This window comes from Gilvimarinus sp. F26214L, from assembly GCF_054401055.1.
Map to the genome: position 1 here is coordinate 230,686 of NZ_JBTIYG010000001.1, position 106,084 is coordinate 336,769.

87 protein-coding genes and 4 tRNA genes are annotated in these 106,084 nt (G+C 59.7%); 50 read left to right on the forward strand and 41 right to left on the reverse strand.

Annotation, left to right across the window (positions count from 1 at the left end):
• Nucleotides 1-26 precede the first annotated feature (26 nt).
• Both modA and ACURWW_RS00955 read right to left on the reverse strand, forming a co-directional pair.
• The gene (gene modA / locus ACURWW_RS00950) at nt 27-773 is read right to left on the reverse strand and encodes a molybdate ABC transporter substrate-binding protein (protein WP_445615137.1); all 747 of its coding nucleotides are present in this window, start codon (nt 771-773) and stop codon (nt 27-29) included.
• Nucleotides 774-850: 77 nt separating this feature from the next.
• A complete protein-coding gene (locus ACURWW_RS00955; RefSeq protein WP_445615138.1) occupies nt 851-2,332 on the reverse strand; it encodes an FAD-dependent oxidoreductase in 1,482 nt (493 codons plus the stop codon).
• A gap of 812 nt (nt 2,333-3,144) precedes the next feature.
• On the opposite strand from ACURWW_RS00955, the gene ACURWW_RS00960 reads away from it, so the two are divergent.
• A complete protein-coding gene (locus tag ACURWW_RS00960) occupies nt 3,145-3,810 on the forward strand; it encodes a hypothetical protein (protein ID WP_445615139.1) in 666 nt (221 codons plus the stop codon).
• A gap of 724 nt (nt 3,811-4,534) precedes the next feature.
• Here the strand turns inward: ACURWW_RS00960 and ACURWW_RS00965 are convergent.
• From ACURWW_RS00965 to ACURWW_RS00975, 3 genes are all read right to left on the reverse strand, one after another.
• Nucleotides 4,535-5,272 (reverse strand): cyclic nucleotide-binding domain-containing protein, encoded by a 738-nt coding sequence (locus ACURWW_RS00965; protein WP_445615140.1) that lies wholly within the window; start codon nt 5,270-5,272, stop codon nt 4,535-4,537.
• A 412-nt stretch (nt 5,273-5,684) separates the two neighbouring features.
• Complete coding sequence (locus tag ACURWW_RS00970) at nt 5,685-6,818, reverse strand: S1C family serine protease (protein WP_445615141.1); 1,134 nt, start codon at nt 6,816-6,818, stop codon at nt 5,685-5,687.
• A 117-nt stretch (nt 6,819-6,935) separates the two neighbouring features.
• A complete protein-coding gene (locus ACURWW_RS00975; RefSeq protein WP_445615142.1) occupies nt 6,936-7,121 on the reverse strand; it encodes a DUF3008 family protein in 186 nt (61 codons plus the stop codon).
• A gap of 255 nt (nt 7,122-7,376) precedes the next feature.
• On the opposite strand from ACURWW_RS00975, the gene ACURWW_RS00980 reads away from it, so the two are divergent.
• Both ACURWW_RS00980 and ACURWW_RS00985 read left to right on the forward strand, forming a co-directional pair.
• Nucleotides 7,377-8,822 carry a PQQ-dependent sugar dehydrogenase gene (locus ACURWW_RS00980; RefSeq protein ID WP_445615143.1) on the forward strand — a complete coding sequence of 482 codons (1,446 nt, stop codon included), beginning with the start codon at nt 7,377-7,379 and terminating at the stop codon, nt 8,820-8,822.
• 257 nt (nt 8,823-9,079) lie between these two features.
• Nucleotides 9,080-9,250, forward strand: a complete 171-nt coding sequence (locus ACURWW_RS00985) for a hypothetical protein (protein ID WP_445615144.1) — start codon at nt 9,080-9,082, stop codon at nt 9,248-9,250.
• A 110-nt stretch (nt 9,251-9,360) separates the two neighbouring features.
• Here ACURWW_RS00985 and ACURWW_RS00990 read toward each other — a convergent pair whose 3' ends face one another.
• Nucleotides 9,361-9,615 carry a ChaB family protein gene (locus ACURWW_RS00990; protein ID WP_445615145.1) on the reverse strand — a complete coding sequence of 85 codons (255 nt, stop codon included), beginning with the start codon at nt 9,613-9,615 and terminating at the stop codon, nt 9,361-9,363.
• Between the two features lie 451 nt (nt 9,616-10,066).
• Here ACURWW_RS00990 and ACURWW_RS00995 point away from each other — a divergent pair, with 451 nt between their 5' ends.
• Nucleotides 10,067-10,783 carry a succinate dehydrogenase iron-sulfur subunit gene (locus ACURWW_RS00995; RefSeq protein WP_445615146.1) on the forward strand — a complete coding sequence of 239 codons (717 nt, stop codon included), beginning with the start codon at nt 10,067-10,069 and terminating at the stop codon, nt 10,781-10,783.
• 107 nt (nt 10,784-10,890) lie between these two features.
• Here ACURWW_RS00995 and ACURWW_RS01000 read toward each other — a convergent pair whose 3' ends face one another.
• Nucleotides 10,891-11,316, reverse strand: a complete 426-nt coding sequence (locus ACURWW_RS01000; protein ID WP_445615147.1) for a CBS domain-containing protein — start codon at nt 11,314-11,316, stop codon at nt 10,891-10,893.
• A 1,000-nt stretch (nt 11,317-12,316) separates the two neighbouring features.
• Here ACURWW_RS01000 and glgC point away from each other — a divergent pair.
• The 10 genes from glgC to ACURWW_RS01050 all read left to right on the forward strand — a co-directional run bounded on the left by glgC (nt 12,317) and on the right by ACURWW_RS01050 (nt 34,818).
• Nucleotides 12,317-13,624 (forward strand): glucose-1-phosphate adenylyltransferase, encoded by a 1,308-nt coding sequence (gene glgC / locus ACURWW_RS01005; RefSeq protein ID WP_445615148.1) that lies wholly within the window; start codon nt 12,317-12,319, stop codon nt 13,622-13,624.
• 150 nt (nt 13,625-13,774) lie between these two features.
• Nucleotides 13,775-15,850, forward strand: a complete 2,076-nt coding sequence (locus ACURWW_RS01010; RefSeq protein ID WP_445615149.1) for an alpha-1,4-glucan--maltose-1-phosphate maltosyltransferase — start codon at nt 13,775-13,777, stop codon at nt 15,848-15,850.
• 80 nt (nt 15,851-15,930) lie between these two features.
• Nucleotides 15,931-19,323: a maltose alpha-D-glucosyltransferase gene (treS, locus tag ACURWW_RS01015; protein ID WP_445615150.1), complete on the forward strand. Its 3,393-nt coding sequence runs from the start codon at nt 15,931-15,933 to the stop codon at nt 19,321-19,323.
• Between the two features lie 81 nt (nt 19,324-19,404).
• A complete protein-coding gene (gene glgB / locus ACURWW_RS01020) occupies nt 19,405-21,639 on the forward strand; it encodes a 1,4-alpha-glucan branching protein GlgB (protein WP_445615151.1) in 2,235 nt (744 codons plus the stop codon).
• The gene (gene glgX, locus ACURWW_RS01025; protein WP_445615152.1) at nt 21,636-23,858 is read left to right on the forward strand and encodes a glycogen debranching protein GlgX; all 2,223 of its coding nucleotides are present in this window, start codon (nt 21,636-21,638) and stop codon (nt 23,856-23,858) included. Before glgB ends, glgX begins: the two co-directional genes overlap by 4 nt.
• Nucleotides 23,855-25,648: a malto-oligosyltrehalose trehalohydrolase gene (gene treZ, locus ACURWW_RS01030; protein ID WP_445615153.1), complete on the forward strand. Its 1,794-nt coding sequence runs from the start codon at nt 23,855-23,857 to the stop codon at nt 25,646-25,648. Before glgX ends, treZ begins: the two co-directional genes overlap by 4 nt.
• Before the next feature lie 4 nt (nt 25,649-25,652).
• The gene (gene malQ, locus ACURWW_RS01035; RefSeq protein ID WP_445615154.1) at nt 25,653-27,788 is read left to right on the forward strand and encodes a 4-alpha-glucanotransferase; all 2,136 of its coding nucleotides are present in this window, start codon (nt 25,653-25,655) and stop codon (nt 27,786-27,788) included.
• A gap of 2 nt (nt 27,789-27,790) precedes the next feature.
• Entirely contained in the window at nt 27,791-30,613 is a 2,823-nt protein-coding gene (gene treY / locus ACURWW_RS01040) for a malto-oligosyltrehalose synthase (protein WP_445615155.1), read from the forward strand.
• A gap of 27 nt (nt 30,614-30,640) precedes the next feature.
• Nucleotides 30,641-33,175, forward strand: coding sequence for a glycogen/starch/alpha-glucan phosphorylase (locus tag ACURWW_RS01045; RefSeq protein ID WP_445615156.1), 2,535 nt, complete (start codon nt 30,641-30,643; stop codon nt 33,173-33,175).
• 50 nt (nt 33,176-33,225) lie between these two features.
• Nucleotides 33,226-34,818: a glycogen synthase gene (locus ACURWW_RS01050; RefSeq protein ID WP_445615157.1), complete on the forward strand. Its 1,593-nt coding sequence runs from the start codon at nt 33,226-33,228 to the stop codon at nt 34,816-34,818.
• A 72-nt stretch (nt 34,819-34,890) separates the two neighbouring features.
• Here the strand turns inward: ACURWW_RS01050 and ACURWW_RS01055 are convergent, their stop codons facing one another.
• Nucleotides 34,891-35,226: a KGG domain-containing protein gene (locus ACURWW_RS01055; RefSeq protein ID WP_445615158.1), complete on the reverse strand. Its 336-nt coding sequence runs from the start codon at nt 35,224-35,226 to the stop codon at nt 34,891-34,893.
• 347 nt (nt 35,227-35,573) lie between these two features.
• Between ACURWW_RS01055 and ACURWW_RS01060 the strand changes: the two genes are divergently transcribed.
• The 3 genes from ACURWW_RS01060 (at nt 35,574) to ACURWW_RS01070 (ending at nt 38,045) form a co-directional block, all read left to right on the forward strand.
• Nucleotides 35,574-35,747 carry a hypothetical protein gene (locus ACURWW_RS01060; RefSeq protein ID WP_445615159.1) on the forward strand — a complete coding sequence of 58 codons (174 nt, stop codon included), beginning with the start codon at nt 35,574-35,576 and terminating at the stop codon, nt 35,745-35,747.
• 301 nt (nt 35,748-36,048) lie between these two features.
• Complete coding sequence (locus tag ACURWW_RS01065) at nt 36,049-37,221, forward strand: hypothetical protein (protein WP_445615160.1); 1,173 nt, start codon at nt 36,049-36,051, stop codon at nt 37,219-37,221.
• Between the two features lie 80 nt (nt 37,222-37,301).
• Nucleotides 37,302-38,045, forward strand: a complete 744-nt coding sequence (locus ACURWW_RS01070; protein WP_445615161.1) for a ferritin-like domain-containing protein — start codon at nt 37,302-37,304, stop codon at nt 38,043-38,045.
• A 53-nt stretch (nt 38,046-38,098) separates the two neighbouring features.
• Here ACURWW_RS01070 and ACURWW_RS01075 read toward each other — a convergent pair whose 3' ends face one another.
• The gene (locus ACURWW_RS01075) at nt 38,099-38,623 is read right to left on the reverse strand and encodes a DUF411 domain-containing protein (protein ID WP_445615162.1); all 525 of its coding nucleotides are present in this window, start codon (nt 38,621-38,623) and stop codon (nt 38,099-38,101) included.
• A gap of 435 nt (nt 38,624-39,058) precedes the next feature.
• Here ACURWW_RS01075 and ACURWW_RS01080 point away from each other — a divergent pair, with 435 nt between their 5' ends.
• Genes ACURWW_RS01080 through ACURWW_RS01095 form a run of 4 tightly spaced genes read left to right on the forward strand, consistent with a single transcriptional unit; the run spans nt 39,059 to nt 42,632 of the window.
• A complete protein-coding gene (locus ACURWW_RS01080; protein ID WP_445615163.1) occupies nt 39,059-39,349 on the forward strand; it encodes a c-type cytochrome in 291 nt (96 codons plus the stop codon).
• 31 nt (nt 39,350-39,380) lie between these two features.
• On the forward strand, nt 39,381-41,222 hold the full coding sequence (locus ACURWW_RS01085) for a methanol/ethanol family PQQ-dependent dehydrogenase (protein ID WP_445615164.1): 1,842 nt from the start codon (nt 39,381-39,383) through the stop codon (nt 41,220-41,222).
• Entirely contained in the window at nt 41,206-41,751 is a 546-nt protein-coding gene (locus tag ACURWW_RS01090; RefSeq protein ID WP_445615165.1) for a c-type cytochrome, read from the forward strand. The genes ACURWW_RS01085 and ACURWW_RS01090 overlap by 17 nt, the downstream gene beginning before the upstream one ends.
• 56 nt (nt 41,752-41,807) lie before the next feature.
• A complete protein-coding gene (locus tag ACURWW_RS01095; protein ID WP_445615166.1) occupies nt 41,808-42,632 on the forward strand; it encodes a GlcG/HbpS family heme-binding protein in 825 nt (274 codons plus the stop codon).
• 49 nt (nt 42,633-42,681) lie between these two features.
• Here the strand turns inward: ACURWW_RS01095 and ACURWW_RS01100 are convergent, their stop codons facing one another.
• Nucleotides 42,682-43,197: a hypothetical protein gene (locus ACURWW_RS01100; RefSeq protein ID WP_445615167.1), complete on the reverse strand. Its 516-nt coding sequence runs from the start codon at nt 43,195-43,197 to the stop codon at nt 42,682-42,684.
• Nucleotides 43,198-43,348: 151 nt separating this feature from the next.
• Between ACURWW_RS01100 and ACURWW_RS01105 the strand changes: the two genes are divergently transcribed.
• Nucleotides 43,349-44,551 (forward strand): zinc-dependent alcohol dehydrogenase, encoded by a 1,203-nt coding sequence (locus ACURWW_RS01105; RefSeq protein WP_445615168.1) that lies wholly within the window; start codon nt 43,349-43,351, stop codon nt 44,549-44,551.
• A 60-nt stretch (nt 44,552-44,611) separates the two neighbouring features.
• Here ACURWW_RS01105 and ACURWW_RS01110 read toward each other — a convergent pair whose 3' ends face one another.
• Complete coding sequence (locus ACURWW_RS01110) at nt 44,612-45,097, reverse strand: DUF2383 domain-containing protein (RefSeq protein ID WP_445615169.1); 486 nt, start codon at nt 45,095-45,097, stop codon at nt 44,612-44,614.
• A gap of 188 nt (nt 45,098-45,285) precedes the next feature.
• Between ACURWW_RS01110 and ACURWW_RS01115 the strand changes: the two genes are divergently transcribed.
• On the forward strand, nt 45,286-45,882 hold the full coding sequence (locus ACURWW_RS01115; RefSeq protein WP_445615170.1) for an exopolysaccharide biosynthesis protein: 597 nt from the start codon (nt 45,286-45,288) through the stop codon (nt 45,880-45,882).
• Nucleotides 45,883-45,903: 21 nt separating this feature from the next.
• Here ACURWW_RS01115 and ACURWW_RS01120 read toward each other — a convergent pair whose 3' ends face one another.
• Both ACURWW_RS01120 and ACURWW_RS01125 read right to left on the reverse strand, forming a co-directional pair.
• A complete protein-coding gene (locus ACURWW_RS01120) occupies nt 45,904-46,125 on the reverse strand; it encodes a hypothetical protein (protein ID WP_445615171.1) in 222 nt (73 codons plus the stop codon).
• Between the two features lie 172 nt (nt 46,126-46,297).
• The gene (locus ACURWW_RS01125; protein ID WP_445615172.1) at nt 46,298-46,531 is read right to left on the reverse strand and encodes a hypothetical protein; all 234 of its coding nucleotides are present in this window, start codon (nt 46,529-46,531) and stop codon (nt 46,298-46,300) included.
• Nucleotides 46,532-46,699: 168 nt separating this feature from the next.
• On the opposite strand from ACURWW_RS01125, the gene ACURWW_RS01130 reads away from it, so the two are divergent.
• Both ACURWW_RS01130 and ACURWW_RS01135 read left to right on the forward strand, forming a co-directional pair.
• Nucleotides 46,700-47,929 carry an NAD(P)/FAD-dependent oxidoreductase gene (locus ACURWW_RS01130; RefSeq protein ID WP_445615173.1) on the forward strand — a complete coding sequence of 410 codons (1,230 nt, stop codon included), beginning with the start codon at nt 46,700-46,702 and terminating at the stop codon, nt 47,927-47,929.
• Nucleotides 47,926-48,303 carry a (2Fe-2S) ferredoxin domain-containing protein gene (locus ACURWW_RS01135; RefSeq protein ID WP_445615174.1) on the forward strand — a complete coding sequence of 126 codons (378 nt, stop codon included), beginning with the start codon at nt 47,926-47,928 and terminating at the stop codon, nt 48,301-48,303. Before ACURWW_RS01130 ends, ACURWW_RS01135 begins: the two co-directional genes overlap by 4 nt.
• A 5-nt stretch (nt 48,304-48,308) precedes the next feature.
• Here ACURWW_RS01135 and ACURWW_RS01140 read toward each other — a convergent pair whose 3' ends face one another.
• From ACURWW_RS01140 to ACURWW_RS01175, 8 genes are all read right to left on the reverse strand, one after another.
• Nucleotides 48,309-48,941, reverse strand: a complete 633-nt coding sequence (locus tag ACURWW_RS01140) for a MarC family protein (protein ID WP_445615175.1) — start codon at nt 48,939-48,941, stop codon at nt 48,309-48,311.
• 42 nt (nt 48,942-48,983) lie between these two features.
• The gene (gene gorA / locus ACURWW_RS01145) at nt 48,984-50,339 is read right to left on the reverse strand and encodes a glutathione-disulfide reductase (RefSeq protein ID WP_445615176.1); all 1,356 of its coding nucleotides are present in this window, start codon (nt 50,337-50,339) and stop codon (nt 48,984-48,986) included.
• Between the two features lie 158 nt (nt 50,340-50,497).
• On the reverse strand, nt 50,498-51,895 hold the full coding sequence (cysG, locus tag ACURWW_RS01150; protein ID WP_445615177.1) for a siroheme synthase CysG: 1,398 nt from the start codon (nt 51,893-51,895) through the stop codon (nt 50,498-50,500).
• A gap of 24 nt (nt 51,896-51,919) precedes the next feature.
• The gene (gene serS, locus ACURWW_RS01155; protein ID WP_445615178.1) at nt 51,920-53,203 is read right to left on the reverse strand and encodes a serine--tRNA ligase; all 1,284 of its coding nucleotides are present in this window, start codon (nt 53,201-53,203) and stop codon (nt 51,920-51,922) included.
• An 86-nt stretch (nt 53,204-53,289) separates the two neighbouring features.
• Nucleotides 53,290-53,667: a fluoride efflux transporter CrcB gene (gene crcB / locus ACURWW_RS01160; protein ID WP_445615179.1), complete on the reverse strand. Its 378-nt coding sequence runs from the start codon at nt 53,665-53,667 to the stop codon at nt 53,290-53,292.
• A gap of 37 nt (nt 53,668-53,704) precedes the next feature.
• Nucleotides 53,705-55,063: a replication-associated recombination protein A gene (locus ACURWW_RS01165; protein ID WP_445615180.1), complete on the reverse strand. Its 1,359-nt coding sequence runs from the start codon at nt 55,061-55,063 to the stop codon at nt 53,705-53,707.
• The gene (lolA, locus tag ACURWW_RS01170; RefSeq protein ID WP_445615181.1) at nt 55,053-55,685 is read right to left on the reverse strand and encodes an outer membrane lipoprotein chaperone LolA; all 633 of its coding nucleotides are present in this window, start codon (nt 55,683-55,685) and stop codon (nt 55,053-55,055) included. Before lolA ends, ACURWW_RS01165 begins: the two co-directional genes overlap by 11 nt.
• Before the next feature lie 48 nt (nt 55,686-55,733).
• Nucleotides 55,734-58,073, reverse strand: a complete 2,340-nt coding sequence (locus tag ACURWW_RS01175; protein ID WP_445615182.1) for a DNA translocase FtsK — start codon at nt 58,071-58,073, stop codon at nt 55,734-55,736.
• A 376-nt stretch (nt 58,074-58,449) separates the two neighbouring features.
• On the opposite strand from ACURWW_RS01175, the gene trxB reads away from it, so the two are divergent.
• The 4 genes from trxB (at nt 58,450) to infA (ending at nt 61,282) form a co-directional block, all read left to right on the forward strand.
• Nucleotides 58,450-59,397 (forward strand): thioredoxin-disulfide reductase, encoded by a 948-nt coding sequence (trxB, locus tag ACURWW_RS01180; protein WP_445615183.1) that lies wholly within the window; start codon nt 58,450-58,452, stop codon nt 59,395-59,397.
• Nucleotides 59,398-59,479: 82 nt separating this feature from the next.
• The gene (aat, locus tag ACURWW_RS01185; RefSeq protein WP_445615184.1) at nt 59,480-60,232 is read left to right on the forward strand and encodes a leucyl/phenylalanyl-tRNA--protein transferase; all 753 of its coding nucleotides are present in this window, start codon (nt 59,480-59,482) and stop codon (nt 60,230-60,232) included.
• Entirely contained in the window at nt 60,225-60,932 is a 708-nt protein-coding gene (locus ACURWW_RS01190; protein ID WP_445615185.1) for an arginyltransferase, read from the forward strand. Before aat ends, ACURWW_RS01190 begins: the two co-directional genes overlap by 8 nt.
• 131 nt (nt 60,933-61,063) lie before the next feature.
• Nucleotides 61,064-61,282: a translation initiation factor IF-1 gene (infA, locus tag ACURWW_RS01195; protein ID WP_445615186.1), complete on the forward strand. Its 219-nt coding sequence runs from the start codon at nt 61,064-61,066 to the stop codon at nt 61,280-61,282.
• Nucleotides 61,283-61,494: 212 nt separating this feature from the next.
• On the opposite strand, the gene clpA is transcribed toward infA, so the two are convergent.
• Together clpA and clpS are read right to left on the reverse strand one after the other, a co-directional pair.
• The gene (gene clpA, locus ACURWW_RS01200; protein ID WP_445615187.1) at nt 61,495-63,795 is read right to left on the reverse strand and encodes an ATP-dependent Clp protease ATP-binding subunit ClpA; all 2,301 of its coding nucleotides are present in this window, start codon (nt 63,793-63,795) and stop codon (nt 61,495-61,497) included.
• A gap of 32 nt (nt 63,796-63,827) precedes the next feature.
• Nucleotides 63,828-64,208, reverse strand: a complete 381-nt coding sequence (clpS, locus tag ACURWW_RS01205; protein WP_445615188.1) for an ATP-dependent Clp protease adapter ClpS — start codon at nt 64,206-64,208, stop codon at nt 63,828-63,830.
• Nucleotides 64,209-64,544: 336 nt separating this feature from the next.
• Here clpS and ACURWW_RS01210 point away from each other — a divergent pair, with 336 nt between their 5' ends.
• Entirely contained in the window at nt 64,545-64,811 is a 267-nt protein-coding gene (locus tag ACURWW_RS01210) for a cold-shock protein (protein WP_445615189.1), read from the forward strand.
• A gap of 80 nt (nt 64,812-64,891) precedes the next feature.
• On the opposite strand, the gene icd is transcribed toward ACURWW_RS01210, so the two are convergent.
• Nucleotides 64,892-66,145 (reverse strand): NADP-dependent isocitrate dehydrogenase, encoded by a 1,254-nt coding sequence (gene icd, locus ACURWW_RS01215; RefSeq protein ID WP_445615190.1) that lies wholly within the window; start codon nt 66,143-66,145, stop codon nt 64,892-64,894.
• A 213-nt stretch (nt 66,146-66,358) separates the two neighbouring features.
• On the opposite strand from icd, the gene ACURWW_RS01220 reads away from it, so the two are divergent.
• The 6 genes from ACURWW_RS01220 to ACURWW_RS01245 all read left to right on the forward strand — a co-directional run bounded on the left by ACURWW_RS01220 (nt 66,359) and on the right by ACURWW_RS01245 (nt 71,279).
• The gene (locus ACURWW_RS01220) at nt 66,359-66,913 is read left to right on the forward strand and encodes a pseudouridine synthase (RefSeq protein ID WP_445615191.1); all 555 of its coding nucleotides are present in this window, start codon (nt 66,359-66,361) and stop codon (nt 66,911-66,913) included.
• 110 nt (nt 66,914-67,023) lie between these two features.
• Nucleotides 67,024-67,467: an NUDIX hydrolase gene (locus ACURWW_RS01225; protein WP_445615192.1), complete on the forward strand. Its 444-nt coding sequence runs from the start codon at nt 67,024-67,026 to the stop codon at nt 67,465-67,467.
• 29 nt (nt 67,468-67,496) lie between these two features.
• Nucleotides 67,497-68,621: a tRNA 2-thiouridine(34) synthase MnmA gene (gene mnmA / locus ACURWW_RS01230; RefSeq protein WP_445615193.1), complete on the forward strand. Its 1,125-nt coding sequence runs from the start codon at nt 67,497-67,499 to the stop codon at nt 68,619-68,621.
• A gap of 18 nt (nt 68,622-68,639) precedes the next feature.
• Nucleotides 68,640-69,278, forward strand: a complete 639-nt coding sequence (gene hflD / locus ACURWW_RS01235; RefSeq protein WP_445615194.1) for a high frequency lysogenization protein HflD — start codon at nt 68,640-68,642, stop codon at nt 69,276-69,278.
• 109 nt (nt 69,279-69,387) lie between these two features.
• Nucleotides 69,388-70,761 (forward strand): adenylosuccinate lyase, encoded by a 1,374-nt coding sequence (gene purB, locus ACURWW_RS01240; protein ID WP_445615195.1) that lies wholly within the window; start codon nt 69,388-69,390, stop codon nt 70,759-70,761.
• A gap of 11 nt (nt 70,762-70,772) precedes the next feature.
• Complete coding sequence (locus tag ACURWW_RS01245; protein ID WP_445615196.1) at nt 70,773-71,279, forward strand: DUF7931 domain-containing protein; 507 nt, start codon at nt 70,773-70,775, stop codon at nt 71,277-71,279.
• 139 nt (nt 71,280-71,418) lie between these two features.
• On the opposite strand, the gene fabD is transcribed toward ACURWW_RS01245, so the two are convergent.
• From fabD to ACURWW_RS01260, 3 genes are all read right to left on the reverse strand, one after another.
• Nucleotides 71,419-72,279: an ACP S-malonyltransferase gene (fabD, locus tag ACURWW_RS01250; RefSeq protein ID WP_445615197.1), complete on the reverse strand. Its 861-nt coding sequence runs from the start codon at nt 72,277-72,279 to the stop codon at nt 71,419-71,421.
• 75 nt (nt 72,280-72,354) lie between these two features.
• The gene (locus ACURWW_RS01255; protein ID WP_445615198.1) at nt 72,355-74,526 is read right to left on the reverse strand and encodes a malate synthase G; all 2,172 of its coding nucleotides are present in this window, start codon (nt 74,524-74,526) and stop codon (nt 72,355-72,357) included.
• Nucleotides 74,527-74,723: 197 nt separating this feature from the next.
• Nucleotides 74,724-75,659 (reverse strand): LysR family transcriptional regulator, encoded by a 936-nt coding sequence (locus ACURWW_RS01260; RefSeq protein WP_445615199.1) that lies wholly within the window; start codon nt 75,657-75,659, stop codon nt 74,724-74,726.
• Between the two features lie 175 nt (nt 75,660-75,834).
• Here ACURWW_RS01260 and ACURWW_RS01265 point away from each other — a divergent pair, with 175 nt between their 5' ends.
• Nucleotides 75,835-77,427, forward strand: a complete 1,593-nt coding sequence (locus ACURWW_RS01265; protein WP_445615200.1) for an isocitrate lyase — start codon at nt 75,835-75,837, stop codon at nt 77,425-77,427.
• Between the two features lie 147 nt (nt 77,428-77,574).
• Here the strand turns inward: ACURWW_RS01265 and ACURWW_RS01270 are convergent.
• From ACURWW_RS01270 to ACURWW_RS01280, 3 genes are all read right to left on the reverse strand, one after another.
• Nucleotides 77,575-77,650: transfer RNA gene (locus ACURWW_RS01270), tRNA-His, on the reverse strand.
• Between the two features lie 70 nt (nt 77,651-77,720).
• A tRNA-Arg gene (locus ACURWW_RS01275) sits at nt 77,721-77,797 on the reverse strand.
• A 262-nt stretch (nt 77,798-78,059) separates the two neighbouring features.
• A tRNA-Pro gene (locus tag ACURWW_RS01280) sits at nt 78,060-78,136 on the reverse strand.
• Nucleotides 78,137-78,296: 160 nt separating this feature from the next.
• Between ACURWW_RS01280 and folD the strand changes: the two genes are divergently transcribed.
• The 3 genes from folD to ACURWW_RS01295 are packed head-to-tail and all read left to right on the forward strand — an operon-like array spanning nt 78,297 to nt 80,908.
• The gene (gene folD / locus ACURWW_RS01285) at nt 78,297-79,151 is read left to right on the forward strand and encodes a bifunctional methylenetetrahydrofolate dehydrogenase/methenyltetrahydrofolate cyclohydrolase FolD (protein WP_445615201.1); all 855 of its coding nucleotides are present in this window, start codon (nt 78,297-78,299) and stop codon (nt 79,149-79,151) included.
• Nucleotides 79,152-79,175: 24 nt separating this feature from the next.
• Entirely contained in the window at nt 79,176-79,877 is a 702-nt protein-coding gene (locus tag ACURWW_RS01290; RefSeq protein ID WP_445615202.1) for a pseudouridine synthase, read from the forward strand.
• Nucleotides 79,874-80,908: a class I SAM-dependent methyltransferase gene (locus tag ACURWW_RS01295; RefSeq protein ID WP_445615203.1), complete on the forward strand. Its 1,035-nt coding sequence runs from the start codon at nt 79,874-79,876 to the stop codon at nt 80,906-80,908. The genes ACURWW_RS01290 and ACURWW_RS01295 overlap by 4 nt, the downstream gene beginning before the upstream one ends.
• Before the next feature lie 11 nt (nt 80,909-80,919).
• Here the strand turns inward: ACURWW_RS01295 and ACURWW_RS01300 are convergent, their stop codons facing one another.
• Genes ACURWW_RS01300 through recQ form a run of 3 tightly spaced genes read right to left on the reverse strand, consistent with a single transcriptional unit; the run spans nt 80,920 to nt 85,393 of the window.
• On the reverse strand, nt 80,920-81,738 hold the full coding sequence (locus tag ACURWW_RS01300; protein ID WP_445615204.1) for a spermidine synthase: 819 nt from the start codon (nt 81,736-81,738) through the stop codon (nt 80,920-80,922).
• Entirely contained in the window at nt 81,695-83,176 is a 1,482-nt protein-coding gene (locus ACURWW_RS01305; RefSeq protein ID WP_445615205.1) for an alpha/beta hydrolase, read from the reverse strand. Before ACURWW_RS01305 ends, ACURWW_RS01300 begins: the two co-directional genes overlap by 44 nt.
• 33 nt (nt 83,177-83,209) lie before the next feature.
• Nucleotides 83,210-85,393, reverse strand: coding sequence for a DNA helicase RecQ (gene recQ / locus ACURWW_RS01310; RefSeq protein WP_445615206.1), 2,184 nt, complete (start codon nt 85,391-85,393; stop codon nt 83,210-83,212).
• A gap of 193 nt (nt 85,394-85,586) precedes the next feature.
• Between recQ and ACURWW_RS01315 the strand changes: the two genes are divergently transcribed.
• Nucleotides 85,587-86,741, forward strand: coding sequence for a phospholipase D-like domain-containing protein (locus ACURWW_RS01315; protein ID WP_445615207.1), 1,155 nt, complete (start codon nt 85,587-85,589; stop codon nt 86,739-86,741).
• A gap of 43 nt (nt 86,742-86,784) precedes the next feature.
• A complete protein-coding gene (locus ACURWW_RS01320) occupies nt 86,785-87,597 on the forward strand; it encodes an endonuclease/exonuclease/phosphatase family protein (RefSeq protein ID WP_445615208.1) in 813 nt (270 codons plus the stop codon).
• A gap of 35 nt (nt 87,598-87,632) precedes the next feature.
• Here ACURWW_RS01320 and ACURWW_RS01325 read toward each other — a convergent pair whose 3' ends face one another.
• Complete coding sequence (locus ACURWW_RS01325) at nt 87,633-89,618, reverse strand: TonB-dependent receptor plug domain-containing protein (protein ID WP_445615209.1); 1,986 nt, start codon at nt 89,616-89,618, stop codon at nt 87,633-87,635.
• A gap of 323 nt (nt 89,619-89,941) precedes the next feature.
• Between ACURWW_RS01325 and ACURWW_RS01330 the strand changes: the two genes are divergently transcribed.
• The 3 genes from ACURWW_RS01330 to ACURWW_RS01340 all read left to right on the forward strand — a co-directional run bounded on the left by ACURWW_RS01330 (nt 89,942) and on the right by ACURWW_RS01340 (nt 93,157).
• Nucleotides 89,942-90,574 carry a DUF3806 domain-containing protein gene (locus ACURWW_RS01330; protein ID WP_445615210.1) on the forward strand — a complete coding sequence of 211 codons (633 nt, stop codon included), beginning with the start codon at nt 89,942-89,944 and terminating at the stop codon, nt 90,572-90,574.
• 198 nt (nt 90,575-90,772) lie between these two features.
• The gene (locus ACURWW_RS01335; RefSeq protein WP_445615211.1) at nt 90,773-92,149 is read left to right on the forward strand and encodes a cytochrome ubiquinol oxidase subunit I; all 1,377 of its coding nucleotides are present in this window, start codon (nt 90,773-90,775) and stop codon (nt 92,147-92,149) included.
• A gap of 3 nt (nt 92,150-92,152) precedes the next feature.
• A complete protein-coding gene (locus ACURWW_RS01340; protein WP_445615212.1) occupies nt 92,153-93,157 on the forward strand; it encodes a cytochrome d ubiquinol oxidase subunit II in 1,005 nt (334 codons plus the stop codon).
• A gap of 38 nt (nt 93,158-93,195) precedes the next feature.
• Here the strand turns inward: ACURWW_RS01340 and ACURWW_RS01345 are convergent, their stop codons facing one another.
• The 3 genes from ACURWW_RS01345 to ACURWW_RS01355 all read right to left on the reverse strand — a co-directional run bounded on the left by ACURWW_RS01345 (nt 93,196) and on the right by ACURWW_RS01355 (nt 96,538).
• Nucleotides 93,196-95,046, reverse strand: a complete 1,851-nt coding sequence (locus tag ACURWW_RS01345) for a cation:proton antiporter (RefSeq protein WP_445615213.1) — start codon at nt 95,044-95,046, stop codon at nt 93,196-93,198.
• A gap of 99 nt (nt 95,047-95,145) precedes the next feature.
• A complete protein-coding gene (locus ACURWW_RS01350; protein ID WP_445615214.1) occupies nt 95,146-95,535 on the reverse strand; it encodes a copper resistance CopC family protein in 390 nt (129 codons plus the stop codon).
• Between the two features lie 112 nt (nt 95,536-95,647).
• Nucleotides 95,648-96,538, reverse strand: a complete 891-nt coding sequence (locus tag ACURWW_RS01355) for a LysR family transcriptional regulator (protein WP_445615215.1) — start codon at nt 96,536-96,538, stop codon at nt 95,648-95,650.
• A gap of 183 nt (nt 96,539-96,721) precedes the next feature.
• Here ACURWW_RS01355 and ACURWW_RS01360 point away from each other — a divergent pair, with 183 nt between their 5' ends.
• The 4 genes from ACURWW_RS01360 to ACURWW_RS01375 all read left to right on the forward strand — a co-directional run bounded on the left by ACURWW_RS01360 (nt 96,722) and on the right by ACURWW_RS01375 (nt 99,910).
• A complete protein-coding gene (locus ACURWW_RS01360) occupies nt 96,722-97,495 on the forward strand; it encodes a ferredoxin--NADP reductase (protein WP_445615216.1) in 774 nt (257 codons plus the stop codon).
• A 51-nt stretch (nt 97,496-97,546) separates the two neighbouring features.
• Nucleotides 97,547-97,921 carry a hypothetical protein gene (locus ACURWW_RS01365; RefSeq protein ID WP_445615217.1) on the forward strand — a complete coding sequence of 125 codons (375 nt, stop codon included), beginning with the start codon at nt 97,547-97,549 and terminating at the stop codon, nt 97,919-97,921.
• Between the two features lie 84 nt (nt 97,922-98,005).
• Nucleotides 98,006-99,739, forward strand: coding sequence for a gamma-glutamyltransferase (gene ggt, locus ACURWW_RS01370; protein ID WP_445615218.1), 1,734 nt, complete (start codon nt 98,006-98,008; stop codon nt 99,737-99,739).
• Nucleotides 99,740-99,833: 94 nt separating this feature from the next.
• Nucleotides 99,834-99,910 (forward strand) — tRNA-Arg (locus ACURWW_RS01375).
• 193 nt (nt 99,911-100,103) lie between these two features.
• Here ACURWW_RS01375 and ACURWW_RS01380 read toward each other — a convergent pair.
• The 4 genes from ACURWW_RS01380 to ACURWW_RS01395 all read right to left on the reverse strand — a co-directional run bounded on the left by ACURWW_RS01380 (nt 100,104) and on the right by ACURWW_RS01395 (nt 104,897).
• A complete protein-coding gene (locus ACURWW_RS01380) occupies nt 100,104-100,880 on the reverse strand; it encodes a Rossmann-like and DUF2520 domain-containing protein (protein ID WP_445615219.1) in 777 nt (258 codons plus the stop codon).
• 29 nt (nt 100,881-100,909) lie between these two features.
• On the reverse strand, nt 100,910-101,605 hold the full coding sequence (locus ACURWW_RS01385) for an SIMPL domain-containing protein (RefSeq protein ID WP_445615220.1): 696 nt from the start codon (nt 101,603-101,605) through the stop codon (nt 100,910-100,912).
• 182 nt (nt 101,606-101,787) lie between these two features.
• Nucleotides 101,788-102,249, reverse strand: coding sequence for a Cu(I)-responsive transcriptional regulator (gene cueR, locus ACURWW_RS01390; protein ID WP_445615221.1), 462 nt, complete (start codon nt 102,247-102,249; stop codon nt 101,788-101,790).
• A 92-nt stretch (nt 102,250-102,341) separates the two neighbouring features.
• Nucleotides 102,342-104,897, reverse strand: coding sequence for a heavy metal translocating P-type ATPase (locus tag ACURWW_RS01395; protein WP_445615222.1), 2,556 nt, complete (start codon nt 104,895-104,897; stop codon nt 102,342-102,344).
• Between the two features lie 237 nt (nt 104,898-105,134).
• On the opposite strand from ACURWW_RS01395, the gene ACURWW_RS01400 reads away from it, so the two are divergent.
• Nucleotides 105,135-105,353 carry a heavy-metal-associated domain-containing protein gene (locus tag ACURWW_RS01400; protein ID WP_445615223.1) on the forward strand — a complete coding sequence of 73 codons (219 nt, stop codon included), beginning with the start codon at nt 105,135-105,137 and terminating at the stop codon, nt 105,351-105,353.
• The last annotated feature ends 731 nt before the right edge of the window (nt 105,354-106,084 follow it).

A 106,084-nucleotide genomic window follows, 5' to 3' on the forward strand; every position in this document is an offset into this window, starting at 1 on the left:
GCAAAGCACAGTAATCCAACATCTTATCACAGGCGCCACCCGGGCCATTCGTAGCCAAAGGTTTCGATTATTCGGAGCGCGCGCGGGGAGCGAAGAAAAGTCAGAAAGCGCTTCGCGCCCGGAGACTCCTCCCCGGCTGCCAGCAGAACAGCATCCTGATGGATCGGCTGGTGGAGTTCACCGGGCAGGCGCCAGTAAGAACCATCCCGGTTCACTATCTGGGAAAGCGCGAGCAGCCCCAGATCCGCATTCCCGCTGCTGACGAACTGGAAGGCCTGGTTGATATTCTCCCCGCGCACGAGGTTCGGCTGGAGCGTTTTCCAAAGCCCGAGCGCCTGCAGGCTTTGCTGTGCAGCGCGCCCGTAGGGCGCCAGGCGTGGATTGGCAATGGAGAGCCGTCTGAACTCAGCGGCACGCAACGTTTGCGGCCCCAGTTCCAACGTTGCTATAGGCGACCAGAGGACCAGAATACCTTTGGCGTAGGTCAGCCGGCTCTGGGCATCGGCACGCCCTTCTTCTATGAGCCGGGCGACGCTGTCCTGATCCGCGGCGAGCAAAATCTGGAAAGGTGCTCCGCTGCGAATTTGCGCATAGAGCTTGCCGGTGGACCCACTGGCGATTTTGACTTTGTCCTGGCCGTTCTGCTCGAAGGCCTCGGCAAGATGTTCCATCGGTGCCACAAAGTTGGACGCTACGGCAATCAACACCTCCTCCGCTGTGAGAGGCGCAGTTACGGACAGAAGGGCAAAGGCGAGGAGTGAACGAATAACCACAAACAGTCATCACGGCGGAGAATTCAACATTATAACACGAACGGGCGGTTCCCCGGCTTAACCCCGGGAGCGATTTTTCATTGGGGCAACACCCTCTTTTCCAATCCCCGGAAGGCAGGACCTTCGAGGACCTCCCCCTGGATATTGAAGCGGCTGCCATGACAGGGGCAGTCCCAGCTCACATCCGCGGCATTCCAGTGCACCATGCACTTCATGTGCGGACACACTGGCGACAGTGCGGAAAGCTCCCCCTGTGGCGAACGGTAGATCGCGTAGTTTTCACCTCGAAACCGGGCGACGCGCCCCTCGCCTGCCCGGACCTGGTCCAGAGTCTCGAGCTTTTCCACACCAAGGTAATCCGAACCCAGATGTCGCGCCACCTTCATGTTGGCCTCCAGCCAACCTTTGGCCGACTTGGAGGGCGTGAAGCGGCGAGGGTTGAGCAAGTCAGCGCCCTGCCCTTTCCGCCCCAGAATCTGTCCGCTGATGACCTGGGCGGCAAGTTCGCCCCAGACCAGCCCGTCCGCCGAAAACCCCGTGGCCACGTAGATGTTGTCGTGGCCGCTGCGACCCACGAAGGGTAACAGGTCCGCCGGGCGATATTGCTGTGCAGACCAGCGGTGAGTCACTTCACCCACCTCAAACCGCTGGCAAAGCCAGTGCTCCATGTCCGCAAAATAGTCGCTTGTGTGGTGGCCCGTCTGGTGTTTCTGACCAACCAGCACCAGGTAGAGCTGGCCTTGATGAAATGTGCTTCGCAGGGAGTAGGAGTCGTCAAGCGCCCAGGTAATCGCACGTGGATACTCGCCCGTCTTGCTCAGCATGGGCGCGGCGATTGCGTGCTCGCGAAGAACCTCCATTTCCGCCTGCAGCATGTTGATCCCCTTGGGCGTGTGAGTCGCAAAGACGATATGCCCCGCCCGAGCGGTTCCAGTGGGGGTCTCCACCCGCCCTTCGGAGGCATCCACCCGAATGGCCGGGCTATGTTCAAAGATTGCCGCGCCACTGGCGGCAGCCGCCCTGGCCAATCCGTCACAGTACTGAAGCGGATTGAACTGCGCTTGCTCACTTATCTGCAAAGCATGAGGCACGGAAATCCCCAGGCCACGCGGACTGTCGACCAGGTCCGCGCCAAGCCCCGCAGCAACGGACGCATCCGCCTCACTCTGAAGATTGTTTCGATCTGCTGAGCAGAAGTAGAGAGACCGCCGTTCGAACTGGCAGTCGATGCCAAGCCGCTCAACGTTATGTTCGATCCCTTCGAGACCTCGGCGCCTCAAGGCAACAAGTTCGCGCACCGTGTCGGCATCCCACTTTTTGCCCACGGCGCTCAAGCCCTGCGATAGGGTACTGTACAGGTTTCCCGTGGAGCCGCCACTGCAACCGGACCCCACACGATAGGCTTCGAGCAATGCGACCCGCTCCCCCGCCTCGCTGAGCAGCAACGCGGTGGAAAGACCCGTTATCCCCCCGCCCACCACCACTACATCCAGATCCATATCCTGATCAAGGCGCGGGAAATCTTTGGGTTCGCAGCCAAGGTTCCATACGGCGGTCATTTCGCATCCTTTTGAAGTTTACGCGAGAGCGGTCGAACATTTGTAGCGCTCGAACACGTGCACCTCTCGAACAAGTGCAACAGAGGTTCAGGAGCCGCAGGCTCAAAAGACCCTCGCCAGAAAAGGGCGTTCCGCCAGCTCAGCAAGGCCGACGCCAATAACTGCGGACACTCTCCCCTTTGAGCAAGGCAGTAAAAGGCGGACGCAGAATTTACAAGCACAGACCCGAAATTGCTCGGATTGAGCCTTGCCGGAGAGCTGCCGGGAATGCCAGATCGGTTAAAGGTTGATCAGAAGTTCTGCAAACCAGCCGACCGGCTGATCGCCAGTTCAATCGAATTGATTGCTCTTTGAGCGAAGTCGCCCAAAAACAAGGCAATTATCTGCGACGAATGCGTCCCGGCGCGCATATTGCACAGACAGCGCAACCACAGGGAAAGCGAAAGGAGCACGACAGTCCGCTGTCGCCAGGGCACGGATGCCCGCATGGAACGCGCGGCGCGGGACCGGGCCGACCGCTGGTGCAGGCGTGAGCCAGGCACAAAGGGACCGGAACAGGGAGACGTCACGCAAGCCGGCTGCGCAGGAAAACAACCGTCGATCTCAGATGTTCCACAGCATCGGGGCGCTCGGGTAATGCCCTGATCGGCTGTTGGGGACGATGACTACAAATCATTCAATGGGGAGACATACCGGTGTTCAATAGGTTCGCACGATGGTGTGGTTACACGCGCCCTTATTCGGGGATCGGGCAATGGACAAACAAACACGACGCTGATCGACACAACCCAGCCACTTATCTCATCCGCCCATTGGCACTTGTTGCCGCCCTCGGCATCAGCATTCCGCTGGCAAACGCGGACGTGGGACTGCCGGTTTATAAAGGTCCCGGCGCCGAGCACGCGCCCGCGCTGACAGAACCACCCACATTGATCCGGCCCATCAATTTCCAAAGGGGCGCCCGGGATGGGGGATTGGCCATGGGCTGCGGGGAGCGCACGGCCCAGCACGATATTGCCCTGGACTTCGCCCCTGCGCCCGACTACCGCATCGAAGATCAACAGAGCTCTGGCGGAGCCATCATTCCCCTGCATATCCAGAACGGAGAGGCTGTGCTCCAGACCGGCAGAGTCACCAACACGATCAAGGCCATCCGCGACAACGAACGGCTACTGCTCGTAAGCGAAGATCGCGATTACCTCAACCGCCTGCAGACGCTCCGCAGCACTGACACCCTACTTGTGCGAACTCCGGCATCCGTTCGCCGCTATCAGGTTACAGCAACGCGGATCCGCCACTCAGATCTGGCGCCCAGCGATGGTGGTTCAACGCAAACCATGACTCTCGCAGCTTGCTATCCCTTCCAACCCATTGAGAGCGCTGCCCTACTGTATGAAGTCGAGGCGGTGTTGGTCGATGAGGATGTCCGGCCCCAGGAAAGACGCCAGGTCGAGGCCATGAACCTCGTCAGCTTTTGACAACCAACTGATCTGAACCTGCGAAGATGAAGTATAACCGGGCGGGCATTCAATGTGCCTGCCTGCGCTCTCATTCCGAGCGCGGCTCCGCCGCTACTGGGTCAAACAGGGGGAATCAAAAATTAAGGTGGGGTGAATTGGAACGAACGAAAACGAGCTGAAGGAAGGTTTCGATCGGGTACTGGCTCCAGACTGGAGCGCGGTGCTGGCAGTCAATACAGCGGTTCAAACGCCGCTGCTAATACGGTATCCCTCAGAACGAGGTCGGAGACTGGTTGGCGCGGCCTCCTTTAGCAGGCGGTGCCGACGGTGCTGCTGAGGTTGATACCGCTCGCCGGAATAACCGATGGCGTTGCCGCCGATTTCAAGAATGAGCTTCTGGCGACCGAATGCATTTGCGAGTAAGGGAAACTTCATACTTATCCTTCGGCAAGTTGACTGGCGGCTGTAGTGACACGGCCTTTTATACCAGGAGCGGATTGCAGTCGTGTTTCACTGCATCCGTTTCACAACGAGGCCCTCGGGCAATCCCGCTGATTGCTGGGAAGTTGCAAGCCGTATGCCAGAAACAGAATGCTCGCGGGTTGCCTCCGAGCGCCCGAAAACCGCGGACCGGGGAACCGGCACGTTGCCAGATGATGCAGGGCGCGCCAGAAGCGGGAGGAAGCGTTTGTAAATGAAGATTATCTTGTAACTTGTGCATCGGCTATTGCGACGCTCAGGATCAGGCAGTCGCCCTGAAAATCGTCAAGCCTTCATCGGTGTCGTAAAGCAGAGCGCGCAATCCCGCCGGATTGAGCAATCGGATCTGCCGGTGCTGGACCCGAATCAAAGCTGCGGAATCGAATCGGGTGAGCAGACGGCTGATTGTCTCGACCGCCAGGCCAAGATAGTTGGCAATGTCATGGCGGGTCATGGTCAGCATGAACTCATTACTGGTGAGCCCGCGGGATTTCAGGTGAGTTGCTGTATCGAGAATGAAATGGGCGAGACGCTGCTCGGCGTAAAGCTTGCCCAGCACCAACATACGCTGTTTTTCCTGAGCGAGCTCACCGGCCACCACCTTCAGAAACTGCCGGCGAAGACTGGGAATCCCGGCATACATACGTTCGAAGTCCGCAAAGGCCAACTCACAAATGCTGCTGGTCTCCAGCGCCTCCACTGTATAGCTCTGCATCCCCAGCTCAAGGCCATCCACACCCAGGAGGTCACCGCGGTAGTGAAAACCGGTGATCTGCTGGTTGCCGTCCTCTGAAATGACATAAGCTTTCGCCGACCCGGATTGCACAACAAAGAAGGAATGAAAAGGCTCACCCTGGGCAAAGAGGCGTTCGCCCCGGCGCAGCACGCGACGTGTGCCCGGCAGATCCTCGAAGAGTTGGAGCTCGGCACCCTTGAGATCACAACAGAGGCAGTAGCTGGCTGCCGAACAGCTGCTGCACACGCGTTTAGTGCCCCGCATATGGATTCCCTCCCTTCGGAAGGCTGGTCGGGCAACCGGCGGCCGACAGCGCCGCGAGCACCCATGAATGCGAACTGAGCTTGCGCCAAAATTCTGCGTGCACCGAACCACCTCCATTTGCTTGCGGGAGCCGGGGTATGTCGAGCTCCTATCCTTTGCGGCTCCCCTGGCAGACACTGCCCAATGAGCGCATGTCCCTAAACTCTTGGCGACGCAGGCACTTCAGGCCTTCGATTCGTGAGCCGAACCTCCGTGTTCTGCCTGACAGACCGTTACGAAAGAGTTTTCCAACAAACAGATCACCGTGCAATATCCGCTCACGACTGGCGAAATGAACAGAAAAATTTCAACCCACCAGCAACAACCGTCCCCGGTGGCGCGCAATTCATTTGGTAGGATGTTGCTGTTGCTATTATTGTTCAGCCTGCAAAGTTACTTCAACCGTATGGCCCTGCCCTTCGCGCCACAATGTGATTTCCAGGGTGTCGCCAACGGCGTAGTCGTCGAGCGTGGATATAAGCTCATCCACCGAACTGATTTCTCTGCCATCCACTGCGGTTATGATGTCTCCCGGGACGAGGTTTCCGTCCGGGGTTGCTCTCGCCGCGCGCAAACCTGCTTGCGCGGCCGCGGAGCCGGGCTCCACTCGCAACACCAGTACGCCCGTCACGCCCAGCCGACGGGTAAACGCCTGGTTGATAACCGGATCCGCCTGAATGCCCAGCGCGGGGCGCACGAAGCGGCCCTTGTCAATGAGCTGCGGCACCACCTCGTTGATAACGTCCACGGGCACTGCGAACCCGATGCCCGCATACGCCCCCGAGGGGCTGTAGATCGCCGTGTTGATTCCGATCAGCCGCCCTGCACTGTCCAGCAATGGCCCGCCCGAGTTTCCCGGATTGATCGCCGCATCGGTTTGGATCAGGCGGTCGATCGTCGCCCCCTCCGCGCCTGCTGAAATGGTCCGGTCCAGCGCCGACACCACTCCGGTGGTGAGCGTGTAATCCAGACCGAAGGGGTTGCCGATCGCATATACTTTCTGCCCCACGAGCAAATCTTCACTGGTCCCCAGAGAGACGGGAGCCGGTGGGTCAGCGGGGATGTCGATCCTCAGCACTGCCAAATCATGACGAGGGCTGACGCCAACCAGTCGTGCAACATAGCTGCGACCGTCGTTGAGACGAATCACCGCTTCGGAAGCACCCTGGACCACGTGGTTATTGGTGACAATATGGCCCCGCCGATCCCAGAAAAAACCGGAGCCCGTTCCCTGTGGCACGGAAAAAACATCGCGCGTCCAGAAATCCATCACCTGGGCGCGCGTGGTAATAAATACCACCGAGGGGCTGGCCGCCTGAAAAACGTCGATGGTGTTCTGCTCGTCCTGCGCCAGTTCACCCCGGGCCATCACCGGTCGCGGCCCGGCTCCCATTCGCGATAGCGCACTCTCCAACCAGGGAAGAAACTGAACAAGGAGCAGTATCAGAACTACCGCCGCCGTAAACCAGCGAAGCCGCCTCAGGAAGGGATCGCCTTTTTCACTCATGGGGCATGAGCCTCACTGCATTGATGTTCGACCTCGGCAATATACCAGCCGAGCGCAGGAAGCTGCACTCCCAAACCGCTGCCAACGCTCCGGGCGGTTGTCTTGATACCACGGGGGCTATCCGTGTTTGTGTTCGGGCTTGTCCTTTCGTTTGGTACTGGCCATGTCTTCCAACTGCTTTTCCGACATGGACTCCTCCATGGAACGCGATGCGCCCTGCAACTTGGACTTTGGGGTGTCGCCGCGCTTGGCTGACAGCGCGGCTCCCGCAGCTTTCTGTTGCGACTTGGATTTCGCAGGCATAAACACCTCCTCTCGAACCGGATTACCCTGAGTGAGCACGCGGACCTGGTTTCGCCCCAATCGGCCCGCACTGTGGAACGGCCACACCCTGTAAGCCCTGGTTGCAACATCCGTGACATTGCCGGCGCTCGCACAGCAAAGCTCCGACTCGGGGGGCCAGCCGTGGAACATCTGTTGCAGTGATCTCACCCGTTTCCAAGCGTGGAGCGCATGGATATATCTTCGCAGTAGCGCACTGCCGATCGAGGACTTCAAATGCCGAAGTATGGCTCAGCCGCTCGCCTGGTTATCATCCCCGCAATCGCCTGGCTGGCGGGCTGCGGGAGCACCGCCAAATTACCCCTTGAGGCCGGCGTGGGCCCGGAGCCGGAACTGCCGGACCCGAACCCCGCCGTTTTTCCCACGATTAATGTGGCGCCCGCCGTGGGCTGGACCGAGGGGCGGTCGCCCCAGGCGCGGGACGGCTTGGAGGTAATCGCCTTTGCCCAGGATCTGGATCATCCACGATGGCTTTACGTTCTTCCCAACGGCGATGTTCTGGTCGCTGAGTCCAACAAGCCACCGGTGCAGAGCGAGGGCTTCAGCATCCGCCAGTGGATGATGCAGCGTACCCTGGAAAAAGCCGGTGCCGCAGTACCCAGCGCGAATCGTATTACCTTGTTGCGCGACAACGACGGGGACGGCGTTGCGGATGAACGCCATGTTTTTCTGGAGAACCTTCACTCTCCCTTCGGCATGGCCCTTGTGGACGAAAACCTTTATGTGGCCAACACTGACGCTTTACTGCGTTTCACTTACAGCGCCGGGCAGGAGCGAATAGAAGAGCAGGGAGAAACTCTGGTTCGACTTCCCGCCGGCCCCATCAACTATCACTGGACCAAGAATGTGATTGCCAGCCCCGACGGATCAACTCTTTACGTGTCCGTCGGCTCCAACAGCAACGTGGCCGAGAACGGCCTGGAGAATGAGGAGGGTCGCGCCGCGATCTGGGCCGTGGACCGGGAAACCGGAGAGCACCGAATCTTTGCCAGCGGCCTGCGCAACCCGGTGGGCATGACCTGGGTGCCACAAACGGAGCAGCTGTGGACAGTAGTGAATGAGCGGGACGAACTGGGCAGTGATCTGGTACCGGATTTCATGACCTCGGTTCAGGACGGCGCCTTCTATGGCTGGCCTTTCAGCTACTACGGGCAGAACGTCGATGAGCGAGTCGAGCCCCAGCGGCCCGACCGGGTCGCCGAGAGCATTAAGCCTGATTACGCGCTCGGCGCGCACACCGCATCCCTCGGGATCGTGTATACGGACAACAGCGACAGTCTTCAACATTACGGAAGCGGCGTCTATATCGGGCAGCACGGCTCGTGGAACCGCAAGCCCTTCAGCGGTTATCGGGTGATCTTTGTTCCGTTCAGTGAAGGCAAGCCCCTGGGAATGCCGAAGGAGGTACTGACCGGATTCCTCAACGATAAGGGTGAAGCGATGGGCCGCCCGGTGGGCGTGGTCATTGATGGCGAAGGTGACCTGTTGGTGGCCGACGATGTGGGGAATACCGTTTGGCGAGTGCGCGGCACTGACGGTCGCGGCATGCCGATCTCCAGCAGTAATATCTGGCGAGTTGCAGAGAACCGACCCCGCGCCGGTTCGGATTTACAGCCCGCGTTTAGCGGAACTCGTTCTCGACAAACTGCTCCGCCTGAATGAACCGAGAGCCGTGGGCGCGACCCGCTTGTAAATTCTTCCCGGGCTTTGGGCCTTTTGTAGATTGTGCAAGCAAAGTTTGCATTCAGGCGGGGCTGCTGGCGCGCATATCCGAATGTGTGGCGCCAAATGTTTCTTGAAGCCGGCGTAATCGCCTCAGCAACGAACCATATGTAAAAAGGGGCGACAAAATGGCGCCCCTGGCATAAGGGTTGCAACTTCGGTTGCTCTTTCCAAGCACACAGCTAGTAGGTATTCACATGGTTACAAAGAACGAAATGGTCGCAATCCTCGCCGCCCTCACTACCGATTTCGACAAAGCAAGCAAACCGCGCGAAGAGCTCGACCGCGAGACCGAAAACCACGACAAAGCCTACATGCTTCGCAAGGACTCCGTACATCAGGAGCAGCGCAAAAGCGTTCGCGTCTGATTCCGTTTACCCTTTCTCTGACCTTCACAACTGAGCCGCTCGCGGTTCCGTTCGCCGCCACCCTGCGCTAGCGCCGCTTCAGGCGCTTCGCAGGCGGCAGTGTCCGACATTTAGTTGCGGACGGCAGCGCTCACGGAGTCCAGCACCCAGTGGCCCCGCTGGTCCCGGCTACACTCCCGTTTGACGGTTTCCCACGCTATCCGGCTGGCGGTCACCTGCCGACTGTCGTCCCGATCATAGCGATCCTGGGCATAGCGGTAAGTTTCCCAGGCGTGATTGTACGCTTCCCTGTAGATGTCTTGCGCCTCCGGCGACAAATAGCTCTGCACCCCGCGCGGCAATTGCGCGTTGCTCGCATATCCCATGGTCCTGCTCCTTTACTTCCTTGTTGTGGTTGAGACTTCCCTGAATATTCCATTCTCGTCGCTGGCGATTGACTCCGCCAAGAGCGCAAGCTGCAGCCTCCGGCAACTCGACCCGCGCCACGTTTTCCGAATTTTGACAACTGCGTCAAAAAACAGCAGGGCTTGAGGCAAACACCATGCCACGCGTTCGCAGGCGAAGCCCCGGGAAAACACAGGTCATTCCGGCACTCACATGGCTGAGATTGCCCAAATACACGATTGAAGTCAGCAAACCCTTGTAAAAACATCCCTCCTGGGTCAACCTCCTGAAAAGGCAAACGCGGCCGTGAGGGGCTCCTCCGGAGCGCGCGTCGCTGCGCGCCTGATGGTGTGCATCCTGCAGCGCCCTCAGTCGGAAGAAGTCTTTCTTAACATTTCTCGCATCACAACTAACTTTTGAGCGTCCGAAATCATGGAAACCTTTGCCTGCGAAATCTATCGCTACAATCCGGAAACAGATCCCAAGCCCCGTATGCAGCGTTTCGAAGTGCCGGACAGATTCCGCTACTCCATGGTGCTGGACGTGCTGGAGTACCTGAAGACCCAGGACACCACACTCACGTTTCGGAGATCCTGTCGCGAAGGGGTTTGCGGGTCCGACGGGATGAACCTCAACGGAAAGAACACCCTTGCCTGCACCACTCGCTGTAATGACCTGCTCAGCGGCAAGCGCAAACTCATCATCCGTCCGCTGCCCGGCATGCCAGTCATTCGAGATCTCGTGGTTGATCTGAGCCTGTTCTATGAACATTACAAAAGCGTCAAACCCTGGCTGATCAACGACGAACCGGAACCCGCCATCGAGCGACTGCAATCGCCAGAGGAGCGGGAACGACTGGATGGACTGTACGAATGCATCCTTTGCGCCTGCTGCACCTCCTCCTGCCCGTCCTGGTGGTGGAACCCGGAGCGGTACGCAGGGCCGGCGGCCCTCCTCTGGTCCAACCGGTTTCTCGAGGACAGCCGCGATACAGGCGAGCGGGAAAGGCTGGATTTTTACGACCAGGATCCACACACCCTTTACCGCTGCAGGGACATACAAAACTGCACCTACGTCTGTCCCAAGGGGCTGAACCCGATGGGGGCCATCAGCGACATCCGCCGACGGATGTTACAGCGCTCCACCTGACTGGGATCTTCAACGGCCCGAGCGGCACGGGGACACCGAGGTGCCGGCACCCCGTCCACCCCGGGAGCCTTTTTTTGTCTTAGGTCCGAAGCCCGGACGATCAGCCCTCAGTGATAGTGCCGACAGGCGCGTGCCACCTCCTCTGCAATACCACTTTCCTCGTCGCAGTGGTCGGCAATATCTGACAGGCTGATCACTCCCACCAGATCTTTGTCCTGCGGGTTGTCGAGCACGATGAGACGCTGCACCTCCTGTTCCCGCATGTTCTTCAGAACCTCGCGGATATCATCGTCCTCCATACAGTAGAGCACTTCCTGGGTTTCCACTGAGCTGACCGGATCGTCCGGCGACTTACCGTCTGCCAACACCCGCACCGCCAGATCGCGGTCGGTGATCACACCGATCAAACGGTCGTCCTTGGCGATGGGAACAAAGCCCGTGTCCAGTTGCTTCATGTGCTGAGCGCACTCACGCACAGTGGCGTTGGCGGCGAGAATATCGGGTTTTTGCGACATTGCTTGTTTGACTTGCATGATCATCTCCTTGCTAACGAAGTAAGCGGCCGCAGCCGCAGTCGGCGGAATCCCCGGGTGCGGCACGCTCAGGCCGCTATCGCCTCGCACTCTTCCTGCGCGCGGCGACATGCCTTTGCACAAGCACGACAATGGTCGTAATCGTGCTTTTCACAGTGCTCGGCACAGCGCGCGCAGACCTGTGCGCAAGCCCGACACAGGACGGCGACCGATTCGCTTCCTCGAGCCAGTGCGGCAGCCGTAACCCTGCACATATCAGCGCAATCCAGGTCCGATCGAATACAATCCACCAGGCTTGCAACCTCCGATTCTCTGAGGCAGTCCGCCGCGCAGATGTCGCAATATGTCGCGCATTCCACTAGTGCGCTGAGGCTGGCGTTGAATGGCTGCGTCATTGGCATCTCCATACTGTGGGTTTCATTGGGTGATCTTGTGATGTTCTTCGGTCGCGCGGGTCGCGCCTCGCCCGGTTCGTAGCAAGGGCCGATCCAAACCGCGACCGGGCTAAGCGCACTTCTGCGGACAAAAAATCTCATTCGAAGATTTCCTGACGGCTGAAGTTATTCAAGGTGCCGGACGGCAGCTCATTGGTCTTTTGCTGAAACTTTCAAGCGCCAAATGTGTAAAGTTTTCAAGGGCGGAGATCTTGTTACACAGCTGTTTGGTTGACCCGCCCGCCAGTTCTCTCTTCGTCCGGCAACAGGTGAAGATAAAGACCCTGGACAATGCCTCCTTAATGCTTTCGTCTAAATCAAAATTCGGGCAAAGATTTTGCTAAAGCCTTGGGGCCTCGCGCCTCGGAACCACGCCCAACGGCGACACCAAATTCCAGGCAGTGAGCGAAGGTTACAGGTGATCGGGCATGAGCTCGACCATCATTCAAGTGCTTTGAGTCGAACCCCTTCATTGGATGAAGGAGGCGGCTGCAGGGAGGAGCCAAAGAGTTGTACCAGCTTAGCGTTCCATCCCCAACACATCAGCATTCCACTGAGGTAGGACCGTGACTAACACAATCGACCCGAGAAATTTCAACACAGTAACCCGCGACACCCTGGCCCTGGTCATGGCTGGCGGCCGCGGAACCCGTTTGAAGGAGTTAACCCTGCAGCGGGCCAAACCCGCCACCCCTTTTGGCGGCAAGTTTCGCATTATTGACTTCACCCTTTCCAACTGCATCAACAGCGGATTGTGCCGCATTGGTGTTCTCACTCAGTACAAGAGCCACTCACTACTGCACCATCTCCATGCAGGCTGGAGTTTCCTGCACTCCCGCTTCGGTGAGTTCGTACGGATCATGCCCGCGGACCAGAACGAATCGAACAGTTCCTGGTACAAGGGCACCGCCGATGCGGTTTACCAGAACATAGAGTTTATCGAGACTCACCGCCCTAAGCGGGTACTGGTTCTGGCTGGCGACCACATCTACAAAATGGACTACGGCCAAATGCTACGGGACCATATCGAGACCGGAGCGGATTGCACTGTCGGCTGCGTGGAAACGCCCATCGAGGAGGCCACCGAGTTTGGCGTCCTCCAGGTCAATCCCCGCCGGCAGGTTTTCAAGTTCGAGGAGAAGTCGCCGACCCCAACACCCATGCCCGGTAACCCCGGGATTGCTCTGGCGAGCATGGGTATCTATGTGTTCGAGACAGACTTCCTCCTACGGGAATTGAAGCGTGACGCGGCGGACCCCCATTCGAGTCACGATTTCGGCAAGGACATTCTGCCGCGCATCATCAACACCGGGCGGGTGACGGCCCATCGATTCCGCGACCTGTACGATGACAATCGGCCGGGATTCTGGCGCGACGTGGGCACACTCGACGCTTACTGGAAAGCCAACATGGAACTGTTGGACGTCACGCCTGAATTCAACATGTACGATGAGCAGTGGCCCATCTGGACGTGCCCGGAACAGCTTCCACCCGCCAAATTCGTGCTCAACAATAGCAGCGCCCGCGGGATGGCGGTGGACTCGCTGATCACCAGCGGGTGCATCATTTCCGGGGCCAAGGTGGAACGCTCCGTCTTCTTCGAAAGCGCGAGGGTGGGTAACCGCAGTACAGTGAAGGAATCTTTGATCCTCCCAAGTGCAGAAATCGGACGCGACTGTCGGATCAGCCGGGCGATTATCGACTCCAAGTGCAAAGTCCCGGACGGCATGGTGATCGGGGAGAACCCGGCCCAGGATAGCCGTTACTTCACGCGCACCCAGGACGGAGTCGTGCTGGTGACCCAGGACATGCTCAACGCCTTTCAAGCCGAACTGGAGGCTCATAAGTCCCCGGCCATTGACCTCACAGCCTGATCCGGCAACCGGCCGACAGAACGCATCAGCAACAACACAAGCTTCGGCTTGTGTTGTTGTGTTGGGTTCCCGGAATCCCGCCGGACGAGACCGGCTAACGGTCGCTTTGCTGCGAGGCCAGCACCGGAATGCTAGGAAACCAGTGACAACATGAGCGAATCTCCATTGACGAACCTCCGGGCTCAAGTGGATCCGGCCATGCTCAAGCCCCGGGTTATCATCCAGGATGTCGCCCCTTGCGTGGATGGCGGACGCTATCCCGCCAAGGCCACCGTCAATCAGGCCATCACCTGCAGCGCCACCATATTCATGGACGGTCACGATCGTTTGGCCGCCCGCTTGCTCTATCAGGAATCCACGGGGGACCGATGGCGGAGCCGGGTCATGCACCCGCGCGGGAACGACCGCTGGGAGGCGGTGCTGGTGCCCGGCCATACAGGTCTCTGCAAGTTTCGAATCGAAGCCTGGTTCGATCAATGGGCCACGTTCTACGATGAGGTCGCAAAAAAACACCGCGCTGGCGTACCGCTCCAGGTGGAACTGGAAGAAGGACGCATGCTGCTGCTCGCCGCCCGCCACTCGCCGCGCCATCACGCGCGGCCTGACCGCCATGACGCCGATTACCTCAGCGAGGTCATTCAGGGGGAAGACGAGTATTCCATCGAGGAGGCTTCGGCAATCGTTGCCGCGGCTCTGCAGGACTTGCAGGAGGCCGAGGAATCACGCGACTCCGGGCAGAAAGTTCGCATCATGCTTGACCAGCAACTCTTCAGAGCCATGGAGGCCCTCGAAGAGCGCCGCTTCTGCACTGGAACGCGGCAGAATTTCAGCATCGACGTGGAGCGGACTCGCGCCGGATTCGCCAGTTGGTACGAGCTGTTTCCCCGATCGGTCACCAACGACCCGGCAAGACACGGGACATTCGAGGATGTCATCGGGCGCTTGCCTGCCATCGCGGCCATGGGCTTCGACGTCCTGTACTTCCCGCCGATTCATCCGATCGGTCTGACAAATCGCAAGGGGCGTAATAACGCAGTTCAGGCCCGCGAGGGGGAGCCCGGGAGCCCCTATGCCATCGGCAGCCCGAAAGGCGGCCACGACGCTGTGCTGGAAGAACTTGGCGGTATTGAGCAGTTTCGCCGCCTGCGCGTGGCGGCCGAAGACTTCGGGCTGGAGATTGCTCTCGATTTTGCCATTCAGTGCTCCCCGGACCACCCCTGGCTTCGGGACCACCCGGACTGGTTCTCCTGGCGTCCGGACGGCACGATCAGGTACGCGGAAAATCCGCCCAAAAAGTATCAGGACATCGTCAACGTCAACTTCTACTCCGCTACTGCGCTTCCCGATTTGTGGGAGGCCCTGAGAGATGTTGTGCTGTACTGGATATCGGAAGGCGTAAAGATCTTTCGTGTGGACAACCCCCATACCAAACCGCTTCCTTTCTGGGAATGGTTGATCTCCCAGGTCCGTGGCGACCATCCCGAAGTCATTTTTCTTTCCGAGGCCTTCACCCGGCCCGCAATGATGTACCAGCTTGCAAAACTGGGCTTCAACCAGAGCTACACCTATTTCATATGGCGCAACAGCAAACAGGAACTGACGGACTACCTGCTGGAGCTGAGCAGTACTGAAGTACGCGACTATTACCGACCCAATTTTTTCGTTAACACGCCGGATATCAATCCCTACTTTCTCCAGAGCTCCGGGAGACCGGGATTTCTGATTCGTGCTGCCCTGGCGACCACCCTCTCGGGCCTGTGGGGAATGTATAGCGGCTTTGAAGTGTGTGAATCCGCTGCCCTGCCCGGCAAAGAGGAGTATCTGGACGCGGAGAAGTATGAGATCAAGGTACGCGACTACTCCGCACCCGGGAATATCGTCAAGGAGATCAGCCGGCTGAACCATATCCGCAAGGAGCACTCTGCCCTGCAAACTCACCTGAACGTACGTTTTCTTGAGTCCCACAATGACCAGGTAATCTTCTACGCCAAGTACACCCATGATCTGGACAACCTGCTACTGATCGCCATCAGTCTGGATCCTCACCAGAGCCAGGAAGCGTGGCTCGACGTTCCCTCAGACCTGGTAGGCGGGGGCATGGGTTTTCCGGTGCGGGAGCTGATACGGGGGGTGTCCATGCATTGGGCCCAAGGCGTACAGCACTGGTACTTCGACCCCGGGGAACTGCCCTTCGCGATCTTTCAGGTGATTCCGCGCCCCTCCTGACTGGAAGGATGCACGGAAGCAGATACGGTGAGTCGCCCAGGAAGAAGGAAACAACAAACGCCGAAACACGGAGAGCCAAATTGCCAACCCGAAGCCACTCGCAAACGAGCGTACCGATCAGCGACGCCACCTGGTACAAGGATGCCATTGTCTACCAATTGCATGTAAAGTCCTTTTACGACAGCAACAATGATGGTATTGGCGACTTTGCCGGGCTCATCCAGAAACTGGACTATATTGCCAGCCTCGGCATCAACACCGTCTGGCTGCTGCCCTTCTATCCCAGCCCGCTGCGCGACGATGGCTACGACATTGCTGAATACTGCGCGGTGCATCCGGACTACGGAACCATGGAGGATGCCCAGCGATTCATCCGTGAGGCCCACGACCGGGGCCTGCGTGTTATTACCGAACTGGTTATTAACCACACCTCTGACCAGCACCCTTGGTTTCAGCGTGCCCGCAAGGCGCCGCCCGACTCTGCAGAACGCAATTTTTATGTGTGGTCCGACAACGATCAGAAATATTCAGAAACGCGGATTATTTTTCTCGATACCGAGAAGTCCAACTGGGCCTGGGACCCGGAAGCCCAGGCCTACTACTGGCACCGCTTCTATTCACACCAGCCCGATCTCAATTTCGACAATCCTGCTGTACTGGATGCGGTGCTGGAAGTCATGGAGTTCTGGCTGGAAATGGGCGTCGACGGTCTGCGCCTGGACGCGGTGCCCTACCTGGTGGAACGGGAGGGCACTAATAACGAGAACCTTCCGGAAACCCACGAGGTTCTGAAGAAGATCCGCGCGAAGGTGGACGCGGATTACCCTGACCGTCTCCTGCTTGCGGAAGCCAATCAGTGGCCCGAAGACACCCAGCACTACTTCGGGGATGGCGACGAGTGTCACATGGCCTTTCACTTCCCGCTCATGCCACGCATTTACATGGCACTGGCCCAGGAGGACCGTTTTCCCATTACCGACATACTGCGTCAGACTCCCGAGATACCGGAGAATTGTCAGTGGGCCATCTTCCTGCGCAACCACGACGAGCTTACCCTCGAAATGGTGACCGACCGGGAGCGCGATTACCTCTGGGACCAGTACGCGTCCGATGTGAGAGCACGTCTGAACCTCGGAATCCGCCGTCGCCTGGCCCCGTTGATGCAAAAGGATCGTCGCCGCCTGGAGCTTCTCCATTCCCTGCTGCTGACCATGCCAGGGACCCCCATACTCTATTACGGGGACGAAATCGGCATGGGCGACAACATTTTTCTCGGCGATCGCGACGGGGTGCGCACGCCCATGCAATGGACCCCGGACCGGAACGGTGGATTCTCCAGAGCGGATCCGGCCAAGCTGGTTCTGCCGGCGATCATGGATCCACTCTACGGCTACACCGCCGTTAACGTGGAATCCCAGTTCCACAATCCCCACTCGTTTCTCAACTGGCTCAAATCCATGTTGGAGATACGCCAGAAGTATCACGCATTCGGGCGGGGCGGCTTCAAGATGCTGTTTCCCTCCAACCGGCGGGTGCTGGCGTACATTCGCGAATACATTCACCCCGGCAACACCGCAGATGGAGAAGCACCAGCAGAGGATGTATCCATCCTCTGTCTGGCAAACATGTCCCGCACCGCCCAAGCGGTTGAACTGGACCTGGCGGAGTACGCCGGCATGGTGCCGCTGGAACTCAGCGGGGGTAGCCTGTTTCCGCCTATTGGCGCCCTGTCCTACTTGCTGACCCTGCCTCCTTATGGCTTTTACTGGTTCCTGTTGGCAAAAGAGACCGCATTCCCGGACTGGTACAGCCCGCCACCCGAACCGATGCCCGACTTCATCACCCTGGTCCTTCGCAGCCGCGTAAGTGAGATTTGTGACATGCCTATCATGGCCACCCTCGAGAACAGTGTCCTACCCGAATACCTGGCAAAGCGACGCTGGTTCGCGGGCAAGGATGCAAAGATCCTGAGCACAAAAATGGCCAATACCCTGGTGCTGAAAGATACGGACAGCAAACAGCAGGCAGACCACCAGGAGCCGGTCATCGTGATGGACGTTGTGGTGGAGCTGAACAAGGAAACTCAGCGTTATCAACTGCCCCTGACCGTGTTCTTTGAAGAATCGGTTCCCCACCCGGCCCTGGTGGATCAGTTGGCGCTTGCGCGTGTCCGCCGGCGCCGCCGGGTGGGTCTGCTCACCGACGCGCTCGCGGCGGACTCCTATGCGCTCTGGCTGGTGCGAGCCATGCAGAAAAAGGAGTCGGAGACCCTCGACGCAGCACTCGAAACCGCACGGAACAGCGGGAAGTCCCGGTTGATATTCGATACCACCAGCGAATTCAATCAGCTTGAACTGGATCCCCAGGAGCTGGAAGTGCGACATCTGCACGGCGAACAATCCAACACCACCGTGATCATCGCCGAACAAGCGGTGCTGAAAGTGTTCCGTCGCCTCTATTCGGGGCCCAATCCCGAGGTGGAGATCAGCCGTGTACTGGCGGAGAACAATTTCCCCAATACCGGCACTCTGTTGGGACACGCAACCCGGGCCGATCCCGACGGGAAGTCCTACGTTCTTGCGGTCCTTCAGCGATACATTGCCAGCCAGGGCGACGCCTGGAGCTGGGTGCTGAACAAGCTGGAACGATTCGCCCACGAAGAAGCCGCAGGACCCATTGATGAGGTCGACTGGTCTATTACAGAAGAGGATGTGCTGGACGAACTGAGCCGCGTCGCCCATGCCATTGGTTTGCGACTGGCACAAATGCATGACGCGCTGGCCCGCTCTTCCCATCCCGCGTTTGCGCCTGAACTCGCAGATCGGGCGCTGTGCGATCAGTGGCGCTCCGACATCAGTGCTGCTCTGGAACGCGCGATCGGCATTCTGCAGCAGGCAAAGCTGGACGAGCGGGACCAGCTTCTTCTCGGTCAGTTAGTGGACCATAAACAGCCAGTGCTGGACCGAATCGCCGAGCTTTGCGCGTTGGGTGCAGACTCGCCACTTATTCGCATCCATGGCGACTTGCATCTGGGGCAGATTCTTGTGGCTCAGGATGACGCCTACTTTATCGACTTCGAGGGTGAGCCCGCCCGGCCACTGGAGGAACGCAGCGCAAAGTCCTGCCCCCTGAGGGATGTGGCGGGTGTGCTGCGCTCCCTCAACTATGTCAGTGAAATGGCGCTGGAACACTTCAATGATCACAGTCCCGTCGCCGACCCCAAAAAGATGCTCGCCAACCTGGAAACCACACTCAGCAATACTTTTCGCGAGGCCTATTTCACAACAGCGGACGACCTGGGGGCCACCTGGCTGCGCGAGGACAGTCGCATGGGGCTTACGCAGTTGTTCCTGCTGGACAAGGCGCTTTACGAAATCGGTTACGAGGCGGCGAACCGTCCCGACTGGGTGCCGGTGCCCTTTCACGGGCTGATCAATATCATCACCGATTGCGGGGTCAGCTTCCAGGGCTGACCCAATGCCTTTGTGGGCAGCGACCAAACTCAACGCCGGCTGCTCTATGCAACAACACGAGTTCGGAACAGGAGAACAAGAATGGGCGAACTGCTCGACCCTCACACACGGCATCTGAACTGGCTGGCCCGGGAGCTGAATCAGGCCACCCTGGCTGATCCTTTCAGTCAATTGGGCCTGCATCCTCTCGGCAACGATACGCAGGAACTGCGCACTTACCAGCCGGGGGCCACCCGTGTCACGGCTCTGGACCAGAACGGGAATGTGCTTTGTATCCTCAAGCCCGTTGGCGAAGGCAGCAATCTCTTCGTGGGAAAGCTCAACAAGGCACACCGCTACCAACTGCACATTGACTGGGGCGATGCAGAACAGGACACGGAAGATCCCTACTCGTTCGGACCGATTCTCAGCGATGTGGACCTGCATCTATTTGCCGAAGGAAAGCACTACAAGCTGAACCGCGCGCTCGGAGCCCATTGCACTACAGTGGACGGCATCGCCGGCGTGCGCTTTTCCGTTTGGGCACCCAACGCGCGGCGGGTTTCGGTCGTGGGCGATTTCAACCAATGGGACGGGCGCCGCCATCCCATGCGGCCGCGCAATCCCAGCGGAGTTTGGGAGCTCTTCGTCCCGCGGCTACAGGCGGGTACCTTCTACAAATACGAAATTCTCGGGGCCCACGGACTTCTGCCGCTGAAAGCCGACCCGGTCGGCTGGCAGGCGGAAGCGGCGCCAGGTGACTCTTCAGTTGTGATGGATCCCACGCCGTTCGAATGGCACGACGACCAGTGGATGGCAGAGAGACAGGAACGACATAGCCACCATGCCCCCATATCCATCTATGAAGTTCACGCCAGCTCCTGGCGCCGCGCAGTGGAAGCGGGCAATCGAAGCCTGTCCTGGCAGGAACTGGGCGATCTTTTGATACCCTATGTCGAGCAACTGGGATTTACCCACATCGAGCTGCTTCCGATCACGGCGCATCCATTCGGCGGTTCCTGGGGCTACCAACCCATTGGCATGTTCGCTCCCCAGGCCGATCTGGGTTCGCCCCGGGAATTCGCCGCCTTCGTCGACCGCTGCCACCAGGCCGGGATCGGCGTCATTGCCGATTGGGTGCCCGCCCACTTTCCCACCGACCCGCACGGTCTGATGCGCTTCGATGGTACGGCCCTGTATGAACATGCCGATACTCGAGAAGGCTTCCACCAGGACTGGAATACCCTGATCTACAACATGGGGCGCAATGAAGTACACGGCTTCCTTCTGGCCAGCGCTTTGCACTGGCTCGAGGAGTACCACCTGGACGGCCTGCGGGTGGACGCGGTCGCCTCCATGTTGTACCGCGACTACTCCCGCAACGAAGGCGAATGGATACCCAATCGCTACGGCGGTCGCGAGAACCTGGAGTCCATCGACTTTCTTCGACATCTGAATTTTGCTGTCGGCGAACGGGTTCCCGGCGCCATCGTCATTGCGGAGGAATCCACAGCCTGGCCGGGAGTGACACAAGCGGTCAGCGAAGGCGGACTCGGCTTCAGTTACAAGTGGAATATGGGATGGATGAACGATACGCTGGAGTATGTCAAACAGGACCCCATCCATCGCCGCTACCATCACGACAAGATCACCTTTGGCCTGCACTATGCGTTCACGGAACGCTACATCCTTCCTCTCTCCCACGACGAAGTGGTGCATGGCAAGGGGTCTCTGATCGGACGCATGCCCGGTGACGAATGGCAGCAGTTTGCCAACCTGCGTGCCTACTTCGGCTTCATGTGGGGACATCCGGGCAAGAAGCTGTTGTTCATGGGAGGCGAGTTCGGGCAGCGCAGTGAATGGAATCACGACGCACAGGTGGACTGGGCGGCGCTCAACGACCACCTGCACCGAGGCGTTCAGCAGTGGGTGAGCGACCTCAACCGCTTTTACCGGCGGCAGCCGGCACTGCACAGCAGCGACGCCGACATGACCGGCTTCACCTGGATCGTGGGCGACGACAAGGACAACTGCGTGTTCGCCTTCTGCCGCAACGGCACCACGGAATCCGCGCCTCCGGTTCTTGCGGTCAGCAACTTCACACCCGTGCCGCGGGACAACTACCGGGTAGGCGTTCCGAGGCTCGGCATCTGGCGCGAGCTGCTGAACTCGGATTCGGAACTCTACGGCGGATCGAATGTGGGCAATGGGGGCGATGTGGTCTCGGTCCCGGAACCGAGCCACGGGCAGTCCTTCTCTCTCAGGTTAACGTTGCCACCGCTCTCCACCATTTTCCTGGTCTTCTGTGACCGTGAAGTAGACAGGCTGCCCGCATGAGCGACTTGCCCGACATTCTGCTTCCATCCAGCTCCCACAGTCTGGGCGCCCACTGGAATGGCCGCGGGACCCACTTTGCGGTGTTCGCCGAACACGCAGAGAAGGTCGAACTGTGCATCTACAGCGGAAACGGTCGACACCAGCTCGCACGGCTGGACATGCCGGACTGCGTGCACGGGATCTGGAGCGGCTATCTGCCCAACGCCCGACCGGGCACCCAGTACGGCTACCGCGTGTACGGCCCTTACGAGCCCAGGCGCGGTCACCGCTTCAACCACCACAAGCTGTTGCTCGACCCTTACGCGCGGCAAGTTGCCGGGGCGTTGAAATGGCACGACGCGCTGTTTGGTTACCGGGTCGGGTCCGGGCGCGGTGATCTGTCCTTCGATCGTCGCGACAGCGCCGCTTACATGCCAAAGGCGGTGGTGACCAACGACACCTTCGATTGGGGCGACGACCGACCGCCACGGATTCCCTGGGAAGAGCTTGTCATCTACGAAGCGCACCTGCGTGGTTTCACAAAGCTTCGCGAGGACATTCCGGCCCACGACCGTGGCACCTTCGGTGCACTGGGTCACCCCGCCATTGTGGACTATCTGCGCCGCCTCGGTGTAAACGCAATCGAGCTGCTGCCCATCCACCTGTTCGCCCGCGATCGCCGACTGGTGGATAAAAAGCTCACCAATTACTGGGGCTACAATACTCTGGGATTTTTCTGCCCGGATCCGGCGTATCTGTCAGATGATACCCTCGGCCAGCTCAAATGGGCGGTCAAGCAGTTGCACAGCGCGGGCATCGAGGTGATTCTCGACGTGGTTTACAACCACACCTGTGAAGGCAACGAAATGGGCCCCACTCTGTCCTGGCGCGGATTTGGAAACTCGAGCTACTACCGCCTTCTACCCGAAGATCCGCGCTTTCACATCAACGACACCGGCTGCGGCAACACTCTGAATATGTCCCACCCGCGGGTGATTCAGATGGTCATGGATTCGCTGCGCTACTGGGTACAGGAGTTCCATATCGACGGATTTCGCTTTGATCTGTGCGCAACCCTGGGCCGGGAGAGCTACGGTTTCGACAAGGGCAATGGCTTCTTCGATGCCTTGACCCAGGACCCGACACTCGCCGAAGTGAAACTCATTGCTGAGCCCTGGGACATCGGACCGGGTGGCCACCAGGTGGGCAACCACCCGCCGCGGTTCGCGGAATGGAACGACCACTTTCGAGACGATGTGAGGCGCTTCTGGCGGCGCGATCAAAACGTGCGCGGCGCCCTCGCCGCACGCCTGCAGGGCTCGGCCGAGATATTCGACAGGGATCATCGCCGCCCCTGGGCCAGCGTGAATTTCATTACGGCCCACGATGGCTTCACCCTTCAGGACCTGGTGTCCTACGAAGGCAAATACAATGAGGCCAACGGCGAAGACAACATGGATGGCACCGACAACAACCTCAGCCGCAACTGGGGCGCAGAGGGGCCCACCGACGACCCGGCGATTGTTACGCAGCGCGAAGCCGTAAAGTATTGCATGCTCACCACCCTCCTCTGTGCCCATGGCACACCCATGCTGTTGGCCGGCGACGAACTGGGGCAATCTCAGCAGGGCAACAACAATGCTTACTGTCAGGACAACGAGATCAGCTGGCTTGACTGGTCGCTGATGCTGACCGAGCGCGGACGACGCCTGCTCGACTTCACCCGGCAGTTGATCGCGTTGCGCAAATCACATGCGTTGCTGCAACCCCATTATTATCAGCACGCACGCATGGAGGTGATTCCGGGCATTCCGGACATCTTCTGGTTCGACCAGAACGGGCTGGAGCTCAATGAAGAGGAGTGGACCAGCGGCAACAGCAGGCACCTGGCCCTTCAACGGGCCCGGCGAGACGGCGACCAGGTGGAACTACTGGTGCTGCTGCTGAACGCCGATGAGGATGTGCAAACCTATTTTCTTCCCCTGCCGTGGCTCGACTACTCCATGGACCTCAACACGAATGAGAACCAACCGGTTTACGATCGGGACGAAGGAGTTGCGCTGGCACCCAGCAGCTGTGCGCTACTTTCAGCACGGATCAGTGCGCAGAAGCTGACCCGTCTGGTAGAGGAACAGAGTGCCGGGAGTGAGGACGACCCAAGGGACGTGAGCGCGCATCACCAAGGTGAAGCCGCACAGATCGAGTCGGCCCATTCCGAGACCGGGGAGCGGGCTCCATGACCGGTTTCGTTCACAACCTTCCTTTCGGTGCTCAGGCAGCCGCTAACGGAGCAACCCGCTTCCGCATCTGGGCGCCGGGTATTGATGAGCTCAGTCTTGAGCTGTTGCAGGCTGGCGGCGGCAGCCAACTCTTCACCATGGAGCAAGATGAACAGGGCTACTTCGCCTGCACCGCACCCGCGCCAGCCGGCAGCGCGTATGTTTACCGACTCCCGGACGGCACCCGCCTGCCTGATCCGGCCTCCCGGTTGCAGCAGGAAGATGTTCACGGCCCGAGCCTGGTGGTGGATCCCACACAGTACGCGTGGCGGCACCTCGACTGGCGCGGCCGCCCCTGGCCGGAGATGGTGATCTACGAAGTGCACCCGGGTTGCTGGGGCGGCTTCCCCGGGATTGAGGCGCGCCTCGGATATCTGGCCCAACTTGGCGTGACCGCCATCGAACTCATGCCCATTGCCGATTTTCCCGGACAGCGCAACTGGGGATACGACGGTGTTCTTCCGTTTGCGCCGGATCGCAGGTACGGCTCCCCGGAAGATCTCAAGCAATTGATTGACACGGCCCACGGCCACAATCTCTGCGTATACCTGGATGTGGTGTACAACCACTTCGGGCCGGAGGGTAACTACCTGCATCGTTACGCGCCGCAGTTCTTCGACGAAGAAAAGTCATCGCCCTGGGGTGCGCAAATCGATTTTACCCGCGCTCCGGTGCGCGAGTTTTTCACGCACAATGCCTTGTACTGGCTTCAGGAGTATCGCTTTGACGGGCTGCGCTTCGATGCAGTGCACGCCATCAGCGAGAAGGACTGGCTGGATGAAATGGCAGCGCGGGTGCGGTCTGAAATAACCAACCGGCATATCCACCTGATCCTGGAAAACGAACGCAACCGGGCCACTCATCTGGAGAAGGATTTCAATGCGCAATGGAATGACGACGGCCATAATGTCTTGCACGTTCTGCTGACCGGCGAACACGAAGGATACTACGCCAATTATGTTCAGGAGCCGGTCAAAAAGCTCCAGCGTATGCTGGAGTCCGGCTTCGTCTACCAAGGAGAGCCGTCACCGGTCCACGACATGCGACCTCGAGGTGAACCGAGCGGACATCTTCCTCCCTATCAGTTTGTTCTTTTTCTGCAGAACCACGACCAGGTGGGAAATCGTGCCTGGGGGGAACGCCTTACCACACTGTGTGATCCCCAGGCCCTGCGCGCCGCGGTGGTCCTGCAACTTCTGTGTCCCCAGATTCCGCTGATATTCATGGATGAAGAGCGGGGCTCGACTTCGCCCTTCCTCTACTTCACTGACTTTCACGGTGAACTCGCCGCGGCTGTGCGGGATGGTCGTCGGCGCGAGTTTCGGGCGTTTTCCGCGTTCTCCGGGAAGGATGCGCAGGACCGGATCCCCGATCCGAACGCGGAGGAGACCTTTCGGAAGTCGGCATCGTTTCACCCCGACGAGAGTCCCGGACAATTGGAATACCACGAGTTCTATCGGAGCCTGCTGCGGATTCGCCATGAGGTCCTGATCCCGGCCATGAACAGGGTAGAAAGCCTCGGAGCACAAATTCACGGCACCAGCGGCGTCGTCGCGCGCTGGCAACTCGCTGACCGGGTACTGGCCATGTTCATCAATCTGTGCGGAGAAGATGAAACCGCGAGCGACGTCGCCGAAGGGGAGCTTGTTTTTGAGAGTCGGGAAGGCGCAGGCGAAGGAGCACGAAAGGGACAACTCCTCCGCTATTCCACCAGCGTGTTCATAAGCAACCACGGGCAGTCCCGGGAGTAGCAGATTGGCTGACAACTCACACGACGCGGCTCTGCAGCAACTGGCGGAAGCAGCGGGATTAATTGTTCACTGGGAAAACTATCGTAACGAAGATCGACAGGTTGCGCCGGATACTTTGCGCAGCATTCTCCAGGCCCTCGGCATCGCCGCCGACAGCGAGGAACAATGTCGCGAAAGTCTCCACCAACTGCACCGGGACAATGCCGGCCAGTGCCCAGGTATGCTGATCACGCGGATCAACCGAAAGCTGCCGCTGCCTCCGGTGCTTCAGGGGGAGCTGGAACACGGCGCAGCGTTGCAGGTGATTGACGGCCAGGGGCGGGAGATGGACGCCCCCGTCCGCCAGAACGGTGCGGGCGTATTCAAACTGACACCACCCAAGGAGCCCGGCTATTACCGGCTGAGAATCCGCGACCGCGATCTCCAACTGGCCGTTGCGCCCCAGTGTTGCACGTCCATTGCCGACCTGACCGGACGCCAGCGCAACTGGGGCATTGCCGCACAGCTCTATTCGCTGCGTCGATCCGGCGACGGCGGTATTGGTGATTTTTCCGGTTTGCGCGATTTCGCGGTGGCCATGGCCCGGGGCGGCGCTCAGGCGGTGGCGGTGAGCCCGGTGCATGCGCTGTTCTCCGCGGACTGCGACCGCTTTAGTCCTTATGCGCCGTCCAGCCGCCTGTTTACCAACGTACTGCACATCGACCCGGGGCAGACATTTTCCGACGACCTGATCAACGCCTGCCTGCATCAAAGCGAAACCGAGGAAAGCCAGCGGGAGTTGGAGCACCTGGAGTTGATTGACTGGCCCCGGGCGGCCCGGCAGAAATTGACATTACTCTGCTGTCTTTGGGAGCAGAGCCACGCCGAGCTGATGGATACGGACACCCCCCTGGGACGCGCCTTTTATGACTTCCGTGTCGCAATGGGGGAAGCGCTGGAGCTCCATTCGGTATTCGAAGCACTTCACGCGCATCACTTTTCCCGTGATCCCAATGCCTGGCACTGGCGATATTGGGAGCCCCGCTACCGGGACCACGGCAGCACCGCCGTCCGGGAGTTCGCCGCCGACCACCGGCACGAGGTTCTGTTTCATAGTTTCATGCAGTGGCTGGCGGACCGCGGCCTGGCGGAGGCCCACCAGGCATGCCGCGACGCCGGGGCCGGGATCGGCCTTATCTCCGATCTGGCGGTGGGAACAGACAGCGGCGGCAGTCACGCCTGGGGCCGCAAGGAAGACATGCTCACGGGCCTCTCTGTCGGTGCGCCGCCGGACATGCTGAATCACCAGGGCCAGGATTGGGGCCTCACCAGCTTTTCGCCGCGCGCCCTGCGTGCCCACAGCTATGCGCCCATGCTGGAAATGCTGCGAGCGGCACTGCGCCATGCGGGGGGACTGCGCATCGACCACATCCTCGGGCTGCGTCGGCTGTGGTTGATTCCCGAGGGCGCCGGCCCGCAGGAAGGGGCCTATCTGCAGTTTCCCCAGGACGAACTGTTGAGCCTGATCGCACTCGAATCCTGGCGGCACCGCGCGATTATCGTAGGCGAAGACCTGGGCACGATTCCCAACAACTTCCGTCAGGACCTGGCGGACACCGGACTGCTGGGAATGGGTGTACTCTGGTTTGAAAAGCACAACGGGTATTTCGTGGAGCCATCCCGTTGGCGACGCAACGCCCTGGCAACGACAACCACCCATGACCTCCCCACCGTCGCGGGCTGGTGGCGCGGACGGGATTTGCACTGGAATGACGAACTCAACCGTCAGCCTGAAGGTCGCAACAGGGAGGATCTGGAAAACGAACGGGAGCAAGAGCGTCGAGCCCTGTGGGCCGCCTTTGAATACGCTGGTCTGGCCAGTGGCGAAAAACCTGGCAGCCAGGACACGGAGCCAGTGATCGACAATGCGTTGGCTTTTGTCGCCCAGACGCCAGCGCCTCTCGCACTGGCTCCGGTGGAGGACCTACTGGGCATCGAAGAACAACCGAACCTGCCAGGCACGATCGACGAGCATCCCAACTGGCGCCGCCGCCTGCCCTATACCGCTGCGGCCCTTGCACAAAGGGAGGAGGTAAGAAGACGCCTGGCAATCCTCGAGCGGTATCGCCAGGGCGATGCCGAAGGGACTGCACAGGACTGATTGTGGACGAAAGCATCCGAGCGACCTTACGCCTTCAGTTGCACAAGGACTTCAATTTCCAGGACGCGCTGGCGCAGGTTCCCTACCTGGCCCGAATGGGTATCAGCCACCTTTACCTGAGCCCGATACATACACCCCGTGCCGGTTCGACTCACGGTTACGATGTGGTGGACTACGGAGCGGTGAGCGCGGAACTGGGCGGCGAGGAGGGTTTTCGCAAGCTGGTGGCGGAACTGCGGCGGCACGGCATGGGAGTCATTGCCGACCTGGTGCCCAATCACATGGCCATCGGCGGCCACGATAACCGGGCCTGGCTGGACCTGCTCGAGTGGGGCATGCAGAGCCATTATGCCGACTTCTTCGACGTGGACTGGGAGGTGCAGGATCCGGTGCTCCGCCACCGCATACATGCGCCCTTCCTCGGCAAGCCCTATGGCGAGGTTCTGGACGAAGGCGAGCTTACCCTCCACTTCAACCCGGATGAAGTACGCTTCTACGTGCGCTACTACGATCACCACTTTCCGATCAACCCGCGCAATTATCGCGAAATATTCGGCCGGCACGACGGGGTTCTGAGTCAGCACGGCGACGCCTTCAAAGCCGCGACATCCAACAAAGGACGACGGGAAAGCAAAGTCGAGGAGGCCCGCCAGCAGTTGCGCGAGGCCCTGGCCAATGACCCCGCACTGCAGCAGCGAATCGACGAACGTCTCCGGGAATACGACCCCGCAATACCCAAAGGACGCACTGCGCTGCACCGGCTGCTGGAGCGGCAGAACTACCGCCTCGCCTGGTGGCGCACCGCGTCGGACGAGATCAACTGGAGGCGTTTTTTTGATGTCACCGAGTTGGCCGGAATCCGGGTTCAGGAGTTGCCCACCTTTGCCATCGTCCACGCCACCACCTTCTACTTGTACAGCGAGGGGCTCATCGACGGGGTTCGCATTGATCACATCGACGGGCTCGCGGACCCGCGAACCTACTGCCGCCGACTGCGCCGCGCGCTTGGCAAACTGAACCATCGCCGGCCAGCGCAAGCGCCCCAGGGTAAGCCCATCATCTACGTGGAAAAAATTCTCGCTCCCAGGGAGCGACTCTCCAAGGAATGGCAGGTCGATGGCGATACGGGCTATGCATTCATGAATGAAATCGGCGCCCTGCTCCACCACCCCGCCGGTGAGGACCCCCTTGGCCGAGCCTGGACGGCGCTTACGGGGCAGCCCCACGATTTCGAAGTGGAAGAACGCGCTGCCCGGCGCCGAACCGTGGAGACCATTCTTGCCGCCGATTTCAATGCCTGCGCACTCGCGCTCCACCAGGTGGCGCGGGCCGACCCTCACACGCGGGACTGGACCCTGCCAGCCATTCGCCGGGTACTCACCGAAATCCTGGTGGAATTTCCCGTCTATCGAACTTACATGGATGCCCGCGGCCGGAGCGCGGAAGACCAGGCCCTGATGGAGGCCACCCTCGCGGCAGCCCGCAGGAACTGTCTGCCATCCGATCGGGATCTGGTGGATTATCTGGACCGCTGGCTGGGGGGCGAACCGCCCTCTTCGGTTTCCCCCATCCGGGCGCGCCGCGCACGACTTCGGGCCATTGCCCGCTTTCAGCAATTGAGCTCACCGGTGGCTGCGAAATCAGTGGAAGACACTGCGTTCTACCGCTATGGGCATCTGCTGTCCCGCAATGAGGTAGGCTCCACACCCACACAGTTTTCCCTCAGCGCGCGGGATTTTCATACCGCCTGTCGCGATCGCAGCCGCCGCTACCCCCATTGCATGCTCGCCACTGCCACCCACGACCACAAACGTGGCGAGGATGTGCGCGCGCGCCTGGCCGTCATCAGCGAAGTGCCGGAGCTCTGGCTGATGCAGGTGGCCCATTGGCGGCAGGCTAACGGACATCTCAAGACTGGAGGCAGCCGGGAAGCGCCGGACGCCGCCGATGAGTACATGCTCTATCAGATGATCGTCGGCGCCTGGCCGCTCGATATCGACCCGGCCGACCGGAAAATGCTGACCAGCTTCAAAGAGCGGGTTATCCAGTGGCAACTGAAAGCATTGCGGGAGGCAAAGCGGAACTCCAACTGGATCGAACCGGACCCGGAGTACGAGGAATGCGCCCGCCACTTCGTGGAAGCGATTCTGAGCCCGGAAACGGGTGCACACTTCATACATGAGCTCGACCAGTTTGTTGGCAGCATCGGTGCTGCCGGTACCTGCAATTCTCTGACTCAGGTATTGGTAAAGCTCTGCGCCCCCGGAGTTCCGGACATTTATCAGGGCTGCGAGCTGTGGGACTTCTCCTTTGTTGATCCCGACAATCGCCGCCCGGTGGATTACCAGCTCCGCAGTCGCCTGCTTGAGGAACTTCAGCATGAGCAAACACGTCATTCACTGGTTCCAGATTGGCGCGATGGTCATCTTAAACAGTTCGTAATCACGACTATACTGAACACCCGCGCAAAAGTTGCCGCCCTCTTCGCCCATGGAACCTACTATTCGCTGAAGGTTGTCGGCGCACAGGAAGGTCATGTGTTCTGCTTTGCCCGTGAGTATCAGGGCCAGGTGATCATTGCGGCCGGCGTGCGCTTTGTGGCGGAAATATGCGAGCGGGAATCACCGCGAATTCCCGCCGAACACTGGCAGGACACCCGCATCCAATTACCGCGGCACCTGCGTGGACAAAGCTGGACCGATCTGTTCACCGATGCCCGTTTCACCGGTGACAGCCTGCCTGCGGGCAGGCTGTTTACCGACTTTACTGTCGCGGCACTGATCAATGACGCGGCCAACACGAGCACCGTCGCCGGCGGGGCCTGAAACGAATGCGATTAGCAGTATCCCATTATGAGTAAACGAGACACGAGCCAAAACGATTCCCCCGCAAGCACTCCAAGCCCGAGCTCTACCAGTGCGGCCGACGCCAAGCGGGACAACAGCCCGGGCTTCCCCTGGCTAGGGATGGATTCACAAGCACTTGCCACCGATCTGGCTCGCCACTTTCACCTCACCCTGGGACGCGACGCCAGCAGCGAAACCCATATGTACCTGTACAACGCGGCGGCCCTGACCGTACGGGACCGCCTGGTGGAGCGTTGGCGCCAGACCCGGGAGCGTTACAAACAGGAGCGGCCGAAGCGAGTGGCCTACCTGTCGCTGGAATTCCTCATGGGGCGGGCATTCACCAATGCTGTGCTCAACCTGGACATTGAACCGTCCCTGCGCAGTGCTCTGAAAAACTACGGGGTGAACATGGAAGAGCTCGCGCAGGAGGAGCGCGACGCAGGCCTCGGCAACGGCGGCCTGGGCCGCCTGGCAGCATGCTTTCTCGACAGTTGTGCGACGCTCGGTTATCCGGTCACCGGCTACGGGATCCGCTACGACTACGGCATGTTTCACCAGCGAATCCGCAACGGATACCAGGAAGAACACCCGGATCACTGGCTGGAAAAAGGTAATCCCTGGGAGTTTGAAGCCCCGGAACACACCAAGGTCGTCAAATTCAACGGTCGGACCGAGGTTTACCACGACGGCGACGGCCGCCACCACGTGCGCTGGGTGGATACAGACGATGTGCTGGCGGTGCCGTTCGATGTGCCGATTCCCGGATACCGCAACGACACGATCAATACTCTCCGCCTGTGGAAGGCCATGGCCACGGAGGAGTTCAATCTGAACGATTTCAATGCTGGAAGTTATACGGAGTCGGTTGCGGCCAAGAACCAGGCTGAACAGATCTCGATGGTGCTGTATCCCAACGACGCCAGCGAGAGCGGCAAGGCCTTGCGCCTGCGCCAGCAATACTTCCTTTCCTCCGCCAGCCTCCAGGACGTAATCAACCGCTGGGTGGAACGAAACGGTCGTAATTTTGACGAGTTCAGTGCCAGAAATTGCTTCCAGCTCAACGATACACATCCCGCTGTGGCCGTGCCCGAGCTCATGCGATTGCTGATGGATGATTATGGGCTAACCTGGGAGCGAGCCTGGGAGATCACCACTCAGACCATGGCTTACACCAACCACACCCTGCTCCCCGAAGCGCTGGAGCGCTGGCCCGTGAGCCTCTTCGCCGGGATGCTGCCCCGCATCCTGGAAATCATCAGCGAGATCAACGCCCGTTTTCTGGAAAAGGTCGCCAAGCGATGGCCAGGGGATGGGGCCAAACTCAAGGACATGTCGATCATTGAGGAAGGGGAACACCCGCATTTGCGGATGGCCTTTCTCGCCATTGTGGGCAGCTTCTCTGTGAACGGGGTCGCCCATCTTCATACAGAACTGTTGAAGAAGGGCCTGTTCCACAATTTTTTCGAGCTTTGGCCCGAGAAGTTCAACAACAAGACCAACGGGGTCACCCCTCGTCGCTGGCTCGGGTTCTGCAACCCCGGTCTGGCCCAACTTATCTCCGAATCCGTCGGCGACGGATGGCTGACTGATCTGCAAAAGCTGGAAAACCTGCGCGGGCGTGCGGAGGATCCGGAGTTTCAGCAGCGCTGGATGGCGGTCAAGCGCGACAATAAAAGCAGAGTGGCGGAGCTCATTCAGCGGACCTGTGGACTGGACGTGGACCTGGACATGATCTTCGATGTGCAGGTCAAGCGCATCCATGAATACAAGCGCCAACTGCTGAACACCCTTCACATCATCCATCTTTACGATAAAATCCTGCGCGGCGAGACGGAGGGCATGACGCCGCGCTGTGTCATCATCGGCGGCAAGGCTGCTCCAGGCTATGCCATGGCCAAACTCATCATCAAGCTCATCAATAACGTCGCGGCCATGGTCAACAACGAGCCCAAGTGCGCGCCGTGGCTGCGCGTGGCCTTTGTACCCAACTATCGGGTGACGGTCATGGAAACTATCTGCGCCGGCGCGGATCTGTCAGAGCAGATTTCCACGGCGGGCAAGGAAGCATCCGGCACCGGCAATATGAAGTTCATGATGAACGGCGCCATTACCATCGGCACCCTGGACGGGGCCAATGTGGAAATCATCGAGGCCGTCGGTGAGGAGAACTTCTTCCTCTTTGGCCTGCGCGCGGAGGAAGTGGAAACCACCCGCCGGGATTACGACCCGAACGGCATAATCGACAAGGACCCGGACCTGCAACGGGTGATGTCGATGTTGGAATCCGGGCACTTCAATCTCTATGAGCCCGGACTTTTTGCACCCATTATCGAGAACATCCGCAACCCCCACGACCAGTGGCTCACGGCTGCGGACTTCCACGAATTCATAGAGGCTCAACAGGCGGTGAACGCCGCGTATGGTGACCAGTCGTCATGGGCGCGAATGAGCATTCTTAACACTGCTGCCAGTGGCCGTTTCTCCAGCGACCGGACCATTGCCGAATACGCCAGCGACATCTGGCGGCTCGGCCGGTAAGGCGCGCATACGAGCACTGGAGCCATCCAATTATCAGGCGGACCGAGACTATGCATATTCTGATGATCGCAGCGGAAAACGACGCCCTGCCCGGCGGCAAGGTTGGTGGCATCGGGGACGTAATCCGCGACCTGCCCCCCGCCCTTGCGGCGAAGGGCCACCACGTTTCCGTTATCACCCCGGGTTACCAAATGCTGTCCAAAACCCCGGCGGCAAAACTGGAACAGCGCTTCGCTGTGAATTTCGCCACGCGAAAGGAGGATCTGGAACTGTTTCGGGTCGCAGCTCCCAAGCCCTCCCCGGGAGTGGACAACTGGGTTCTGGAGCACGAACTGTTCGGGACCGGCGGACCGGGCACCATCTATTGCACCCGGGACCGTGAGCCCTTCGCCACCGATGCGAACAAGTTTGCGCTGTTCTGCACTGGCGTGGCGGAGGCCCTCGCCAGGGGCGACCTGGGCGACGTGGACATCCTGCACTGCCACGACTGGCACACTGCGCCCATTCTGCTGCTTCGAAGATCAGCGCCCCGTTACCGTTTTCTCCAGGACCTGCAGGCGGTCTACTCCATCCACAACCTGTCCATCCAGGGTGTCCGGCCTCTGGCCGACAGCCGCTCTTCCCTGAAGACCTGGTTTCCGGACCTGACATTCGAGAAGAGCCTTGTTGTGGACCCCACCCACCCAACCTGCCTGAACTGGATGCGCACTGGTATCAATCTGGCGGACAGAGTTCACGCCGTATCTCCCACCTACGCCCGGGAAATACTGGAACCAACCGACCACGAGCGCCACTTCATCGGGGGCGAAAACCTTGAAAAGGATTTGCAGAAGGCCCACACGGAGGGTCGGCTCATCGGCGTGCTCAACGGCTGCTACTACACTGGCGACGACGACAAACCCGTGGGCAAAGGTCGAATGTGCCAACTCATCGAGTCCAGCCTGGTTCAGTGGGTGGGCGAGAGAACCACGATTCCCGCTGCCCATTTTCATGCGCTGCAGCGAGTCACAGCCTGGCGTCAAAAGCGGCGCCTGGAAAGTTTTGTGGTGACGTCGGTTGGACGATTGACCGACCAGAAGAACCGACTGCTCTGCGAGCGACTCAACGAAAAGAGCGTCCTTGAGCATATTCTGCATCAACTGAACGACGGAATATTCATTCTGCTCGGAAGCGGCGAGCAAAGTTATCAGGACTTCTTCACCCACATGATGGCCCGGCACGACAACTTTCTGTACCTGCAGGGCTATTCTGACGAACTCTCCAAAGCGCTATACAGTTTCGGCGATCTGTTTCTCATGCCCAGCAGTTTCGAGCCCTGTGGAATCAGTCAAATGCTGGCCATGCGCGCCGGGACACCCTGCCTGGTCCACCGGGTGGGCGGCCTCCGCGACACGGTTGAACACGGGGTGACCGGCTTCTCCTTCGAGGGTGACGGCCTGAACGATCAGGCTCGTCAGTTACTGAGGACCTTCAGTCAGGCGATGCGACTCAAGCGAGACAAGCCGCCGATCTGGGGCGAGATGTGTCGCGCAGCCGCCGCTGTGCGCTTCACCTGGGACGCCACCGCCGAGCAACTGCTGAAGGATTTCTACAGCGAACCTTCGTCCCGGGTCAGTTCCGGAAAACAGCTCAGGGCCTGCTGATTCGCAACAAACGAGACACGCAGCAAACGGTAGAAGCGGCGCTGAATGCGCCGCTTCTACTTTTACCCCCTGTTACTGGGTTCTGGGCTGGCCCGATCCGCTGGACCGACCCCCCTTCCGACCAGCCGCACGCGCCTCCTCGGAAGTAAACTGGTGCGCGGTACCTTTGGCGTGTGCAGCCTTGCCTCCTTTACGTCCCGCCGCTTGCGCTTCCTCCGAAGTAAACTCATGTGCGGTACCGCGACGATGCGCCGCTTTACCCCCTTTGCTGGCAATCTCGCGTTGCCGCTCCTTGTCCATGGAAGCGAAGCCCTGATTGCCGCGCCGCCGTTGTTTTTCCTCTGCCATAACTAACCACCTCCGAAACTCAATAAACCCAGCCGAACTGCATCTGTCCTTGTGCGACATCCGACTGCGAGCTCAAAAATCGCAAACTGTATGCCAAAGAAAAACAACTCGTCTTTTCGTCATTTTGATCTGTTTTTTGGAAAACCCATCTGATTTATTGCACCTTGAACTCATTAATTTGTTCACATAAGAATCTGCTGAAATAATTACGGTGCATGAGGCAAAGATTGCAACTGCCGAGTACGAGTTCGGGTTCCTTCTTGCATCATCTGAAAGACTCTCCGTGCCTGCGCCACTTTCGTTTTGTTCATTTTATGAGGTTATGCACCCGAAGGGAGATGATCGGATAGAAACAAACTTTATTGAGTCAAACAGAAATCAGACTCGCAAACGGAGGTAGTCAGATCATGAACAACCCGAAAAACAGCGGAAAGGGCGAAAACGAAACCACACGAACGGATCGGGAGGATAACGAGAAGAACAGCGAGAAAGAAAAGAAGCATGACCAGGATTTGCTGGACGAGGGCATCGAAGAGAGCTTCCCTGCCAGCGATCCGCCCTCCGTCTCGCATGTCGATTGAGGAGCGAGATCGTTCGCTCCGCTCTACAACCCCCGTCAATAGCCCCGAAGGTTTGCGGTCCTACCCGCAGACCTTCGACTGAAGCTCATCTACCCACACGAGAAGCGCCCCATCTGTCGGCTGTGCTTGGTCAGCCCCGCACCGCCAGCGCCACATTCAATCTCTCCGGCCTGATCCGATGTCTTTGTTGCATTTTTGCAACAACGATCGCCAGTACCCTGGTCCTCGGTGCGTGGCATATGGGTTGCACCTTCGGCCGCAGTTAGCCAACCCCCAATGGAACCGATGCGAGGCACGAGCCGTGAGCGTAAAACTCTTCGACAGCAGGGGCGTACCCCTCGAAAAACAGAAATTCACCTGGAAGGAGCTGGCAGGTGAGCCAATCAGTAAACTGGACGATGATGCATTCACCCGGGTGCGGATCATCCTCATGAATGGAATCGAGCAGCAAGCGAACCGCTTCCAGCACATCTGTTCGCAGAGCAACAAGGCTCTGCGCGAACCCCTGGCCAGGATTCGACGTGTAGAGCACCACCAGCAGACCATGGTGAACTGGCTTCTAAGCGCTGACCACTCGCCCCTGGAAACCACCATTGGCTACGAACAGGTGGCGATTGAAGTGACCGCCGCGATTGCTCAGCAGGAGCCGGACCCGTATCTGGCGCAGGTCTACCGCTACGGTCTGCTGGAGGATTTCGATCACATGTATCGTTATTCGGCACTGATGGACCGCGTGGAAGGGAAGGATGCAAATAACATCCTTCAATCCTACACGGATATCATTCCCGGTCGCCCTACGGCTGATGAACACCGTGCACCTGAAAATGATCTGTGCGATCACTATGATCGGACCACGGCTTTGCCGATAACGAAGATGAATGCCTTGACCATCATGTCCGGCGAGTACCAGACCCGAGACTACTACATGAACATCGGCCCCACCTTCAGTGATCCCGTCGCCCGTCAACTCTATGCGGAGATCGCCTCGATCGAAGAACAGCATGTAACCCAATATGGTTCCATCATCGATCCTGACGAAACCTGGATGGAGAAGTGGCTGCTGTACGAAGCCAACGAAGCCTACAACTACTACAGCTGCATGGAATCCGAGAGCAACCCGCGTGTGAAGGCGATTTGGGAGCGTTTCCTCGAGTATGAACTGGGGCACCTGCAAATGGTGAGCGAACTGTTCAAGAAACACGAACGACGCGATCCGGCCGAGATCCTTCCCGAATCCCTGCCGGATCCCATTGCCTATCAGAGCCAGCGCGATTTCGTCAGAAATACCCTCAACCAGGAGGTAAACCTGCGCAAGAACGGCACCCAGTTTGTGGATCGGGACAAAGAGAGCCAGACCTCTCTCGACTACCGCTCCAGCATCAACGCCGAAGGCTCGCCGAGCGACGCCATCGCCGTGGGATACCAGTGGCAGCCCGGGACCGAGATCAAAAACGTCTACGCCCGTGCATCTTAATGGCCGGGCCGCTCTGTGAACGACCTATCTGCTGCGTAGCCAGGCAGTTGCGCAGCTAGTCAGACTACGAGGAATGAATCATGGAAAAATCGGAAACAATTGGCGCGAACCGCACGGGGGTCGACACCTCCCCGATTCTGAGCAAGGCAATGCAAAAAGGCATGGACCAGTATGCCCCCACTGCGGGAAGGCGCGAGGATCTGGATTCGATGCGGCGCGCTCAGCTCCGGGAAGCCGAGCGCATTGGTTCGGTGCCACTGCCGGGCACAACGAAAGGTCTGTTGAAATCACTCATGGAAAAGTTTACGGGCCACCAACCCGCCACCTTCGTCAACAAACTTGGCGAGCGACTCGCTTACGAACGCTCAGGCACACGGGTGTACGAAGCGATGCTGCTCAAGTGCCAGGTTGCGGAAGAACAGGGCGAAATGCCGGTAAGAATTCCCCTGGACCGGATGCGGCAGTTTCACGACGAAGAGGGTCAGCACTTTCAGTTGCTGGTGGATTGTATGAACAAATTGGGTGTGGATCCTACAGCCCAGACACCTGACGCAGATGTTTCCGGGGTCGCCTCAATGGGGCTGATGAAGGTCATTACCGATGCGCGCACCACCATCCCCCAATGCCTTGAGGCCATGCTGTCGCTGGAACTGACTGACAATGCCGGTTGGGAACTCCTGATGCAGCTGGCCGAAGACCTTGGACAAAGCGAGATGGCTGAGCAATTTCAGAAGGCACTCGCTCAAGAGCAGGTCCATCTGGAGGAAATCCGCTCCTGGTACGAGCAAAGCGTCCGCCAGCAGGCCAGTGGAATGACTCACTAAGAGAGGGAGGCGGCGGCACAGGAGCGCCGCCGCCGTTTGGATCCAGGTTCTGCTTAGTACTGTTCCGCTGCAGTCTGGAAGCGGGCGTAAACCTCACTGCTGCCGTCTTTCTTCAAAAGCACCACATCATACGGGGTGAAGCGGTCTTCCACTTCCATACCCGGGCTTCCAAGAGGCATCCCTGGCACCGCCAGCCCGATGGCGTCCGCCGGTTTCTCCGCCAGGAATCGCTCAACTACCTTGGCTGGGACATGCCCCTCGAACACATAGCCGTCGTCTGTGACCGCCGTGTGGCAGGACTGGTATCGGGGCGCGATGCCAAGGCTTTGCTTTTTGCTGTTCAGATCCACCGGGTGGTGGGCCGTCAACCCGTAGCCCGCGCGGTCCATATGCTCCATCCAGTCCTCGCAGCAACCGCAAGTCTCGCTTTTATAGACCTCCAGGGCGACGCCCTTCTGGTGTCGGGAGGAATCCGCCGCGACAGTCGCGACGCTCGCCGACTCGCGAACCGGCTCCTGAGTAGCTTCATTGCATCCCGCCAGCAGCAGGGCCAGGGCAAGTACATAGGGATATTTCATAGGTTCTCTCAGCCTCATCCAAATCTTTCTGCCAGGTCGTTGAAAACCCTCTGGCAGCCCGGGCTGCAGCAGCCCAAAGTGTAGATTAGTGCATTAGAGGGCGTCGCGAAAGCCGTCCGCCCGCTCCCCGGCTGGGGTGGAGCTGAAGAGTCTGTGTCAGGACGGTGCCACAAGGCGGTTACAGGTCGCCAGCAGGCTCCCTCCCGCGGGAACGAACTTTGCTCTGCTGTATCGACACAGGAGCGGTACCGGCACCATAACCGCTTTTTCTGGTTTGCCCGGCACACCGACGCAGATATTTTTTGCCGGGCGGGATGACCTATATGCTTGCTGGATGCGAGACCTGAGATGATTTTGCGTGGCGCCGCTCTGCTATTGCTCGGTGTTGCAGCCACAGGTGGTTGTACCGGTGGAGGCGCGCCACCCGGTGAGGATATGCGAACCACGGGGGACCCCCGGCAAGGCGCCGCCCTGATTCGCGAGTTTGGCTGCGGCAGTTGTCACACCATTCCCGGCATCCGATCCGCGAGAGGCGTCGTGGGCCCACCTCTGGACTTCTTCTCCCGCAGGACTTACATCACTGGGCGCCTGCCTAATTCCGAGCAGAATCTGGTGCTATGGATCCTCAATCCACAACAAGTGGACCCGCTCACCGCCATGCCACCAGTCGGCGCCAGTGAAAAGCAGGCGCGTCATATCGCCGCGTACCTCTACACCCTGGAATAGCCAGCCGGAATCAGCAAAAGGAGAGAAACAAATGCCCCAAAGAGCTATCCGCCCCACCCTCGCGGTTCTCATGTTGGTCAGCGCCCTCTCCCACTCCCAGGACGAGACGCAGCCTCCGGAGATCCGCGGTCACGTGGAGAGCCGTCATTACAAGCAAGGCGTCGAGCTCATCACCCCTCTTCCCAAGGGCGAATGGCACCTGCCTGCCGGCGACTACGCCAACACCCGCTACAGTCCTTTGGGGCAGATCAATACCTCCAACGCTTCACGCCTGAAACCCATAACCACCATGTCCACTGGCGTGCCGCAGGGGCATGAGGGATCGCCCCTGGTTGTGGGCCACACGATGTACGTGGTCACCCCGTTCCCCAACAACCTGATTGCCATCGACCTCACCGAGCCCAGCGGAGCTCTCAAGTGGATTTACGAACCCCACCCGAACCCCCAATCGGTGGGAGTCGCCTGCTGCGATGTGGTGAACCGGGGTGCCTCCTACGCGGACGGCAAGATCATGTACAACACACTGGACGCCCATACGGTGGCGGTGGACGCGGAAACCGGCGAGGAAATCTGGCGGACCAAGGTGGGCGAAATCAATCGCGGCGAGACCACCACCATGGCCCCACTGGTGGTCAAGGACAAGCTGATCGTGGGCAACTCGGGCGGCGAGTTGGGTGTGCGCGGAAAAATACTGGCGCTCAATATCGAAACCGGGGAGGAGGTCTGGACTGCCTATAACACCGGCCCCGACGAGGAGGTTCTTATCGGCGAGAACTTCAAACCCTGGTATCGGAAAGATCAGGGCAAGGACCTTGGCGCAACCACCTGGCCCGGCGATGAATGGCAATTGGGTGGTTCTACAGTCTGGGGATGGGTTTCCTATGACCCGGAACTGGATCTGATCTATTACGGAACGGGCAATCCCGGCGTCTGGAACCCGGACAAACGCAAGGGGGACAACAAGTGGTCCTCCTCCATCATTGCACGGGACCCCGACACGGGCATGGCGCGTTGGGCCTACCAGATCTCTCCACATGACGCCTGGGATTACGACGAGATCATGGAAAACATCCTGGTGGACATGGAGTTCAACGGGGAAAAACGCAAACTGCTGATCCATCCGGGACGCACCGGTTTTGTCTTCGTCCTGGATCGGGAAACTGGAGAGCTGCTCTCGGCGGAAAAGTTCGTGCCGTCCACCAACTGGGCGGACGGCTTCGATCTGGAAACGGGTCTACCCCGGGAGAATCCGGAAAAGCGACCGCATTTCGGTGAAGTCACGCGGGACATCTGCCCCTCCTCCACCGGCGGAAAGGAGTTTAACCCCGCGTCCTTTTCCCCACGGACCGGGCTCGTCTACATCCCGGCCCACAATACTTGCATGGATTTTGAGCCCATCGAGGTGAGTTACATCGCCGGCACGCCCTACCTGGGTGCCGAAGTAAGAATGAAGATCGGGCCCGGAGGGTATCAGGGGGAACTGGTGGCCTGGGACCCGGTGGCGGGTAAAAAGGTCTGGGGAATCAAGGACGAGAAGTTTCCCATGTACAGCGGCACCCTCGTAACTGCGGGAGATCTGGTGTTTTTCGGAACCATGGACGGCTGGTTCAAGGTGGCCGATGCGCGCAACGGTACCGAACTCTACAAGTTCAAACTGGCCTCGGGAGTTATCAGCAATCCCATGACCTACCTGGGCCCGGACGGGCGGCAGTATGTTGCGCTCTACGCCGGCGTGGGCGGCTGGATGGGGGCGGCCGCGTTTCCTTCGACTTCCACCGACGATCCCTATGCGATGCTTGGAGCCATGGGCGCAATGACGGAGTTGCCCAGGAATACAGCTCCTGGAGGTGTGCTGTATGTGTTCGGACTCTAGCAGGTTGATCCCGGGCCCGCTGCGCCACCGGATTGTTCCCCGTCAATGGCTGGCCGACGGCCACACGCGTACAAGCTGGAAGCGCGCCTTCGGGATACTCGCGGTCACGGCCAGCATCGCGGCAGGCGCCGGTTGTGAACGCCCTGCCTCCAGCGGCGCCAATGCCGTGGGCACCGCACCGCACATCGACAGTTTTCAGGGCCCGCTGCCCGGAACGGCGCCCGCGCCAGAGTTACCGCAAAACCCCTATGCCGATGACCCGGTTGCGATTCGCGAAGGTCGCGATCTGTTCGTGCAGTTCAATTGCTACGGTTGCCACGGGGGGCGCGCCGGTGGCGGCATGGGCCCCAGCTTGCGCGACCAGGTCTGGCTCCACGGTGAATCTCCGGCCCATATTTTTGCCTCCATCGCCGAAGGGCGACCTCACGGCATGCCGGCCTGGGGAACCATGCTTTCCACCGAACAGATGTGGAAGCTCACGGCCTACATCACCTCGCTCAGAACAGAGCTTGAACCTGCAAAGCCCTGACAGAACCGGGCAGGAGCGAGGCAGAAACCCGCAACAGCAAGGACGAGGTACCCACCATGACAGATTCACCGACCGCCCTCCTCGTGGCCACCCTTTGCTGCAGTGCGCTTGCGCTGCTCGGCTGCGACAGCGGGCGGACCGATGGAGAGCGCCAGCGTAGCGGACCCGCCGGGTACCAGGAAGGCGAATCGACGGAGATGGCCCTGGGGGAGCAGGCTCTGGGTTGCGATGAACTACCGGACACGGCGCAACTGGCAGCCTGGTTGCGGGAAGTTCCCGACGAGGGGGAGGCCGGCGGGCTGTTCAGTGGCCGCCAGGAGTGGGCAGCGGTGGTGAACCGGCAGGGAGAACTGTGTGCAATGGCCGTGTCTATGGACGACGCCGCCGCAGCCTGGCCCGGTTCAATCAACATCGCGAAGGCCAAGGCATTTACAGCCAATGCCTTCAGCACCGATCTGATGCCCCTTTCCACGGCGCGTCTCTACACCATGAGCCAACCGGGCCATTCTCTTTTCGGTGCCGCCAACGGCAACCCGTTCAAGAGTGATTGCCTCGGCACTCCGGAAGACCCCGACCGCGGCGTGGGCGAAGTATGCGGCGGTGTGATCACCTTTGGCGGCGGACTCGCGCTCTACAAGGACAAGACAAAAGTGGGCGGTTTGGGTGTGAGCGGCGACACCCCCTGCGCGGATCACGAAATTGCCAAGCGCATCCGGACCGCCGCCGGACTCAACCCGCCCCAGGGACAGGCAGTGGATGACATTCAGTACGGCATCGCGGACGACCCGTCCATTTACATTCACCCCCTGTGCCCCAACACCTGGCGCAACGGCGAACAAATCGGTGAGGAAAGCCCCGTCAAAGGATACCGGGACCAGTGACGGGCCTGGCCCCTCCTGGTCCGCTGCAGTCAGCTGAAACCGTTCGTGGTCACGGCGATTCGGCTTCCGCTTCCGCAGCCTGGTTCTGCATCATCTGGTTCATCATCTGCTGCATCATCTCCATGCGGTTTTGCATCATCTCCAGGCGTTGCTCCGTCGGCATCGCGCCCATGCCACCACCCCGCTGAGGCGCCCCCCGGTTCATCATCTGCATGTTCTGCTGCATCGCTTCCCGATGTTGGCGCAGCAGGTCCTGGCGCTCCTGGGGGTCATCCGTCTGGTGGATCCGGTCCATCATCTGACTCATCTCCTGCATGCGCTGCTGCATCCGCTCCTGGGATTGCGGCTGAGACCCTGCACTCGCACCGGGCCGCTGAGCCTGCCGCTGCTGTTCGATCTGATCGCGATTCTGCTCCATCAGCTCCTGACTGGGCGTCTGTCCCTCCCCCTGCGCAGGTGGTCCTCCAGGACGGCTTCCTCCATTTTGCTGCGCCAGTACGGGTGCACAGAACATTGTTGCTGAGAGGGTAATGGTTGCGACGATGGATACGATTGACTGCTTCATAGCGACCTCCTGTAAGCAAGCCTGGCGGTTCCAAACCGAGGGTGGGATGAAGCCTGCATTTTCGATTCCCACTTGCACGAGGCGGTCGGATGGCACCCTGTTTGCGACACCTCGCCACTTTCATCCGCCGTCGATCATCAGGAGGAGACCTATGAAAGCGGTTGTTTTTCACGGCCTGGGCGACATTCGCCTGGACGAAGTTCCCGAGCCTCAGATTCAGGAGAGCGGCGATGCAATCGTCCGCCTCACCACCAGCGCCATCTGCGGCACCGACCTCCACTTTATTCGAGGTACGATGCCGGGCATGAAGGAAGGCACGATACTCGGCCACGAAGGCGTCGGAGTAGTGGAAAAGCTGGGCCCGGACGTGCGTAACCTGGAGGTGGGCGATCGGGTTGTCATCCCCTCCACCATCGCCTGTGGCTTCTGTGCATACTGTCGTGCCGGCTATTACTCCCAATGCGACAACGCGAACCCTCACGGTAACCAGGCTGGAACGGCATTCTATGGCGGCCCGGAGTCGACCGGCCCCTTTGATGGTTTGCAGGCGGAGAAGGCGCGCATCCCCATGGCCGCCGTCAACCTCTGCAAACTGCCCGACGATATCACCGACGATCAGGCCATACTCCTTTCGGATATCTTCCCCACCGGGTATTTCGGCGCCGACCTGGCGGACATCAAACCCGGGCATACGGTCGCCGTATTCGGTTGCGGCCCCGTGGGTCAGTTTGCCATCGCCTCCGCGAAACACATGGACGCGGGGCTCATCTTCGCTGTGGACTCCGTGCCCGATCGACTGGAGATGGCCCGTCGCCAGGGCGCCGAAGTCATCGATTTCAATGCCGAAGACCCGGTGGAGAAAATTCGTTCACTTACTGGCGGCATCGGTGTGGACTGTGGCATTGACGCGGTCGGGGTGGACGCGGAGCACGCCCATCACGGGCCCGCGAAGTCTCAGGACGAAACCTTCGCCCCCGAGCGACGGGCGGCCGCTCCTGAACAGGCTCCGCAAGGTGATCTGTGGAAGCCGGGAAGCGCCCCTTCCCAGGCGCAGCGGTGGGCCGTCGAAGCGCTTGCCAAGGCCGGGACGCTCGCCATCATCGGGGTCTATCCGCCTGCGGATATGACCTTCCCGATCGGTCGGGCCATGAACCGGAACCTGACAATACGCATGGGCAACTGCAACCACCGAAAATACATTCCCAAGCTTGTGGAGCTTGTCCGGTCCGGCGTAGTGGATCCGGTGGAGGTTCTCAGTCAGCATGAAGCCATGGACTCGGTGATTGGTGCATACCAGGCATTCGACACCCGCAAGCCGGGCTGGCTGAAGGTGGCGTTGCGACCGATGCAGTGACTTCTCGGGCGGGCCGCCGGAACGATTCACCCCGGTGCCCCGCCATGCGCTGAAGGCACTTCAGCGCATGAACCTGGTGGCGAGTGTTGTGGGACTCTCCCGATGGCCCGCCGCTCCGCGCGCTGCACGGGCCCGGTCGAGCATCTGTTCAAACTCCGGCTTGAGGTCCGAGAGTGCCTCGCGAAGGTCGTCACCTTCCGCGCTGGCGAGCGCCTCGCGATACGCGACCACGGAGCGCTCTTCCAGCTCACCGAGGTGATCGATGTAAACGTAAGCATCGTTGTCGTTGAGAGCGGCCAGAAGCCGGCTGCGGTATTCTTCCAGTCGCAGTTCGAGGTCAATGTCTTCGTCGTTAATGGACTCCACTTCTGCGAGGCTCGCGAAGGGCCGAAGCTGTCGCTCGATGCGCTCCCGCTCGGCGAGATTGCGCGAGAAGAAGGTGGCCAGATCCCGGTCCTGGATCCGCTCCCGTGCGTCCCGGTAAAATTCATTGCCTTTGCTCAGGATCCACAGCAATTTGTGAAGGGCTTCCGATTCGCGATCCATGGAGTACCTCCCCCGATTATCGTGCGAAAAAGGTGGTTTACCAGCAATGCCTACGCCATTAGTCCCGTCGAGGCTGGTCTGTTTTCTGCATCGTCTGTTATCTTCATCGAGAGGCGCCGAATGGCATCTGCCACAATGGGCCCGGTACCTGGAGGTGAATACAGCCGGTACCTGGAGGTGAATACAGATTGGCGGTTCAGGATCAGGAGCAGCCCCATAACCTGGAACAGCTGCTGGAACGATTGAAGGAAAACACCTGTGCTGGCGACAGCGTCAGCGTCGGGGATATGCTGGACGCCGTGGGACGGCGCTCCTTCGGTCCCGTTCTGCTGTTGTTCGGCGTCATTCCCGCGTCTCCCCTGAGTGGAATTCCCGGGCTGCCGAGTGTAATTTCAGTCCTTGTGCTACTGGTCGTAGTGCAATTGCTCGCAGGGCACAAGCACTTCTGGCTCCCGGCTTTTTTGCTGAACCGCCGAGTACCCCGCAGCAAGTACACCAAGGCCCTGTCGTTTCTTCAGAAGCCCGCTCGCTGGATCGATCGCCCCCTGCACCCACGGCTGCAACTGCTCACCCGCGGTCCGGCCGAGTATGTGATTGCGGTGGTGTGCCTGGTGATCGCCCTCACCATGCCGCCTCTCGAACTGGTCCCTTTCGCCAATACAACCACGGGCATAGCCCTGTCGGTCTTCGGACTGGCGCTCACAGCCAATGACGGCTTGCTGGTCATGATCGGGCTGGCGGTGTTTGGCGTAAGCGTGTTTCTGGGTGTGCGTGCGCTGTTATGACGCGCGCGCTTCGATGAAAAGCTAACGGATCAAGCGCGCGCCCAACCAGCCGGCTGCGAAGGCGATGCCCACCGAGGCAAGGGGATGGTCAATAATCGTAATTTCAGCCTTTGTGACCCATTCTTTCAACGGACTCTGCTCTTCCCCGTAAGCCGCGCGGAACTCACCATTGCCCTCCGTCTCGCTGCTACTACCGGCCTCCGTTTGGCTCGCGTGTGTTTGGTCCTCAAACGGGTAAGTCATAGGCGTTCTCCTGGAAAATGTGTGGGCTCATGCATAATGAAAGTCAAGGACTGTGCCAGAGATCAGCCGGCGCGATACCGGTTTTCTCCGAGGGCGGTGGAAATGATGTCGATGTGAAGTGCTTCACTGAGCGGTCGTTCATGGGTCCACTTTCGTGGGGTCCAACCGCCGATCAGGGAGTCTCGTCCAGTATGACAAAAGACAGGAAGGTGGTGAGCAGGCTCAGGGCGGCGATGAACGGCAGAGTCGGAAAGGCCAGCATCACCATTCCCGAGCCAATCCAGACCGATTTTACAATCTCCTTCTTCTTTCGATAGCGACGCGTGTAGCGGCGCCCGTGGCTGTGGGCCGGATCAGGTGCGCAGGTGCGGGACCAGTCCGGCAGCAACCACTCCAATATCCGCATCTTTCCTTCCTCCGGGTCTGCAGCCAGGTTAGACACCTTGATGGGCGCCGCACAGCGGCCCCCAATCGGCAAGGGAATACAGGTACAGCAATGTTCGGGCCGCCGCTTCACATGGACCCTGTGGCTCCCGTACACTTAAGCCCAACATTCCCAGGGGACAATGCGCTTGTGAACTCCAACGTCAACTCTGTAGTTATCGTCGGCGCCGGTCAGGCTGGCTGCCAGCTTGCCGACAGCCTGCGCCAGCTGGGCTTTTCCGGCCGAATTGATTTGGTCGGTGAGGAAAACTCCCTCCCCTACCAGCGACCGCCGCTGTCGAAAAAATTCCTCGCCGGCGAAATTCCCGCCGAACGCCTCCTGCTGCGGCCCGAGAGCTTTTACCAAAAAAACGAGATCCATATCCGCCCCCAAACCCAGGCCGTGCGGCTGGATCTGGAGAAGCAGGACGTGCACCTGAGCAACGGTGAGGTCCTCCACTATGACCGTCTGGCTCTCTGCACCGGGGCGCACGTATTCCGCCTGCAATTGCCTGGCAGCGATCTTGCGGGCGTCCACTATCTGCGCACAGTGGAAGATGTGGAGCAAATCAGGGAGAGGCTCACGGATGTTCGCCACGTAGCCGTGATCGGTGCCGGCTTTGTGGGCCTGGAAACGGCGGCCATGCTCGCCCAACTCGGCAAGTCAGTCACCGTGGTGGAAACCCAGGACCGGGTCATGGCCCGCGCCGTAGCGCCGGAGATCTCGGGCTTTTTTCAGACGCTTCACGATGAACACGGAGTCCGGATACTCCTCGGACACGGAGTCACAGCCCTGGAAGGCGAATCCGGAGCGCTGTCCGGGTTGCGGTTGAGCAACGGCGAAATCGTTCCGGCCGAGCTTTGTATTATCGGCGTAGGCATTCTGCCCAACGTGAGTTTGGCGGCCGACGCCGGAATCCATTGTGAGAACGGAATACAAGTGGACGAGTTTGCTCTGACCAGTAATGATCGTGTGGTGGCCGCGGGGGACTGTGCCGAACACCCCAATGAGCTTCTGCAGCGGCGTCTGCGGCTGGAGTCTGTGCACAATGCGATCGAGCAGGCGAAGACGGCTGCGGCCAGCATTCTCGACCAACGCAAGCCCTACCGTCAGTACCCCTGGTTCTGGTCCGACCAGTACGACGTCAAACTGCAGATGGTGGGAATCTCCCACGGTCATGATCAACTGGTATTTCGGGGGGATCCTGAGTCCCGTCGATTCTCCTGCTTTTACTTCAGGGAGGGACGGCTGCACGCGGTGGACTCCATCAATCGCCCGGCCGACCATATGCAGGCGCGGCGTTTGCTCAATAACCAGATTCCAATTACCCCCGAACAGGCTGCCGACCCCGACTGCAACCTCAAAGATCTGAACCCATGACGCATCTACCACTGAGCGCCGAGGACATTCGCGCACTTGAACGAAAGGCGAAAAACCTCCGCCTCAATCGCATTCGCAGGCACATTTTTCTTTGCGCGGATCAAACGGAAGCCAAGTGCTGCAGCAGGGAGGCGGGCCTCGCATCCTGGGATTACCTCAAACGCCGAATCAACGAGTTGCAGGATGAACTGCAGTTTTCAGTTCAGCGGACCAAGGCCAACTGCCTCAGGATTTGTCAGGGCGGCCCTATCGCTGTGGTTTATCCCGAAGGCGTGTGGTACCACTCCTGCACCCCGGAAGTTCTGGAGAAGATTATCCAGCAGCACCTGATCGGCGGCCAGGTAGTGGATGATTATAGGATCCGGATTGACTAGCCCGGTCAGCCGGCGACGAACTGTTTGATCCCGACCGCAATAAACTCCACAGCAATCGCAACAATGATCAAACCCATAACCTTGTTGCTTATGGCAATGGCCGTCGGCCCGACCTTGCGCAGCAACTTCCCGCCCATGCGCAGGCTGATCCAGATGATGCTGCCAATGATAAGGAGACACCCCATCATCAGTGCGTAATGCTCCCACAGGTTACTGCGGAAACTGAATACGATCACCGTGGAGAACGCGCCCGGTCCTGCCAGCAAGGGAATGGCAATGGGCACCACCACCTGGGTCTTGACCCCCTGCCCCATTTCCGAGTCGGCAGTGCGCTCGCTGGTGGTACTTTCATAAATCATTTGCATCCCCATGACCAGCAGCAAGAGCCCGCCGGCAATCCGGAATGATGGCAGGCTGATTCCAAAAAAGCGCAGAATGTCTTCTCCGAGAAAAAGTGAAATCAGTAGCGCTGTGGTCGTTGCGAAGGCAACCTGCCGCGCCAGTCGCTTGTTCTCGGTCCTGGACAGCCGGGCGGTAATTCGGACATAGATGGGTAGTATCATCAGCGGATCCACGATCGCAATCATCGCGATCAGGAATTTGCTGTACTCGGTTAGCGGAAGCGCCAGTTCCAACAAGACGAAAAGCCCTCTATTGTTTTTTTAAGTGCCGGCCGGCGGTTACTCCCGGCTTACCTGGCGCATGGTGACGAACTCTTCCGCCGCAGTGGGGTGAATACCCAGAGTGCTGTCGAAATCCGCCTTGGTGGCCCCCGCGTGCATGGCCACGGCAAGCCCCTGTATGATCTCCCCGGCCTCATGGCCCACCATGTGACAGCCGAGCACCCGGTCGCTATCCCCGTCCACAACAAGCTTCATGTAGGTTCGCTCCGTAAGACCACTCAGGGTGTGCTTGATGTGTCGGAAGTCCGTCTCGTAAACGCGAACATTGGTACAAACCTCCCTCGCTGCAGACTCGCTGAGCCCGACCGTAGCAACGTTAGGCTGGGTGAATACCGCCGTGGGCACGTTGCGGTAGTCCACGATACCCTTGCCATTGCCAAACAGGTGTTGCGCCAGAGCCGTTCCTTCCGCCAGGGCTACGGGTGTCAGTTCCGGGCCACCGGTGATATCGCCGATGGCGTAAATGGAATGCTCATCCGTGCGATTTTGGCGATTGACCTGGACGACGCCGCGCTCGTCGCACCGAACCCGGGTGTTCTCCAGCCCGAGAGCGTCAGTCATGGGTCGGCGACCCGTGGCAAACATGACTTGATCCACGCGACACAAACTATCATCGCTCAAATGCAGTTTCAGGCCTTGCTGATCCCGGGTGATGGACCGCACTTCGGTTTCCAGGTGAAGCTGTACGCCTTTTGCACTCATTTCGCTTTGAATATGTTGGGCAACGTCCTCGTCAAAGTGGCGCAGCAGCCGGGGCCCCCGATGCAAGAGGTGCGTGATCACTCCAAGACCGTTGAAAATGCTAGCAAACTCCAGGGCGATATAGCCCGCGCCGACGACGGCTACCCGCTTCGGGAGTTCGGGCAGGTAGAACACCTCGTTTGACGTGATTGCGTGTTCCGCGCCAGGCAGGTCCGGAACAAAGGGCCAGGAACCCGCCGCAATAAGGATGTAACGGCAGGAGAAGGACTTCCCGTCGACCTCCACCTGCTGGGCATCGATCAGGCGCGCGTGCCCGCGATGGAGTTCCACGCCGGCGTTTGTCAGCAAATTGCCGTAGACGCTGTTGAGCCGCTCGATTTCCCGGTTCTTGTTGTCGCGCAGGGTGGGCCAGTCGAAACCGACTTCGCCGAGTTGCCAGCCGAACCCTGGTGCGGCAGCGAATTCCTCGCTGAACTGGGCCCCATACATGAACAGTTTCTTGGGAACGCAGCCGACGTTGACGCAAGTGCCGCCGAGATAGCGGCTTTCCGCTACCGCTACCCGAGCCCCCAGTTGCGCAGCCACCCGGCTGGCGCGAACACCGCCGGAGCCGGCGCCAATAACAAAGAGGTCGTAATCGAAATCTGCCATTGCCAATCTCTCATCGCCAAATGACCCGGGATACTAACCGGAGCTTGAGTGGATTGCGAGAGCCGTGCCGGGACGCACGGCGAAAGCCGCTGAATAACTTGGAGCTTAATGGAGCTTAAACTTGCCGGGCGCCACAGGCATACGGACGAACCGCGCTGTCAGGCTCCCCCGTCGACCGGCTGGAACCAGTTGAGCTTGTGATGAAGCAAGACCACTTCGCCGATGATGAGCAGCGTGGGCCCATGTACATCCTCGTCCCGAATCCTCTCGGCAAGGTCCGCAATGGTCGCCACAAAAACCCGCTGCTCTTCAGTTGTGCCTTTCTCGATCAGTGCCGCGGGAGTGCGCGGGTCGCGCCCGTGTTCCACCAGCCGCCGGCAAATATCAGGCAGCCCCACGAGCCCCATATAGAAAACCAGCGTCTGACGAGGGTCGAGCAACTCGGGAAACTCCACGTTGGCGCTGCCGTTTTTCAAATGCCCGGTAATGAAGCGCACCGATTGAGCGTAGTCACGGTGGGTCAATGGAATGCCGGCATAACTCGCGCAGCCGGAAGCCGCAGTAATGCCCGGCACCACCTGGAACGGAATGCCCTGCTCCGCCAGTTTCTCGATCTCCTCGCCGCCGCGCCCGAAGATAAATGGATCGCCGCCCTTGAGGCGCAAGACCCGCTTGCCTTGGTTCGCCAGATCCACCAGCAGCTGATTGATCTGCATTTGCGGTACGCGGTGATCGCTGCGGCGTTTACCAACGTAAACCCGCTCCGCGTCCTTTCGCGCGAGGTTAAGCACCGCTGAAGAAACGAGGCGATCATAGAGCACCACATCTGCCTGCTGCATCAACCGCAAAGCACGGAACGTAAGCAAATCCGGATCACCCGGGCCGGCACCCACCAGGTACACCTCTCCCCTAGTGCCGATCCGATCCGGGTTGCTCAACTGCTCTTCCACCAGTCGCTCTGCAGCCGGCAGATTACCGCTGAGGGCCAGTTCAGCAGGAACTCCCTGCAAGGCATTCTCCCAGAAGCGGCGGCGCTGGCGGGCTGACTGAAAGACCTGCTTCGCTCGCTCGCGATACCTGCCTGCGAGCTTCGCCAGGCTGCCGTAAGCCGCCGGTACAAGGGATTCGATCCGGGCCCGAAGCTGCCGGGCAAGGACCGGCGCCTGACCACCACTGCTGATGGCAACGATAAGGGGATCGCGATCGATGACTGCAGGAGTGATGAAGTTGCTGAGCTCGGGATTGTCGACCACATTGACCAGGCAGCCCTGGTCCATGGCCGCTTTGGACACAGCGGCGTTCACCTGCTCACTGTCCGTTGCGGCAATGACCAGGCGAAAGCGCTCCACGTCTTCCGCGGCAAAGGCGCGACGCTCGCAGGAGCCGCCGTTCTGCCTGACCAGAGCGTCCAGTTCGCTACTGATCGCGGGGGAGACCACATGAACACGAGCTGCTGAACGAATCAGGGACTGAGCCTTGCGAAGCGCGACCTCTCCGCCGCCCACCAACAGGCAGTGCTGCCCTGCAACCTTGTAAAACAGTGGTAAGTAGTCCAAGTGACATTCTCTGAGTGTGGCGGTTCAGCCCTTGCGGATAAGCTCCAGGCCACCCATGTAACTACGCAGGGCTTCCGGGACCCGGATCGAACCGTCTGCTTCCTGGTAATTTTCCATGATCGCCACCAGCGTGCGACCGATGGCCAGGCCGGACCCGTTCAGGGTGTGCAACAACTCGGGCTTGCCGGTTTCCGGGTTGCGGTAGCGGGCCTTCATCCGCCGCGCCTGAAAATCGCGGAAGGTGCTGCAGGAGGAAATTTCGCGGTATCTGTCCTGGGACGGCAGCCACACCTCCAGATCGTAGGTGCGCGCCGAGGAGAAGCTCAGGTCTCCGCCGCACAGGATCACTACACGGTATGGCAGTTCCAGGCGCTGCAAAATCGTCTCGGCGTGCGTCGTGAGGGCTTCCAGAGCCGCATCGGAGTCTTCCGGCTTCACAAACTGCACCAACTCCACTTTCTCGAACTGGTGCTGGCGAATCATGCCCCGGGTGTCCTTGCCGTAGCTGCCTGCTTCGCTGCGGAAACAGGGTGTATGACAAACGAATTTGAGAGGCAGTTGGCTGGCGTCCTGAAGAATCTCGTCGCGCATGACGTTGGTGACGGGCGCCTCGGCCGTGGGAATGAGATAGAACTCCCGTTCGTCCCGAAGCTTGAACAGGTCCTCTTCGAATTTTGGCAACTGGCCGACGCCATACATGGAGGCCTTGTTCACGATGTAGGGGACATAGATCTCCCGATAACCGTGCTCTTCGATATGAAGATCCAGCATGAACTGAATGAGCGCTCGATGGAGTTTGGCGAGCTGGTGTTGCATCACTACAAAGCGCGAACCGGCCAGTTTCGCCGCCAGTTCGAAATCCATTTGAGCCAGGGCTTCGCCCAGGTCCACGTGATCCTTCACCGGGAAGTCGAACTGGCGCGGATCGCCCCAGCGGCGGATCTCCACATTATCATCTTCGCTGCGTCCCTCCGGAACATCGTCCGCCGGCAGGTTCGGAACGCCGTCCATGAGCTGATCCCACTGGTGTTGCACATCACTCAGCTCTTTTTCGGCATTGGCCAGCTCGGCTTTGAGATGCTCCACCTCCTTCAGAAGGGGCTCGATGTCCTCCCCCGCCGCCTTGGCCTTGCCGATTCCCTTCGACTTCTGATTTCGCTCCGCCTGCAGGGCTTCGGTCTTCTGTTGAATGGTTTTGCGGACACCTTCCAGTTCGCGAATTTTATCCAGGTCCAGGGTATAACCTTTCAATGCCAGGGCCTTGGCCACGGCTTCCGCTTCTGTTCGGACCAGTTTGGGATCAAGCATCTGAACTCTCTGCTTTGGTTGGTTGATGACGAAATTGGTTGAAAGCTAAGTCAATTGACAGCTTTTAGATCGTGATGAAAACGGGTTCAGGTAAAAAGCCGGGACGCCAGGGCAATGGCCAGCGCTGCGGCCAGAATACAGCCAAGCACACTCGCAAGCACATAAACGGTCGCCATGGTGCCGTGGCCCAGCTGCCATAGCTGAACCGCTTCAAGCGAGAAGGCGGAGAAGGTGGTGAACGCTCCGAGAAAGCCCGTCATCACCGCGAGGCGCCACTCGGGCCCCAGCAAACCCCGGTCCACAATCAAAACGTAGACCAGCCCCAGGCAGAAACTCCCGGCCAGATTTGCCACCAGTGTCCCCAGGGGAAAGCGGTGCGCCCCGACAGGAACGAGCCAGGTCACTACCGCGTAGCGCCCCATTGCCCCCAACGCACCCCCAAGTGCAACCGCCAGCCATTGCATATACTTTCACTTTCTTCTGTTGTTCGGGCGTGTCCGGCTAACCGTTTCCGTTTTCGCCGCGAGTCGAACTTCCGTGGGCCTCGTCCAGCGAGCGCAGGTAGGCGAGCTTCTCCCGAATCCGGGTTTCCAGACCCCGTTCCACCGGAAAATAATATCGGCGCTCGTCCATTTCCTCCGGGAAGTAGTGCTCTCCCGCCGCGTAGGCCTCGGGCTCGTCGTGGGCGTAGCGGTACTCCTTTCCGTAACCCAGCCCCTTCATGAGTTTCGTGGGCGCATTGCGCAAATGCATCGGCACTTCGTAGCCTGGCAGTTCAGCCACTTCCCGGCGGGCCGCATTATACGCTGTATAAACCGCATTGCTCTTGGCGGCAACGGCGATGTACAGAACGGCTTGCGCAAGGGCCAGTTCCCCTTCGGGGCTGCCCAGGCGTTCCTGGGTCTGCCAGGCGTTGAGAGCCAGTTCCAGTGCCCGGGGATCGGCATTGCCGACCTCTTCGCTGGCCATGCGTACGATTCGCCGCGCCAGGTACAGCGGATCACATCCGCCGTCGAGCATCCGGGCAAACCAGTACAGGGCGGCATCGGGAGCTGAACCCCGGACGGCCTTGTGCATCGCGGAAATCTGATCGTAAAAATATTCCCCGCCCTTGTCGAAGCGACGCACATTGCCACCCAGGGCTTCCCGCACGGTCGCTTCGCTGACCCGCCACCGGCCATCTTCTTCGTGGGCGAGATCCGAGGTAATCTCCAGGAGGTTCAGCGCTGTGCGGGCGTCCCCGTCCGCAGCCTGAGCCACCAGGTCGAGCTGCCCCTCAGCAAACTCGATGGCGCGGCCCCCGAGCCCGCGTTCGGTATCCTGCAGCGCCTTTTGCAAAAGCTTCAGCAGGTGTTCCGGGGACAGGCTGCGCAACACGTATACGCGACAACGGGACAGGAGTGCGTTATTCAGCTCGAATGAGGGGTTTTCCGTGGTGGCGCCGATAAACAAAATTGTACCATCTTCCACATAGGGCAAGAACGCGTCCTGTTGCGCCTTGTTGAAGCGGTGTACCTCGTCCACGAACAGGATGGTTTTACGGCCGCTGGCCTGCCGCTCCTGCTGGGCGACTGCCACGGCAGCGCGGATGTCTTTAACGCCCGCCAGAACTGCCGACAGGGTCTCGAAGCGGGCGTCCGCAACCTCGGCCACCATGCGGGCCAGCGTGGTCTTTCCGACTCCGGGTGGGCCCCAGAAGATCATGGAATGGAGAATGCCCTTGTCGAGGGCTTCGCGGAGGGGCTTACCGGGGCCGAGTATGTGCTCCTGTCCGGCGAAATCACTCAGCCGTCGCGGCCGCATGCGCGCGGCCAGGGGCTGATAGCCCGCCTCCGGGCGGGCAAACAGGTCATCGTTCATCGAGAACGTCGACTCCTTCCGGCGGCTCGAACCGGAAGAGATCGCCGGGAATATCCTGATTGACCTTCAAGTCTTCGAAGCTGAAGGTGGACTGCTCGCCGAGGGCGGTGTACAACTCCCAGCCCACGGGCTGCTGGCCTTTGAATTCAAGTTCCAGCTTTTCAAAGGCGTTACCGGAGTCCAGAGGCACAAGTGCGTAGACTGTTGTTCCGTTGTTCCGGCGCACGTCCTCCACCCGGTAGTTGGCTTTCAGCTTTTCGAGATCACTGCTGAGCAGCAGTGCGGAATTCTCCTGCATCTGCTCATCCACGGTGTTGATGGTCACCTGCTCCAGGTCCGGGTCATAGACCCACAGGCTCTCACCGTCAGAGACCAGAAGCTGTTCAAATGGCTGGGCAATATGCCAGCGCAGCAGTCCGGGACGCTTGATGGCGAAGGTCCCGGTGTTTTCCTCCACAATCTCGCCGTCCTGATCCGTTGTCACCTGACTAAAGTCGCCCTGCAGGGAACGGGTCTGGCTAAGAAGCTGGTGAAGCTCCAGCAGCGGGTCGTCGTTCGCGGCCATTGTGGGAACTGCGAGCAAGGCCAGATTCAAAACCAGTATGGCGGGCTTGATGTGCATAGAATGTCCGTTGTATTGCTTGAGTCCCGTTACAGTTCGGGTGGTGTGTTAGCGTTTTGGCGGCGGAGGCGCAAGCACCTCCCGGTTGCCATTGGCTCCCATTTCCGACACGACGCCGGCCAGTTCCATGGCCTCGATCAACCGCGCTGCGCGGTTGTAGCCGATGCGCAGTTTACGCTGCACCGAGGAAATGGATGCCCGGCGTGACTCGGTGACAAATTCCACCGCTTCGTCGTACAAGGGGTCCGACTCGCTGTCTCCCCCCTCCCCGTCGGACTCGGTCGCCATGCCCGGGACCGGAATGCTGTTGTTGCTCTCGTCCACGATGCCGTCGATGTAGTTGGGCTCGCCACGCTGCTGCCAGTCTGCAACAACCCGGTGGACCTCCGCATCGTCCACGAAGGCACCGTGAACCCGCTGGGGCACGCTGGTGCCCGGCGGGAGATACAGCATGTCTCCGTGCCCGAGCAACTGCTCGGCCCCCCCCTGGTCGAGAATCGTTCGGGAGTCCACCTTGGACGAGACCTGAAACGCGATTCGGCTGGGAACGTTGGCCTTGATCAACCCGGTAATCACATCGACCGAGGGCCGCTGCGTGGCCAGAATCAGATGAATACCGGCGGCTCTTGCTTTTTGAGCGATCCGCGCAATCAGTTGTTCCACCTTCTTACCGACGATCATCATCATGTCGGCAAATTCGTCGATCACCACCACAATATTGGGCAGAGTGTCCAGCTCCGGCGCGGTGGCCACCTCCTCGCCCGCTTCGAAATGCTCGTCGGGGTTCCAGAGTGGGTCCATGATGGGGTTGCCGGCCTTGCGTGCCTCTTCAATCTTGCGATTGAAGCCAGCCAGGTTACGGACACCCAGCGCGGCCATCAATTTGTAGCGCCGCTCCATCTCACCCACGCACCAGCGCAGGCCGTTGGCGGCGTCCTTCATGTCGGTAATCACCGGCGTAAGCAGGTGGGGGATCCCCTCGTACACCGAGAGCTCGAGCATTTTCGGGTCGACCAGTATGAGCCGGAGTTCCTTTGGCGTGGCTTTGTAGAGAAAGCTCAGCAACATGACGTTAATGCCGACCGACTTCCCCGAGCCGGTGGTGCCGGCCACCAGCAAGTGGGGCATCTTGGCCAGGTCTGCAATGATGGGCGTGCCGGAAATGTCGTGCCCCAGGGCCAGGGTCAGGGCGGACTTGGCGTTTTCGTACTGGCTGGAGGCGAGCACTTCGCTGAGGCGCACCATTTCCCGGTGCTCGTTGGGGATCTCGATACCCATGACCGATTTGCCCGGGATGACCTCCACCACGCGTACGCTGATTACAGCCAGGGAGCGCGCCAGATCCTTGGCCAGGTTGGAGATGCGGCTGGCTTTCACACCCGGCGCGGGCTGGATTTCAAAGCGCGTGACCACCGGCCCGGGCTGGACCGACACCACCTCCACGGAGATGCCGAAATCCTGCAATTTGAGCTCCAGCAGACGGGACATGGCTTCCAGGGATTCCTTCGAATAACCCTTGTCGTCCTGCTTGTCCGCCGCATCCAGCAAGCTGATCTTGGGCAGTTCACCGCTGACGGTGCCGGTTTCAAACAGGGAGCCCTGTTTCTCCTTCTGTACACGAACGCTGGGGGTCGATTTTTTCGGGACCTCGGCGATGGTCGGAGGGACTCGCTCGGCCTGTCGGGCGACCTGCTTCTCAACTGTTATGCGACGCTCCTTCTGGGCGCGGCGGGCCTGACGCCTCTCCTCCCGTTCGTGCTTCCAGCGGCGCAGGCGATCGACCCCCTTGCGCCAGAGCGCGAGGGCGAAGCGGCCAATGGCGTCCATCAGGCGCAGCCAGGAAAGATCCGTAAAAATGGTCATCCCGAACAGGAAAATGGCGGTAAGCACCAGAGTTCCGCCCACAAAACTCAGGGCCGCTTCCACGGCCTCGGCGATTTCTGCCCCGAGGATCCCGCCATGGGAGAACGGAAGTTCAGATGGATGCGAGCCGTAGTGCAGCGAGGCCAGACCCGTACCCGCCACCATGACCAGGCTGAGGCCCACCGCTCTGAGACTGAACAGAACGCCATCGAAACCCTCTTCACTGTCGCGCAGCTTGAATACACGCCAGGCCTGGTAGCCGAGCATGAAGGGAAAGAGATAAGACAGATAGCCGAAAAGAGAGAGGAATACGTCAGCAACCCAGGCGCCTGCGGGCCCGGCAACATTGGCCACCCCGTCACCGGTGCCGGTGCTGGACCAACCCGGATCCTCGGGGTTGTAACTCATCAGGGCGAGCAGCAGGTAAAGGCAGACGGCGGCGAAGCCGATCAGCATGCCTTCCTTGATGCGCAGGCTGGCACCACTGAGGGTTGGAGACGCATTGGCTGAGCTGTTGCCTTTCAAAGCGAATGTCCTTTATACAGCAGGTACATGAATGGGGTGAATGGAACTCCCGGCAGCGCAGCACGCTCTCTGGAGCGTATGACACGGGAAATACACGGGATCAGGTCGTGGTTGAGATAGGGCTACGATAACACACATTCAGCGCCAGGAAAGCGAATAGTATCATGGGCTTAGAAGCCACTTTAAAAATTGACGCCAGCTTGTTTTTTAAGCATTATCTATCAGGATCAAAAACTGAATAGCGGCTCACAATCGTAGTAATTGGGGCATACAATTAGCACCGCTAGCGAAGCTGTAGTGTAATAGGGCGAATCACATCGCTGCACTCTGCCAGAACTTCGATGTCCATAAACAACCAGATACTCAGGAAGGTGAAATGAGCGAAGCCAAGCATCACCGCTTAATCATTCTCGGATCCGGCCCCGCCGGCTACACAGCGGCGATCTACGCCGCCCGGGCCAACCTCAATCCGGTGATCATCACCGGCATGCAGCAGGGTGGACAGCTCACCACCACCACCGAGGTGGAGAACTGGCCCGGCGGCGTGCCTGACTTGCAGGGTCCGGACCTGATGGTGCAGATGCAGCAGCACGCGGAGCGCTTCGACACCCAGATTATCTTCGACCACATCAACAGCTGCGATCTGTCCCAGCGTCCGTTCACCCTCAAGGGCAGTGACACCTATACCTGCGATGCCCTGGTGATCGCGACCGGCGCCTCGGCGCAATACTTGGGCCTGCCCTCCGAAGAAGCGTTCATGGGCCGGGGCGTGAGCGCCTGCGCCACCTGCGACGGGTTCTTCTATCGAAATCAGAAGGTGGCGGTAATCGGTGGCGGAAACACAGCGGTGGAGGAAGCACTTTACCTCTCGAACATTGCCAGTGAAGTGGTGGTGGTTCACCGCCGGGATCAGCTTCGAGCGGAAAAAATTCTTCAGGACCGCCTGCTGGAAAAAGCACGCAACGGTAACGTTACCATGCTCTGGAACCATACTCTGGAGGAGATTGTTGGTGATGATGCGGGCGTGACCGGCATGCGTGTCAAACACACTCAGAGCGGCGAAGTCACGCAGCACGATCTCCAGGGTGTATTCATCGCCATTGGCCACAAGCCCAACACGGACATCTTCGAAGGACAATTGGAAATGGCGGGTGGCTACATCAAGATTCGCAGCGGGCTCGAAGGCAACGCGACGGCGACCAGTGTTCCGGGCGTTTTCGCCGCCGGAGATGTCAGCGATCATATCTACCGGCAGGCGGTTACATCTGCAGGCTCTGGCTGCATGGCTGCACTGGACGCGGAAAAATACCTGGACGAACTCTGAATGCGTCCGGGCTCTCCATGTGCGCGCCGCCCTCTCACGCCGAGTGGCGCGGCGCCCCGCATACGATCCAGTCTGCCGTGAAATGATCCACCTCCCCTGGCTCGCTGCCGACAGCCTGGAGTTTCCACCGCCCGAGCAGGCTCTGCCGGAGCCGAATGGCCTGCTTGCCGCAGGTGGCGATCTCTCCCCTGCCCGCCTCCTGGAAGCTTACCGGCAGGGTATTTTCCCCTGGTACGAAGAAGGCCAACCCATCCTTTGGTGGACCCCGGAACCACGCACGATCCTGCGTCCCGGTGCAGTTCACATCTCCCGCAGTCTGCGCAAGGTCCTCCGGCGGCGGGAATTCACGGTCACCGCTGATGAGTGCTTCGCGCAGGTGATAGCGGCCTGTGCAGAACCCCGGGACGGCGTGTCCGGCACCTGGATCACCCCGGAAATGAACCAGGCCTATAAAGACCTCCACCGCTTGGGTCACGCCCATTCCATTGAAGTCTGGCGCAACGGCGAGTTGGTGGGCGGCCTGTATGGAGTTTCCATCGGGCAGGCGTTTTTTGGGGAATCCATGTTCTCCCGATGCAGCAACGCCTCGAAGATAGCCCTTGTGCATCTGGCCCATCAGCTCGAGCAGTGGAACTTCGGTGTGATCGATTGCCAGATCGAGAGCGAGCATCTCTTGTCCATGGGCGCCGAGAACGTGCCACGAACTGTTTTCCAGGGCTTGTTGCGCAACTATACTGGGGCGGACTCGCCGGCTTTTCCAGCTCCCCGGAGCTGGACCGGCCTCTGGGATTCGGACCCGGCCAATATACCGCTCGTCGAGGCTTCAAGTGACTGACCTGTCGTCCATTCGCCTGCTGGCCACCCATCCGCACCCCTGCAGCTACCTGCCGGAGGAGGACGCAACGACGGTCTTCGTCGATCCCGCACAACCCATGAACGGCGAGCTGTATCGCCAGCTTTCGGAGCTTGGCTTTCGCCGCAGCGGTGGGCACGTGTACCGGCCCCAGTGCGCCGCATGTCAGGCCTGCATACCGGCGCGAATCCCCGTGTCCGGGTTCCGCCCGAACCGCCGGCAGAAACGCTGCTGGAAGCGCAATCAGGATCTGAGCATCAGGGACGTGGGCTCCATCGACAGCCGCGAACACTACGAGCTGTACGCCCGCTACATCACCGAACGCCACCGGGATGGCGATATGTACCCCCCGAGCCGCAGCCAGTTCCGAACCTTTCTCACCAGCGAATGGGGAATCACCCGCTTCCTCGAGATGCGGCTGGAGAATCGGCTGATTGCCGTAGCCGTTTGCGACCAGATCGACAACGCGTTCTCGGCGGTATATACCTATTTTGACCCCGACTTCCATTCCCGAAGCCTGGGCAGCTACGCGATTCTGCTCCAGATTGAGCGCGCCCGACAGGAAGGTCTCCACTACGTCTACCTGGGCTACTGGATCAAGGCGAGCCCCAAGATGAGCTACAAGTCCGAGTATCGCCCCTTCGAGGTTCTGATCAATCACCGCTGGACCCTTCTGCGCTGACAGAACCGGCCCGGCACGACCATGAAATCCACTTGAACCTTGGAAGCGAGCCGCTTTTAGGGCACAATTCACGGCTGCTCGCGACGCGAGCCCACAACCTGACGACGGGATGACTGGAGAAGTAACGACCTATGGCGAAAGAAGACCATATTGAACTGGAAGGTGAGGTGATCGACACCCTGCCCAATACCACCTTCCGGGTGAAGCTGGAGAACGGGCACGTTGTGACCGCGCACATATCCGGCAAGATGCGCAAGAACTACATCCGGATTCTGACCGGCGACAAAGTGAAGGTGGAAATGACACCGTACGACCTGAGCAAAGGTCGAATTACCTACCGCGCCCGCTGAGATCCCTTCGGCCGGGCCTCGACCCTCTCCTCGCAACGCCTGATCTTCATCAGCGAGATCAAACAAACGAGAATGCAACGCCCGGAAGGCGCGTGAATCCATTCAGCGCGGCCTCGCCCTGACTAAGTTCTGCGGCGACTCAAAAAAAAGAGCCGAACATGCGTTCGGCCCTTGGTTCCTGCTCTTGCTGTCCTAAACGGCCTTTTGTGGTACTAGGCTTTCACGCCATCCGACGATGCCTTGTCGGCGGTCGATTCGATCTCGATATGCAGTTCATCGTTCTTCACCGACACGAAGACCTCACCGCCATTTTCGGATAATTCGCCAAACAGCACCGCTTCCGCCAGAGGCTTTTTCAGGGAGTCCTGAATCAGTCTCGCCATGGGACGCGCGCCCATCTTCTCGTCGTAGCCGTGAGTGGCGAGCCATTCTCGCGCGTCGTCATCGACGCTCAGGTGAACCCGCTTGTCATCAAGCTGGGACTGCAACTCCACCAGAAATTTGTCAACTACCGTGCGAATGACCTCCCGCGGCAGACGACCGAACTGGACGATGGCATCGAGACGGTTCCGGAACTCAGGGGTAAACATCTTGTTGATGGCTTCCATCTCGTCCGTGGAATGATCCTGCTCCGTGAAGCCGATGGAACGGCGACTCAGCATTTCCGCTCCGGCGTTTGTGGTCATGATCAGTACCACGTTGCGGAAGTCGGCCTTGCGCCCGTTGTTGTCCGTCAGCGTACCGTGGTCCATGACCTGCAGCAGGATATTGAAAACCTCGGGATGGGCCTTTTCGATTTCATCGAGCAGCACAACGCTGTGCGGATGCTTGGTGACCTGCTCGGTCAGCAGACCGCCCTGGTCGAAACCGACGTAGCCGGGAGGCGCGCCGATCAGGCGGGACACCGTATGTCGCTCCATGTACTCGGACATATCAAAGCGAATCAGCTCCACGCCCATGGCCTTCGCCAACTGCTTGCACAACTCGGTCTTGCCCACCCCGGTGGGACCGGCAAAGAGGAATGAACCCACCGGCTTGTCAGCAATGCCCAACCCGGCGCGGGACATTTTGATGGCCGTGGCGAGGGTGTCGACCGCCTTGTCCTGGCCGAATACCGTCATCTTCAATGTCTTGTCGAGCTTCTGCAGCAGCTCCTTGTCGGAGGACGAAACATTCTTGGGCGGAATTCGCGCGATCTTGGCGACCACCTGCTCCACGTCCTGAACACCCACCAGCTTTTTGCGCTTGCTCTTGGGCAACAGTTGCTGGTAGGCCCCCACCTCATCGATCACATCAATGGCCTTGTCGGGCAGATAGCGGTCGCTGATGTAGCGGGCCGACAGATCGGCCGCCGCGCGCAGTGCGCTGTCCGTGTAACGGAGGTTATGGTGTGACTCGAAGCGGCTCTTGAGGCCCTTCAAGATCTGGTAGGCCTCATCAGCCGTAGGCTCGTTCACGTCGATCTTCTGAAAGCGGCGGGACAGCGCCCTGTCCTTTTCGAACACACCGCGATATTCCTGGAACGTGGTGGAACCGATGCACCGCAATTCACCGGAGCTCAGCAAGGGCTTGAGGAGATTGGACGCATCCATGACCCCGCCGGACGCCGCGCCGGCGCCGATGATGGTGTGAATCTCGTCGATGAAGAGAATGGAGTTTTCCTGCCGCTTGAGTTGGGCGAGCAGGCCTTTGAAACGCTTTTCGAAATCCCCGCGATACTTGGTACCCGCCAGGAGCGAGCCCAGATCCAGGGAATAGACCACACTGCTGGCAAGCACTTCCGGGACATCGCCTTCCACAATTCGCTTCGCCAGCCCTTCGGCAATCGCCGTCTTGCCCACACCGGCCTCGCCCACCAGGAGCGGGTTATTCTTGCGACGGCGAGACAGAATCTGACACACCCGCTCAACCTCGAGCTCGCGCCCGACCAGCGGATCGATACGGCCCAGCATCGCCTCCTCGTTGAGGTTGGTGGCATAGGCCTCGAGGGGGTTCTGGCTGCTGCCCTCCCCGGATTGGAGCCCCTCTTCATCGTGCTGCTCGTGGCTCGAATCCATATTGCCATTGGAGTGGCCGGCCATCTTGGAAATACCGTGGGTGATGAAATTCACCACATCAATGCGGGCAATGCTCTGCTGCTTCAAATAGAAGACGGCCTGGCTCTCCTGCTCACTGAAAATGGCCACCAGAACGTTGGCGCCGGTGACCTCATTCTTGCCGGAGGATTGAACGTGGAAAACCGCCCGCTGCAACACTCTCTGGAACCCCAGGGTGGGCTGGGTCTCCCGTTCAGTATCATGTTCGGGTATCAGTGGTGTGGTGGAATCTACAAACTCCACCAGATCATTACGAAGATTCGCCAGGTCAGCTCCGCAAGCGCGCAGTACGTGCGCGGCAGACTCGTTGTCGATCAGCGCCAACAACAAGTGTTCGACCGTCATGAACTCATGACGCTTGGAACGCGCACCTTTGAAGGCAAGATTTAAGGTGACTTCTAAATCTTTGCTCAACATCTTTTAAAACCTCAACAATTTGGCTCCATCCGTTACTCGTCATCTTCACCGGACGCTTCGATCTCACACAACAAAGGGTGCTGATTATCCCTGGCATACTGGTTGACTTGTGCCGCTTTTGTTTCGGCTATGTCCCGAGTGAAGACACCGCACACTGCTTTTCCTTGTGTATGGACTTGGAGCATGATTCGGGTCGCTTGTTCGCGATCCATGGCGAAAAACATTTCCAGCACCTCGACGACGAAGTCCATCGGCGTGTAGTCGTCGTTCAGCATGACAACCTTGTACATCGGTGGCCGTTTGAGGCGGGGCTTTTCCTCCTCTACGGCAAGGTCTCCGTCACGGTCGAAGTCCGGATGTTCCGGCTCGCCGTCCTTGTGTGATCTCAGGTGGTTATAGTGCAGATTACCCATGGATTCGTTTGACAACTTCCTGGCTGGCTCGATTCCGCGACAGTGTACCCCAATCTTTGGGCAAGGGTCCGGCAATCAAGGTCTTGACATGAAAGCGTGAGTTCGCTACAAGGTGGACAACTTCTGAACTATCAGGAAAAGCTTCAGGCGCCCTCCTCTTTAGTTCTACGAGTTATAAGAAATATAGCCTAATAGAAACTTGCGTCCACAGAGGGCCAGATTACTCCAGACCAGTTAGGGGCCTGCTCACCTGCCGCACGGCCGCAAGCCGCTCGGACGGGGAGCACTGAAACTGAAACGGAGCTTTTGGTGGACGGTAATGAAAGGATCCAAGCTATGCCGACTGGAACAGTGAAGTGGTTTAACAACGCAAAGGGATACGGGTTTATTCTCCCGGATGACGGCGGCGAAGACCTCTTCGTGCACTACACCTCCATCCTTATGGACGGATACAAGACTCTGAAAGCCGGGCAATCGGTTACTTTTGAAGTAGTACAGGGCGGAAAGGGGCTTCACGCGACCAATATCCAGACCCCTGAGGCAGAGTCCGCTAGCCCGGAACCACAAGTGGAGAGCAGTAATTCCCAACTGGAGCCCTGCTGACCCCTTCTCCTTCGAGCCAATCGCGCTCGGATCTGTGTGCGGCACCGGGTGACCCGGTGCCGCCACCGCACCCCTGCGACTTACATATGGTCGATTACAGCGTCGCCAAAGGCGGAGCAACTCAGCAAGGTTGCGCCATCCATCAGTCGCTCGAAATCATAGGTAACCGTCTTCGCCGCGATAGCGCCGCTCATTCCCTTGATGATCAGATCCGCCGCCTCGTTCCAGCCCAAGTGGCGGAGCATCATTTCGGCGGAAAGTATCAGTGACCCCGGGTTTACCTTGTCCTGGCCTGCATACTTAGGCGCCGTTCCATGGGTGGCTTCGAACATCGCCACGGTGTCCGAGAGGTTTGCCCCCGGGGCAATACCGATACCACCCACCTGGGCCGCCAGCGCGTCGGACAGATAATCACCGTTCAGGTTGAGCGTGGCGATGACACTGTACTCGTCCGGACGCAACAGAATCTGCTGCAGCATCGCGTCAGCGATTACGTCCTTGATCACAATGTCCTTCCCGGTGCGCGGATTCTTGATGGTTTGCCAGGGCCCGCCATCGATTTCCTTGCCGCCGAATTCTTCAGCTGCCAGTTCATAGCCCCAATCGCGGAAGCCACCTTCGGTGAACTTCATGATGTTGCCCTTGTGCACGAGGGTGACTGACGGAAGATCCTGGTCGACCGCGTACTGGATGGCCTTGCGCACCAGGCGCTTGGTGCCTTCCTCGGAAACAGGCTTGATGCCAATGCCGCAATTCTCGGCAAAACGGATCTTGTTGACTCCCATTTCCTCGCGCAGGAATTTGATCACCTTGTTCGCTTCCGGTGAGTCAGCCTGCCATTCGATACCCGCGTAAATATCTTCCGAGTTTTCACGGAAGATCGCCATGTCGACCTTGCCAGGCTCCTTGACCGGGGAAGGCACACCGGTGAACCAGCGCACCGGGCGCAGGCACACAAACAGGTCCATCTCCTGGCGGAGTGCAACGTTCAGGGAACGAAATCCTCCGCCGACCGGAGTTGTCAGCGGCCCCTTGATGCTGACTACATAATCTTTGACAGCTTCGAGAGTCTCCTCGGGGAACCAGTTGCCGTCGTATTTATCCGCCGCTTTTTCACCACAGTAAACTTCCATCCAGGAAATGGCCTTCTCGCCGTTATAGGCTTTCTGAACAGCAGCGTCGGTGACCTTGATCATTGCGGGGGTGATGTCGGTGCCAATTCCATCGCCTTCGATGAAGGGGATGATCGGCCGATTGGGGACATTCAGGGAATGGTCTTTATTTACTGTAATTTTTTCGCCTTCACTCGGGACTTGAATATGTTGGTACCCCATTACACTCTCCGTCACTGACAAATGGAAGATTCAATTTACAGAATACCGGCGCGCGAAGTAAGCTCCCGGCCCCTGTCGACTTGCGTTGCGATGCGCGGATTATACCACTGGACGCCGCGGATTGTTATCTGAGCCATTTCGCCAAACTCGTTGGTTCTTAATATCCGACAATTGATTACCGCACAGCATGAGTGCAAGGGAGAGCGGATAACTGTGGCAAAACTTGTCCTGCTGAACAAACCCTACGGAGTCCTCAGTCAATTCACGGACCGGGAGGATCGCCCAACCCTGTCCACCTACGTGCAGGTGCCCGACGTTTATCCGGCAGGCCGCCTCGATCTGGACTCCGAGGGCTTACTGCTGCTCACCGACGACGGAAAAGTCCAGCAATGGATCAGCAATCCGCGCAGCAAACAGGAAAAATTCTACTGGGCTCAGGTTGAGGGATGCCCGGACACCGCTGCTCTGCAACAGCTGGCTCAGGGGGTCGAGCTCAAGGATGGGATGACGCGCCCGGCCCGGGTTCGACTGATCGATCCGCCGCCAGTGTGGCCCCGCAATCCGCCGATTCGCCAGCGCGCCAATCAGCCAACGAGCTGGCTCGAGATCATCATCAGGGAAGGTCGCAATCGCCAGGTGCGGCGTATGACCGCCGCCATCGGCCATCCGACTCTGCGCCTCATTCGCCATCGCATTGGTCCATGGACGCTCGACTCTCTCCGTCCCGGGGAGTCGCGGACCGAGGTCCTGCACCTGCCGAAGCGATGACCAACCGCGCGGCCCTGTCCCGGCGGCCGGGGCCGGGCCGTGTGCTATACTCGCGCACTTTGCCTGGCGCCGGACTCCTCGTCGCCGGCGATACATCGAAGGTATGATTCATGCGTTGGTGCCCCCATGTTACCGTTGCCGCTGTGGTGGAACGGCAGAACCGCTTTCTGATGGTTCGCGAACGGTCGGAAACTGGACAACTCGTCTATAACCAACCGGCAGGCCATCTCGAGGAAGGCGAATCCCTTCTGCAGGCAGTGGTCCGCGAGACATTGGAGGAAACCCGCTGGCAGGTAAGCCCCAGTGCCGTTCTGAGCATTCGCATGTTTACCTCGCCTGCAAATCAAGTGACCTACCTTCGCACCAGTTTCGTGGCCGAACCCCTGGCTCATTACCCCGAGTACAATATCGATCAGGGTATTGAAGAGGCTGTCTGGATGTCGGAGGAGGAGATCGTCCAGAAGCAGCACGAATTGCGCAGCGAACTGGTGCTGCAATCGATCCGCGATTATCGCGCGGGCAAGCGCTTCCCTCTTGAACTGTTGGGAAGCTGAAGGAGAACCCCCGGCCAGTACGATTTCTTATGAGCAAACCTACCCGAGTCATTGTTGGTCTTTCAGGCGGCGTGGATTCGTCCGTCGCGGCCCTGCTGCTCAAGCAACAGGGTTACCAGGTGGAAGGCCTGTTCATGAAGAACTGGAACGACGACGATGGAACAGAATACTGCACGGCACGGGAGGATCTGCTGGACGCCATGCAGGTAGCTCAGCAACTGGACATCGAGCTACACACGGTCAACTTTGCCGAAAGCTACTGGGACCATGTATTCGAGCACTTCCTCACCGAATACCGCGCCGGCCGCACCCCGAATCCCGACATTCTCTGCAATCGGGAGATCAAGTTCAAAGCCTTCCTGGACCACGCTCTGACCCTCGGCGCTGACTACATCGCCACCGGGCACTACGTGCGCCGCCAGAACCTGGACGGTCGCAGCTACCTGCTCAAAGGGCTCGACTCCAACAAAGACCAGAGCTACTTCCTGCACGCGGTGCCGGAGGGGGCCCTGGCCCGCTCGCTGTTTCCCGTCGGGGAACTGACCAAACCCCAGGTGCGCGCGCTGGCGAAAGAGATGGGCCTGGCGACCCAGGCAAAGAAGGACAGCACTGGGATCTGCTTCATCGGTGAGCGCAAGTTCAAGGATTTTCTGCAGCGTTACATCCCCGCTCAACCGGGTGAGATTCGCAGCCTGGACGGCGCCAGAGTCGGCGAGCACAGCGGCTTGATGTATCACACCATCGGCCAGCGCCAAGGGCTCGGCATCGGCGGTGTTAAAGGAGCCAACGAAGCTCCCTGGTATGTGGTGGACAAGGACCTGGAACACAACATCCTGCTGGTGGCGCAGGGCGACCATCCAGCACTCTACAAACCGGCGCTGATTGCCCGGCAAGCGTGCTGGATCAATGGGGCCCCGGATTCCGGCAGCCTCCGTTGTGCCGCCAAGATCCGCTACCGCCAAAGCGATCAGAACTGTGAGGTGACTGTGAATGGGGACGAGTTGCTGGTGCGCTTCGACGAGCCCCAGCGCGCGGTTACCCCGGGCCAGTCCATCGTGTTCTATGAAGGCGAGCGCTGCCTGGGTGGAGCGGTCATCGAACAGGGGTTGGGCGCGGAGTCCACACCGGACTCTGCAGCTGCCCATGGATCATAAAAGCCAGGGGGCTCCACTTTGAACGGCAAATGGCAAAATCGCACCATCGCACTGGCAGGAATCTTCCAGGCCGCGGCATTGGTGGACCGCCTCGCCACCACCGGCTACCTGCAAAAGGAGGAATTCCGCACCTGCGTGGAGAGCCTCCTGGAACAAAACCCCTCCAGCACGCTGGCCACCTACGGAGGTGAACTGGCCCGGCTTGAGCTGGGGCTCCAGGCCATGGTGGACAGCCTTGGCGGATTGCGCCGGGATTCCACTCAGCAGTGCCTGCGCTACATGCTCGGCATCATGCACCTCCAGCAAAAGCTCAATGGCCGCAACGACCTGCTGTCCGTTATCGGCACGCGAATCGCCCAGGCCCGCCAGCAGGCTGAACACTTCGAGAGCACCCACGACAACGTCATAGCCAACCTGGCGGACCTGTACACCGACACCATCAGTACCTTCCGTTTCCGTATTCATGTGCGCGGCGAAGCAACCTACCTGCAACAGCAGCGGGTCGCCAACCAGGTGCGTACCCTGCTCTTCGCCGGGATTCGCTCCGCCATGCTCTGGCATCAGGTCGGCGGTCGCCGATGGCACGTCATCGTCTACCGCAAGCGCCTGCTGGCGGAGGCGACCGAACTACTGGGACAGGCCAAGCCGAATTTCTGACATTCCCGGCCCGACATCAGTGGCGGCATAGGGGAAAAGCGTCGGGCTTTCCGGTATCATGCCGCCCTTTCCAGCCCTTCATCCCAACTGCGACACGCGACAGATCATTATGGAATTATCAGCGCTCACAGCCATTGCCCCCATCGACGGCCGATACGGGAGCAAAACCCGGAATTACCGCCCCATCTTCAGCGAGTTCGGCCTGATGCATCGCCGGGTGGAAGTGGAAGTCCGCTGGCTCCAATGTCTTGCCGCCCACCCGGACATTCCCGAGGTCCCGGCATTCTCCCAGGCGAGCCAGGATTTGCTGAACCGGCTCGTGAGCGAATTCACCCTGGCGGACGCCCAGCGCATCAAGGACATCGAAGCCACCACCAACCACGACGTCAAGGCGGTGGAGTACTTCATCAAGGAGCGGATTCGCGACGCCGGTGCGGAAGCGTTGATGGCCGTGGACGAGTACGTGCACTTCGCCTGCACCTCCGAAGACATCAACAACCTGTCCCACGCCCTCATGCTGCGGGCCGGACGGGATGAAGTCCTGCTACCGCAGCAGGAGGCGATCGTCGCCGCCATTCGCCAGCTCGCCTATCAGTTTGCGGACCAGCCCATGCTGTCCCGGACCCACGGCCAAACCGCATCCCCGACCACAGTGGGCAAGGAAATGGCGAATGTGGTGGCCCGGCTGGAACGGCAGGTGCAGCAGATCCGATCCGTGGAGATCCTCGGCAAGATCAACGGCGCGGTCGGCAACTACAATGCCCACCTTGCCGCCTATCCGCAGGTGGACTGGCAAGCCAATGCGAAGGCCTTCGTGGAAAGTCTGGGGCTGTGCTGGAACCCCTACACGACACAGATCGAGCCCCACGATTACATGGCGGAACTTTTCGACGCCATCGCCCGCTTCAACACCATCCTGATCGACTTCAACCGGGACGTATGGGGCTACATTTCACTGGGCTACTTCAAGCAGAAGCTCAAGGAAGGCGAGATCGGCTCCTCCACAATGCCCCACAAGGTCAACCCGATCGATTTCGAAAACTCCGAAGGTAACCTCGGGATTGCCAACGCCCTTTTCGGGCATCTCGCCCTGAAGCTGCCCATTTCCCGCTGGCAGCGGGACCTGACCGACTCCACTGTACTCCGCAACATGGGTGTGGGCTTTGGCTACAGCGAGATTGGCTACGCGGCAACTCTGAAGGGTATCGGAAAACTGGAACTCAATGTCGCACGGCTGGACGAAGATCTGAATGAGGCCTGGGAAGTTCTGGCGGAGCCGATCCAGACCATTATGCGCCGTCACGGCGTCGAAAAGCCTTACGAAAAACTGAAGGAACTGACTCGCGGTCGCGCAGTCACCCAAGCGGTGATGGCGGATTTCATTGACCAACTGGACGTTCCGGATGAGGCCAAGGCGGCCATGCGCAAACTGAGCCCAATGAATTACACGGGCAACGCCGGCGAGCAGGCAAAAAAAGTATAACAGGAACCCCGATGAAAGAGCGCCAGTCCGACACCGACGAGCAGCTTTTTCTTCTGGAGGACGTGGAGGCTTTCGCCCACCACGCCCTCCGGGTCGCCACCCGGGCGCGCCGCGAAATGGTCCTGTTGAGCGGCACCCTGGACCCGATCCTCTTCGATCACGCCGGTTTCGCCGATGCGATCTCGGCCCTGGCTCGCAGTGATCGAAACGCGCGTGTTCGTATCCTGGTGAAGCAGGTCCATCCCCTGATCGAACGTGGCCACCGCCTGCTGGAATTGTCCCGACGCCTCAGCAGCAAGGTGGAGATAAGAAAGCTCACGATTGAGCCGGAGAACGACGCCGAGTCCTACCTGATCGGCGATCGGGACAAGCTGCTCTATCAGCATGAGCCGCGCGAATATCAGGGGTTTGCGAACTATAATGCGGGGCCGGAGGTCCGTCCGATCCTGGAGGTATTCGACCAGCTCTGGGCACGTCACAGCGAGCAGAGTCCGGCCTTGCGCCGGCTGGTCATCTGAGTTTCACACGCCATTCACCGTCCCGGTTTGTGCTTCACCTCACCGCCCTGCTTCGGGCTGCGTCGATGGAGGCGTGGGTCCTGCCTGCGGCTCGAAGCGAGCACGCAGGACAGAACTTCCGGCTTGAAACCGCAGCCGGTCAATCAATCTGCTTGATCAACTTGGTGAGCACCTTGCCGGGTCCCAACTCCTCGAAGTCCATTTCGCCCAGCCCTTTCAGGTAGCGGATGCTCTGGGTCCACTGCACGGAACCGGAGATCTGCCGCACCAGCAGTTCCTTGATTGCCGCGTCCGCGCTCTCCGTGGGATAAGGTTCTCCGGTGACGTTGGCAATCACAGGGCGCTCCAGTGCCTTGAACTGGTAGCCCTTAAGAAACTCGGCAAACTCATCGGCCGCCGCCTGCATGTACCGGGAGTGAAAGGCCGCACTGACCGGCAGAACCTTGTAGAGCTTCGCACCGGCCTCTTTGAATCCGGGCTGTGCTGCTTCAAGCTCCGGCAGCGGTCCCGAAATCACGGTTTGGGCAGGAGAGTTGTAGTTGGCCACATCGATCCCGGACAAGTCGTCATTGTCCGACAGGACCTTGTTGATCTGCTCGGCGCTCAGGCCGATCACCGCAGCCATGCCGCCGTCCTTCGCCTGGCCCATCAGCGCACCGCGCTTGCGCACGAGCTCAACACCGGTCACCAGATCAAAGGCTCCTGCCGCCAGCAGGGCGTTGTACTCGCCCAGACTATGGCCAGCCAGATAATCCGCCTGCTCCCCTTCCCCCTTACGCTTAAAAAAATACAGCGCGTTGACCACAAACAGAGCCGGTTGGGTAAACTGAGTCAGGTTGAGTTCATCCCGTGGATCGTCCAGGCACAGCTCCCGAATGGAATAGCCCAGAACCTCATCGATCCGGGCCTCGGCCTCACGGAATTCAGGCACCTGATCGAAGAGCTCTTTGCCCATACCCTTGCTCTGCGAGCCCTGGCCGGGAAATACAAATGCACGCATTATTCTTTACCCCTGTCTAAACGAACGGCGGCGATTCACTTCCGTGAATCGCCGCCCGCATTGTAATACTTTTCTCTAGCAGCTTTTGTGCTTCGCCTCCAATCGCCGCGCATGCAGCCGCGGCTCGGTATAGCCGTTGGGCTGTCTGGTGCCGTCGAACACCAGGTCGCACGCAGCCTGAAAGGCGACACTGCCATCGAAATCCGGAGCCATTGATCGATACGACGGATCGCCCGCGTTTTGCTGGTCCACTACCCTGGCCATGCGCTCCAGGGTTTCGCGAACCTGCTCGGAGGTGCAGACGCCGTGGTGCAGCCAGTTGGCAATATGCTGGCTGGAAATCCGCAGGGTCGCGCGGTCTTCCATCAGGCCCACGTCGTTGATGTCCGGGACCTTGGAGCAGCCAACGCCCTGGTCGATCCAGCGGACCACATAACCGAGGATGCCCTGGGCGTTGTTGTCCAGTTCACGCTGGATGTCCTCGGCGCTGAGCCGGGACGGGTCGGCCATGACCGGCAGTGTCAGGATGTCGTCGACACTGGCGGGCGTGCGTTGCTTGAGTTCTTCCTGCCGGGCGAACACGTCGACCTGGTGGTAGTGGATGGCATGGAGCACTGCCGCCGTTGGGGAGGGTACCCAGGCGGTGTTGGCGCCCGCCCTGGGGTGGCCGATCTTCTCTTCCAGCATGCGCGCCATCAGGTCCGGCATGGCCCACATTCCCTTGCCAATCTGGGCCTTGCCCTGCAGCCCGCAGGCCAGGCCTACGTCCACATTGTTGTCTTCATAAGCTTTGATCCACGCGGTGCCCTTCATTTCCGATTTGGGGATCATGGGGCCCGCTTCCATGCTGGTGTGGATCTCGTCCCCGGTACGGTCGAGAAAGCCGGTATTGATGAAGGCGACCCGTTCTTTCGCAGCGCGAATGCACTCTTTCAAGTTGACCGTGGTACGGCGCTCCTCGTCCATGATGCCTACTTTGATGGTGTTCGCGGGCAGATCCAGGGCCTGCTCCACGCGGCCGAAGAGTTTGCAGGCAAAGGCCACTTCTTCCGGGCCATGCATCTTCGGCTTCACGATGTAGATGTTGCCGTTGCGGCTGTTGCCCAGCTTGTTGGTCTTGCGCACGTCGACAATGGCGATGGCGCTGGTGATCACCGCATCCATGATGCCTTCGTAGATCTCCTCGCCCTGGCTGTCGATGATGGCCTCGTTGCGCATCAGGTGGCCCACGTTGCGCACGAACAACAGGCTGCGACCATGCAAGGTGAATGCGCTGCCGTCCGGTGCGGTGAAGGGCCGGTCCTCGTTCAGGCGACGGGTCATGGCCTGCCCGCCCTTGTTGAAGGTTTCTTCCAGGTCACCGTTAATCAGGCCCAGCCAGTTTCGGTACACCTCCACCTTGTCTTCCGCGTCCACTGCGGCGATGGAATCCTCGCAATCCTGGATGGTGGTTACGGCCGCTTCCAGAATCACATCCTTGACGCCAGCCGTGTCAGTCTGACCGATGGGCGAGGAGGGATCGATCTGGATTTCAATGTGCAGGCCGTTGTTCTTGAGCAGAATGGAATCGGGCTGGTCAGCCGCGCCCGTGTAGCCCACGAACTTTTCGGGATTGGCCAAAGCAGTGCTGCCTTCGGCAAGGGTCATCTTCAGCTGGCCATTTTCCACGCTGTAGCTGCGCACGTCCCGATGGCTGCCGTCCGCAAGGGGCGCGGCCTCGTCGAGAAAGTTGCGGGCAAAGGCGATGACCTTGTCACCGCGAACGGGATTGTAGCCGCCGGCACGGGTCGCTCCGTCGTCTTCGGAAATGGCATCGGTACCATAAAGGGCGTCATACAAACTGCCCCAGCGAGCGTTGGAGGCATTGAGCGCGAAGCGGGCGTTCTTGACCGGTACCACCAATTGCGGACCTGCCTGTTCGGCGATTTCCGTATCCACATTGGCTGTACTGACCTGAAAGTCCTCACCTTCCGGAACCAGGTAGCCAATCTCCTGCAGGAAGGCCTTGTAGGCGGCCGGGTCCACCGGCCCGGGGTTCGCCTTGTGCCAGGCATCGATCCTGGCCTGGATCTCGTCACGCTTCTTCAGCAGAGCCGTGTTTTCCGGTGACAGTTCGTTGACGATCGCTTCGAACTCGGTCCAGAAGCGGCCTTCTTCCAGGCCCAATTTCGGAAGCACTTCCGTGTTGACGAAGTCCGCCAGTTGTCGAGCAACCTGCAAACCACCGATTTGGATGCGATCTGTCATGTCCATCTACCTTATGCGTTCGTTCGATGAGTGGGAGCGGGGTTGGTCCAGGCACGCGACCGGCCCGCCGGAGCGGGTCGGGATACTATCGGCTCAAGGACTATTTCGCCAGCTACTGGACTTAATGACCGCTATCAGCGTGATGAATTCTGCTGATCTCCAACACGCGCACGGGGCTGTGCCGCAGTGGCATTTGCCTAGATGGTTTTGGCCACCCGCATGATCAGGCGGCGCATCCACTGGTGGGCCGGGTTGTGCTGCAGGAGCGGGCTCCAGGCCATTTTCAACTCAAAGGCCGGCACCTCGAATGGCGTCGGCTGTACCACCACCCGCGGGTTGTCCCGCTGCAGTTCGGCCGCCTTGCTGGGAATGGTGACGACCAGATCCTTCTGTTCCGCAAGCAGCATGGCCGCCTGATAGTGGCGAGTGAAGACGGAAATCCGCCGCTTGCGGCCCTGCTTGCGAAGGGCCTCGTCCACCCATCCCAGGCGTTGCTCATCCTTGGGGTTGATTCCGACCCCGACCCCCATACCGGTCTTGCTGACCCAGACATGGTGGGCGCCCAGATAAGCCTCCAGGTCAAAGTTCTCGAGCACCGGGTTATCGACACTCATCAGGCAGACGTACTGATCCTCCCAAACGGTATTCTGGTGGAAGGACTGGGGCATGCTGTCAAAGCGATTGATGACCATGTCCACCCTGCCCTGCTCCACGTCCAGAAAGCTCACGTCGCTTGGGGTAAGGATGTCCAGGCTCACCCCCGGAGCGGTTTCCCGCAGCTCCGTCAATAAAGGGGGGATCAGAGTCGACTCCGTGTAGTCACTGGCCATGATCCGAAATACCCGCTCGCCTCTGCCTGGCTCGAATGCGGACTTGGGTTGCACGGCTTTCTCGATGTCCACCAGTACGTCGCGCACCAGGGGCGCCAGTTCGGTGGCCCGTTCCGTGGGCGTCATTCCTTCACTGGTGCGCACCAGCAAAGGGTCGTCGAACAACTGGCGCAGCCGACGCAGCCCATTGCTCATGGCGGGCTGACTGATGCCGAGCTGGTTGGCGGCTTTGGTGACATTTCGCTCGCGGAGCAGAACGTCCAGGTAAACGAGGAGGTTGAGATCAATGCGATTGATATTCATGCAGATGGACTTGCCGAGGGGAAGAAAATGGAGGCCAACGAAACCGGTTCTGAATTCACTCTGATAATACTGAAGATAAAAAGTATAAATTAGCTAAATCTTCGCACAGTTAATACACTCCCTCAACTCAAATTTTTGCCCTTGGAATCAACCTCAAGCCCTAAAGGACCAAGCTATGTCAGAGTATTTGAAAGAGATCGACGCGCTTAGCAGCCTGGTGCAAGCGAACAAGACCTGGAATGCGATCAAGCCTGAATATGCGGCCCGCATGCGCGCCCAGAACCGCTTCCACACCGGCCTGGACATCGCTCGCTATACCGCCAAGATCATGCGCCAGGACATGGCCGAGTATGATGCGGACCCCGCTCAGTACACTCAATCCCTGGGCTGCTGGCACGGCTTCATCGGTCAGCAGAAGCTGATCTCCATCAAGAAGCACCTTACCACGACCAAGAAGCGCTACCTCTACCTCTCCGGCTGGATGGTTGCGGCTCTGCGCTCCGAGTTCGGCCCCCTGCCCGACCAGAGCATGCACGAGAAGACTTCTGTTCCGGCGCTGATTGAAGAGCTCTACACCTTCCTCAAGCAGGCCGATGCCCGCGAACTGAACCATCTGTTCCGTGAACTGGACCAGGCCCGCGCTGCCGGCGACAAGGCCCGGGAAACCGAGCTTCTGAACAAGATCGACAACTTCGAAACCCACGTTGTACCGATCATTGCCGACATCGACGCCGGCTTCGGTAACGAAGAAGCCACGTACCTGCTGGCCAAGAAGATGATCGAAGCGGGTGCCTGCTGCATCCAGATCGAGAACCAGGTATCCGACGAGAAGCAGTGTGGTCACCAGGACGGCAAAGTTACTGTTCCCCACGCAGACTTCCTGGCCAAGATCAACGCAGTCCGCTACGCCTTCCTCGAACTGGGCGTTGATGATGGCGTAATTGTAGCCCGTACCGACTCACTGGGCGCCGGCCTCACCAAGCAGATCGCTGTTACCAACGAACCCGGCGATTTGGGCGACCTGTACAACAGCTTCCTGGACGGCGACTACGTCAACAGCGCTGACGACATTGAAAACGGCGACGTGGTCGTGAAGGCCAATGGCAAGCTGCTCAAGCCCAAGCGCCTGGCCAGTGGCCTGTTCCAATTCCGTCAGGGTACCGGTGAAGACCGCGTGGTTCTGGACTGCATCACCTCGCTGCAAAACGGCGCCGACCTGCTGTGGATCGAAACCGAGAAGCCCCACGTCGGCCAGATCGCGGCCATGGTGAACCGCATCCGCGAAGTCGTGCCCAACGCGAAGCTGGTCTACAACAACTCTCCGTCCTTCAACTGGACCCTGAACTTCCGTCAGCAAGTGTTCGACGCATGGCAGACCGAAGGCAAGGACGTATCCGCCTACAACCGCGACAACCTGATGAGTGCCGAGTACGACGACAGCGAATTGTCCCGTGAAGCCGACGAGAAGATCCGTAGCTTCCAACGAGACGCCTCTCGCGAAGCGGGCATTTTCCACCACCTGATCACTCTGCCCACTTACCACACTGCGGCCCTGTCCACAGACAACCTGGCCAAGGGCTACTTCGCGGACGAAGGCATGCTGGCCTACGTGGAAGGCGTTCAGCGCAAGGAAATCCGCCAGGGTCTGGCTTGCGTGAAGCACCAGGACATGGCTGGATCCAACATGGGCGACGACCACAAGGAGTACTTCGCCGGTGAAGCCGCTCTGAAGGCCTCTGGTGACAACAACACCATGAACCAGTTCTAAAAGTTTCGCAGTTTTGCGATGAGGGCAGCCAATTGGCTGCCCTTTTTTTTGGCTGGAAGATCGAGCGCGAACACACGCGTACGAGCACATCTGCGCACGGCGCGGAATCTGGGCTTACGGGGAGCTGAGGTGCTGAAAAGAGAGAGATGGGGTGGCTGACGGGACTTGAACCCGCGACGACTGGAATCACAATCCAGGGCTCTACCAACTGAGCTACAGCCACCATTGCGCATTGCGAAGATGGTGCCGCGATCATTGCGACCGCACTATTCTACAATATTTCTGGGAGTGAATGGCACGCCCGACAGGATTCGAACCTGTGACCCACGGCTTAGAAGGCCGTTGCTCTATCCAGCTGAGCTACGGGCGCTCAAAATCGATACCGCTGTACTCAGCTTTTTACCTTCCCGACAGGATTGATTCGCATCATCCTGATGCTCACCCCTTCGGGGCAGCCCCACTGCGTGGCGCTGTCCAAATTCGCTCCTGCGAATTTGTCGAACCTGTGACCCACGGCTTAGAAGGCCGTTGCTCTATCCAGCTGAGCTACGGGCGCTCAAATCGATACCGCTGTACTCAGCTTTCTACCTTCCCGACAGGATGATTCGCATCATCCTGAGCGGCTGAAACTCTGGTCGGAGTGGAGGGATTCGAACCCCCGACATCCTGCTCCCAAAGCAGGCGCGCTACCAAACTGCGCTACACTCCGAATCGCCAGAAATGGCCGAATTTCAAGAGGTGCGGATGATACCGGCGCGTACCCATAGCGTCAATGGATTCCTCCTCCTTCTTACCGTTTCAGCCGTGACGGCTCTCCCGGACTATGGGACAATACGCGCCCTCATGCAGGCTCAGGAGAACGACACATCATGGCAGCACTGGTTCTGGACGGAAAGGCTCTGGCACAGAAAACCGAGCAGGAACTCGCCGAGCGGGTCAAGCGGCTGAAAGATCAAAGCGGCGGCCAAACCCCGATTCTCGCTACTATTCTGGTTGGCGACGATCCCGCTTCCGCCACCTATGTGCGCATGAAGGGCAACGCGTGCCAGCGCGTGGGCATGGACTCTCTGAAGGTGGAACTGCCCACCGAGACCACCACACAGCAATTACTGGACAAAATTGCCGAGCTCAATGCCGATCCCAATGTTCACGGCATCCTCCTGCAGCACCCGGTTCCCTCCCAGATCGACGAAGCGGCTTGCTTCAACGCCATCGACATCACCAAGGATGTGGACGGCGTGACCCACCTGGGCTTCGGTCGTATGTCCATGGGGCTGCCCGCCTATGGCAGCGCAACCCCCAAGGGCATCATGCGCCTGCTGGAAGCCTACAACATCCCACTGCAGGGCAAGCACGCGGTGGTGGTCGGCCGCAGCCCCATCCTGGGTAAGCCCATGGCGATGATGCTGCTCAACGCCAACGCCACCGTGACCATCTGCCACTCCCGCACTCAGGACCTCCCCGCCCTGATTCGCCAGGCGGACATTGTTGTGGGTGCGGTCGGGCGGCCGGAACTGATCAAGGCCGAGTGGATCAAGAACGGCGCCGTGGTAGTGGACGCAGGTTTTCACCCCGATGCGGGGCGGGTCGGCGATATCGAACTGGAACCCCTGAAGGACCGCGTTAGCGCCTATACGCCGGTTCCGGGCGGCGTCGGTCCCATGACCATCAACACCCTTATTTACCAAACAGTGGAGTCCGGGGAAAAGACCATTCTCGATTAACTGGATTCCGGGCAGAATCGGTCGATGCGACTGGACAAGTTCCTCAGCCATGCCAGCGGGCTGACCCGCTCCGCCAGCCGCCGGGCCATAAAAGGTGCCGCGGTGCTGGTCAACAATGTGGCGATCACCGATCCGAAATGCGAGGTGGACGACAGCGACACAGTTGTCCTTCACGGCGAGCCCCTGCGCCTGCCCGGCCCGCTTTATCTGATGCTGCACAAACCGGAGGGGTATGTGTCAGCCACTACGGACAGCGAACACCCCACCGTGATCGACTTGCTGAAGGATCTTTCCGACCCGCAACGGAAGGAGCTGTCCATTGCCGGGCGCCTGGACCGCGATACCACAGGCCTGGTACTGCTCAGCAACGATGGCCAGTGGATCCACCGGCTCACCTCGCCCCGCCATCAGCACCCGAAGACCTATGTGGCCGAACTGCACCGCTCGGTTGAGCAGGAAGACATCGAGGCCTTTGCACGAGGCATAATGTTGCGCAGCGAAAGCCGTCCCACCTTGCCGGCGGAGCTCAAACCCCTTCCACACCGCCGTGCGGAAATCACCCTCTACGAAGGCCGCTATCACCAGGTCAAACGCATGTTCGCCGCCACGGGCAACGCAGTGCTGGCCCTGCACCGCAACCGAATCGGCGAGATTCACCTGGACGACGACCTCCCCAAGGGTAGGTACCGGCCACTTTCCGACCAGGAAATCGCGAGCGTCCCGTGAACGACTTCTGCCTGCCATTATTGCTGGACGCCCTGCACCGGTCCCAAGGTCGGACGTTGTGGATTCTCGATGAAAACCTTAGCGCCGGCGATGTCCACGCTGTGCTGCCCCGTCCGGAATTGTACGCAGCTACAAATCGGGTGGACCTGTTCAAGACACTTCGCAAGCGGGGCCTGAACTGCGAGCTTGACGATTTCCTGTTCGACTTCGACCGGTTCAGTTTCGATCACATCATCTACCGGGTGTCCAAGGAAAGAGCCCTGGTCCACCATTGCCTCAACAGTGCCGCACGGCTGCTGAAGACAGATGGAACCCTGCTGCTGATCGGTCAGAAGAACGACGGGATCAAAAACTACGGACGCAAGGCCGGCGAGGTTCTCGGCAGCACTCCGGCAACCCGAAAACACGGAACCTGTTACACCGCCCTGCTTCACAGCCACCCTACGGGCACGACCCTACCGTGCGAGAATTATCCCGAGCTGCGAAAGGTTCAGTCCACGAACCTCGAGTTTTACAGCAAGCCCGGAATCTTCGGCTGGAACAAAATCGACCGCGGCAGCGAGCTGCTGGTGGAGGTTCTGCGGGAGAATGAGCGCGCTTTCAACCTCCGCAGCCGTGTGCTGGATCTGGGCTGCGGCTGGGGCTACCTGCTGCTGACCACCCGCGATCTGCCTTTCTTGGAGCGGGTGGCTACCGATAACAACGTGACCGCCCTGATGGCCGCCGGGAAAAACTTTGCGGACAGTGCGCTGGCAGTGAACATCGTCCCCGACGACTGTGCCGCCGAAATCCCCGGGCCCTTCGAATTGATTCTATGCAACCCGCCCTTTCACCAGGGTTTTTCAGTGAGCGAGGACTTGTCCCGGAAGTTTATCCAGCAGACGCGACGGCTCCTGGCACCGGAGGGGAAAGCGCTATTTGTGGTCAATCAGTTTGTTCCCCTGGAGCGCCTGGCCGCCGATCACTTCGCTCAGGTGAAATTGCTGGCCCATCAGGACGGATTCAAGGTTTTTGCACTGGCCGCCAGCTGAAGTTGCCGGCATCAGGTGCGAATCTTTCGCAAACGCGCTCGGAGTCCGCGGGTGGCATTCCTGCCCAGCCGGCTCTCCGCCTCGCGCAAGCTGCTGGAAAGGTCGGCGCGCGACACTGCGGAACGGAAAAACGCACCGATCCGGTTGTCGTAGCCGGGCACCGACAAACTGTACGCGGATTGAAACCATCCGGATCGCAGCCGCTCGTTCAGCGCACACCGCCGCAACGCCATCGCGGATTCGAAATTCAGGACCAGCAAGCCCTGCGGACTGAGGTGTTTGCACAGCGCGTCCGCCCAGGCCTTGCCCACATTCACCGCCCGCGTGGGGTCTCCACCATTCTCCACGAACAGGTCGTCCACAATCAGATCGAAGGGTTTGCCTCGGTATCGGCTTAGCCAGGCTACCGCATCCGCCTCAACCAGGGTCACGTGTTCCCGATCCCGCAAACCGAAGTGACGCCGGGCCACGGTGAGGTGTACCGGGTCAAGTTCCACCCCACAAAACTCCACCGGACCGAGGAAGCGTTCCAGCCGGCGAATAACCGCCCCGCCGCCGACTCCCAGTACCAGAACCCGCTGAATGCAATGGGGCTGCAAGAGAGCAGGCAGCACCAGCAGATCCCAGATGCTGCCGTCGAGTAGCCGGTCTGGATGATACTGGCTGTGAAAAGTGCCGTTGGTGTACAGGCGCAGACTTCGCCCCGCCCGGCGAACCTCATACACGCGACCCGCCGCCCGTTTTTGCCAGACCAGCGCCATCAGTGCCCGGCCACGCCAACGTGGATCACTGCAGCGCACCTTTGTCGCAGGGCATCGGGTGTTCTTCAAGGGGTGCATCCAGAAACGAACGGAAGGCCTGATGAACACAAGCGCTGCCGGCCACAACTCCATGGCCGAGATTCGGCAGGTGCCAGTGCTGACTGTTCGGCAGACGGTCTGCCACCTCCCGCGCCCAGGCTGCGGGGGTGACCGGATCGAAACCACCCGAGAGAATCAGCACCGGCATATCGCTTTTCACAGGCTTTTTGAACTGCTGCAAGTCGCTGCGCCGGGGAATCGGTCGGCACATGTCGTAGCGCCAGGCGTATTCCGTGTAGGCGGACCATTTTGGATAAAGACGTCGCACCGCCTCGAAATCTTCGCGGCTGACCACCACGGATTCGGAACAATCCACCGCCAGATAAACCAGTGCATTGAAGTCCGGCGCCAGCTCGCTGTTGACCGAATGCTGCGCCAGCTTCTTCAGGGCTTCCGTTCCGCCCTTCAGGACTTCGTCAATGGCCAGTAGAACGTCCTCGTGAAGGGTGTTGTCGTAAAGGGCCGTATAGATCATGCCCAGAAAGCGATGGTCATTGACGACCACTTTAAGGGGCCAGCCGCCCTCCCAGAGCGGCACGGTCAGGCTGCGGGGTTCCTCCTTCAGCACAGCCATGGCTCGCCAGAAGTCTGTCTCCAGGTCGCGCTTCGACTCACCCTCCGGACACAGGCTCCCCTCTGCACAGGCTTGCCAGAAATAGCTGAAGCTGTCATGCAACAAGGCTGGCCATTCAGCAATGGACCCTTTGTCCAGGGGGTAGACTGAGTCCAGAACCAGGGCCCGTATCCGCTGATCCGGCAGTCGCAACCAATCAAGAGCCAGCCGGGTGCCGTAGGATCCGCCCATGACGTTCCAGTGCCGGTAACCCAGAGCCAGCATGAGTTCGTTCATGTCCTGGGCGCTTTGGGTGGTGGAAAAGTCGGCCAGGGAATGGCCCGCCACCTTCATCAGACCAATGCATTCCTCCACGGCTGCCAGCGTGGCCCGGTGTTCTTCCTGAAGGCTGAGATTCTGGCGCAGGATTTTTCGCACGTGGCTCTCGTAGGCGCGGCAGTTGAACTGGGGCTTGCTGAGCCCCGTTCCTCGCTGGTCCACGAGAATCAGGTCCCGGGACAGGTTGGCGATCTCCGCCCAGTAGAACCAGTGGTCGATTCCGTTACTGTCGAGAAAACTCGAATTCCCCGGTCCGCCGGAGAGGTATATCAATGGATCATTCTGATGGTCTTCGGACCGGTCACGAAAGATCACCACCGGCAGTGTGTAGCCGCCCCGCTGGGGATCCGTGCGCATCTCGGCACAGTCCACCTCCACATCGGCGGGAACCGGGAACCAGCACTCGACGAACCGCAGGCCGTCACGCTGCTCCGCGTCAGACGCTGGCTCCGCGGCGCGCGCCGGATTAGAGATCTGCAGGAGAAGCGCCACCCCAAGCAGAATCGAATAGGTCACGGTCAGCCAAGGGTTCGATCCAGTGCGCATGGGTCAGGAGAGTGTCAGATTGAGTGAACGCTTGAGCGCCGCGCGCACGCAGGCGAGCTCGCCGAGGGAATAGAGCCCCGCGAAATGTTCGTGAACCGGCTCCAGGGGCAGGCGATCATCGTCTTCGGCGTGGACCGTCAGCAGGTCCATGATCTGATTGATTGCGTCCTCACTGAGTTCCACAGCCTGGGAGATGTCCACCTGACCCGTGGCAATCAGCTCGCTGAGCTGCATGTGAATGGCATTCGGGTCCAAAGCGTTGGCCGCGGCAATCTCCCGGGGGGACGCGCCCTTTTCCAGCAGGGCAACAATCTGCTGCGGCTCCAGCGGCCGGGACTGCGGAACTGTCGGAACCCGTTGTTCTTCCTCTGCCGGTCCCTGGGAATCATGCTCCGCGATCAACGCGATAAAAGTGTCCCCGTAGCGGCGCAGTTTTGCTTCGCCGACACCACTGATGGCAGCGAACTCGTCGTGATTGCGCGGCCGCGCCTGCAGCAGTTCCATGAGGGTGGTATCGTGAAAAATGACGTAGGGCGGAACGCCCTGTTCCTTGGCGAGGCGGTTGCGCAGGTCTCGCAGGGCTTGCCAGAGAGCTCGATCCTCTTCATTGCGGGGCACAAGCTTACCGCGGCTCATTTTTTCCATGGCAGCGGCGGATTTTTCACGCTCCTGACGAAGCAGAAGTTTTTCCTCACCCCGCAGCACCGGACGCGCCTTTTCGGTGAGCAGCAGAGAACCAAAGCCACTCACGTCGACGCTCAGATAGCCTCTGGCCACCAATTGCCGGAAAACGGATCGCCAGCGGGCGTCGTTGAACTCCTTGCCGATGCCGAAAGTGGACAGATTCTGATGACCAAACTGGGTTACTTTCGCGGTTTCCTTTCCCTGCAATATGTCGAGCAGGTGCCCGACGCCAAAGCGCTGACCGCTGCGGTACACGCAACTCATGGCCTTCTGCGCGGCCTCGGACGCATCCCAGGTCTGTACCGGCTCCAGGCAGGTGTCGCAATTTCCACAGGGTTCATGAGCATCCTCGCCGAAATAACGCAGCAGCGCCTGACGGCGACAGCTTGAAATCTCGCAAAAGCCGAGCATGGCCTCGAGCTTGCTGCGCTCTGCGCGTTTGTGCTCCTCGGTGCCCTGGGACGATTCCAGCATCTGGCGCAGCATAATGACGTCCTGCATGCCGTAGGTCATCCAGGCTGTGGCGGGCAGACCGTCGCGCCCGGCCCGGCCCGTCTCCTGATAATAGGCCTCCAGATTCTTGGGCAGATCCAGATGGGCGACGAAGCGCACGTCCGGCTTATCGATGCCCATACCAAAGGCAATGGTGGCGACCACGATGACGCCCTCCTCCCGCAGGAAGCGCTCCTGGTTGGATTCCCGCACCGAGGGGTCCAGTCCCGCGTGATATGGCAGGGCGTTGAAGCCCTGCTGGCAAAGCCAGTCGGCTGTCTGCTCTACCTTCTTTCGGGACATGCAGTAAACGATGCCCGCATCCCGCGGGTGCTCGCGGCGCAAAAAGCCCAGCAGCTGCTGACGGGCGTTGTTCTTCTCAGTGACCCGGTACTGGATATTGGGCCGGTCGAAGCCACTGACATAATGGTCCGCTTCACCCAAGTCGAGGCGGCTGATGATCTCCTGGCGGGTGCGCTCGTCCGCGGTTGCGGTGAGGGCAATGCGCGGCACCTGCGGATAGCGCCGGTGAAGCAGGCTGAGTTGCAGATAATCGGCCCGGAAATCGTGCCCCCACTGGGAGACGCAGTGCGCCTCGTCAATGGCAAAGAGCGCAATGGGCGCATCATCGAGCAGGGACAGCAGATAATCCTGGGTCAACCGCTCAGGGGCCACATACAGCAGGTCCAGCACCCCCGCCCGCAGGTCCCGCTCCACCGCCCGCATTTCCTGGGGATTCAAGGTAGAATTGAGATAGCTGGCGCGCAGGCCCAGTTGCCGGAGCGCGCTGACCTGGTCCTGCATCAGCGCGATCAGGGGCGATATGACAACCCCGACGCCGTCCCGCAGAAGGGACGGAATCTGGTAGCAGAGGGATTTACCGCCCCCGGTGGGCATGAGGACCAGCGCGTCACGACCGGCCATCAGTGCGGAGATAATTTCCTCCTGGGGCGGTCGGAAGGCTTGATAGCCGAAGGTGTTCTGCAGAACTTCGAGGGGGCGCATAGACATGGCGCGATTATACCCGCCACCCTCAGCCCGCGCACCCTTGGACGGCGGTAGATTCGACCCAGCGAACCTGGAGGCCCTCACTTGATCAGCAGGGGACACATTTTTTGGAAGTTGATCCTCATCAGCGCATCAACCACCTGGGTGGCACCTCACCCGATTTTCCCTTCCCACGCCCCGGACACCTGAGTCACGCATGCAACGCTTGACTGCCGCCGGGCCGCGAGTCGTCTGGGAAGACTACGCCTGGGTCGACGAACAGCTGTTCTCCGAAAACGATCTCTATTTCGACGCGCTGTTTGCATCCATCGACCGCGCCCGCGAAAGCATTCTGCTGGCCACCTACATTTTTCAGCTCGACGGGCTGGGGCGGGAGATGATCCGCCATCTCAGGCGAGCCCGGGAACGGGGCGTGAATGTTCGAGTGGTGTATGACGGTGTCGGGGCAATGGAGGCTGCCGACAAGATCGCAAGCAGGCTGGAAAAGGCAAACATTCCGGTGCGCATTTTTCATCCACTGCCTTGGCAGCGGAAGAGCTATCGCCGCGCCCTGCGCCACACCAGCTGGCTCGGCAGCTTTTTCCTGAGTCTGCTCAGGATCAATCAGCGGCAGCACGCCAAGATCTGCATCGTGGACAACTTCACACTCTGGTGCGGCAGCCAGAACGTCACCTCAGACCATCTGAGTGAGCACCGCGGCGGCAAGGGCTGGCATGATTTCGGCGCCATGGTCAGCGGCCCCAGCGTGAAGGCCGTGGCGGACACCTTTGACGATTTCTGGGCCTACCGTCGTCCCCGGGTGGGGCGCGGCCTGTTCAGCCATTACTGGAACAATGTCACCGAACTTGCCCGGCAGCGCAAGAATCGGCTGCTGGCGACGCGCATCGCCAATGCGAGCCGCCGGGTGTGGATCGTCAATCCCTACTTTTCTCCCACCCGCAAGATCATCCGCGCCCTGTTGGAAGCCAGCGCCCGGGGCGCAGATGTGCGCATCGTTGTCCCCTATACATCGGATCTGGAATTCTTCCCTCTGCTCACCTCCACGTATTACGACGAACTGATCCGCCATGGGGTACGCATATTCGAGTACCTGCCTTCGATCCTGCACGGCAAGCTGATGCTCGCCGATGACTTCTGCCTGCTCGGCAGCACCAATCTCAATCACCGCAGTTTGTTACACGACCTGGAGTTCGACATAGTGATGGGCAGCACGCATACCCTGCGCGCTGCGGAGAGCACATTTCTGAACGACCAGAGCTCATCCCGGGAAGTCACAGCCGAACATGTGAAGCTGATGGGAAAACGGCGCCTGCTGGGCTGGATCCCGTGGCTTATCCGCTACTGGCTATAAGCTATACTGACCCGGTAACGTGAGTACAACCGAGGAGCGGCGAATGCGATTTGCAGTAAACAACAATGCCGATAGCGAAACGACCACGACGGAAGGCGCTTCGGGTTCCGGTACCAGGATCGAGGTCGATCGGCTGCGAATCCTTTCCTATAACATTCACAAGGGCTTCAGTCTCAATAACTCCCGTTTTATTCTTGAAGAAATCCGACATGCGATTCGCACGGTCAATGCCGAGCTTGTGTTTCTGCAGGAAGTGATGGGCAATCACGAGCCCAGCCGCAAGCACCAGAACTGGATCCCCGGTGCGCAGTTTGAATTTCTCGCCGACGAGATCTGGCCCCACTTCGCTTACGGCAAAAACTCCATCTACCAGCATGGCCATCACGGCAACGCCATCCTCTGTAAGTTGCCGTTCAGCTACTGGGAAAACACCGATGTCAGCAGGTTCAGATATTCCCGCCGCGGCATTCTGCACGGGGTTGTCGGCAAACACCTGCACGTGTTCTGCATGCATCTTGGCTTGCTGGGCTTCGAACGCCGGTTCCAGCTGCAAACTTTAATCGACACGGTGGAAGCCCAGGTTCCTGCGGATGCGCCGGTGATCATCGCAGGAGACTTCAATGACTGGAAGTGTGCGGTGGACCGCAAGCTCTATGATCGCCTGGGTGTAAAGGAGGCTTTCCGGGAGATGCGCGGCAAACCGGCTCGTACCTTTCCCGCAGCCATGCCCATGCTCCAGTTGGATCGAATTTACTACCGTGGACTGGATGTGGTGGATGTGAGCCGACTGGTCGATGACCATTGGCAAAATCTGTCGGACCACTGCGCTCTTTACGCGGAATTCGCGCTGCCCTGAGTACTCATCGTTGTGCCGGTGCGCCCTCCGGGTCGTCAGAACTTCCAGTCCAGCCGCAGAAAGACTGCTCGCTCGATTTCCAGGCCCACGTCCCTGTACTCCAGATGCTGGGAATCCAGAAGGTTTTCTCCCACCAGACTCAACCCCACCTCCGGGCGCGGCTGCCAGCCCAATCGCAGGTTCAGTTCCGTGTAGCCGGGGATGTCCGGCCCGTGCAGCCGGTCCACGTAGCGGAGCCACCCATCCAATTGCCACTTCGGCGCCAGATCCAGTCGCGAGAACAGGCTCGTTTTGTACTGAGGCGCAGCGTTTTCACTGGCGTCGGACCCCGGGGTCACCTGAGGCTCCGCGTCCAGGTCAAGATCCAGGTAACTCTGGGCAAGAGCGAGACGCCACCCGGGAAGCACTTGCCAGCGGGCCGCAATCTCCACGCCCCTGACGGTACCATTGACCCCATTGGCGAAACTGGCCGGAACGACCAGGCGGCCTGGCGCCGCCGGGTCCACAAAGGGGGTGCCCACCCGTGTAGTGATTATCTCTTCGTACTCGTGCCGAAACGCGGTGAAATCCAGATACAGGCCCTCGTGGGGGGAGACCCGATAGCCGAGCTCCTGGGCCACGAGCTCTTCCGCGTCCAGCTCACTTTCACCCAGATACCGGGTTTCTGTCGTACCGGCAGGATCGAGTACCGTCAGCCGAATGTCGCTCTCGGCCCGGCTTGGAGTGCGTGCCGCCCGCGACACGGAGCCCCACACCGTATACCGTGCATCGGGCGTCCAGGCCAATTGCACGGAAGGTTGAAACTCCTCACCCGTGTAATCGTTATGCTCGAACTTCGCGCCAAGAGTAACGGCCAGGTCATCGGTCAGGGCGATGGTATCCTGCACAAAGGCGCTGTAGATCTCGTAGCTCCGCTCGGCGGGTTCGAACGCCACAGTGAAGGTGTTCGCGAAGTCATCCCGAATGTGCCGGTACCCCAACCCCCAGACAACCTGGTGGCGCTCGTGAGTTCGAAAACGATGCTGGAAATCCAGGTCGACGGTGAGAACCTGCTCTTCGGCCTGCAAGGGGTTGGCCTCGTACCAGTCCAGGTAACTCTGCACGGAAAATTCATTGTCGCGGTCAACCGCCCGGCTCCAGCGACCCAGAACGTGACCGCCGCGGGCACGGTTATCCAATCGCGCGGCTCGCAGGTAGGGTGGCTCCGGCGCGGAAACCGCAGGGAAAAGACGGTTGACGTCCGCCTCATAGAGATCGCCCTGCAGCATCAAGGTATCATTCTGTGCGGGCTCCCAGTCGGCCCGAAAACCGACTCGCCCATGCCGCCATGCGTCCTCGGCATCCTCCCCCGATGAAGTGACCGAGTCATCGCGGTCGGTGTACTTGGCAAAGATGCGATAGCTTCCCGTTTGCCCCAGCCGGCCACCCCAACGGGTAACCACCGAGCCAAGTTCCGTGCCGCCAATAACAGCCGCGTGCCCCCCTCGCGTTTCGTGGGCGGATTTGGTGATGATGTTGATGACTCCATTCACCGCGTTGGCGCCCCATTGCGCGGCTCCGGGGCCACGGATGACTTCTATCCGCTCCACGTCCTCGAGCACCAGGTCGCGAAGATCCCAGTTGACGCCGGAATGCACGGGTGTGTAGATGCTCCGGCCGTCCATCAGCACCAGGAGCTTGTTGGCAAATTCGCCGTTGAAGCCCCGCGCCGTCACAGCCCAGCGGCGGGCGCTCAGTTGAGCCACGTGCAGGCCCGGAGCGAGGCGCAGCACTTCGGGAAGCCGCGTGGCGCCGGAACGGCGGATATCCTCGCTGGTAATCACGAACACGGCGGCGGCCGTTTCCGCCAGAAGCTCGGGGCGGCGCGAGGCCGAGGTGACCTTGATCTCGCTGAGTTCTTCAATGCTCAGATCGAGCAAGTCGGTCGCCGCAGACTTCTGACCGGCAGCAGCCCCTGGCAGCAGCGCCAGGGTTGCTGCCAGGATCGAAACACAACCAGTCAGGGGATGTACCGTGTACAAGCTCAATACCTCGTCTATTCTCGGCCCGGATATGACGGGGCAAACCGGGATTCAACTGTTACGCAATGAACGTTCCGATCAAGCCGAGTTCAAACCAGTTCCAATGAAGTTGTGGCGCGCAGAATGCGCCCGCATGCGCCCTGTTGTTCGAGCTGCGTGCCTTGTAATACTGTTGAGTCTGCCGATCCCGACCCGGGCGCGCTGACCGGACCCCGCCACGAGCGTAGAAGTAGCGGCTCCCGGGGCAAACAGGGTACGATGGCGAAAGTACGAACCCGGCTTCCGCCCAGGTGCGGAAGCACAAGAATCCTGATGAGGTAACAATGTTTTCAAAAGCCCGTATGCGCCTGGTCCCGTTCCTGCTGCTGGCAAGCTGCATCGCCGTCGCGGCCCACGGTCAGGTGGACCGGACCTTTATCAATCAGGAAGATGAGGAAAAGGCAAAGCAGAAAACCAGCGAACTGACCTGGGCCGACAAAAACGAAATGCAGCGCCGGGTCGAGGCGGTGGAGTTGCTGGGACAACGTCATTATGGCCAGTCCCTGCGCAATGACGTGTCGGATCTGCGCCTGCTGCAGCGCATCGCCAATGACAAGCTGATCAAGCAATCGGACACGGAACGGCTGCAGGCTCTGGGGGTTGTCCTCGGGAACACTCTGGAACGCGAGCTCGGACTGGAGTGGAAGGTCTACAACGATGAGGTCGGTCGCAGCCGCGCGCTGTGCGTACCCGACACCGAGCACTGCCTCTTTCCCATAACCATGTTGTCCCGGCGCCTGGAAGTGGGCTTGGGCGTGAACGTGCAAAGGATTTACAACGAGGCGGTGGAGACCATCGACCCGTATCTTCCCGACCACAACGCCTACGACGGGGTGAAGGCCGATCCCCGCGAACGACCCAGCTGGATTGACGAGGCTACAAAATCGAAACCACCGATTCGAATCCGGGTTCAGTAGCCGATTTGAACTGAAAGGGAACGCGCCGTTCGGCCCTGGCGGCAGCTTCCACGGGTGGGCCCTTGCGGCTCCAAACCAATGTCGAGTACCATCCGGATGTCCGTGAGCTAATGCGGATGTCCGGCACAGAACAGCTAACCGGACACGGGAACGAACAGGACGTTCGAGGGCGCACGCTCAACCGGAGGCAGGTCGGCCATGCTTGATACGTTCATGTTGTCGCGGATTCAGTTTGCGGCCAACATCAGCTTCCACATCCTCTTCCCCGCGATAACCATCGGCCTGGCCTGGCTGCTCTTCTATCTTAAAGTCCGACATGACATGAGCCACGCGCCGGTGTGGATGCGCGCCTACCGGTTCTGGGTCAAGATTTTTGCACTCACTTTCGCAGTGGGTGTGGTATCCGGCATTACCATGTCGTTTCAGTTTGGCACGAACTGGCCCGGTTTTCTCGAGACCGTCGGCAACGTGGCGGCCCCCCTTCTCGGCTACGAGGTACTGACCGCATTCTTCCTCGAAGCGACATTCCTCGGCGTCATGCTCTTCGGCATCAACCGCGTGCCCAACTGGTTGCATACCCTGGCGACATTCCTGGTGGCATTCGGCACGTCTCTGTCAGCCTTCTGGATCATCGCCCTCAACTCCTGGATGCAGACTCCGGCGGGGTTCGAGATGCGCGAGGGCATCGCCTATCCCCTGAGTTGGATGGAGGTCATCTTCAACCCCTCCATGCCCTATCGCCTGATCCACATGCTGCTCGCGTCCGGGCTCACTGCCTCCTTTCTGGTGGCTGGCCTGTCGGCCTACCGGATTCTGAAAGGCGACCCCAAACACGCACCGCGCCTTGCCCTCAAAACGGGTATCGTGGCCGCGGCAATCATGATTCCCATCCAGATTATTGTGGGCGACCTGCACGGGCTCAATACTCTCGAACATCAGCCTGCAAAGGTCGCAGCCATGGAGGCCCTCTGGGAGACCCGTGAGGGCGCACCGCTGGTTCTGTTTGCCTTGCCGGATGAGGAGCAGCGAACCAATCGTTTTTCCCTCGAAGTCCCCAAACTTGCAAGCCTCATCCTCACGCACACCTGGGATGGCCAGGTTCAGGGCCTAAACGACTTCCCGGAAGAACATCCCCCCGTGGCGCCGGTATTCTGGGCATTCAGAGTCATGGTGGGGCTGGGCTTCATCATGCTTTTCGTCGCATGGGCTGCGCTGTTCCAGATTTTGCGCCAGGGGGAGTTGTCCCGCGGCATGCTTCGCATGGTGTTTGCCATGACCTTTTCCGGTTGGGTGGCTCTGCTGGCGGGCTGGTACGTGACGGAGATTGGCCGCCAGCCCTGGATCGTCACCGACGTTTTGCTCACCCGCGATGTGGTGACCCAATTGCCCGCCGGGAATATCTGGTTTTCGCTAACGGCCTACATTCTGCTATATGTCGTTTTGCTGACGGCCTACCTGGGCACGTTGTTCTACATGGCCCGGCAGTCCGTGGAAGTGGAAGAATACGATGACATGTCCATCGCGGCCCAGCGCAATATTGCGGAAGGTCATCCGGGTGTACAGGGTAGGAGCTAAGTCGTGACTCCAGAGGAATGGTTACCCATCGTTTTCGTCGCCATCCTGGGTGTGGCGGTCCTGTTTTACGCAGTACTGGACGGCTACGATCTGGGGGTCGGTATTCTTTTGCCCCTGAGCGCGGATGCTGAACCCGAACGGGACGTGATGATTTCCTCCATCGGCCCGTTCTGGGATGCGAACGAAACCTGGCTCGTACTGATCGTTGGGGTGCTGTTTATCGCCTTTCCGACCGCCCACAGCATGATCCTGCAGGCGCTGTATATTCCCACGCTATTGCTGTTGCTGGGATTGATCCTGCGCGGTGTGGCCTTTGACTTCCGGGCCAAGTCAATCGTCACCCGCAAACATCGGTGGGACCGCGCCTTCAAGGCCGGCTCCCTCCTCGCCACCTTGTCGCTGGGCTACATGCTCGGTTTATACGTGATGGGCTTCGAGACCAACGTCACCGCCCACTCTTTTGCCATCGTCAGCGCCGGAGGCGTAACCGCTGCATTCACCTACATGGGCGCGGCCTGGCTGGTATGGAAAACAGAAGGTGAACTGCAGAAGCAGGCCGCCCATTGGGGCCGCGTGGCGGGCTGGCTTACCGGCGCCGGAATCCTGCTGGTGAGCGTCGTCAACGTCAGCATCGATCCCAGCATTTTTGACCGCTGGTTCGGCTTCCCGGAGACCTTGCTGTTGTTGCCGCTGCCCATCCTCACCGCCGCGCTGATTGTGCTTACGGACCGCTACTTCGCCGGTGTACCGCACTCCGGCGACCGCGGGGCCTGGAAACCGCTTGCGAGTGTAGCGGGGATTTTTGTGCTGGGTCTGGGGGGGCTTGCCTACAGCTATTTCCCCTACGTGGTGCCCAACCAGCTGACGATCTGGGAGGCTTCGGCTTCCAAGGAACCGCTCATTTTCATTCTGGTGGGTGTAGTGATTGTTCTGCCGTTCATTCTGGGCTACACGGCATTTTCCTATCGTGTATTCCGCGGCAAGGCGACAGAGCTGCGGTATTATTGAAGGCCCGGTTCAGGCGCCAGCGGCGTTCGAAACGCAAATCATTCGGCGCCGGACCTGCCCTCCTCTGCCATTTCCCGCTTTTTCTTCTCCACTTTTTCCGGTCTGGTATACAAGCTGATCAGGGTCCACCCGGCCTCGGGCGTCAGCTCCCGTTCCACGGTAAACACCTGCAGACGACCCTTGGGTGAGATCGCAAACAGAGGGATGACTTCGTTGCCTTTGCGCTCCTGAAAGTCTTCGAAGTCAAACTCTTCAGAGAGTTTGGTGCTGCGGATTTCCGCCCCCTGGCTGAGCAGGCTGGCCAATTTGCTGTACGTTATGTCCTGCCCGAATAGTATCGATCCCCGCTCCTCGGTGGCCAGTTGGTGTTTTTCCGAGACATTGACTTCCGGGCTGGTCAGCAGGGTGTAGATATTGCGCTCGCCGAACTCCGCCTGGTAGCGCATGCCCGCCACCGCATTGATCCCGCGCATGGGCGACAAGGCCAGCAGCTTGCCTATCCCCACCAGGTCGAGATGCTGATCCGCGTAACCGGAGACGGGATTACCGTAGAAGGTTTCCAGACCCTCCATTCGTGCGGCACGGATGTTTTCCCAACTGGAGTCCGTTAACAGAGTTCGAAAATCGTGCTCCTTGAGCGCAGCCGCAATGGCCCGGGCCACCGGGTTCGCACCCACCACCAGGAAGCCCTTGGGCGCGGGCTCGGCCACCCCCAACGCGCGGGCCAGGGGCCGGGCGGTAGCGCTCTGCAACACGACCGTGCCGACGATGACAATAAAGGTCAAAGGCACCAGCAGACCCGCATCGGCTTCCCCTGCACGCTCGAGCCGAATCGCAAAAAGCGCCGACACAGCGGCCGCAACAATGCCTCGCGGCGCAATCCAGGAGAGCAGGGCCTTTTCCTGCCAGCTCAGAGGGGTTCCGATGGTGGACACAAGAATCGACAACGGTCGGGCGATGAACTGCATGATCAGTAGCAGCGCCACAGCAGCCCATCCCAGCGCCAGAACACTTTCCAGCGTCAGGCGCGCCGCGAGCAGGATAAACAGACCCGAGATGAGAACGACGCTGAGGTTCTCCTTGAAGTTCAGAATCTCCCGGATGTGGATGTCCTTCCGGTTCGCGAGCCACATGCCCATAAGGGTTACAGCCAGCAGCCCGGACTCGTGGGCGAGGGTGTCGGCAAAACTGAATACGGCGAAGACGAGCGACAGTGTTGCCAGATTGAGCAGGTAATCGGGGATCCAGTGCTTGCGTAGGATGAAGCCCAGGAACCAGCCACCCGCCAGGCCCAGTGCTGTGCCGATCCCGACAATTTTCACGAAGGTGGACAGCCCGTGCACAAGCCCGGTGGCCTGGCTCTGTGCGGCCACAAACTCGAACACAACCACCACCAGCAAGGCCCCGATGGGGTCGATAAGAATACCTTCCCAGCGCAGGATGTTGGCAATCTGGGCGTTGGGGCGCACCGTACGGAGCATGGGCACGATAACCGTGGGCCCGGTCACGACGGTGAGGGCCCCGAACAGGATGCTCAGTTCCCAGCTCAGATCAAAAAGGTAGCGGGTCGCTACCGCCACCACCGCCCAGGTGACCGCCGCACCGAGGGAGATCAGACGCCGTACAGCCGTGCGCTGGGCGCTGATTTCGCTCAGGTTCAGAGTGAGGCTGCCTTCAAAAAGGATGATTGCGACGGACAGTGAAATCAGAGGAAACAGCAATCCACCGAAGAGCGCGTCCGGGTCCAAAACCCCGAAGCCGGGCCCCAGGAGCACACCGGCGGCCAGCAGAAACAAAATTGCCGGCAGCTTTACTCGCCAGGCAAGCCACTGACAGGCAAAGGCCACCAGACCAATGATGGAGATAACGAGAATGACAGAGCTTGGCATCGAGTTGGCGGGAGTCCCTGCAGCCGACGGTAAGACAATGATGTCCAGGTCAGTAGAGTAGCGCGGGCCGATGCAAGGCCCGCGCCGTATTCATTCGGCTCAGCCCTGTTTCGCCGCTACCGTGAACTGATATTGACCGGAGTAATCCTCGGCCCCCTCGGCAAAGCGTGTCTTCCACTCCACTGTGTATTCACCATTGGGCAGCGGATATTGCTCAATCTCAATCATCAGGTCGTCGGCACCCATGGTGTGCAGCCCGGTCAGCGGGATTTCCCCTTGAGGGCCCGTGAGTTTCAGTTCGCTCCGGCTGACGTCCGGGAGTTCGGTCAGGAACACACGGAGAGTTCGCGGGGGGTATTCCAGCGTACCGTCTACAGGCGGATTGGCTTTCAGAAAGACCCGCGAAGAATCGGGCTCCGCACCGCCCCCGCAGGCGGACAAACCCACAACGATCAACAAAAACAGGCTGAAACTGCGAAAGAAATTCATGGTGCCCTCCTCCAGAAATGCTCTGCCATATTAAAGGGCTTTCTACGCCATGGCCAGCTGCGCCGGGGAATCCGTCCGCGCTCCTACCATCCGGGGTTCCCGCGTGGAAGTGTCAAGGAGTCGCCCGGGGCTCCCACAGGAGTTGAAGCCATTTCGTAATTGCCGCACTTTGGTATTTTTGCCGGTGGAGGATGAGATAGAACCAGCGGCTGAAATCCCGGTGCTCCACCGTCAGTGCCACAAACCGGCCCTGGGCCAGGGCGTCCGCCAGCGTTACCCGCGAAAGACAGCCGATGCCCATGTTACCTTCCACCGCCCGCTTGATTGCTTCCGTGTGTTGGAGCTCCATCACCACATCCAGATTCGGCAACAGATCGTGCATGGCGCGCTCGAAGGCCTGGCGTGTGCCCGAACCGGGCTCGCGCAGTATCCACCGTGCCGCGGCCAGATCCTCATCGCGGAGGGTTTCGAGCCGGGCGAAGGGATGCTGGGGAGAACAGAATACAACCAGCTCATCCTCGCGCCAGGGTCTGATAATTAGGTCGGGGTCATTGACCTCCCCCTCAATCAGGCCCATATCGAGTTCATAGCGCAGGACCTTCTCACTGATGGCGGCGGTATTCGCCACCTCCAGGGTCACCCGGCTGCCCGGGTTGTCTTCCATGTACCGCGCGATGAGCGACACGGCGAGGTAGTTGCCAATGCTTAAAGTGGCACCCAGTCTGAGCGGCCCGGGATCCAGGTGCCGCCCCAACGCCATCTCCAGTTCCCGGGCCCGCTCCAGCAGCTCTTCGGCCCGAGGCTGTAGCAGGCGTCCGAAGTCGTTGAGTTTCAGACGTTTGCCGACTCGGTCGAACAGCCTCACGTCGAACTGCTGTTCCAGCTCCTTCAGTGCCCCGCTGGCGGCCGACTGCGACAAGGCCAGACTCTCGGCGGCGCGACTGAGGTTTTCGTGCTGAGCAGCGGCCAGAAATATCTCCAGCTGCCGGAGGGTGTAACGCATGACTTAGCCTTATATTGGAAACCGAATAATCATATCCGAATAAACTATTTTGCCGATAGGTAACTCTGCGGGTATAGTGCGCCCCAATCTTTGAAAAGGTGCTTTTTTGCACAAATACTTGGCTCTCCACACCGGGGACCGAGTGTCTATCCTCCTCAGATTTTGGCCTGGCAAGAGAGAGTAATGAGTCAGCTACGCGAAGAGACCGTCACTAGCGTTCACCATTGGAACGACACACTGTTCAGCTTCACCACCACCCGCGACCCGGGCTTCCGCTTCAAGAACGGTCATTTCACCATGATCGGCCTAAAGGCTAACAATAAGCCCCTCCTGCGCGCCTACAGTATCGTGAGCGCCAATTACGAGGAAGAGCTGGAGTTCTTCAGCATCAAGGTGCCCGACGGTCCGCTGACCTCCAAGCTCCAGCACCTGCAGGTGGGTGATCCCATCCTGGTCAACAGCAAGCCGACCGGAACGCTCATCCTCGACCACCTGAAGCCGGGCCGGAACCTCTACCTGCTCAGCACCGGCACCGGTCTGGCGCCGTTTATGAGCATCATCAAGGATCCCGAGGTCTACGAGCTGTACGAGAAGGTGATTCTGGTGCACGGAGTGCGGGAAGTAAGTGAGCTGGCCTACGCGGAAACCATCTGCAATGAGCTGCCGAACAATGAATACTTCGGGGATCAGGTGGGCGAGAAGCTCATCTATTACCCGACTGTAACCCGCGAGCCCTTCCGCAACCGTGGACGGATCACAGAGCTGATGACCAGCGGCAAGCTTTTCGACGACATCCGTCTGGATCAGCCGGATCTGGCCAACGACCGCTTCATGCTGTGTGGCAGCCCCGCCATGCTCAAGGACACCTGCGAAATTCTGGACGGCTGGGGCTTCCACGAAGCGCGTCAGGGCAACCTGGGCGAGTACGTGATCGAGCGGGCTTTCGTGGAGAAATAAAGACAACGGCACGGAGCACCGCCGGCCACGGCCACCACCTCTGGAGGAATCATGGACAAGGGTCGCTCAATCGTCGTCGCTGTACTCCTCCTGTTTTCCCAGGCGGGTAACGCCGCCTGGGAACCGGTCCTGCGCTTCTCGTCCCTGTGCGATGTCGATAACCAGGTGTGCCTCGAGGGGCGAATCGACTTCGACCCGAACAGCAAAATCATCGAAATCGACGCTCGCCAGTTCCAAAGCGCCGGCAGCGGCCTGCTCACCTTCCACTTTGTCGGGACCACTCCACTGGGAGAGCAGGTCTATCATTCCAGCGCCGTAGAACTGCGTGGACGCTACGGCGAACGAATTTCCCATAAGTTCGGGCCACCCTACTCCAACCGCACTCAGTGGACCCTAAATCGCCTCACTTTCGAAAAGGTGGATTGACCCGGCACCTGAGAGGCCGCGTCGGCCCCCGGGCTCCGTTATGTTAAGCTTCACGCCGTTTTTGGAACCAACGAGGGCAAAGCTTTGCGCTATCTACTCCTGACTCTCTGCCTCTCTCTCAGCTTTCAGCTTGGCTGCAGCCAGGCCCCGTCCGATACCAGCACTCCGGAACCGGAAAAAACCATCTCGCCCACGCTCGCCACCGGCACAAATGGCGTAGTGACTTCGCGCTCAGCACTGGCATCCGAGGTGGGCGTCGACATCATGCGCGCCGGCGGTAATGCCATCGACGCCGCTGTAGCCACCGGTTTCGCTCTCGCCGTGACCTACCCCTCCGCCGGCAATATTGGCGGTGGCGGCTTCGCGGTCATTCATCTGGCCGATGGCGCTGTCAAGACCCTCGACAGCCGCGAACGGGCCCCGCTCGCGGCCCATCGCGACATGTATCTGGATGAGAACGGCGACGTCATTCCCGGCATGTCCACCTCCACCCACGCTGCGAGCGGGGTGCCGGGCACCGTGGACGGCCTGCTCAGGCTGCTGGACGCCCACGGGACCATGAGCCGTCAGGAGGTTCTTGCCCCCGCGATTCGCCTCGCGGAGGAAGGCTTCCCCCTTACAGAAGACCTGGCCCGGCAGTTTACCCGGGTGCTGAAGACCATGGGCGAGTACCCGGCGTCCCTGGCCAAGTTCTCCAGGAACGGAGAGCCCTACCAGGCCGGAGAGATCTGGAAGCAGCCGGATCTGGCTCATACCCTTCGATTGATTTCAGAACACGGGAGAGACGGCTTTTACAAGGGAGAAGTGGCCGCCAAAATCGAGGCGGAGATGGAAAAGGGCCGCGGCCTGATCACCCGCGAGGATCTGGCGGACTACCATTCAGTCTGGCGTGATCCGGTGGTCGGAGAATACCGGGGGTACACCATCTGGGGCATGCCCCCACCCTCCTCCGGCGGCGCCCTCATCGTGCAGATGCTCAACATGATCGAGCCCTTTGATCTGGGCGCCATGGGCTGGGGGAGTCCGGAAGCCATTCACCTGATGGTGGAGGCGGAGCGCCGCGCCTACGCGGACCGCACCCAGTATCTGGGGGACCCCGACTATGTGGAAGTGCCTCTCGCGATGCTCACCTCCGAACAGTACGCCCGCCAGCGCTTCGAAGATTTCGACCCCCGGCGCGCCTCGGACAGCGATGACATCGGCGCCGGCCGCTGGCCTGAGGAAAGCCCCCAGACCACTCATTACTCGGTCATGGATAAATGGGGTAATGCGGTCTCCCTCACCACCACCCTCAACAGCAGCTATGGCAACAAGATCGTGGTGGAAGGCACGGGCATCCTGCTCAACAACGAAATGGACGATTTTTCCGCCAAACCCAACGTGGCGAACCAGTTCGGGCTGTTGGGGCGGGAAGCCAACGCCATCGAACCAGGCAAGCGCATGCTCAGCTCCATGTCCCCCACCATTGTCACGCGGGGCGGCAAACCCTACCTGATCACCGGCTCGCCCGGGGGCTCCACCATCATCACCACCACCCTGCAGATCATCGTCAACGTGATCGACCACAACATGTCCATCGACGAAGCGGTCGCCTCCCCCCGCTTCCACCACCAGTGGAAGCCCAACGCCATCTGGCACGGCCCTGGCGGCGTTCCCGACGACAGCCTCCCCCAACTGAAGGAACTGGGCCACAAAAACATCAGCGCCCGGTTCAGCCGTGGCATTGGCGACGCCAACAGCATTCTCTTCGACGCCGAATCAGGGATTATTCACGGCATGAAGGACCCGCGCAGCGAAGGCGCGGCGGTCGCGTATTAACCGCTCCTGCACACCCAAAGCCGCGGAGCAAGAAATTCACGCCCCGCGGCCTTGACGTGCAGAGATCGAATCACTAGTATACGCGCCTCTTTACGCACTCGTAGCTCAGCTGGATAGAGTACCTGACTACGAATCAGGTGGTCGCAGGTTCGAATCCTGCCGAGTGCGCCAAACATAAAAGCCCGGTCCACAAGGATCGGGCTTTTTTGTTTGGTGATCTTGGCCGGTGAGATCCTGCGCCCAGGTTCGACAAAATCGCCCGGAGCGATTTTGGACGCCGCAGCAACGCGGAGGCGCCCCCGCAGGGGTGGGCGCCAGGACGGCGCCCATCTATCCTGCCGAGTGCGTATCGGGCACCACGAAGTTATGATCCGTTCTTGGTGGCTTGCCGGAAAATACTTCTACTTACCGCCTCGTACAAAGATTTCATCTCGGGCCGGTCTGCCAACAGCCCCAGATGCGCATCGATCACGTTGTGATCGTATCGCACGGCCGGCCCAGTCTGGGCTGCAGCAGGACTCATGTCGTGCACTTTTCGAGCGGTCTCATCGATTAACGGCAGAAGGTCCTGAAAACCCAGGCCCTGGCCTTCCAGGATCTCCGCGGCCAGGTGGTAGAAGTGATTGACGAAATTGCAGGCGAAAACAGCGGCGAGGTGCAACTGTTTTCGCTTTTCAGATGCGCAGACCTGAACGTGCCGGGACAATTTTTGCCCCATGTCCAGCAAAATGGCTTCGTCCTCCAAACGCAGCGCCTCAACGTAAATGGGGATCTCATCAAAGTCTACATTACGGCTGGCGGAGAAGGTTTGCAGCGGATAGAACACGCCCACTCGGTCCGCGAAGGGCTTCAAATCTGCCATGGCGATGCTTCCGGCCGTATGCACGACTAACCCCCTCAGGCGTGGCAATGCGGCCAGCACTTCCGTCAACACCGCGTCCTTCAAGGCGCAGACATACACGTCCGCGGAGGTATCCAGCCGAGCCGCGTCCGTTACCGGCGTTGCGCCCAGGACTGTGCTCAACCGGGCCGCTTTCGCTGCGTCGCGCCCGTACACTTGCAGGATCTCGAAGCCGGCCTGGTGTAGTGCGATCCCCAATTGGGTCGCCAGATTTCCATAACCAATGAGTACGATACGCATCTGTTTTCCTGATTGCAGCCTGGCGGCTGTCAATCAGCCTCCACCAGTTCGATACTCAGCGCAACAGAAGCAGCGACACTAACCTGCCCTTCCCGAAAACTCTCTCCACTGCCAGAGCTGAATGCGGCATAGGCAACCCTCGGTGTGGGCCCGCTATGATTGCTGGTCGCACGAAGGTCGCGTATTCGGCCCACGGAGAGGTTGACCTGGTCGGCGACGACTCGGGCTTTGGTCATGGCGTCATCCACAGCCGCTCGAATGGCCCGCTCCTGCAATTTCGAAGAATCGGCCACCGACAGAGTGACCTGGCTCATCTGGTTGACTCCCGCCTTGAGCGCCGCATCGATAAGCTCCGGGTAAGTTTCGAGCTTGCGGACGGTCACGTCGATGGTGCGTCGAACCGTCATCCCGCTCAAAGTGCGCTCTCCTGTTTTGTTGTTGTGATGATAATTGGGGTGAACCGCAAGACTGGCCGCCTGAACGTCGCGCCGTTCGATGCCAAGCCTTTCGGCAACTTCAATGACTTTGGCCACTGCCCGGTCCACGTCGGCTTTGAGCGATTCAACCGTCTCACCCTCCTGCACCACCTCAAAGCGTACTTCCGCTTGATCCGGAGCTGCGTCGATGGATGCCTGGCCGGTTACATGAATCAGGGAATCGTCGCCTTCGGCCAGTGCAGGCAAGCCGATCGACAGCAAAACAACAAGGGAGATCAATCTAAACATCCGGGCACTCCTATTTGAGCAGCAAACAGAGAGCAGAGTGTACAACCGCGCGGGAGCCATTGGTATGCGGCGCGCCACACTACCGGCTTTCGCTTTCACGGGGCACGCCAACCATTCATTGATTCTGACCATGATGCGAAAACCCAGCCGGCGACGGCCCTGCCCCGGCCCGGCAATATCGGTCACGCCCCGGATTCATTATTGCGTGCAATATCTTCCAGGATGGGACAGTTGGGGCGGTCGTCCCCATGACAGCTATCGGCCAGCGTCTTGAGCGTATTGGCCATGGCCTGCAACTCGCGGATCTTTTCTTCAAGCTGACCTATGTGTTCGAGGACAAGCCGTTTAGCTTCGGCACTGCTTCTGTCCTTGTCCTGCCAAAGACTTAACAGAACCGCCACCTGTTTCATGGAGAAACCAAGCCTCCGCGCGCGCCTGATGAACTGCAGGGTATAGACATCCTCGTCACTGTAAATGCGATAGTTGGTAAAGGTGCGGCTGGCGGGCGGGATCAAGCCGATCTGTTCGTAATGACGAATCATCTTTGCACTGACGCCGGAGGCTTGCGCCGCCTCTCCGATGTTGAAAAAACCCCGCTCGCGCGCTTCGGAAAGCTCTTGTCGTAATTGGGTGTTTCGGCCCATGGTGTACTCCTGTCAATAAAGAGCAGCTTATACAGTTCTCGCCCTGTGGGCTCAAAGATCGATCCAGTCAGGACAGCCGCTCCCTTCGCGAATCAATGAAGCGGAACCTGTGTGGCTTCGGCTCGCCCAACCAGCGCGCTGTGGGCCGTTGCCGCAGTGGATTTTTCAATTGTTACCATCGGCGGCTGGAAGCCCCTGAGTCGCAGCGCGTTGCCGAGTACGAACACGCTCGAAAGCGCCATCGCCGCGGCCGCGAAGACCGGCGAAAGAAGCACCCCAGCGAGGGGATAGAGTGCCCCTGCAGCCACCGGAATCAGGGCCGCGTTGTAGGCGAAGGCCCAGAACAGATTCTGGTGGATGTTGCCGATGGTTGCTTTGGACAGGGCGATGGCGTTGGGTACGCCCTGCAGGTTGCCGGACATCAGCACCACGTCGGCGGACTCAACCGCCACGTCCGTACCGCTGCCGATCGCCAGCCCAACGTCAGCCTCCGCCAGTGCCGGAGCATCGTTGATACCGTCGCCAATGAAGGCGATTCGACCAACCGTTCGCTTCAGGCGGCGCACTGACTCCACCTTGCCGTCGGGCAGCACCTCTGCCACCACCTCATCGATGCCGAGCTGCCCGGCAATTGCGCGCGCAGTGCGCTCGTTGTCGCCAGTGATCATTGCCACCTTCAGTCCCAGGTCGTGCAGCGCTGCGATGGCGGCGGGCGTGCTCGGCTTGATCGGGTCCGCGACGGCCACAATGGCTGCCAACTGGCCGTCGACGGCCACGTACAGGGGCGATTTGCCGTCATTGCCCAGCTGTTCAGCCACCGTGTCGAAGCCATGGATATCGAGGCCCAGCGCTCTCATGAAGCGATCCGCACCCACCTCCACGCGGGCACCGTCCACGGTTGCTCGGACACCCATACCGGTGACGGACTCGAAGTCAGTCAGGGGCGGCACGGGAATGCCTTCCCGCTCGGCCGCCTCGACAATGGCACGGGCGATGGGGTGTTCCGAGCGTGATTCCACCGCAGCGATCCACCCTAAGACCCGAGCGCGATCAAAGCCGGGCGCGAGTTCCAGGTCGGTCAGCGCGGGTCGCCCTTCGGTGAGGGTGCCGGTCTTGTCAAAGGCCACCACAGCGGCGTCCTTCAGTAATTGCAGCGCTTCCCCCTTGCGGAACAACACGCCCATTTCCGCCCCGCGGCCGGTACCGACCATGATCGACGTGGGAGTGGCCAGACCCATGGCACAGGGACAGGCGATGATCAGCACGGCCACAGCGTTCACCAGCGCAAAGGTCAATGCGGGCTCAGGGCCAAAGACGAGCCAGACCATGAAGGTCAGCGCCGCAGCCCCCATGACCGCAGGTACAAACCACATTGTTACCTTGTCCACCACAGCCTGAATCGGCAATTTGGAAGCCTGAGCCTGCTCCACCAAACGAATGATCTGGGCGAGCATGGTTTGTCCGCCAACCGCGGTGGCGCGCAGCGTGAAGGCACCCTGCTGGTTTACAGTGCCACCCACTACTTCACTGCCCGCGCTCTTTTCGACGGGGATGGGCTCACCGGTGATCATGGATTCATCGACAAAGCTGCGCCCCTCTGTCACCTGGCCATCCACCGGCACCCGTTCGCCGGGGCGCACTTCGACCAGATCCCCCAGAGCGACCTCACTGATCGGCACATCCACGGAACGGCCATCCCGGACCAGGTGTGCGACCCTGGCCTGGAGACGGACAAGCCGCTTGATGGCTTCTGAGGTCCGACCCTTCGCGCGCGCTTCAAGGAAGCGGCCCAACAGGATCAGCGCCACGATGACGGCGGCCGCCTCATAGTAGACATTAACGGTTTGGGCGGGTAACAGGCTGGGCGCGAAGGTCGCCACCACGGAGTAGCCGTATGCGGCGGCGGTACCGACTGCGACGAGGGAGTTCATGTCCGGCGCCAGGCGAACGAGCGCGGGGAACCCCTTGATGTAGAAGCGTCGGCCCGGAATAGCCAATGCCAGGCTGGTCAGCACAAATTGCAGATACCAGCTCCACTGGGTTCCGATAGTGGCCGCTATCCACTCGTGCATGCCGGGTATGATGTGTGAGCCCATCTCAAGCACAAATACCGGCAGCGCAAGGAAGCTGGCCAGGAGAAAGTCCCGCCTGAGCGCCGTGCTCTCAGCGCCTTTCTGGTCCGCGCTGTCGGCATCGGAGCCAGCGGCTGTGAGCACTCTCGCTTCATAACCCACATCCCTGACGGCCGCGATCAGGGATTCGGGACCTGCGTTGCCGCGCACGGTTGCCCGTTCGGTGGCAAGGTTTACCACCGCATCGGCAACCCCGGGAACGGCCTTCAGAGCACGTTCCACGCGCCCCACACAGGACGCACAGCTCATACCTTCGACGACCAGTTCCGTTGTGCCTGCGGGAACCTGGTACCCGGCCTTCTCGATCGCCTGGATCAGCGCTCCAAGGTCGACCGGGCCTACCGGACGGATGTCCGCTCGTTCGGTGGCAAGGTTGACCGATACCTCGCCCACCCCTTCAAGCCTGGCCAGCGCCGCTTCCACCCGACCCACGCAACTCGCACAACTCATACCCTCGATCGGCAGACTGATCGGTGCTCCAGACGCCGTCGAACCACTCGCGTTTCCCTTTTTCATGATTTTGCCCTCATCAGCGGGAGTTCAACATGAAAGCACCCTAAACCTTACCATGATGGGAAGGTCAATAGTCGAATTCCTCGTGACCCAGGCAATCCGGCGGCACCCGACAGCCCCGGGAGAAACCGGCTGCATCGAACAAAGATGCTTGACCTTCCCATGGCGGGAAGCGCGAAACTATTGTGGGATCCCGCTCCGCGGGAGCAAACCAACCGTTGTTATCAAGCGAGGCATGCGATGTTGAAACTGATCGTCCCGGAGATGACCTGTGGACACTGTGCAAGTGCAATCACCCGCGCGGTTGCGGGCGTGGACAGCAAAGCCACCGTCGACGTTGACCTGGAGCGCCACCTGGTCAGCGTAGCGAGCGGCGAAAGCGCGGATGCGATTCGCGCCGCCGTTGAGGATGCGGGATATGCTGTGGACGACCTAATCCAGGAATCCAGGTCAGACTAGGACACGCTCCTCCCTGAGGCGGCGCCGGTTTGACGCTTCTGCGGGGATCGGGTTGGGGATCGGATTGGCGAATAAGGGGAGTAGAACAAAAATGGCTCAGTGCCAGCGGACGGCACCGGTCGGGATGAATCGAAACGGCTTTTGGCCGTTTCGACCCTGCGGGCTTCGCGCTGGCGCGCTCGTTGCCACTTGCTGTCGCAAGTGGTCGAACCCTCTTGTCGGGTTCAAATCCCTCCCGTGGGGAGTTCAGTGGATTCTGCGCAGATCGGATTGGCGAATGAGGGGGAGTAGAACTGAAATGGCGGAGAGGGAGGGATAGATTCGCACGTCCTGTGCTCACCCCTGCGGGGCGCCTCCGCTACGCTCCGGCGTCCAAATTCGTTCCCGACGAATTTGTCGAACCCTCTTGTCGGGTTCAAATCCCTCCCGTGGGGAGTTCGGTGGATTCTGCGGGGATCGGATTGGCGAATAAGGGGAGTAGAACTGAAATGGCGGAGAGGGAGGGATAGATTCGCACATCCTGTGCTCACCCCTGCGGGGCGCCTCCGCTACGCTCCGGCGTCCAAATTCGTTCCCGACGAATTTGTCGAACCCTCTTGTCGGGTTCAAATCCCTCCCGCGGGGAGTTCAGTGGATTCTACGGGGATCGGATCGGCGAATAAGGGGAGTAGAACTGAAATGGCGGAGAGGGAGGGATAGATTCGCACATCCTGTGCTCACCCCTGCGGGGC

Excerpts from the sequence above, each read along its gene's own strand:
- ACURWW_RS01395 (WP_445615222.1), bottom strand. The coding sequence starts at position 104,897 with ATGAAAAAGGGAAACGCGAGTGGTTCGACGGCGTCTGGAGCACCGATC.
- recQ (WP_445615206.1), bottom strand. The coding sequence starts at position 85,393 with ATGTCTATGCGCCCCCTCGAAGTTCTGCAGAACACCTTCGGCTATCAA.
- ACURWW_RS01085 (WP_445615164.1), top strand. The coding sequence starts at position 39,381 with ATGCCCCAAAGAGCTATCCGCCCCACCCTCGCGGTTCTCATGTTGGTC.
- ACURWW_RS01385 (WP_445615220.1), bottom strand. The coding sequence starts at position 101,605 with ATGTTTAGATTGATCTCCCTTGTTGTTTTGCTGTCGATCGGCTTGCCT.
- treZ (WP_445615153.1), top strand. The coding sequence starts at position 23,855 with ATGACCGGTTTCGTTCACAACCTTCCTTTCGGTGCTCAGGCAGCCGCT.
- ACURWW_RS01350 (WP_445615214.1), bottom strand. The coding sequence starts at position 95,535 with ATGAATTTCTTTCGCAGTTTCAGCCTGTTTTTGTTGATCGTTGTGGGT.
- ACURWW_RS01290 (WP_445615202.1), top strand. The coding sequence starts at position 79,176 with ATGCGACTGGACAAGTTCCTCAGCCATGCCAGCGGGCTGACCCGCTCC.
- ACURWW_RS01260 (WP_445615199.1), bottom strand. The coding sequence starts at position 75,659 with ATGAATATCAATCGCATTGATCTCAACCTCCTCGTTTACCTGGACGTT.
- ACURWW_RS01335 (WP_445615211.1), top strand. The coding sequence starts at position 90,773 with ATGCTTGATACGTTCATGTTGTCGCGGATTCAGTTTGCGGCCAACATC.
- ACURWW_RS01120 (WP_445615171.1), bottom strand. The coding sequence starts at position 46,125 with ATGACTTACCCGTTTGAGGACCAAACACACGCGAGCCAAACGGAGGCC.
- ACURWW_RS01090 (WP_445615165.1), top strand. The coding sequence starts at position 41,206 with ATGTGTTCGGACTCTAGCAGGTTGATCCCGGGCCCGCTGCGCCACCGG.
- crcB (WP_445615179.1), bottom strand. The coding sequence starts at position 53,667 with ATGCAATGGCTGGCGGTTGCACTTGGGGGTGCGTTGGGGGCAATGGGG.
- ACURWW_RS01110 (WP_445615169.1), bottom strand. The coding sequence starts at position 45,097 with ATGGATCGCGAATCGGAAGCCCTTCACAAATTGCTGTGGATCCTGAGC.
- ACURWW_RS01210 (WP_445615189.1), top strand. The coding sequence starts at position 64,545 with ATGCCGACTGGAACAGTGAAGTGGTTTAACAACGCAAAGGGATACGGG.
- glgB (WP_445615151.1), top strand. The coding sequence starts at position 19,405 with ATGGGCGAACTGCTCGACCCTCACACACGGCATCTGAACTGGCTGGCC.
- ACURWW_RS01075 (WP_445615162.1), bottom strand. The coding sequence starts at position 38,623 with ATGAAATATCCCTATGTACTTGCCCTGGCCCTGCTGCTGGCGGGATGC.
- ACURWW_RS01245 (WP_445615196.1), top strand. The coding sequence starts at position 70,773 with ATGAAAGAGCGCCAGTCCGACACCGACGAGCAGCTTTTTCTTCTGGAG.
- fabD (WP_445615197.1), bottom strand. The coding sequence starts at position 72,279 with ATGCGTGCATTTGTATTTCCCGGCCAGGGCTCGCAGAGCAAGGGTATG.
- ACURWW_RS01100 (WP_445615167.1), bottom strand. The coding sequence starts at position 43,197 with ATGAAGCAGTCAATCGTATCCATCGTCGCAACCATTACCCTCTCAGCA.
- ACURWW_RS01315 (WP_445615207.1), top strand. The coding sequence starts at position 85,587 with ATGCAACGCTTGACTGCCGCCGGGCCGCGAGTCGTCTGGGAAGACTAC.
- gorA (WP_445615176.1), bottom strand. The coding sequence starts at position 50,339 with ATGGCAGATTTCGATTACGACCTCTTTGTTATTGGCGCCGGCTCCGGC.
- mnmA (WP_445615193.1), top strand. The coding sequence starts at position 67,497 with ATGAGCAAACCTACCCGAGTCATTGTTGGTCTTTCAGGCGGCGTGGAT.
- ACURWW_RS00985 (WP_445615144.1), top strand. The coding sequence starts at position 9,080 with ATGGTTACAAAGAACGAAATGGTCGCAATCCTCGCCGCCCTCACTACC.
- ACURWW_RS01345 (WP_445615213.1), bottom strand. The coding sequence starts at position 95,046 with ATGCCAAGCTCTGTCATTCTCGTTATCTCCATCATTGGTCTGGTGGCC.
- ACURWW_RS01320 (WP_445615208.1), top strand. The coding sequence starts at position 86,785 with ATGCGATTTGCAGTAAACAACAATGCCGATAGCGAAACGACCACGACG.
- ACURWW_RS01380 (WP_445615219.1), bottom strand. The coding sequence starts at position 100,880 with ATGCGTATCGTACTCATTGGTTATGGAAATCTGGCGACCCAATTGGGG.
- ACURWW_RS01400 (WP_445615223.1), top strand. The coding sequence starts at position 105,135 with ATGTTGAAACTGATCGTCCCGGAGATGACCTGTGGACACTGTGCAAGT.
- ACURWW_RS00970 (WP_445615141.1), bottom strand. The coding sequence starts at position 6,818 with ATGAGTGAAAAAGGCGATCCCTTCCTGAGGCGGCTTCGCTGGTTTACG.
- ACURWW_RS00995 (WP_445615146.1), top strand. The coding sequence starts at position 10,067 with ATGGAAACCTTTGCCTGCGAAATCTATCGCTACAATCCGGAAACAGAT.
- ACURWW_RS01080 (WP_445615163.1), top strand. The coding sequence starts at position 39,059 with ATGCGAACCACGGGGGACCCCCGGCAAGGCGCCGCCCTGATTCGCGAG.
- clpS (WP_445615188.1), bottom strand. The coding sequence starts at position 64,208 with ATGGGTAATCTGCACTATAACCACCTGAGATCACACAAGGACGGCGAG.
- folD (WP_445615201.1), top strand. The coding sequence starts at position 78,297 with ATGGCAGCACTGGTTCTGGACGGAAAGGCTCTGGCACAGAAAACCGAG.
- ACURWW_RS00980 (WP_445615143.1), top strand. The coding sequence starts at position 7,377 with ATGCCGAAGTATGGCTCAGCCGCTCGCCTGGTTATCATCCCCGCAATC.
- ACURWW_RS01225 (WP_445615192.1), top strand. The coding sequence starts at position 67,024 with ATGCGTTGGTGCCCCCATGTTACCGTTGCCGCTGTGGTGGAACGGCAG.
- ACURWW_RS01045 (WP_445615156.1), top strand. The coding sequence starts at position 30,641 with ATGAGTAAACGAGACACGAGCCAAAACGATTCCCCCGCAAGCACTCCA.
- serS (WP_445615178.1), bottom strand. The coding sequence starts at position 53,203 with ATGCTTGATCCCAAACTGGTCCGAACAGAAGCGGAAGCCGTGGCCAAG.
- cueR (WP_445615221.1), bottom strand. The coding sequence starts at position 102,249 with ATGGGCCGAAACACCCAATTACGACAAGAGCTTTCCGAAGCGCGCGAG.
- ACURWW_RS00975 (WP_445615142.1), bottom strand. The coding sequence starts at position 7,121 with ATGCCTGCGAAATCCAAGTCGCAACAGAAAGCTGCGGGAGCCGCGCTG.
- ACURWW_RS01255 (WP_445615198.1), bottom strand. The coding sequence starts at position 74,526 with ATGACAGATCGCATCCAAATCGGTGGTTTGCAGGTTGCTCGACAACTG.
- ACURWW_RS01265 (WP_445615200.1), top strand. The coding sequence starts at position 75,835 with ATGTCAGAGTATTTGAAAGAGATCGACGCGCTTAGCAGCCTGGTGCAA.
- purB (WP_445615195.1), top strand. The coding sequence starts at position 69,388 with ATGGAATTATCAGCGCTCACAGCCATTGCCCCCATCGACGGCCGATAC.
- ACURWW_RS01060 (WP_445615159.1), top strand. The coding sequence starts at position 35,574 with ATGAACAACCCGAAAAACAGCGGAAAGGGCGAAAACGAAACCACACGA.
- icd (WP_445615190.1), bottom strand. The coding sequence starts at position 66,145 with ATGGGGTACCAACATATTCAAGTCCCGAGTGAAGGCGAAAAAATTACA.
- trxB (WP_445615183.1), top strand. The coding sequence starts at position 58,450 with ATGAGCGAAGCCAAGCATCACCGCTTAATCATTCTCGGATCCGGCCCC.
- ACURWW_RS01000 (WP_445615147.1), bottom strand. The coding sequence starts at position 11,316 with ATGCAAGTCAAACAAGCAATGTCGCAAAAACCCGATATTCTCGCCGCC.
- ACURWW_RS01360 (WP_445615216.1), top strand. The coding sequence starts at position 96,722 with ATGAGTCAGCTACGCGAAGAGACCGTCACTAGCGTTCACCATTGGAAC.
- ACURWW_RS01105 (WP_445615168.1), top strand. The coding sequence starts at position 43,349 with ATGAAAGCGGTTGTTTTTCACGGCCTGGGCGACATTCGCCTGGACGAA.
- ACURWW_RS01010 (WP_445615149.1), top strand. The coding sequence starts at position 13,775 with ATGAGCGAATCTCCATTGACGAACCTCCGGGCTCAAGTGGATCCGGCC.
- clpA (WP_445615187.1), bottom strand. The coding sequence starts at position 63,795 with ATGTTGAGCAAAGATTTAGAAGTCACCTTAAATCTTGCCTTCAAAGGT.
- glgX (WP_445615152.1), top strand. The coding sequence starts at position 21,636 with ATGAGCGACTTGCCCGACATTCTGCTTCCATCCAGCTCCCACAGTCTG.
- ACURWW_RS01355 (WP_445615215.1), bottom strand. The coding sequence starts at position 96,538 with ATGCGTTACACCCTCCGGCAGCTGGAGATATTTCTGGCCGCTGCTCAG.
- infA (WP_445615186.1), top strand. The coding sequence starts at position 61,064 with ATGGCGAAAGAAGACCATATTGAACTGGAAGGTGAGGTGATCGACACC.
- ACURWW_RS00955 (WP_445615138.1), bottom strand. The coding sequence starts at position 2,332 with ATGACCGCCGTATGGAACCTTGGCTGCGAACCCAAAGATTTCCCGCGC.
- ACURWW_RS01055 (WP_445615158.1), bottom strand. The coding sequence starts at position 35,226 with ATGTCGCACAAGGACAGATGCAGTTCGGCTGGGTTTATTGAGTTTCGG.
- lolA (WP_445615181.1), bottom strand. The coding sequence starts at position 55,685 with ATGCACATCAAGCCCGCCATACTGGTTTTGAATCTGGCCTTGCTCGCA.
- ACURWW_RS01070 (WP_445615161.1), top strand. The coding sequence starts at position 37,302 with ATGGAAAAATCGGAAACAATTGGCGCGAACCGCACGGGGGTCGACACC.
- aat (WP_445615184.1), top strand. The coding sequence starts at position 59,480 with ATGATCCACCTCCCCTGGCTCGCTGCCGACAGCCTGGAGTTTCCACCG.
- ACURWW_RS01050 (WP_445615157.1), top strand. The coding sequence starts at position 33,226 with ATGCATATTCTGATGATCGCAGCGGAAAACGACGCCCTGCCCGGCGGC.
- ACURWW_RS01095 (WP_445615166.1), top strand. The coding sequence starts at position 41,808 with ATGACAGATTCACCGACCGCCCTCCTCGTGGCCACCCTTTGCTGCAGT.
- ACURWW_RS01330 (WP_445615210.1), top strand. The coding sequence starts at position 89,942 with ATGTTTTCAAAAGCCCGTATGCGCCTGGTCCCGTTCCTGCTGCTGGCA.
- ACURWW_RS00990 (WP_445615145.1), bottom strand. The coding sequence starts at position 9,615 with ATGGGATATGCGAGCAACGCGCAATTGCCGCGCGGGGTGCAGAGCTAT.
- ACURWW_RS01135 (WP_445615174.1), top strand. The coding sequence starts at position 47,926 with ATGACGCATCTACCACTGAGCGCCGAGGACATTCGCGCACTTGAACGA.
- ACURWW_RS01365 (WP_445615217.1), top strand. The coding sequence starts at position 97,547 with ATGGACAAGGGTCGCTCAATCGTCGTCGCTGTACTCCTCCTGTTTTCC.
- ACURWW_RS01165 (WP_445615180.1), bottom strand. The coding sequence starts at position 55,063 with ATGAACGATGACCTGTTTGCCCGCCCGGAGGCGGGCTATCAGCCCCTG.
- ACURWW_RS01125 (WP_445615172.1), bottom strand. The coding sequence starts at position 46,531 with ATGCGGATATTGGAGTGGTTGCTGCCGGACTGGTCCCGCACCTGCGCA.
- ACURWW_RS00965 (WP_445615140.1), bottom strand. The coding sequence starts at position 5,272 with ATGCGGGGCACTAAACGCGTGTGCAGCAGCTGTTCGGCAGCCAGCTAC.